Raw genomic sequence first — 115,343 nt, 5'->3', positions numbered from 1 at the left:
GGGCTTACGAGAGGTATGCTGAACAATTATTTTCAGTAGGCAACCCGGGTTCCGCCGTTACAAGGATAAGGTATATATTTTGTACCTGAATAAAGCGGGATGCTTTTGCGTCCAACATGAGGTGGTACCACGGTAAATTTATCGTCCTCTACATATTTTCGATATGTAGAGGACTTTTTTATTTTTCAGGATGAGGTGAAAGACATGATGACAAAAGAGGAATTTATAAAACAGAAAGAACAAAGAAAAACATTTTTAGTAATCGCTGAAGAAGAAGGAGATAGCATTACGCCAATTTCTTTATATAGACGTATGAAAGGTAAGAAGAGGTTCTTATTAGAAAGCTCACAACTTCATCAAGATAAAGGACGCTATTCTTACTTAGGATGTAATCCGTATGGTGAAGTGAAAAGTATCGGTACAGAAGTGGAACGAACGATTTACGGTCAAACAGAAGAGTTGCAAGGTAACGTACTACAAGTGTTAGAAGAAGTAATCGCGTCAACACAAGTAGACAGTCCGTTTCCATTTTGCGGAGGAGCAGTTGGTTATATTGGCTATGACGTCATTCGACAGTATGAAAACATTGGAGAGGATTTACACGATCCATTGAATATTCCAGAAGTACACCTTTTACTGTACCGTGAGTTTATCGTGTATGACCACTTACGCCAAAAATTATCATTTGTATATGTATGCAGGGAAGATGATGTAGCTTCTTATGAAGAAGTATACGAAAGGCTGCGAGTATACAAAGAGGAATTGCTACAGGGAGAAGAAGCTGAAGTAACTGAAATAAAATCAACATTATCATTCACTTCTTCTATAACGGAAAAAGAATTTTGCGCGATGGTAGAAACGGCGAAAGAACACATTCGAGCCGGGGACATATTCCAAGTTGTATTATCGCAGCGTTTGCAAAGTGAATGTATTGGGGATCCGTTCGCGTTATATCGAAAACTTCGAATTGCCAATCCATCACCATATATGTTCTATATCGATTTTCAAGATTATGTTGTACTCGGTTCTTCGCCGGAAAGTTTGTTATCGGTAAGAGACGATAAAGTGATGACGAACCCAATTGCCGGTACGAGGCCGAGAGGGAAAACGAAGCAGGAAGATGCGGAAATTGAAAAAGAACTGTTAGAAAATGAGAAAGAACTAGCAGAGCATATGATGCTTGTGGATCTTGGGCGGAATGATATTGGTAGAGTAAGTGAAATTGGCTCAGTTACGATAGATAAATATATGAATGTAGAAAAATATTCTCACGTTATGCACATTGTATCTGAAGTTTACGGAACATTGCGAAAACAAATGAGTGGATTTGATGCATTAGCGTATTGTTTACCAGCAGGGACAGTTTCAGGCGCTCCGAAAATTAGAGCGATGGAAATTATAAATGAGCTAGAGAATGAAAAAAGAAATGTATACGCCGGTGCAGTTGGATACGTTAGTTTTTCAGGAAATCTTGATATGGCGCTCGCCATTCGAACGATGGTCGTAAAGGATGAAAAAGCATACGTTCAGGCAGGAGCGGGTATCGTCTACGATTCAGACCCAGTTGCTGAATATGAAGAAACGTTAAATAAAGCGAGAGCGCTTTTGGAGGTAATGAAATGATTGTACTGATTGATAATTATGATTCATTCACATATAACTTGTATCAACTGTTAGGCGAATACGAAGAAGATATTGTTGTCGTAAGAAATGATCAAATAACGATAGAACAATTAGAAGAAATGAAGCCGAAAGGTATTGTACTTTCACCAGGACCAGGAAAACCAGAGGATGCTGGCATTTGTATTGAAGTGATTCGTCATTTTTATAAGAACGTTCCCATATTAGGGATTTGTCTTGGCCACCAAGCGATCATAGCTGCATTTGGAGGAGACATTGTTAGAGCAGAACGTATTAAACACGGAAAAACATCGCGTGTGAAACATAACGGAACGTCAATCTTTTCATACGCTACACAGCCGCTAACGGCAATGCGTTATCATTCCCTTGTTGCAGAGCAAACGAGCTTGCCAGAGTGTTTTGACATATTAGCGACAGCGATGGACGACGGAGAAATAATGGCAGTCCGTCACAATTATTATCCGCTCTTCGGATTACAGTTTCATCCGGAATCAATCGCAACAGAAGAAGGGGAAAAGTTAATACGTGCCTTTTTAACAGAAGTAAAAGAGGAGGAAAGAGTATGAATAACTATCTTCGTAAATTAGTGGAGGGTCAACATTTAACAGAAGAGGAAATGTATAAAGCAGGACTACTTTTATTAAGTGAAAACATATTAGAAAGTGAAATTGCAGCTTTCTTAGTCTTACTGAAAGCGAAAGGTGAAACTGCAGAAGAAATATACGGTCTCGTTCGGGCTCTTCGCGAAAAGGCATTGCCGTTTTCGAACCATATACAAGGAGCAATGGACAATTGCGGGACGGGTGGTGACGGTGCTCAAACATTTAATATTAGCACAACGTCAGCATTTGTACTGGCAGGAGCTGGCGTAAAGGTTGCAAAACATGGTAATCGTGCTGTTTCTAGTAAAACAGGAAGTGCAGATTTATTAGAAGAACTCGGTGTAAATATTAGCAGTACGCCAAACGAAATTGATTATTTATTAGAGCATGTGGGCATTGCATTCTTATTTGCACCAGCGATGCATCCAGCGCTAAGGCGCATTATGAAAATAAGAAAAGAGTTAAACGTGCCGACGATCTTTAATTTAATTGGTCCTTTAACAAATCCAGTGAATTTAGAAACACAATTTGTCGGTATTTATAAACGAGATATGTTATTACCAGTTGCACAAGTATTACAAAAGTTAGGTCGGAAACAAGCGCTTGTCGTAAATGGAAGTGGTTTTTTAGATGAAGCGTCATTGCAAGGAGAAAATCATGTAGTCCTTTTAAAAGATAATGAAATAGTAGAAATGAGTATTGATCCAGAAAAGTATGGTTTTTCAAGCGTGAAAAATGAAGAAATTAGAGGGGGGAATTCAAAAGAAAATGCAAAGATTACAGTCGGCGTATTGAGCGGAGAAAAGAGTGTTTATCGCGATACAGTTTTATTAAATGCAGGTCTAGCTCTTTTCGCAAATGGAAAAACGGAAACGATTGAAGAAGGAATTAAACTCGCGGCACATAGCATTGACGCTGGAAAAGCATTAGCCAAATTAAACTTATTAATTGCAGCAAGCAATGAAAAATTAGAAAGGGTGAATTAAAATGGGGACGATTTTAGACAAAATTGTAGACCAAAAGAAAAAGGAAGTTGCGGCATTATATGAAACATATACACCAATAAAAGAAAGTAGAAAGACACATTCACTTTTAGAAGCGTTACAGCAGTTTACTGTCATCGCAGAAGTAAAGCGGGCATCACCATCAAAAGGAGATATCAATTTACACGTTGATGTACGAAAACAAGTGAAGACATATGAAGAATGCGGCGCTGGTGCAGTTTCTGTTTTAACAGACGGTCAATTTTTTAAAGGATCTTTTCATGATTTACAAACGGCAAGAGAAGAAAGTAACATTCCTCTTTTATGTAAAGATTTCATAATCGATAAGATTCAAATCGATAGAGCGTATGAAGCTGGTGCAGATATTATTTTACTAATTGTAGCGGCGTTAACGAAAGAGAAGTTAAAAGAGCTGTATAGCTACGTACGAGAAAAAGGATTAGAAGCAATTGTTGAAGTTCATGATGAACAGGAATTAGAAATTGCGATTGAATTAAATCCACACGTTATCGGTATTAACAATCGTAACTTAAAAACATTTGAAGTCGATTTAGGCCAAACAGAAAAGCTCGGAAAACGATTAAATGAGGAGAAATTACTTTGGATTAGCGAGAGCGGGATTCATTCAAAAGAAGATATTATCCGTGTTAAAAGAGCCGGAGCAAAAGGTGTATTAGTTGGAGAAGCGCTTATGACATCATCTTCTATTCGCACTTTTTTTGAAGATTGTAAGGTGAACGTATGAAAGTGAAAATTTGCGGGATCACTGATATGAAAACGGCAAAATGTGCTTGCGAATACGGAACAGATGCACTCGGATTTGTTTTTGCAGAAAGTAAGCGGAAAATCACTCCAGAGCTAGCGAAGGAAATCATTCAGGAGCTTCCAGCAAATGTGTTAAAGATCGGTGTTTTCGTGAATGAATCAGTTGAAGTAATTCAAAAAATTGCAGATGAGTGCGGGTTAACACATGTGCAACTACATGGGGATGAAGACAATTATCAAATTAAAAGATTGAATATTCCGTCTATAAAGTCACTAGGAGTAACTTCAGAGAGTGATATGAAAAACGCTCAAGGGTATGAAACGGATTATATATTATTTGATAGCCCAAAAGAAAAGTTTCATGGAGGAAATGGAAAGACATTTTCATGGGAACTACTTGGGCATATGCCCAAAGAATTGCGAAAAAAAACGATATTAGCTGGTGGATTAAACGCTCTTAATATAGAAGAAGCAATTCGAACTGTTCAGCCATACATGGTCGATGTAAGTAGCGGAGTGGAGACAGAAGGAAAGAAAGATGTAGAGAAAATAAAACAATTTATTATAAAAGCGAAGGAGTGTTCCAAATGAACTACGCATATCCAGATGAAAAAGGACATTACGGTATATACGGAGGACGATACGTTCCAGAAACGTTAATGCAATCTGTACTAGAACTAGAAGAAGCATATAAAGAAGCGATGCAAGATGAAGCATTTCAAAAGGAATTAAATCATTATTTAAAAACGTACGTCGGAAGAGAAACACCGCTATATTATGCTGAAAATATGACGAAGTATTGCGGTGGTGCCAAGATTTATTTAAAACGTGAAGATTTGAACCATACAGGAGCTCATAAAATTAACAATACAATCGGTCAGGCACTACTTGCAGTGCGAATGGGTAAGAAAAAAGTTGTAGCTGAAACAGGAGCTGGACAACACGGAGTTGCAACAGCTACTGTATGTGCCCTACTCGGATTAGAATGCGTCATCTTTATGGGAGAAGAAGATGTGAGACGTCAAAAATTAAATGTGTTCCGAATGGAATTACTCGGAGCGAAAGTAGAAAGTGTAGCGGCAGGTAGCGGTACATTAAAGGATGCGGTAAACGAGGCGCTTCGTTACTGGGTTTCACATGTGCATGATACGCACTACATTATGGGATCCGTTCTCGGACCACATCCATTCCCGCAAATTGTCCGTGATTTCCAAAGTGTAATTGGGAATGAGACGAAAAAACAATATGAAGAATTAGAAGGGAAATTACCAGAAGCAGTCGTTGCTTGCATTGGTGGTGGGAGTAACGCGATGGGTATGTTTTATCCGTTCGTACATGATGAAGAAGTTGCTCTTTACGGCGTAGAAGCAGCTGGAAAAGGCGTTCATACAGAAAAGCATGCAGCAACTTTAACGAAAGGAAGCATCGGTGTTTTACACGGATCAATGATGTATCTTCTGCAAAATGAAGAAGGGCAAATTCAAGAAGCACACTCTATTTCGGCGGGACTCGATTATCCAGGTGTTGGTCCAGAACATAGCTTGCTAAAAGATATTGGCCGCGTTTCTTATCATTCGATTACAGATGATGAAGCGTTAGAAGCATTTCAATTATTAACGAAAAAAGAAGGCATTATACCAGCGCTAGAAAGTTCACATGCTGTCGCATACGCATTAAAATTAGCTCCGCAAATGAAGGAAGATGAAGGACTTGTCATTTGTTTATCTGGCCGCGGGGATAAAGATGTAGAGAGTATAAAACGTTATATGGAAGAGGTGTAAAAAATGGGAGTAGAAAAAATTAAAGCAGCGTTTGAAAATGGTAAGAAAGCATTTATTCCGTATGTAATGGGCGGAGATGGTGGCTTTGAAAAATTAAAAGAAAGAATTCGTTTTTTAGATGAAGCAGGAGCGAGCATCGTTGAAATCGGCATTCCGTTTTCAGATCCAGTCGCAGACGGTCCAACGATTCAAAGAGCAGGGAAACGAGCGCTAGATAGCGGTGTAACAGTAAAAGGTATTTTTCAAGCATTAATAGAGGTAAGGAAAGAAGTGCAAATTCCGTTTGTACTCATGACATATTTAAATCCAGTACTCGCATTCGGAAAAGAACGATTCATCGAAAACTGCATAGAAGCAGGTGTAGACGGCATCATCGTTCCGGACTTACCTTATGAAGAACAAAATATTATTGCCCCGTTACTTCGAGAGGCAAATATTGCACTAATTCCACTCGTTACAGTAACGAGCCCTATTGAGCGAATCGAAAAAATTACGAGTGAATCAGAAGGATTCGTCTACGCCGTTACAGTAGCAGGCGTAACAGGAGTACGTCAAAACTTTAAAGGTGAGATTCATAGTTACTTAGAAAAAGTAAAATCACATACACATTTACCGGTAGTGGCAGGGTTTGGTATTTCAACAAAGGAACATGTAGAAGAAATGATTACAATATGTGATGGAGTAGTCGTTGGAAGTAAAGTCATTGAGCTGTTAGAAAATGAAAAGCGAGAAGAAATATGTGAATTAATACAGGCAATAAAACAAAAAGAAGAGGCATAAGTCTCTTCTTTTTGTTTTACGTAATAAATGTTAAAATATACAGAAAATACATATAATTTAGAGGGTGAGAAAGCATGCTAAGACGTAAACTACTATATCTGCTTTTAACTGTACCACTATACGCTTGGCTCATTAGCATGACGAAAATAGAATTGATGGCTCTATTTTTAGGATATGTATTCATCTTTTCCAACTTAAATCGCATTCAAGAGCAATCTATTTTAGAAATATGTATATTTTCGATTAGTATAGAATTATTTAGTATCGTTTCGATTGTATTATTAAATGAATTATTCCGATGTATCCATTCATTTGAATTAATAAAATTTGGGAATGTTGTATTGCAAGTAATATGTGCTTATATTGTGTTTGTTGTGTTAGACAAAATCGTCGAACAGCAGACGGTTTTTGAGAATAATAGAAAATGGGAGTGATTCAAAAAGGAGCTAAACAGCTCCTTTTTTAAATCTGTTGTAAAAACAATTGAAAATTATGACATCTGTTATATAATAGTTAAAAATTGTATTTTAAACGAAATGAGATGATAACATGGCCATATTGTTGGCACTTATCCCAATTATGATGATTTTCATTTGTTTATTTTTATTGAAACAAACGTCATTAAGGTCTTCTTTAATTGCTTACGTTGTATCTGTTGGAATCGTTTTACTCTCGCCAACATTTCAACTAGGGATAAGTGAAACTGTGCATGCAACGATTAAAGGTTGGTTAATTTGTTTTATTGTCGGGTACGTTTTATTTTTCGGTATTTTTTTATTTCACCTCATGAACAAAATGGGGTACATCGACCAAGTAGCAGGTTTTCTAGAAGAAGTTACGCATGATCGTTTATTACAAATGCTTCTTATGTGTTTTGGTATTTGCCCACTAATTGAATCAGTAAGTGGATTCGGGATCGGCTTTATGGTTGCAGCACCTATTTTTCTTTCATTAGGTTATAAACCGTTCCAAGCTGTACTGCTCTCGTTTATCGGCTTACTAGCTAGTTCATGGGGGGCAATGGCAACTGGTACGATTATCGGTTCGCAGCTTATCAATATGCCTCTTACAACACTCGGTACAAATACAGCGCTATTAAGTATCCCGATGTTTGCTTATTTCGTCATTCTTTCTTTACATGTTGTTGGTGGCTGGCAGGCCGTTATTGAAAAGTGGAAGGAAGGATTCGTTTTTTTTCTATTATTTTCTCTCGGAATCTATCTTTCTAACGCATACGTAAGTGTGGAACTAGCAGGTATATTAAGTTCTATCGTTACCATTACATTTGGCTTTCTTATCATTAAATTAAAAGGAAAAAGTGGGCAAAATCTAATGACAGAACATGCTGCGGCAACGGAGAGAGAAGTATCTATTCTAAAAATTATTAGCCCTTATATATTTCTAACAGTTTGTATTTTACTTTCTCGCCTCGTTCCTACATTACATGACTTGTTCAGATCATATGCAGTCCTTGATTTAAAATCATACTCTTACAAATTAGAAATGCTGTATTCACCAGGATTTTGGCTCGGTATGACTTGTTTATTTACAATCATTTTCTTCCGCATTCCATCTCATATTATTAAACAATCACTCTCGCAAACGATAAAACAATGGATTCCATTTGCGATTACAACGACAATGTTTATCGCCATTTCAGAACTAATGGGTGCATCTGGCATGCATTCATTACTGGCAAAAGCAGCTGGTGACACATTTGGAACATTTTTCGTTTTCGTTGCTCCGTTCATCGGTGGAATCGGTGGCTTTTTAACAGGTAGTAACGCAGGATCAAATGCGATGTTCATAAAACTACAAATGCAAACGGCGCAAAATGTAGCACTGCCGTGGCAATACGTCACAACATTGCAAAACACCGCATCATCAGTAGCGACGATCGCTTGCCCATCACGGATTACACTAGGTGCTTATTTATGTAATATACCGCATCGTGAAAATGAACTATTAAAGAAAACGACGTTAATGATCTTTGGTGCGGTGTTGCTCGTAGTGATAGAGGTTGTTGTTTGGTATATGTTGAGAAATTAAAAATCCTCCTAACATAGGAGGATTTTTTTTATGGTTGGATAATGTTTTAAATATGAAAAGCTTCTACTAAATGAATAGGAGATGAAATGTATGCCCCTAAAAAACTACGGCGTGTTAAAAGGTACAGTTATACAATCAAAGATTGGAAAAGGGAAAACACCTCATTATCAAGTTCATTTACAAGGCGAAGCAGAAGTAGATTATCGTATTGCCATTAACGTGAAATCGCAAAGTTATCCGTCAGAAGTTTTATATTTTGCGAGCGACAATATTCGGTCAGAAGCAATTCATATTTTACCGACATTACCGTTCGGTTTTACAGAAATAAAAAACAATGAGCCGAAAGTAGCTTTAGACTACGTAAGAGGTAATGTATTTGATTCGAAGCAAATGATTCCTTTACCTGCTGAAAAAGCAGGGGTAGATAATGATTTAAATGAAAAAATAGAACGTTATATAAAACGGGCAATAGAAGAAAAAGCAATTATTTACGCGTTTGGTGAAAGATGGGGACCAGAAGAAGATACACCTGATTCTTACTTTCATTTCGAACCAGGAAACGGGATACACGATATTCATATGAATCAAGGGAATGTAGAAAAATGGAAAGGTGATAATGGTATATGGCAAGACGGAGGCATACTCATTCACTTTGAAAAGGAAGAAGAATGGATCGGTATCTTTCTTGCCTTCCAATCACAGTCATGGTGTACCGATGAAGATGGGCATGCTCGTGTTCCGGTTGAACATTTTGATTATAAAGGAAATAATTGATAAGAAGAGGGCGTTCAAAACGAACGCCCTCTTCTTATTTTAGAAAACCCAAAACTAACAAGTGTAGAAATACAAGAGAAGAGCAGTGCGACACTAGAAAACGCAATGAGATACATATTATATTTCATAACCTGTCCAATTAGCTGATTACTATCGTACTGAAACAGTCCTGCTATTATATTGAATAAAAATAACACGATAAACATGACGATAACACCGTCTATTGATCCTTTAATATCTGGTTTACTTAAAGCGATATGTGCGGAAATGCAAATGGCGATAAATAAAAATAACCAAAAGGAAGGATTCAATAAATTGCCGATTGTAAATAAGCTTTTCAACAATACAAACGTCGACAAGAGCATGTTTTGAACCATTTCTATATTAATAGAAGTAGAATCGATTGTCTTTTCGAGAGTTGTATTAAATAAGAAATATGAATCTGGTACGAAATAGCGCATTAAAAGGATTAATGCTGTAATACCCGAAATAATAGGACCAATTCCAATGAAGAAGTTCCCAATTCGTTGATATACACTTTTTTGATTGTATTGATGTTGTACGTAGCCTAAAGCACCTTGACTTGTATCTGTTGGGAAAAACTGCGTTGCTACAATTTTATGACGAAATAATACGCACATAATGGCGTGCCCAAGTTCGTGAATAGGAACACCAATCCACGCCGTTAAAAGGAATCCTTTTCTTCCAAAAGCCCTCGACCAATACATCCGTGTTAGTGATTCTAAATAGCCTAATAGAAATCCAATTACAATGATAACGCCAATTAAAGAAAATAATTGGATTATGCTTGTAAGGAGTATTTGAAAAATTGAGTTTACAAATTCCATTGTTTTTCATCCAATCTGTTAAAAATATTATTTATTCTGTTTCATAATAGCATTTTTTTCAAGATTGCTAGCACATATATTTTCTTTCGGAAGAAGGATTTCAGAATCTTTTTCTTGTAGTCATGTTTTATGTACAAAGTCATATATTGAATTTGTAACACCCTATACGGTATATGCTTAAAGGAGGGATGAGAGAATGAAATGTCCGGCGTGTCATACGGAAAATACAACAGAGGCAAAGTTTTGCGGGAATTGTGGACATTCGTTAACAGAGGGAGCAGTGGCGAGTGGTGCACAGGAAGAAGGTGAGCAACAGGCACGCGTAGCACCAGCAAAGGAAGCTCGACCAAATGAAACGGTAGAGCAAGCGAAGCGATTTGCAAGTGGCTATTTCCAGTTCTTTAAAAATGCTTTTAAATCACCATCGACCATTATGAAAAGTGGGAATATTGAAGTGCGAAATGGAATTGTAAGTCTTGTTCTTATTTGTTTTTTAGGAGCATGTCTTTTTTATAGAATGATGAGTGCTGCAGCAGCTGTTACGAGAACATTTGCACCAGATATACCTACTCCTACATTCTTTTTGGACACTGTAACGGTCTTTTTATTTTTATTAATTTTAACTTTATTTGTCGGATTTATTATTTTTGTAAGCGGTAAGATGATGAAAGCATCTTTTTCGTTTCTTGAAGTATTCGGTATATGGGGAACGATAGCAACTCCGGCAATTGCTATATTAGTTCTTTCTTTTCTTTTTAGTTTCTTATTAATCTTTTTCTTACCAATTTTATTAGGGCTGGCTACAACGTATATGGGAATTAGTATAATTGTTGCTATAGTAAAACTAGATAACGGCGGATTAGATCCTATTTATACACTTCTTATCGCAAATGTTTTAATCGGAATTGCAATATTCATTGTACTGTGGTCTTACATTAGCACGATAATTCAAACCTTTACACAGGGAATAACTGGCTTCTAATGAAAAGGTGGTTGAATGGATGAATGTATGTACAAAGTGTGGGACTCAGTTTGAAGAAGGTGTGCAATTTTGTCAAAACTGCGGGATGAAGAGGGGAAGTCCTGTAGTAAAGAAGAACATGAGTGGTGGTGCAAAGGTTGGCATTACGCTGTTAGCACTATTTGTTATAGCGATTGTCGGACTCTATTTATACGGATCATCGTATTATAAGCAGTCGGCACAAGTAGACCGGATGATTACGATTTTACAAGAGAAGGACGGGGAGAAGTTAGCTGAAATCGTCACGGCAGATGATCCGTCAGTTGTTGTAACGAGAGAGAGTCTAATGCCACTCTTTTCGTATATAAAAGAAAATCCATCTTATGTGAATGAATTGAAAGAACATTTGAGGATAGATAAAAAACAAGGGAACGGAATCGAAAGAACAGACTTTTCGTTAACGAAAGACGGAAAGTATTTCTTTTTATTTGATCGGTATAAATTGAAAGCAAAGACGTATTATACGACGTTGCTTTCAAATGAAAAAGGTGCAGCTTTAAAAATGAACGGAAAAGAAATTGATAAAACAGATGACAAAAAGTTTGAGAAGCAATATGGACCGTTTCTTCCGGGAACTCAAGTGTTTCAAGCAGAATATAAAAATGACTATGTGAAACTATCACGTGAAGAAAAGGTTGTACTTATGAAACAAGGTCAAAATAACGTAACGATAGATTTAACGTTGCAAGGTCAATATATTACTGTCCAAACGAACGTGCCTGGTGCAACATTGTACGTGAATCAAAAGCCAGTTACAGCGCTGGTTGGAGAAGAAATTACGTGGGGGCCTGTAGCGACTGATGGAAGTGCGACGATTTATTTAGAACGAAATGGAGAAAATGGAAGGGAAACGACGAAGGTAGAAACGGTAACGGCATTTCCTTCGTATAATCTTCCATTCCAGAAGAAGAGCTCGGAAAAAACAGTTGTTTACAATGTTACTCCGCCAGCTACGACTGGGTATGTATATAATGGTTTTATCTTCCCTGATAGTGATATTCGAAAACTAACGAGTGCGGATTTAGCATATTTATCGAAAGAACAGTTGAAAATAGCGAGAAACGAAATATACGCAAGACATGGACATATGTTTCAAACGAAAGACATGCAAGCGTATTTTTCAAAGCAGTCTTGGTATAGAGAAAATCCATACTTTGCAGGAAAGCTAACGGATATTGAATCTTATAATGTTGAACTAATCAAATCAAGAGAATAGAACACATGAAAAAAGGTACAGTGTATAACTGTACCTTTTTTATGGTTTTTTATCTGAACCAGGATCCCTTGAGAAAAAGATATGAAAGAGGAACGTGACTTTACTTGCTCCTCCTGATGTACTTGCTTGCACATCAGATAAACCATTAGATGTTAAAACACCTTCAGAATGAGGGGGTACGACTATTTTGAGATTATCATCTGATTCTGATGATGCAGTAACTGTTATTGTATCATCAGATAAGTTCAAAATTTTTACAGTGCCGATTGGTAAGATGGACTTGCCAGCGTGTGATGCTGAAGCGAAGCGAGAGCCTTTCCAAATCGTTTGTGGGAAAGTCTCATCATTAGATAACCAAGCACGAGCACTATAAATGGTTGCGTTAATAGAGAATTCTTGATCAAGCGACAAGGCGGGTTTTGGTTCTTTCGGTTCCTCTGGAGTTTGAGCGAGAAGGCCAGCGCACATGTATGTTTCACCTACTTTCAATTGTTACTGTTATAGCATATTAAAAATATTGTTTATAAGACACGACAGTTACCTATTCAGGCATAGGTTTGTGCACAAAATTTGAAGATGAAATTCTCTTTCTTTACAATGGAAGTAGGTGTTATTTCTATAAAATATGGAAAACGTAAAGAGTATGTAAAAAAGAAGGAGTGGTAACGTGAACTATGTCATTATTGGCGGAGATGCAGCTGGTATGAGTGCAGCGATGCAAATTGTTAGAAACGATGAAAATGCAAATGTTGTGACGTTAGAAAAAGGTAAAATTTATTCGTACGCTCAGTGTGGATTACCGTATGTCATTAGTGGTGCTATCGCTTCAACGGAAAAGTTAATCGCGCGCAATGTAAAGACGTTTCGAGATAAATATGGAATTGATGCGAAAGTACGACATGAAGTAACGAAAGTAGATACGGAAAAGAAAATGGTATACGCAGAGCATACGAAGACGAAAGATGTCTTTGAATTTCCGTACGATCGATTATTAATTGCGACCGGAGTACGTCCTGTTATGCCAGAATGGGAAGGCCGAGATTTACAAGGTGTTCATCTTTTAAAAACAATTCCAGATGCTGAGCGCATATTAAAAACGCTAGAAACGAATAAAGTTAAAGATGTAACCATTATTGGCGGCGGTGCAATTGGGCTTGAGATGGCAGAAACATTCGTCGAACTTGGTAAGAAAGTAAGAATGATTGAGAGAAATGATCATATCGGTACAATTTACGATGCAGATATGGCGGAGTATATACATAAAGAAGCAGATAAACATCATATTGAAATTTTAACGAATGAAAATGTAAAAGCGTTTAAAGGAAATGAACGAGTAGAAGCAGTTGAAACAGATAAAGGAACGTATAAAGCAGATCTTGTTTTAGTATCTGTTGGAGTGAAGCCAAATACTGATTTTCTTGAAGGAACAAATATACGTACAAATCATAAAGGGGCAATTGAAGTAAATGCATATATGCAAACGAATGTGCAAGACGTATATGCAGCAGGTGATTGCGCAACACATTACCACGTTATAAAGGAAATTCATGATCATATCCCGCTCGGAACGACTGCTAATAAACAAGGGCGACTTGCTGGACTGAATATGCTTGATAAACGAAGAGCCTTTAAAGGTACGTTAGGTACAGGTATTATTAAATTTATGGATTTGACGCTTGCAAGAACAGGCTTAAATGAAAAAGAAGCGAAAGGGCTGCATATCCCGTATAAAACAGTCAAAGTAGATTCGACAAATATGGCGGGCTATTATCCAAATGCCAAACCACTTTATTTGAAATTACTCTATCGTTCTGACACGAAACAATTGTTAGGCGGACAAGTAATTGGAGAAGAAGGCGTAGATAAACGTATTGATGTAATCGCGATGGCACTTTTCAATAAAATGAGCATTCACGAGTTAGAAGATGTCGATTTAAGTTACGCACCACCATATAACAGCGTTTGGGATCCAATTCAGCAAGCGGCAAGACGAGCGGAATAGCACTTTTTAAGTGCTATTTTTTCGTTAAAGGGGAATCGTCATTTTTGTCGAATGAAGAGGATTAGGAAATAGTTACATATAGGGAAGGGGGATCATTAAAAATGTTTGTAACACGTCAAACAGTTCAAGAATCAGAAAAAGAAATATTACGTAATTTGTACGCACTATATCTTCATGACCTCTCTACATTCACTCCTAATATAACGATTGAGGCAAATGGATTTTTTGAATACGAAGATTTGCACATGTTTTGGGAAAATGACGGAATCACTCCGTATTTTATAAAAGCTGAAAATAGTATTGTAGGATTTTTATTATTGTTGGAACGCCCGTTTTTGAAGAAGGAAAACGACTTTGGTATAAATGACATTTTCATATTGAATCAGTACAAAGGAAAAGGAATCGGTAAACAAGTTATTGAGAATTTACTAAAAGAGAAACGGGGGCAATATTTCGTTATCGAACTTGTGAAAAATATACCAGCAGTTTCTTTTTGGAAGAAAGTATATAGGGAGCTAAACATCGAATTTGATGAAAAAACACAGTTAATCGATGATGAAGAATGCCTCGTTCAAACGTTTAAAATATAATGAGATTGGTGCTCCTAGTATATTACTTTGAAATTTAACTTTATTTTGAATATACCGTTCACCCTTGAAAACATAGTACGTATGGCTTATATTGTCATATAGTATTTATTTTTTAAACAAAGCAATGAACGAACCAGGGGGCACAGTATGGCAATTAACATGAAAACAATTGAAGAATGGATTGCTGAATCAAACGCAAGACATGAAGAAGACTTTGGAAACGTTGTTGAAGAGATGAAAGAAGTATGTGTCGGACTTGATAATGCGACATTAATTTATACGAAAAATGTATTTTGTTTCGGTAAGAAAGTAGAAGTATTGTTCTTCTTCCAAGACCATGTCGTGATCGGACAAGAAAAAGATGAATATGTTGAAATCGAAAAATTAAAGTATGAAGCAATTACACATAGCAACTTAAAAACAAATGACAAAAATACAACGTTAGAATTAAAGTTTGCTAATGGACAATCTATCAATTTAGATAGTTTAAATGATAACTACGGTACGAAAAATTGGTTATTCGCGAGACAAATTAAGAGTATTTTTAAGTTAATCTAGTAAAAAAGCAGACCTCAAAGGGTCTGCTTTTTACTTAATTCCTATTACACAAAGGCACCCTCTTTCTTCGTAGCATTTCACACTTGTAAATCCTGTTTTATAAAATAGGTTTATTAATTCTTCATTCGTTTTCCATTTCTCCATATGATATTGAACTTTGAAAGTTTCAGCTACTAATAAAAAAGATCCATTCGGCTGTAAGACGCGAAATACTTCTATTATATCTTGTTCCACATCAGGCCAAAAGTAGTGTGTTTGAAAAGCGGTTATGAGATCGAAGAAGTTTGTATTGTAAGGAATAGAAGAAACGCTTGCTTGTTGAACAATGACTTTTTGCTTTTGAACATCTTTTATATTCGTCTGTATAGAATTCTTTACAGCTTGATCAGAGTAATCAATCCCATATATTTTTCCAAGTGGAGTTCGTTTTGAAAGAGTGTGTATCGTTTTACCTCCGCCACAACCGATATCTAATATGATTGCATCTGTCTTTATATGTACTTTCTGTAATGCCCAATTTGTGAGTCTCGTATGTGCAGCGTTCATAATACAAAGCATGGAAGAACCAATTGTCCCGCGTGGATTTTTTGCTTGCTGAATTAATCGTTGTAAAATGCTCAAGTTAAACTCTCCTTTTATGTAAGAATATATATACTCATTTCGTTTTTTATAAATTAAGTCCTTTAAAAAAGCACGCCGATAGCCGGCGTGCTTCTAAATACGTAAATCCCCTTTTAACCAATTCCGCGCTCGATACGCTCCAACAGGAATTTGAATAAGTGACGTTTCATTTCCAGCATCTATCCCGTACAACTGATCACATGAATTTGTATCAAAACTAAGTAAAGGATGCCCGCCCATCCCCATCGCGGTCGCTGCAAAAACGAGTTTATGAACGAGTATACCAGCTTCCATTTGGTGAATACGGTATCCTCTATAGCCTAATGCATTTGTATAGTAATCTTTCTTTCCGACTACATGTAGGCAAAGCGGTACTTGAAAAAGATTTACGTTATCCATCGTCATACTGGATTGAAGGGGATAACGAAGGTCTCCATATTGAAGTGGCTGTATGGAATGATTTTTGCTGTTATAAGAATAAGCGCCGTTTTCTATATCTTTTACGTTATAAAAACATCCATATAATGAGACCCGTGCATTTTCATTTACATACTGACCATCAAGGTCGTTGTAATAAGGGAAGGAGAGACTAGCTTCTTGTAGTAAAGTAGCGAGCTCGGCTGCATCCCATTTTGTTAGAGTAAAGTCAGCATCAGGGGAATACCGTTCTTTGCAAAGTTGTAAGAAATCATAAGATAACCGTTCTACTTGCGGCAACTGTACAGCGTGCGCATGATGTTGATAGTGCTCTTCATGATGTAGTGTTTGGAAGTGTGCTGTCGATTCAACCATAGAAGCTTCATTTATTTTTGTTATCATTGGATATTCATTTACATGTTTTGAGCGAACGAAATGTTCGTGTGCTAACGGCGGAATTTGCTGTAACAACTCATGAGAAGTAACTGTTTTATTTTCACAGTAATCATTGTGAAACCAATTAGTTTGTGGTTCTGTACTTAAAGGAACAACAGCATACACACTTTCTTCGCTTTCTGACAGTCCGAGTAAATGATTTACTGCACGGTCTAAAAACTGAAAATATACGCCATTTGTGTAACCGAATTGTTTGGCACATGCAAGTAATTGTCCGATGAGAACACCACTATCTAATCCTTGAAGCCGATACGAAAAGTTATTGTATTTAAAGTAGTTTTTCCAAAACATAGTGGATACAAATGCAGCGCCAAAACAAGACTGTATGTTACAACGATTGCCAAGTGCTTCTGTAATGTAAGAATCGAAATTTCCTTCGCGAAGTAAGATAAGTCGGTGATGCGCGGCGTCGTAATGATAAATGCCGTCTGGATAATCGTCAATCTTTAAATATATATACAACTCATTTGGATATAAAGCGCCGCCTGAAGGGATAGATCTTCGGAATAAAATCTTCTCGCTATTTAGCTGGCACAATTGTGTTAAACCAAATGAATACCAAAGATAATGACCAATTTCCTCCAAAGTAGGTGTAGTAGAAGGGTTAGGTAAAGATAATGGGATTTCTAAAGAGAGAGGAATGATAGGTACATTTCGATATATTTTATAAGGAAGCGGTGCATCTTCCCAATCCACTTCATGATTCGGCATAATTTCATCAATAGAAAAATGGAGATGATGTAAAAAATTATCTAGCTGCATGAAATCCCTCCTTTACTATGGAAACGGATGCGGATGTGGATTTAATTGTTCATTCGTTAAAGGTTCGGCTGTATATCCAAGTGTCATCGGTACAGTATAAACTCGGTCCAGCCCAGTAATCCGGGTGAGATGGTGACCGAACGTCATCGGTAACATGCCAGGAATGATGACTTTTACACAATGTAATCCGTTCTTTTCTATGAGGGATACGGTTTGATCTACAACGATTACTTCAAGATCAGATTGATGCAAACGATTTACAAGTTGATGAAGATCGGATGTTAAATCTTTATCAAACGATTGTAATGCATTCATTTCTTGGAACGATTGCACCGGGGCATCGTCACGTAAAAGAAAGTGAAGACGTTCTTCTGCTTCTTTTAATCCATACAGCATACTATGGTCTTCCATTTTATTAACGAGATAAGGATCGTGTAAGCAGTTTTCGTAGTGCTCTCTTTTTTGTTCGAGTTCATCGTCTGCTATTAGTAACATGCCTGCTATTTCATGGATGGCACTCTTTAAAGCGCGGACTGGGTCCAAATGAGAGCCTCCCGCACAAACAACGTTCATTCCATTTTCACGCGTATTTTTCGCAATTACCCATAAGCTTGGGATACCGTGTTCCATCGTTGCATTAAAAGCATGTAACTCATACCCAGTAATCGTGTACAGCCGCTGAATCATTAATTGTAATTCCGTATCATTTGCTGAACTAAGATTAAGGCGGGGGAGAGGTAATTCGGCATACCAAGTGAGCAAAAAGGCGTCACGCTCTACAATTTCTAAAATGCCGTGAAAAATTGCTTCTTCTAAACTACCACCAATTGCACATCCATTTGATGTTTCATACACGAAAGCATCTCGATGACCGAGGCTATAATAAGCAATTGATTCAGGAACTAAAAGTGGCCGGTTTTGTAATAAAGAGTAGCCCCATACCCAGTTTTGTTCATAGTCAGGATCAAACGGTTTAAACGGAAAACTATTACGATTATAATGTTCATTTGTATGTACACCGAGCAAGAGGGGATTAAGTGCATGATCCTCTAACTCACGAAAACTACCGTGTACATTTGTCTTTTTTCCTCGAGGTGACATACCACAATATCGTTCTAAACCTTCTAAAATAGCAGTCGCTTCACTCATTGCAAATGAATGAGTTCGACCTGCAACACCTTCATTTCCAAACATTAACGGCATGTTTATAATAACGTCAGCAAACGGTAATAAAGAATGCTGCATTTTTCCGTTCAGCATACCGACTCGGTAATCTAAATAATCTCTTGTTAAAAATGTGTTGAGTTCATGAATGGAACGACAGCGATATGTCGCATCACTTGTTTTTAAGCTCGGTTGTAAAGAAATCTCTGCTGCATCTGCCGTATCATCAGGTAAATTGCTACATACAGGGCAGAGCGGATCTGGAAGAAAAGAATGCCGCGTACATTGTAGTGTTTGTAAGTTGAGTAAAAGGAGTTTATTTTCTAATGAAGAATGATTATGAGTTAATATTTTCTCTGTTTCTGCACAAATAAGATGACACATTTGCAGAATGCCATTTTGAGTGGCACGTACATCGCGCCTCGTCAAGTTCTCTTCTTTTACGGCATATTTCCGCTGTAGTTCCCACATTTCTTGTTGATCAAATCCAGCGATAAAGCGTCGTCCATCAGCACAGTGGGTACATCCCGCTGCAAGAGGATGAATGTAAGGACCGATAACACCTTCACCAAATGAAGTAAACCCGCGTAACCATGGAATTTGATTTGAACGGAAAATTAGCTCGGCATCATGATGAATAGCAGAAGGAGAGCCATCATGTAATACGAGAGCGAATTGAATATTTTCAGGGAGTTCATCTGTAATGGTATGTTGGCGAATGATCGAATATTGTTTGCATAATTGATCGTGTACATAGTTTGCAAGTAAGCCATCTCCTATAAGCAATATATTTTGAGTCATAGACTGTCCTCCTTTGCAATTAATACCCCGTACACACCATCTAAGTTCTCTTTCAAAAATGGTTCAATCGCTAAATCAAACACGAATGGATAAAAATTATGTTCTTCTAAATGTTGCAAGGCAAGCTGTACAGATTGCGTGCTTGGAATTTCTTCTTCCGCTTGTATTTCTAATCTAAAAGAATCCGTGTCATATAAAATAATAGATGATTCCGGCAAGATATTAGCTCTGTATGGAGTCTCTTCATTTTGAATATGAAGAAGGGATAGTTGTAGTGCGTTTCGTAACGCTAACGTTGTATTAATATTAGATGCGCCGTACCATCGATCATTTATACCGACCCAAACGACTGGAAAACTGAGAATCTCTTCACTTACTGCTATTTTAGGTGTTTCATGAATTGTAGCGAGAGCCTCGTAATAAAATCTACAATGTTTATCATGAATTTCGGTTAAGTCGACCGTCGTAATTTCTTCTAGCATATGTGACTGTCGCTCATACAATTTATTATTTAAATGTTGTTGTAGCGCCCGGTATACACCTTCTGTCATTGTTTCCCCAGCGCCAATACCGATATCGTTATGTTCAGGAATAAGGCGGTGCATAATTTCCGCTACATATGTTTCAATTCCTGCTAAACCAGCTTCTCGGCGCGCTTCATTATGAGTCAAACCACCACAGGTCATAAGAGGCAGGAGGGAAGCAGGGCCATCTGATAGTGGAGTAGCTACTTGAATATGGCATTGTGATAACGGTAATTGATATGAATCTTGTTCATCCCATACATGGAATAAACCAGCTTCTTTAGAAGTTAATGAGTCGAAAAAGCGGAATAAATCAGTTGAGGTATGTTGGTTGGACCGATGCTCAAGTTGTTCAGAAAGATTTTCTATCGTATCAATTGTAAAACTTTCATCAGTTGCAAGAGGATGTTTTATAAAAGGATGCCATGCTCCTTCGAGTGTTTCGTAATTTAATAAAAAGAATTGTGGTTCTTTTTCTCGGTAAGAATCATCAGCGACATGCTTAAGTAATTCAAATACGATTACATTTGCTAACATTGCAGATGTAACTGGTGAAAATGATGCTGATGAATGTTCATTTTGTAAAGTTGTTTCATGTAGCCGATGCCATGCGGATTCCCAGCATTCTTCACGATTAGCTGTTACGATAGGACCAGCCATACCAAGTGTTGATAAACAGACGGCTGGTATGAAGTTCTTTCCTATTTCCTTGCAAATCGTGTGAACGGCTCTTAGGCCATCAATATCTCCATTTTGAGAAACGTACAAAACCCAGTCGAAAGGCTCGAACACTTCATGCAGGGGACGATCAATGGTCGTATCAATTTCTTGAACAAGTACAGTATTATCAACTTCATATGCAAGTTCTACTAGCTCATGAATGCGGTCGTAATTTGTTTCCTCATAATCTGTAACAAGGTAATGAAAGGTAGGTAATCCTGATTCTAATAAAGAAGAAACTAAGGAAGTAAGCATATCTCCAGAACCAATTATTAGGACGTTTGCCGCGCGATACGTTTCGAATTTTAGAGCGCCTGAATGGGAATCAGCTTCTAAAAATTCAATTTGTGAAGCGTATCTATCAAGTAATGCGCTATTTAATTCATGAGGTGCATCTTGACTTACATCCCGAACGAAGCCATTTTCATATAAAATCTCTCCGATTTCAAATACACGATTTTGATAGGGGAGAGGGAGACCGTCGGTTATTTCTGCTAAAGTGTAATTACCGTTAAACATTGGCATTAATTTTTCAATCCAGTTGTAAATTCCATCACCGTCCATACGAAATGAACTGGCATTATTTCGAAAATAGACACCCCCGTTTGAGTCGGGGAGGAAAAAAGTATCCTTATTTGCTTTCAATTTTGCATGAATTGGAAGGTTATTCATTTTAATCCTCCTTACGTTTTAGGCATACATTATTAGCTTATGTTATGAAATTTGTCCCGTATGAATGCAATAAAAAAAGGCTGTAGAATAATTCATTCTACAGCCTGTAATAGATTATTAATCTATCAACCTTCTAATAATAATGATTTTGGATCTTCAAGCATATCTTTAACAGCAACAAGGAAGCTAACTGCTTCTTTACCATCAACAATACGGTGATCGTAAGATAAAGCGATGTACATCATTGGACGGTTTTCCATACGCTCGTTATCAATTGCAACTGGACGTACTTGGATTTTGTGCATTCCTAAAATACCAACTTGTGGGCTGTTTAGGATCGGTGTTGACATTAGAGAACCGAATACACCACCGTTTGTAATTGTAAATGTACCACCTTGTAGTTCTTTTAATGAAAGTTTGTTATCGCGTGCTTTCATACCTAAATTACGAATTTCGCTTTCGATTTCAGCGAAGTTTAATTGGTTAGCATCGCGTACAACTGGAACAACTAATCCATCTGGAGCTGCTACTGCAATACCGATATCATAGAATTTTTTAATGATAAGCTCGTCGCCTTGAATTTCAGCATTTAATAATGGGAATTGTTTTAATGCTGCAACAACTGCTTTTGTGAAGAATGACATGAAGCCAAGACGTACATCATGTTTTTTCTCGAAAGCATCTTTACGCTCTTTACGTAATTCCATGATTGCAGTCATATCAACTTCGTTAAATGTTGTTAACATTGCAGATGTTTGTTGAACTTCTACAAGGCGTTTTGCAATTGTTTGACGGCGGCGGGACATTTTCACGCGCTCAACTGGTTTTTCGAATTCCGTTTTTGCAACTGGAGCAGGAGCTGGACTTTTTGGAGCAGCTGGTGCTTCTTTTGGTGCTGCAGCATGAGCTTGTACATCGTGTGGTCTCACACGTCCAAGTGGATCTGTGCTGCGTACGTCGTTTAAGTCGATTCCTAATTCACGAGCCATTTTTCTAGCAGCTGGTGATGCGATAGGACGGTTTGTATTTGGTAAACCTTGTAGAGTTGCAGTTTGCTCAGCACTTGGAGCTGCTGCTTTCGGTGCTTCTGTTGTTTCTTGTTTTGGTTGCTCAGCCAATGGTGCAGGTGTACTTACTGCAACTGGTGCTCCGTTTGCATCTAAAATTGCGATAGTTGCGCCAACTTCAACTGTATCCCCAGGCTCGCCTAGTAATTTCGATACAATACCTGAATCTTCTGCAATGATTTCTACATTGACTTTATCAGTTTCAAGCTCAACAACGCTGCCACCTTTCTCAACTTTGTCGCCTACGTTGATAAGCCATTGTGAGATAGTTCCTTCAGTAATAGATTCTGCAAGCTCAGGTACTTTAATTTCGATCATTTTAAATGTCCTCCCCTTATTTGCCTAACGGTGTGTTTTTTCTTCTTTTGTCTTCGGTAATCTCCATTTGTTAGCCTGACCTTGGGCAGAATATCTGCCCAAAGCAAGCTAGAAACCTTCATTGTTACTTTTTAGTTGCTGAAAACTTCAATTTCTTGTTTATCTTGACGGAAGTTATACTTCACGTCTAAAGCGTGTGCAACAATTAGTTCTTGCTCAGCTTTGTGAGCGAACGGATCGCCGCCAGATGGGCTAGAGCGATCTGGGCGTCCAATGTAACCTGTTTTCACTTTATCTCCCGCTAGTTCGAACAGAATTGGAGCCATGTAATGCCATGCGCCCATATTACGAGGCTCTTCTTGAACCCAAATAATTTCTTCTAAATTTTTAAAGCGTTTAATAATAGATTGAACTTTTTCAGCAGGGAATGGGTACAACTGTTCAATACGAACGACATGAACTTCATCTAAGTTGTACTCATGCTTACCAGACTCGATTTCTGCTGCTAAGTCAATCGCCATTTTACCTGTACTTAAAACAAGACGTTTTACTTTGTTTGGTTTTGTGCCAAGGTTTTCTTGTTCTAATGCAGGTTGGAAACGTCCTTCGCTTAACTGGCTAGCAGTTGAAAGCGTAAGTGGGTGACGTAATAAACTCTTTGGCGTCATCAGTACCAATGGTCGAACAGCTTCTGTTCCTAAGATAGATGCTTGACGACGTAAAATATGGAAGTATTGTGCCGCGCTCGTTAAGTTTGCAACTGTCCAGTTGTTCTCAGCAGCTAACTGTAAGAAGCGCTCTGGACGTGCACTAGAGTGCTCTGGTCCCTGACCTTCATAACCGTGTGGTAATAGAAGAACTAAACCAGATTTTTGCCCCCATTTTGCTCTTCCTGCTGAAACATATTGATCAAATAATGCTTGCGCAGTATTTGAGAAGTCACCATATTGCGCTTCCCACATAACAAGAGTTTCTGGAGCGAATACGTTATAACCATACTCGTAACCAACAACAGCAGCTTCTGATAACGGACTGTTATGAACAGAGAATGAAGCGTTGATGTTTGGTAAACGATGTAATGGTGAATATGTTTCATTTGTATCAGTATCGTGTAATACGATATGACGGTGAGCGAATGTACCACGCTGTGAATCTTGACCAGTTAAACGAATTGGCGTACCTTCTTGTAAAATAGAAGCGAATGCTAATGACTCAGCAAGTGCCCATTCAATTTTACCGTTCTCTTCAAGAGCATCTTTACGGCGCTCAAGAATTTTCTTCACTTTCGGATATACATTAAAGCCTTCTGGCCAAGATAATAGACCTTCATTAATTGCACGAAGTGAGTCAAGTTCAACACCAGTATCAATTGGCTGAATGCCTTTTGCAACAACATCTGGTACTTTAACGTGAATTGTTGCATCGCTTGTATCAGCTGGCGGTACTTGTGCATAGTCAGATTTTAATTGCTCTTGCGTAAACTGTGTAATTGTTTCAATCTCATCTGCATTTAGAACACCAGCAGCTTGTAATTGATCTGCATAAATTGCTCTTACAGTTGGGTGATTTTTAATCTTTTTGTACACTTGTGGTTGCGTAACTGCTGGGTCATCCATTTCGTTATGACCGTAGCGGCGGTAACCAATTAAATCGATTAAGAAATCTTTTTTGAACAATGTACGATATTGAATCGCAAGTTTAGCAGCAGCAAGACAAGCTTCCGGATCATCAGCATTCACATGAACAATCGGAATATCGAAACCTTTTGCAAGGTCACTTGAATATTTCGTAGAACGAGAATCATAGCTATCAGTCGTAAAACCAACTGCATTGTTTGCGATAACATGAATTGTTCCGCCCGTTTGATACGCGTTCAATCTGCTTAAGTTCAATGTCTCAGATACAATACCTTGACCAGGGAATGCAGCATCACCATGAACTAAAATTACGAATGATTTTGAAATATCTTGTTCTGGAAGACCAGATTTTTTACGATTTTCTTGAGCCGCACGTGCGAAACCTTCCACAACAGGGTTAACGAACTCAAGGTGACTTGGGTTATTTGCTAATGTAACGCGAGTGCTAACTTCATCGTTACCAACGACTTGTTCTCTACCTAAATGGTATTTCACGTCGCCAGTCCAGCCAGAATTTGCCACTGCGCCTTCTATTTTTGCATGTTTGAACTCAGCAAACATGTGACTATATGGTTTTTCTAATACGTGAGCAAGTACGCTTAGACGACCGCGGTGAGCCATACCAATCATGACATCTTCTACGCCGTTCTTGGCACCTTCTAGAACAATTTCATCTAGAACAGGTACAAGCATATCAACGCCCTCGATAGAGAAACGCTTTTGCCCAACGAATGTTTTATGCAAGAATTGCTCGAAACCTTCAACAGCTGTTAAACGTTTTAAAAGAGCAGTTCGTTTTTTATTTGATAGTGGTTGACGCAATGAATTTGATTCCACCATTTGATGCAACCACGCGCGTTCTTCACTATCTTGTATATGAGAAAATTCATAAGCTAAAGATTGTGTATACACTTCTTTTAATCTATGAATTACATCAAGTGCAGTGTGAATACCTTCTGGTGCATCTTGCCATACTGTTTTCGCTGGAATCGCTTTCAAATCAGCATCGCTCAGTTCGTTCATTGCTTTCTCAAGAAGAGATTGTCCATTTGCAGCATCTTCCATCGGATTGATGTGAGCCAACGTATGCCCGAAAGAACGAATCTGTTCAACAAGCTGAACGACTTTAAGAATTTTTTCAATGTTCCCTGTGTTTTGAGGAGAAAAATGTGTAGCTGTGTTGTCCCCTGTTACGACATCCTCTTGAAACGAAGGAGCTCCAAAAATTTCAAAAAGCTCTTGTAATTCCGGATCAACAGAACCTGCTCCAGTTACGTAAAGATCATACTGTTCGATAACATAACCAAGGTTCGGACCGTGGAACTTGGCCCAAGGGTTTGTCGTTGTATTCTTCCTCGTCATTTGTTTAAACCTCCCAATGCATATAATCCTTTTTCCATACAAAAAGGTGCATTTTGCTCTTTTCAATAATTGATGAACCAATAATCAATGTAAATGTTTTTCTTTACTCTTATGTTATTACAATAATTTACATAATACCAAACACTATTACTTATCTGTTTTGTAAAAAAACATTCACAATAACTTATCACCCAAGTTAATCTTTCATGTTATAAAGTAATTTTACAGAAAAATGGGGTGGATATATTTGGTATACCTATACGAATAACTATAATTGTTGCATGTAAATATAAGTATAATAATTAGAATGTTTCGATAAAAAGAGTTCGAATTATGTATATTGAAATAATAAGCGCTTTCATTGATATTATACAACAATATAACGGAATATAGTATAAAAAATAAAAAATTATGAATTTATCGTAAACTTTATTTAGATAGTGTTAAATATCGAAAGGAAAGTGAAGGATTTCTACAAAAAAAGTGGCTAAACATAAAAAATGCTTCATAAACAGTTAGTTTCTATAAATATGACGAAAAACACCGTAAAACCAATAACACAGTTCGTGGAATAAAGAGATAAATGAAATATTTTAAAAGGATAAAACAAATAGGGAGATATTAAATTTTAAAAAAAGAGAGGAAGAGATATAGTAATGGTTATTTACAGTGTTCCGTGTTTTGTTTCAAAATAGACGTGCTGAAATTGAAAAAGTTTTTTCTATATAAATAGCGTGAATAATAATTGAAAATAATGTAAAGGAAGCTTGACGTAAAGTTTACTTTACATATATACTCGGTATAAGGAAGGAGGGAGAAATTTCCTTGGAAAATAAAATGGTCGAATACCGAAAAAAATTTGGACTATCTCAAGAAAAATTGGCTGAGAAACTTGGCGTTTCCAGACAAACCATCATTTCAATTGAAAAAGGAAAATACGATCCATCACTTCCGTTAGCATTTGAAATAGCAAAAACATTTCAGACAACGATAGAACATGTATTTATTTATGAAGGAAAAGAAGAGGGGGAGTAAAGGTGAACTATTCACAAAAGTACTTCGTAATTATGGGGATTATTTTTCTATTTATGAGTGGATTTATGATATTAACAGGTATAATGACGCATTCGGCACCGCCAGAAGCAACTTATCCATTACTTGGTATGATGATTATGTGTTTTTGCCTAAGTTATTTACACCCACAATTTAAAGAAAAAGACGAGCGCATGAAACTCATTCGTTATAAAGGGATGTTCGTGACCTTTTTTGCATTAACAGCATATTATCTTCTTTTCTCTATTGGCTTAAACTTAAATGTTATTACACTATCTGCAACTGAACTACTGAACATACTTATGGCACTCACGATGAGTACCGTCTTTATCTCGTTTGTTGTTTTGGCAAAAAGATATTAAGATGGAAGAGAGAAAGGAAGATTAACATATGCAAATGATGTATGCTTTTGGCATTGGGCTTGTATTATTTTTAGCCGTATTCTTATTTATTCGTAAAGACGTGCAAGGTGGGACGTTAACGAAACGAGGATTTTATAAAATGATCGGCTGTTTAGTTGTTATGTTTATAGCGATTATCGTCATGATCGTTTTAATAAATCAGTCACTATAGAATTTAAAAACGGAACCTTACTTTGGTAAGGTTTTTCTTTTTGGTTAAAAATCCGAAAATTCCCACTAAATCCATTTACTACATATAATCTGTATTATATAATTTAATAAAATGATGGATAGGGAGAATAGTATATGAATAAAAAAACTATCTTCTTTTTATTAACATGTCTACTACTTGTAGCTAGTGCTACTTATATAATATGTAACAAACGAGAACAAGTGCCACCTATGTTAGTATGGGAGGGGCAGGAATACTACGTAACGAATGAACCTGCTAAAACTGAAAAAGTGGGGCAAAGGCTCGGAGAAGTGACAAAGAAAATTGAAACAAGTAAAAAACCTACTAAAAATAGTGAATCCAACATATTACAAGAAAAAACAGAAGTATTCACAATGATAGAAGAAGCAAAAGATCTTCACTCACCTTTAACCATAAAGGAGCCTTATAGTGACGAATATAGAATAGTGAGACCAATGTTAAAAGTACTATAAAATGAAAAGGAGATTCCTATGCAGACAGTAACTTCATATCCATGGTCGTTAAGAAAAATGTTTGTTTTTTTCCTTTGTTTTATCCTTCCTCCTATTGGAGCCATTTACATTGCAATGAATAGAGGGGCACTACAAAAGAGAGACTTCATTTTATACTTATTATTTGCTGCTATTAATATATCGCTTTGGTTATCGCTTATGATCTTTGATCGGAGTATGTGGATGGTAGCGGGGCATTATGTGCTTGGAGCAATTGTTATTGTGTTTTCGAATATGAATAAGAGATAAACCAGTAATTTTAAAGTTGCTGGTTTTTTTATTTTGATATTTATAATGAAGAAACATATAAATCAATATGTAAAGAAGGAATGGTATAGATAAAAGTAACGTCTGAACGGTTAGAACAGACTGCAAAGACAGTAAGTAACATCAGGCACTTCTTAGAATATTTACATAATGACCTATGCAATCAAATTAAGAATATCGCTACACAATGGAATGGAGCGAGTAGATAACAATTTTATCAGAGATTTAGTGAAGTAAAACCAAAATGTTTACTGTTTTAATAGAAGTTAAAAACTACAATGTTATGACATCTAGTGGTAGACGTTCATTAATAAATATTGTAGTAAAACAGTTTGAAGATAGATTGAAACATTTGCCCGAAGGTTCACACCGGACTGTCGTGATAGATGTGAGAGGACCAGATGGAACGGGAGAAATATTGAAGAAAATAAGAGAAGAAATAAATCAAAGAACATTTGGACAGGCAGAAATTATTATTAAAAAGATAAAAAAAGTAGGTTATATTACAGAGTTAGCACGAATGCATAAGTTATAATTTCAAAGTGCCATAAGGGTAACCCTGAGGAGAAAAAGACTTCGGATTTTTAAGATTATATAAAATATTCATAGTTGCGAAAACTCTGTTGTGGTAAAATATTCTATATAAATATTTAAAAGGGGAATGGCTATGGGGGATATAAAAGTTACTCCTGAACAGTTGCGAAAAGTGGCAGGGAATATTAGGTCAACTATCACAAATGCAACTGCAACACAGGAGCGACTAAAACGAGATATTGATATGATTTCTAGTAATTGGTTGGGCTCAACCTATATGAAATTTAATACGGATTTCCGTGATTCATCCTTTAAGATGGCACAATTTATAATCATATTGGAGCCACTTGAGAAGTTTCTTCTTGATTCTGCTAATAAATTTGAACAAGTAGATAACATGGATGTTGCTATTGCGTTGGCTTCCAGTATTTTAACTGGGAAGCCTTTTAAAGGGGATTACGAAACTTTAACAGGTGATTTTAAATTAGCAGAAGGAAATCGAGTGGGAATGAAAGCAGAAGGTTCATTGATAAAAGGTGAATATGAGATTTCGAAAGGAACAAAGCTTACTTTTAAAGGGGGAAATGGCTCCTTAGAGACCAGTGTTCCAATGGACGAAAAGACATTTATTAGTGATGTTGCAGGAGGGGGGTTAGTAGGGTTTAAAGTTGGTGCTTCTCTTTTTGAGGACTCAATAGAAAAAGAAATAAATAGCGGTTTTGCAGAAAAAGCAACAGTTACACAAAAGTTTGCAGATGCATCTGCTGTTGTTGGAATAGATGAGTATACTTTTCAGTTAGGAGCGGAAGTTACAGCACAGAAATATGAAGCTTTATTTGAAAAAATTGATATTCCAGACTTTATCCCATTTTTTAAGGATCATGATTTAACAGTTCGTTTAGAATATGGGTTTGGTACTGGAGGGGCTAAAATACACCTCGGTCAAGAGATGGGTGCATACTTTGGTAAAGCTCATGGCGGAGGTTTTTTTGCTAAATTTGAGAAGAATACAAAGGAGTAGTATGATGATAAAAATTGCGAGAATCGTAATGATGATAGCAATTGTAATTGTAATCATTGCAGGGCTAATAGCTCCATTTTCATTAAAAGAAAAGATGGTACATACATTCGGCATGCTTGTTTATGGTGCAATCGGTTTAGGTGGACTTACTTTAATAGACTACATTATTAAAAAGAAAAGAAAAGGAGAATAACTATGAAACTTTTACCAATCGGAACAGTAGTTAAGCTAGAAGATATAGAACAAATTGTAATGATTATTGGAAGAATGGTTGTATCAGCAGATAAACGTGATTTTGATTACGTAGGTGTTCCTTACCCAGTTGGCTATCTTGGGGATGAAAAAGTATTATGTTTTAATCACGATAAGATTGTAGAGGAAATGCATAGAGGGTATATGACTGAGAGTGAATTGATTCTACGTGAGGAATTAGTAGAATTATAGGTTAGTTGGAAAATACATATAGATTTTAAAAATACGATAGGGGAAACAAAATGGGAAAGATAATGAGAACTATTGTAATCATTGGCATACTTGTTCCTCCAGTGCTGCTGTGGAGTGCACCTGATATTCCGCTAAATGATAAGTTGCTATTTACAGGCATACAACTAACTGTTGGATTCATCACAGTAGTAGCGTTAGAGATTATATTTAGAAATCGAAAAAAGAAGAGGGCAAAATAGATATAAATTGTATAGAATGGCAGATAAGAATATTGGTGGCTAATCTTCTCAATAAAAGAAAATAACAGAAGCAGGGAGAAATCCTTGCTTTATTTTTGTATAGAAGTACTAAGTAGGGTATCGTTAAATTAGGATGTTCGAGTCGGCTCGGCAGGTATTATCTATTAAACGTATCATTGTTTACCTCCTCAGTTAATTCGTCTAGATTAAAACTAAGAGTTTCAGAGATTTTTCCAGCTCGTATGCTAACTACAATTGTACGAGGGGGACAGATTAGCGAACTCTTTTTCCTCCTTGAAATCCTTCATAGCAAACTTAAGTAGCATTTTCTTTTCAGTCCTTTCTCAGTTTTACGGAAACAAACAGAGGACTACCCCTGAGCCAGCTGGTTTGCTGACTAGAAGTAGTCCTCTGTTAACTTATGGTGTCTGATGGAGAACTCCACAGTTTTAGTTTTTGAGAATACCCTCTCAATCCTTGATACTATTAGGTTTTATGACCCCGGAGAGGCTCGAACTCACGACCTCCACCCTGTCAAGGTGGCGCTCTCCCTGCTGAGCTACGGGGAAAACGTTGATTTAAAGGCATTCTCACGGGTTTGTATAAATGAAATTCTATTGAAAAAGCAATGGTTATTGCATATTCTGTGACCAGTTGGTGACCACAAAAATATGTTCTTAACTGTCTGTATAATGGTAAGAGATAATCGTTTTGTTATCGGGAAATACACTGATTTTCGGTGGGATTTTTGCTTTGGTAGGGATTGTTACATTAGAACTTGAGAAAAGAAAAAGAACCACTCTGCCGACCAAGCCGATGGTTCTTCTTCTGATTCCAAATAATTGAATTAGGTAACTAACCACTCTGCTGATTAGTTGTACGAGGAACTCGATGTTAGCGCATCGGGTTCTTTTGTTATTATATGCGTATTGTATCATTAATATAATATTCTTAAAAGAAGATGTGGAAATCAATCTCTCTTTTTGATATAGGAGAATATATTTCCACATATTGCACCTCTCTTATTTATGGAAAGGGAAGGATTCTTAGTATGAAATTCAACATAAAATGTTGCTTTTATTAGTTACTGAGGCTAAGAATTATGATAGTAATTTTGCGGTGGTTTAGAAGTTGTATGTTTGGATATACATAGGGAAGAAACTAGTTGTTAGGGGGGGATTTTGTTATAGTAGAAGATAGACAACCTTATTCAATAACATGCATGGATATAGATGTAATTCAGATGGAGGAAAGAACATGGAGAAATTAACATTACAACAACTGGAATCCCATTTATGGGAATCTGCGAACATAATGCGAGGAAGTATTGATTCCTCTGATTATAAAAATTACATATTTGGTTTACTGTTCCTAAAGCGTCTAAATGATGTATTTGTGGAAACAGCAAAACGTATTGAAGAAGAGGAACAAGATGACTACGGATGGTATGACCGTGATGAGCATCAGTTCTTCGTTCCAGAAGGTGCAAGATGGGAAGATATTCGTTCCAAGACGCAAGACATTGGTAACTCTATCAACAAAGCATTTGAGAAGTTAGAAGAAGAAAACCCATCGTTACAAGGTGTATTAGTAACAATCGACTTTAATGATAAAGAGAAGTTACCTGACAGACTTTTATTGCAATTGATACAGCATTTCTCTGCAATCTCATTAAGCAATGCAAGCTTATCTGAGCCAGATATGCTTGGACGTGCGTATGAGTACCTTATTAAGCAATTTGCTGATGATGCTGGGAAAAAGGGTGGGGAATTCTACACACCAAGTAAAGTAGTAGAACTTATCGTGAAACTGATTAAGCCAGAAGAAGGAATGCGTGTATGTGACCCAACAGCGGGTTCTGGTGGTATGCTTATCCAATCTGTAGATTACATTAAAGAAAAAGGTGGAAATCCACGTAACCTTGTGTTACATGGGCAGGAACGGAATCTTAATACATGGGCAATTTGTAAGATGAATCTTCTATTACATGGATTAAGTGACCATCGTATTGAAAAGGGAGATACAATTCGTGAGCCAAAATTGCTAGAAGAAGGCGAACCTATTCTGTATGACCGTGTTATTGCTAATCCACCATTTAGTTTAAAGAACTGGGGACGTGAGGAAGCAGAAAGTGATGAATATGGTCGTTTTCGCTTTGGATTGCCACCAAAAACGGCAGGGGACTATGCATTTATTCAGCACATGATTGCAACATTAAATTATGAAGGAAAAGCTGGAGTCGTTATGCCTCACGGTGTTCTATTTCGTGGAGGAGCAGAGGGGAAAATTCGTAAGGGAATTATTGAAGAGGACTTAATCGAAGCAGTTATTGGATTACCCTCAAACTTGTTCTATGGTACAGGTATTCCAGCAGGCATCCTTATTCTGAACCGTAATAAGACGGAAGAGCGTAAAAATAAAATCTTCTTCCTAGATAGTTCTCAAGACTATCAAGAAAGCAAGAATCAAAATACACTACGTGACCAAGATATTGAAAAGATTGTAGCGGCATACGACAAATATGAAGAGGTAGAGAAGTATTGTCGTCCTGTAAATATCGAAGAAATTCGTGAAAATGATTACAACTTAAACATAGCACGTTATATTGATACGATAGAAGAGGAAGAACAGATTGATGTAGCAGCTGCATTATTTGAACTTCGTAAACTAGAAAAAGAACGTGAGGAGATTGGAGCTACTATGTACGGGTATTTAAAGGAGTTAGGATATGGTGAATAATTTAAATGCTGAAAAACCCAATTGTAATTGGAGTGAATCTCCATTAAATACATTACTCGTCCTATTAAAGGATGGAACTCATAACCCTCCTAAGAGGAGTGAAATAGGGATTCCTCTGTTAAGCGCTGTAAATATTCAAGACGGAAAGATAATCTTTGATGAAAATGTCTCCTTCATTAAGGAAGTAGAATACAAACAAATGCACAAAAATTACGAAATCCAAGAAGAAGATGTTTTACTCACTATTGTGGGAACTCTTGGAAGAGTAGCTGAAGTGCCTAAACTGGATACAAAATTTACTGTTCAACGTAGTGTGGCAATTTTAAGAACTAACATTGATTTAGTAACCCCTAGATATTTAAGGTACTACATGGAGTCTTCTAATTTCCAAAATCAGTTGAAGTCTAGGAGCAATGTAACTGCACAAGCGGGAATTTATTTAGGGGAGTTAGGTAAACTTCGAATTAGATTTCCAAATTTACACGAACAAAGTAAAATAGCATCTATCCTTTCTACTGTCGATGAAACTATTGAAAAAACAGAAGCTATCATTGAGCAAACAGAAAAAGTAAAAAAAGGATTAATGCAGCAGCTTTTTACAAAAGGAATTGGGCATACAAGATTCAAGAAAACGGAGATTGGTGAGATTCCTGTGAGCTGGTCTGTAGAAAAGCTTAACAACATAGCAAAGATTATAGACTGTAAGCATTACACACCTCAATACTGTGAAACGGGCATACCAATAGTTAGAACTAATAATCTGACAGCAACAGATTTAATTTTAGATGGTTCATATTACACTAGCGAAGAGGATTACTTTAAATTAACGGATAAATACACTCCTAAAAAGGGAGATATTATTTATGGAAGGGAAGGGTCCTTTGGCGTGGCGAGTTATGTCAACACGGATGAAAGATTTAGCATTGGTCAGAGGGTTGTAGTGATTTCACCCCTTGAGATTCTAGGGGAATTCCTGCATTTTGCACTAAATGCTGATATCGTATTTAAGCAGGTATTATTAGCTTCCTTGGGAACTACTGTAAAGAGAATTAATGTCTCAGATATTAAGCAGTTATTAATACCTTTACCACCAAGAAGAGAACAAGAAGAGATTGTGAATATACTTTTGCAATTAGTTCAAAGAAGTGAAAACGAACAGATGTATTTAGCCACTTTAAATAAGATAAAGAGGGGTTTAATGCAATCTCTTCTTACAGGAAAAGTCCGTGTGAAGGTCGATGAAGATGAGGTGACACAAGTATGACTTCATCTATAAGATGGAACGAGAAACAGCTTGTAGAGAATCGCATGATTACACAATTGCAAGAACTGAGCTATGAATATATTCATGGCTCTTCTCTTGATTCAGAAAGAGAATCAAGAGGTGAAATCGTACTAAAAGAACGCTTAAATAAAGCCATTTTACGATTAAACCCCTGGATTTCTAATACCAATCTAGCAAAGGTTATGCGTTCTATTACACATATTGAATCAACAAGTTTAATGGAAGCAAACCAAAGATTTCATGAAATGATAGTCAACATGATTTCTGTTCAACAAGACCTTGGTAAAGGGAAGAAGAATCAAACAGTAAAACTTATTGATTTGGAAAGACCAGAAAGTAACGAGTTTCTAGTAGTAGACCAATTTACCATTAGTAACGCTCAAGGTAATATTCGCCCTGACCTTATTATTTTTATAAATGGATTACCGCTAGTTATTGTTGAATGCAAAAGTCCCATGCTGTCACCAGATGAACAAATTGGTGAAGGAGTACGACAGTTACAGCGATATCAAAACAAACATGAGCAGTTATTTCATTATAACCAATTTATGATTGTCACAAGTAATGACCGTGCCAAAGTAGGAACAATTGGAGCAAAAGCGCAACACTACGGTGAATGGAAAGACCCATATCCAAAAACAGTCGCAGAAATAGGGGTTTCTCCAACACCACAAGATATTTTAACAGCCGGAATGTTAACAAAAGAGAGTCTACTAGATTTAATTCGTAACTTCATAGTATACGAGCCAGTAGAAGGGCGTACGATAAAAAAACTTACCCGTTACCAGCAGTTCCGTGCAGTAAATAAAGCAATTGACCGTATTTTACGTGCAGAGGATAAAACGCAACGTGGCGGTGTTGTGTGGCATACGCAAGGAAGCGGAAAATCTTTAACGATGGTGTATCTTGCTGTCAAGTTACGACGGATTAAAGAACTTAAGAATCCTACTATCGTTGTTGTGACAGACCGTAAAGACTTGGATGACCAAATCACAAACACATTCCGTCGATGTGGCTTCCCAAATCCGCAACAGGCAGAGTCAGTTGCACAATTACGGCAACTGCTTCAACAAGGTGTAGGTTCGACAATCATGACATTGGTACAGAAGTTCCGAGAGGATGTAGAGACAAAGGAATTTAAGAACCTGTCTACTGCTGAGAATATTTTTGTCATGATTGATGAATCTCATCGTTCACAATATGGTGGATTAGCGACCGCAATGAAAAGTGCTATGCCAAATGCTTGCTATTTAGCATTTACAGGTACACCAATTGATAAAGAAGATAAGAGTACTAAGCGTACATTCGGACCATACATAGATAAATATACTATTGAACAAGCGGTAGAAGATGGGGCAACAGTACCTATTTTTTATGAAGCAAGAATAGCTGACTTACATGTACAAGGAGATTCGTTAGACGAACTGTTTGAACGACAATTCCGTGAGTACAGTGAAGAAGACCGAGAACGTATTAAGAAGAAGTATGCAACAGAACAAGCGATTATTTCGTCTCAAAAACGAGTTAAACGTATTGTGCTAGATATAATTGAACATTATGAAACACATATTCAGCCAAATGGGTTCAAGGCACAAATTGTAGCGATTAGCCGTGAAGCAGCAGTTATGTATAAAGAGATGTTGGACGAGTTGAGTAATTATGAATCCAAGGTTATTATGTCAGCGGGGCATAATGATAAGGAACATCTTCAAACACATCATTTGTCAAAAGATGAAGAAAGAGATGTGATTGCTTGTTTCAAGAAGCCAATGTCAGAGGATAAGTTGTGTTTCTTAATCGTGTGTGACAAGCTGTTGACAGGCTTTGATGCTCCAATCGAACAGGTTATGTATTTAGACAAGCCAATTAAAGAACATAATCTTCTACAAGCCATTGCTCGTACAAATCGTACATATGATAAAAAAACTTATGGTTTAATTGTGGATTACTATGGCGTTTCTAGATTCCTAGAGCAAGCACTTAATATCTTCAATAAGGAAGATATACAAGGTGCATTACAAAATGTTGATACTGAGATACCAAAATTACAGTCTCGTCATCGTTCTGCGATGCGCTTTTTCGACTATATCTCGACAGATAATCTAGAAGCATGCTTACAAGTGTTAGAACCAGAAGACGTACGAAATGAATTTGATACAGCATTTAAACGTTTTTCAGAAAGCATGGATATGGTAATGCCTAGTCCTAAAGCACATGATTACATAGCGGATTTAAAATTTCTAGGTAAAGTACGGCAAGCAGCAAAATCTCGCTATCGTGTCGATGGGATGGATATTAGTGATTGTGGGGAAAAGGTAAAGCAGCTTATAGAGGAGCATCTTGCAGCGGTAGGTATTGATGTTGTTAACGAACCAATTGATATTCTTTCGAATCGATTTGAAAAACAGATAGAGGAAGCGAAGACACCAGAAGGTAAAGCGGCTGAAATGGAACATGCTATTCGCCATGAGATTCGAGTTAAGCTGGAGGAAAACCCAGTGTATTATACTTCCCTAAGAGAACGGCTGGAGGAACTCCTTCAAAGACGAAGAGAACGTCAGATGGATATCGATGAATTGTTGGAAGAATATCGTAATATGGTGAATGATATGCGGAATACAGCACAAAAAGGTGAAGAGCATGGCTTTACTCGTGAGCAATATCCGTTTTATCAAATGCTAGAGAAAGAAATGCCTCCATATGATGATGTAGAGGATTTGAAAGCATTAACGCATTTTATAACGGACATTATTCAGCAGGAAGCAAATATAGTGGAATGGACGACTAAAGAAGATGTAAAACGTGAAATGCGAAAGAAGATTAAGAAGCAACTCCGTGTAAGTCCTTGTCCAAAAGAAAAGTTGGAGAGTTTAACACAGCAATTGATTGACTTAGCAACGGTACATTATAAGAAATAAAAATGATAATGAAAAAAGCCATCTTGCTTGAGATGGCTTTCCCTCTATTCCAGTGTTAAAGTAGGTCCGTTTAAACGTAACCAATCTTTACGTTGTTCATAGTCGGGTAGGATAGAACGTACAAAGTTCCAGTAGTCATTACTGTGATTCATATATCTTAAATGTGCCAATTCATGTACGAGTACGTAGTCTACAATGGACATTGGTGACATGATAATTCTCCAGTTTAAATAAATGTTACCCTCAGATGTACAAGAACCCCAACGCATTCTCTGCTCCTTTAGTTGCACATCATTAGGTGTAACACCCATCTTAGCACAATAGAGCTTTAAACGTGACTGTACCTTCGCTTTACCGTGTTCAAGATACCAAGATTTGAACAAGTCTAGCAATTGCTGTCTCTTCTCCTTTTCGTCTATTCCAACTGGAACGGTTGCGATGAATTTTCCTCTTACAAAATTCAGCTGAACTTTTTGTAGACCTTCTTCTCTATATACTTTTAATCGATAGTTTCGTCCTAAATAAGCAAATTTCTCACCGCTAACAAATTCCTTTGGGAAAGGAGGTTCAGTTATCTCATTCACCTCTTTTAGCTTCTGGAAGATAGTAGGTGCTTTCTTTCGTATAATTTCCTCAATCTGTTCGTCAGTAATCCCCGTAGGGGCTATGAGCCGAATATCTTCCATCCATTCAACAATAATAGATACGTCTTTTTTATCGTCGACATACTCGATGGTATACTCAATAGCTGTAGTTCCATATTGAAAAGTCGGCATGTTATAACTCCTTCCCATGTATATCATCATTTTAAGGATAGAAGTATGTTATGGCAACTGTAATAACATTTATAATTTTTGCTAGACGTTGTTGTGTATGCATCAGCGCAATTGAGAGCGTTATAAGTAGTCGGAGGGGTGTGTCATATAAGTGCTGAAGAGGGGAGGGGGGTGTTTTCCACGTTTAATAGTAGCCTTGTTAGGGAAAGAGAGGGTAGCACCTACATACACACCAATACGATGTGAAAAATTCCGATACGAGACGGATAAAAGACGACCTATATACGGGGATGAGCGGGGGTTAGCATTAATTTTCCTCTAGAATGACGATAAGCCATAAATTAATTTTATATCAAAATTGAAAAGTGAAATGTTAATGGTTACATACATGAGTAAACCATAAAGGCTTTTTGGAAGCAGGGAACTCAAAGATAGTTTGTGCTTTGGGTTTCTATCTAGCTTATATATGGACGTCCCAGAAAGTACAGTTGTCTAATTATTGTTCCTTTTAGTTTAAAAAATGAACTTAACGGAACCATAATAATCTTTTTTGTTGTTTGTTTTTTAAAAAAGAATGATAACACAATTTTATATTATTATAGTTCCCTTTAGTCTTAAAAATGAACTATGAGGGATAAGTCTGTCTGAAGAGAAATGCCTAGTTCTCAGATTTTACAATCAAAATATACTGAAATGTTTTTGAATTAAAATTAAATAAAGCATATTAATCTACGTCGACTTAAAAAGAGGTCTAGTCAACGGTAGTTTCACATTTTGAAACGCTTTTATCATGTTTAGTAAACAAATAGGGAATTGATAGAGTTTTTTAAGAGATGAAGCATGTGAAGGAAATAATGAGAAAATAATATTTTTTAAAAAAACCTTGACACGACCAATTAGAAGTGGATATTGAGAAACAGCAGCATTTTACTGCTAAAACTCATGATTTCAATTTCTTCTAAAAATGTTTGAAACATCAAGAAAACATTGCTCTTTCAAGGGGTTCAACCCCGATTTAGTATAATAGAGATAAAGCGACCATCGCTAAGACAGTCGACTTTTTCAGCATAAAAAAACTAAATTTAGAGGAGTAACAAATTTATGGAAACCAAATTTGAACACAATATTAAACTTGATAATCACGTTATAACAAAGCTGCTTGAACAAAATGATAAAAGAGCATTGTTTATATACACATATGCGTTGAGATGGAATATTGAGAGATTATGTGTACCAACGCCAATATCGTTTATTTTAGAATTATTAGGGAAGAAACCTGTAGCAGCGAACATCAAATCAGTTAGAAATTCATTAAAAATACTTGTAGAGATGAAATTAATTAAGGTGTACTCAGAAATCACATTGAAGAATGAGGCTGATATTGACTCTTTAAATAAGAATGACTTTATGTATATCGTTGCAGAAGAATCATTATCAGAAGATAACTATACATTACTTAAGGCTGAATATGTTGATATGACTATGATAAATGCATCTGAACTTGAGAGAGAAGATATGATGGCAATCGTGTTGTTGTTAAGCCGTAACATTGAACGAAGAGATGAAGTATTACAGATTTGTTGGCATTCTACTGATAAGCTTACAAAAGAACTTAAAATCAGAAAAGCTAGGTTATTTCAACTGATTAATGGTCTTAAGGAACTTGAGGTTATCTACTTTGAAAAGCTTACATTTGAGTTTGGTGAAGGCAAGAAGAAAGAACATCTTATTTACTCCATGTTTGGTGATTCTGAACAGGTTAAAATGGCAGTTAAGACGGCTAAAGCATATGGTAAACTTGATGCTAGAGCCAAATGTGCTATTAAACATGATGATTATGATATCATCGTTCCGCTATACGATGATGAAATTGAAGAGATGTTTTATGCTCATCGATTTGCAAAAGATGAAGATGTATACAATCTTTTAATTCATATATATTTTAATGGTGAAATCCTAGGAGATACTACTTATGAATTAAATGCTCGCTCTGTTGGTGTAGTTAATAATGTATACAAGGAGTTTGGTAAAGACATTCTTGTTCAAGCTCTTGATGCAATTGGTTTTAAAGCAAGTGGCGCAGATAATCCAACAGGATACTTAATCTCGAGGTTACCAGACATTGCTAGGGAGTTTTCACAAAAAGCTTCTTAATAACTGAAACTTTATTCTGGCTTAATAAAGTTAAGGGGGGGATTAATTCCCCCATTTCATATTTCATCTGATAAAGTTATTTGATTGTGAAGGAATGTATTTAAACTGTAGGTGTATTTCTATAATAAGTAGGAACGTTTTTTACTAACGAAGCAGAATAGTTTCATGAAGCAACATTCAAATAATCATTACATAAGCCTATTCAGAAACAATTATAAAAAACCGTTATGGATAAATAACGGTTCAGTGTAATGATTATTGGACTTTTGCTGCATTTCTTTTTTCTTTACGGTCTTGGTTATCGAACATCTCGCTTATTGATTTTCCAACCGCACGTTCAATGATTGAAAGGACTTTTTTGCGATTTTTTTCAAATTCATCAAAAGATTGTTCATGACGCATCAAATCCGCAATTTCCGCAATAGCCTTCTTTAGTTTTACACGTTCAAGGCTGGCATCAGACTTCTTCATGGGTTGTGGTTGCTTAAATTTACTGTTTAATTCTTTTGCTTCGTTCAATCTCAATTCTAAATTTTCTTTATATCTTCCCACGTTTTTCTTCCAACGGCTAGTTTCGGCTTTTCGTGTTGCCCACCTCTTAGTAAATTCTTTTTCATCGTAACGTAATTTCAATTCAGCCTTGTATTCATCGTCTTCATTTTTTCGCCGTATAAACTGAGCTAAAAGGTCAGCGTGCAAGGCTTTCAGCTCCTTTAACCATTTCGCCACGGAGTCTTCATTTTTTCTTAATTGTTGTGCTGATTGTTCATTCAGTTTGTTTTTAATATCTAACTGGACTAATTCTTGAAAACTTTCATCATCAAGTCTTGAATAACCTTTAGGTGTTTCTCTCATCAGTCTATTGTAATCCATTATATATGATACCTCCGTTCTATCATTCTATGACCCTATTATTTTACCATAATGTGGAACTGTTCTTCCAACCCCTCCTTCGTTGTAGAAGAAATTAGAAACTCAAACTAAAATATCTTCTTTAATTAACAGAGGGGGCTTTTGTTACACAACAAATGATAAAGAACTTGGAAACCTCATCAAGTTCTTTTTAATATCAATTACAAAGTGAATTGACCTGTTATTTTCCTGCTTTTTCTGTTTATATGGGAACAGGTTCTATATCTTCCGAATTTTGGTGGTAATCAACTTTGCTTAACATCTTAAAATAAAGGGAGTTAGGTATATTAAAGGAGACAGAATTTGATAAAATATTAATGTAGGAAAAGTTCGCTTAACCCCGAAGGGTAATTACAGAATGAACAAAAAACATGGATAGGACGGCATGAATATTGTACTTTGATACACGCTAGAGTACCCATTCATCTTAAATTTATTAATCATTAACGTAATTGGTGAAAGGAGTGTTGGTTTGAAATTGTTAACTTGGAATATAAGACAAGGTGGTTCAGTGAAGCGCATCCCAAGGATTGTAGAGCAACTAAGTAAACATTCACCAGATGTACTCTTATTAACAGAATACTGGGAAGGAGAAAAGGGGGAAGAGATTAAGCGGTTACTAAGAGAAGATGGGTATGAATATATGATTTCTAGTAATGGCGCTATTAAGCAAAATAGTCTACTATTTGCTTCTCGTTATCCTTTTGAGGTTGTTCCATCTTTTTACAAGAAAAACAGAAACGGACAGCGCTGGTTAGAGATTAGAATACCCCAATATGAATTACATATTATTGGAGTCCATATTCCAACTAATAACAATGATGTACAAGAGAAGCTGGAATTTTGGCAAGAAATAAATGCCTTTGCAAAAGAACAGGGGAATTTTAGGACTGTTATAATGGGGGACTATAATACAGGACTAGAAGAAGATACACAAGGCGCTCCTTTTGTCGGACCACAGTATATGCAAAAATTAGTTGATATAGGTTGGATTGATACTTGGAGATATACACACGGTTCTTTTTCTGGTTACTCATGGTACAGCACGAAGGGAAATGGCTTCCGAATTGACCATGTCTTTGTTGCACCTGTTTTAAAAGAAACCATACTTGAATCATATTTTTCACATCAAGAGCGTCTAAATGGTTTGTCAGACCATTCTATTTTAGTGGTAGAACTACAAATATAGCTATTTATTGTAAGTGTGAATAAGGAGGAAGTACATAAATGACATAGGGAAAAAAATTCAAGATGTAAAGAGCTAGTGGACATTTTAAAATAAAAAGTTTAATAAATCATGTAATCAAAAGGGGGAGGAGAGTGGATGACTTTAATATTTGATAGAGAATATCTGAAGTCTTTGTTTGTTGGCGACAAAGAAAAGAGGATTCGTAGAGTAGAAGAATCTCTTCGAAGGGTATATGAATATTCTGTTAATGGGCAAGAAGGAAATGTAAAAAGTCAGAAGCGTACCCTCCAAGCTGATAAAGATGAAACAATTATCACACTGTATACATTTGCAGCCATTCACAAGAGTAAAAATGATGGATGGAACGATATTCTAACAAAATGCTTTCCAAGCGAGTCATGGAACATACATAATACAAATCTAAGGTTAGAGCAAGCAATTTCACCTTCGAAGAATATGCAGGATAGATTAAGAGGTCAGGCTCTTTCTAATCCAGTCAAATACCTAAGGGAACAATGTAATTCTGAGAAAAGGGTAGAAGGAAAAACTAACTTTGATGCTTTGTTAGAGGTCAACACGGATAAGAAGATTTTCTTCGAGTGCAAATATACTTCTGATATATCCTATCAAACAACGTATGTAACAGAAAGAAACCAAATAGCTAGATGTATTGAAGTAGGATTAGAAGCAGTGAATTATAATGTAGAAAATTTTTATTTTATATTAGTTACTCCCGAACGCTACAGGAAGTTCCCAGGAAGTAGGCTCTACTATTTTAAAATGAAGCAATATCAAAATGACCCAAAGGCTCTTGCTATGGATTTACCCACACTTACAGAACGGTTTGGAGATAATGAATATCATGAAATTTTAGTGAAAATAATGAAACATATATGTTGGTTGACTTGGGAAGATTGCTTTAAAACCACTCAACAGATGAAACACTTAACACCCTTACAGTTTGATTCATTAAAGGCTTTTTACAGTGATAGAAATATATTACCTTTTTAATTGTTCTTATAAAAATAACTAATAAATTTTTGATTTTAATAGGAATTACCATTAGGAATCTTTACTTCCTTCTATTCTATTGCCTTTATCAAACATAAGAGTAAGAATGAACTGCCTGTCACAATCTTTCAATGAGGCTATTACAATATTGTGAATGTAAAATACTAGGACATGTGGTATAATTTAATTTCTAAATAATTTGTCTTTTTTGTAAATTGTCAATGTGGAGGTCTATTATGTTACTGAGTAATACTGATATAAAAAGAGAGTTGGTTAGTACTAAAAAACTTAGCATCTACCCCTTAAGTTTGGAGAATATTAAAGCCAGCTCAATTAACTTAACTGCAAGCGCTCATGCATGGGATATTAAGTCTGGGGATTCTGTTGTAACATCTGATAAAAAAAAGATAATTGTAAGGGCTTCCACAACTGTGTCTATACACAGCCAAGAGGCGATATGGGTATCTAGAAGGATAGGAGGTACATATCATCCTAGAGTCTCTTTGGTAGCAAAAGGATTAAGCAACATATCAACTACCTTAGACCCTCAATGGTATGGACTCTCTCTGGTAACAGTAAGTAATAATACAGGTCAAGATATTGAGCTTAAAGTAGGAGAAGCTTTTGTTTCTGTTATGTTATATTATGTTAACTCTCCTGCTGAAAAATGGAATATAGATAATCAGGCTGGTAGACCTGACTTATACAGTAGGTTTAAACTAACTGATGATGATAGAGACTTTCTTAACCAACAATGGCATAAAAACCATCCTTCCATAGTAGCTGCTATGAAAAGGTCTGATACCTACAAAGAACTTGTTAATGATAAGAAAAGGTTTAGCAGATGGTTCAAAAGCATTTCTACAAATCCACTGATTGTTGGCATCTTGGCAGGAATAATAAGTGGTGTCATAACAGGCATTATAATTTATAAGCTAGGTATGAATTAATGACAGCATTCAAATTGACCTTTCTAGTATTAATGAAAGGTCTTAATTTTTTGCCTTTTTCACAAACTTACATCTTTGAAACAGTATTTTAATACGTAAGTCGACAGGTTAAGCGGAAATCTAAATTATAGTTAAAGAAAACCTTTATTCACAGTCTTATGAGGATGTTTCTTATTCACTAATACGGTCGTCAAAGGATTAATGCCGTTAGGTATTAGCGTTCTGTAGAGAGTGTACAAACAGCCGCAAATAAATGCCTAATATATCTTATTTAGGGGATTAAACTTCTTATTATTTTCCTTTAATTCATTAGAGAACATATGCAGATAACGCTCAGTTGCTTTTATACTAGTATGACGTAAAATTCAAGTATATAATAAAATTACCATATACAGCACAGTTAAGGACTTCAAGGAGGCTCTTAACGATGAATGGAAGCGTCAAAAAAGATAATAAAACAGGAAAGTATTTTTATATTGTAGATATTGGTATTGACCCTTTAACAGGTAAAAGAAAGCAAAAAAAGAAAAGGGGATTCATTACTAAAAAAGAAGCAGAAAATGCTTTAACAATGATACTTTCAGAAGTTCATACTGGGACATATGTAGAACCTAGTAAGCTACTTTATAGTGAATATCTTGAGAGTTGGTTTAATACGAAGAAGCACAGTGTGGGTATTCAAACAGCAAAAGTGTTGAAAGGGTATCTAAACAGTCGCATCATTCCTTCTCTAGGCAATATCAAACTAGCTAAGTTAACATCATTGCATATGCAAAACTATGTCAATTCACTGCGAGATGAGGGATTAAAGCGAGGGACAATCGAGAAGATAATCAAAGTCATTCGGAATTCTCTTGAACATGCAATTGATTTAGAGTTAATAAGTAAAAATGTTGCAGTCAAAACAAAGTTGCCTAAAGCTGATAAGGAAGAGTTAACTGTGTGGAATGAACATGAAGTACAGTTGTTCTTAAAAGCTGCGCAGGATAGCAGGTATTCTATTGTCTTTCATATGGCTTTTGTGACTGGAATGCGACAAGGTGAATTGCTAGGGTTACGGTGGAAAGATGTTAATTTAGAAAAGGGACATTTGACTATTAGCCAAACGTTAAGTCATGATGGGAAGACGTTTTTGCTTGGAGGAAAGACAAAATCAAGTCTAAGAAAAATACTATTACCTGTATCAACAGTAGCAAAGCTAAAGAAGCATAGAGCAGTCGTATTGAAAGAGAAGCTGAGTCAAGGTGAAGAATACCAAGACAATGACTTGGTGATGTGTACTCCTTCTGGAACACCAATTAATCCTGCTAATGTTCGAAGAGGTCTAAATGCTTTGATTAAGAAAGCGGCTGTGCCAAAGATTCGATTTCACGATTTACGTCATACACATGCAACGCTGTTATTGGCTAAAGGTGTGAACGTGAAGGTGATTTCTGAGCGGTTAGGACACAGTAACATCAAAATCACATTAGACACTTATTCGCACGTATTGCCAACGATGCAAGAAGATGCAGTTAACAAAATAGAAGAGATTTTATAGGGAATGTGACCAATTCTGTGACCACTGACTTTATAGAGTATGAAAGTAAACAAATAAAAACCGCATCAAATGTTGATTTGACACGGTTTCTACAAATATGACCCCGGAGAGGCTCGAACTCACGACCTCCACCCTGTCAAGGTGGCGCTCTCCCTGCTGAGCTACGGGATCTTCAAAAATGCTTATGTAACAGCATCTTTTATGTTTAGGCTAAAGTAATTATATATAATTAACTGAAATTTTACAATATTTTTATATTAATCTTTTGAAAGGAAAGTATTTGGAATCACATTAGTAGTGTATTAAGGAATATATAAGTAGAAAGTTTAATTAAAAGTGGGTTCAAATAAAGCGGTTATATTATTTTTTTCGATACCAATCTAAAGGACCTTCATCACTTAAATCAATAAGAAAAGGGAATAAGAAGTGTAAAGGTAAGCTTAAAAATTCTGGCATAGCGTTCACAGTTTTCTTTGATAAATATTGCCTTCCGAAACAATACGGACAATCTTTTTCAAATGTCACGAGTATCGACCATACATCTTTTACTTTCCATTTCGTTTTACAATATGTACAACGCGCCATGAAGTTCCTCCTCTGTTTTAAATGTTTTCTAATATATTCCATTTAATTGTACTAAAGTCAAGTGTATTTGATGTGATAAAATGTGAGTTTTTTGTAAAAAGATAATAAAGCTCTATCACTTAAAACAAGCATACCCCCCGGTCTGAATTTAGGACGGGAGTATGCTTGTTTTAATTTTCGATACAGTGTACTTCATTGTACTCAACATATACCAATAAAGCTAAGGTTTATTCAATGATCGTGCCCGATTGGCGAGGACTAATTAAAGTTTCACTTTATGTCCAGCTGTTTACACATTGCCCAGATAACTTCGCGTTAAGTTTGGGAGAACAATTTTTCCGCTCTTACTGTATTTTTCGAATAACTCTGATAGGAGAAGAACAAAGTTTTTATACTCTCCGTCATTTTCTTTCGGAGCATAGGACGCTGATAAATTCCTTCCCAGAAAACCTTCATAATCAAAAAGTAAATCATTTTGATATTCTTTAAACTCGTACTTTCCATCTTTAAAAAAGCTGTTAAAAATTTCTGGCGTTTCCTCGATTCCACCGCTAAATCCTTTGAAATTCGGGCAGGTCTTCTGGCAAATTTCTGCATTCTCTTTAATAATTGGGCTAGTTACATCTCTACTATTCCAAACAAGAGCAACATGTGCTTTTTGTTTCAAAATCCGTTGGCATTCGATTTTGAAAGCTTCTTTATCAAACCAATGAAATGCTTGAGCAACAGTTACTAAATCTACACTATTTTCTTTTAAAGTGGTATGTTCGGCAGTTGCTTTTATTGATTGAAAATGAGAATATTGGCTTAACGATTGCTCTGCCATTTGTCTCATGTCATCATTTGGCTCAACTCCAATGACATGTAAACCACTTTCAAGCAGCTGGTGGCTAAATATCCCCGTACCTGAACCAATATCGGCGACAATCTGATTCTTATTCAGTTCGTTAGCCGAAAGCAAATAATCAATATATTCTTTAGGATAACTAGGGCGATATTTCGCATATATATCTGCCTTGTCAGTAAAATTTTCTGTTGTTTTCACAGTACTACCTTCTTTCCAGCAATATTATGTACAGAAATAGGAACCAAATAGTAATTTCCGCATCATTCTCTAAGTCTACAACGTAAAAGTTCATCTAAATGGAGCTGCCTTAGTGCTCTTATTCAAATTATACTATTTTGCGTGATATCTTCCAAAAGACCATAATTTTTATTCATCTAAATGGTCTAATTGTTGAATACTATGACCATTTGTATATCGTACGAGGTTTATGTAGGATAAGAGATTTCTATGTTTAATATCCAAATTGGCCAATATATCCTTTTTACAATTTACTTAAAATCATGTATAACAGAGATACAAGATTATTTCATAAATATTCAGAAGTAGAGGGAGAATTATTGTAATGGTAAGGAAAACGTTCAAGATGCGCGTATCTAGAAATAGAACGATTTCAATTAATGGCTCGATTCTTGATGTGGATGTTACACATGATGAGTTTTTACAAGAGTTTGTTGAGTGGGTCGATTCTAAAGGTTGGTCGTTTATGGGGATGACAGATGAGATTACACCTGAGGAAGCTAGTCAAAATTTAATAGATTCATTGATTGATGAGAAGGATAAGAAAGAATAATTCTTTCTTATTTTTTATTGTATATTTATGTTCTTCATCGTAAAAGTATGATATAGTAAAAAACAGTGAATGTTCTTCCAATTTAATACAAATTACATATAGATTGGTAGATTCAATTTTTAAACTGTGAGAGTATAGTGAAAAGGGAGAGTCATATGGTTAATTTTAAGAAAATTTTGGTTTTTATTACCGTTATTTGTTTGTTTTTTTTGACACCTATGACGTTACGTGCTGAGACGAATGTTGGAGTGAGTCCAGAACAAGTGGCACCACCACCTAAGGAAGGGCCAAATGTTTTTAGTCAGTTTGCAACTACGATTGATGCGAAAACCGGAGATGTTTTGTATGACAAAAACGCACATCATCGTGCATTTCCTGCTAGCATGACGAAAGTGTTAACGGCGATTTTACTTATGGAGCATACGAATCCAGAAGATCAGTTTACATTTTCACAATTAGCATTAGATCAGGAGAAGAGTAATTATCAAATTGAGTTTCAACCTGGTGAGACAATAAATAGAAATACTGCGCTTATGATTTTAATGGTGTTAAGTGCAAATGATGTGTCGTATGCGATTGCGGAGCGGATTGGTGGAAGTGTGGAGAATTTCGCTAATATGATGAATGAAAAAGCGAAACAACTAGGGGCGACAGATAGTCATTTTGTAACACCAAATGGATTACATGATCCGAATCATTATACAACTCCATTTGATATGGCTATGATTACGAGAGGTGTGCAAAAGTATCCTGAAATTTTACAAGCGATGAATACGAAAAGAACGACAGTTACGACATCTAGACAGACGGTGTCTATTTTTAATAAATCTACTTATTTTGAAAATCCATATAGTATTGGCGGTAAGACGGGTTTTACAAATGAAGCGCGCAATACGCTCGTTCTATTAAATGAGAAGGATGGAAATCGTATTATAAATGTAGTAATGGCTTCTCAAAGACCTGAAATTTATGAAGACTTGAAGCAGATGGCGGAATATTCTTTTGGTCAATTTGTGAAGCAAACTGTACTAGATAAACATAGTTGGCATCAAAAGACAACGTATTTAAATAAAGATATTGATAGCGAGCTTGAACAAAGTGCAGAACTGATGCTTAAGAAAGATGAAGGGAAAAATGTGAGAACGACCTTCCGTGCGGCTTCATTAGATAAAGATTCTTTGTATCATAAAGGAATTCATCGTGGTGAGGTAGTTGGGGCAGTTGATATTACGAAGAATAATCAAACAATTGCGACGGTAAATGTTCTTTCTAAAGAAGATGTTACTTTTGCGCTGCCTAAAAAAGATACGGTCGAGCCTGAAGTAAACGAATCAAACGTGAAAATAATAAGCATTGGGATAGGTGCTGCCATATTATTTGGAGCCATTTTATTTGTAGTGCTACGCCGAAATACAAAAGGAATAAAATCAGAAGAAAAATAAATTACTAGTTTAAAGGGCTGTGAAGAGACTTTGTCACAGTCTTTTTTTACATTAAAATTAACTAATAATTGTAAATTTTCTTATTGCATTTCCGTTTCGTTCGTTATATTATTTATTTGTGTTCTTGTTAAAGAACGTAAATGAATATTGCATACTTCAAATAATATAAAACAACGGAGAGGAAGAGAAACGATGAAATTAATTTGGAAGGTGATTAGCAACGTTATCTCATTTGTTTTATTTGCGTTGATGGTTTGCTTAGCTTTTGTAGTTATTTCTTCAAAAGCGAGCGGTGGTGATCCAACTGTGATGGGATATCAATTTAAGAGCGTTCTTTCAGGATCGATGGAACCAACATTTTTAACAGGATCAATCATTGCGATAGAGCCGAAGAAAGATGGTTCTAAATATCAAAAAGGTGATGTTATTACCTTTAAAGAGAAAGATGAAAAAATTATCACTCACCGTATTATTGGTGTGAAAGATACAAATGGAAAAGTAATGTATGAAACAAAAGGGGATAACAACAACGGCCCTGATTTAGAACCAGTGCTTGCGGAGAATGTCATTGGGAAATATGCAGATATTACAGTTCCTTATGCAGGGTATGCATTAAACTATGCAAATTCAAAAGCTGGAGCTGCTTTGCTTCTTATTATTCCAGGAGTCTTTTTACTAGGCTATTCCGCGATTTCTATTTTTAGTGCTATTCGTAGCATAGATGGAGAAAAGAAAGAGAAAAAAGTAGAACAATCCGTCTAGTTCGTTTGGTTATACTTTCCGGTTAGGAAGTTGACAAATATATAGATTAAGGGGATATGGACATGACTTTAAAGAAAAAATTAGGAATGGGTATCGCATCAGCAGTATTAGGGGCTGCATTAGTTGGCGGAGGAACATTTGCATTTTTCAGCGATAAAGAAGTGTCAAATAATACATTTGCGACTGGTACGCTTGATTTAGCGTTAAATCCATCAACAGTTGTTAATGTATCGAATTTAAAGCCTGGTGATACAGTTGAAAAAGAATTTAAATTAGAAAATAAAGGGACATTAGATATTAAAAAAGTACTACTAAAAACAGATTACAATGTAGAAGATGTGAAGAAAGATAATAAAGATGATTTTGGTAAACATATTAAAGTAACATTCTTAAAAAATGTAGACAAGCATGAAACAATCGTAAAAGAAACAACGCTAGATAAATTGAAGGGTGACACACTTACTGCGGTAAATAACGATTTAGCTGCTTGGTTCTGGGATGAAAAAGGTATTTCAGCAGGTAAATCTGATAAATTCAAAGTGAAATTTGAATTCGTTGATAATAAAAAAGATCAAAATGAATTCCAAGGCGATAAGTTACAATTAACTTGGACGTTTGATGCACAGCAAGGCGATGGTGAAACAAAATAATAAGGACAACAAAAAGAGACTATCAAAAGTGATAGTCTCTTTTCCTGCTAAAAGTGAAATGTAAAAAGAAACATAATTTTTATATCATTTTGTAATTCACTTTATTATAATAAAGATATAGTTCTTGATAAAGAACGAGTTGTTCGATAGGAGAGATTAAAATGCTGAAGCAACCTCGTAAATTCAAAAAGATGCTTATATTGCCATGTTTGTGTTCTATTACTTTTTATTTAGGCTCTCAAATGATGACTTATACAGAAGCAGCTTTCATTCATGAAACGAAAGTAGAGGCCACTATTTCTACAGCAAGTATTTTTCCAAAAACAGTTGATCAATTAATAGAACAAGCTAAGCAGCATAAGGAAGTCATTTTGCATGAGTATGAAGGGATGAAATCAAAAGAAACTGCTACCTCCACTCAAGAGTTAGAACAGGCGCTTGTTACATGGAAGCAAGGGCGTGAGAAAATAGTTGCTGAGAGAGAAGCGTTACAAAAAGTATATAAATCAATAGAAGAACCTTATAATCAAGTACAAGAAGAGTTAAAAGGAAATGCAACTGAATCGAATAAGCAAGTATTCTCGTATGTGAATGCTGGTTTTCATATAGTGAAAGAAAACTGTGAGTATGTTGATAAAGAAGTTAATTTACAGGTGATTGATAAACAAATTCAAGATTTTGAGAAGTTATTAGTAGATGAAACAGCAAAACAAGTGAGTGAGGCTGAGAAACAAAAGGAATTAGAAGAGAAGAAGAAACAAGAGGAAGCGAAAAAACTAGAAGAGAGTAAGAAACAAGAGGAAGCGAAAAAACTAGAAGAGAGTAAGAAACAAGAAGAAGCGAAAAAACTAGAAGAGAAGAAACAAGAAGAGGCGAAAAAACTAGAAGAGAAGAAGAAACAAGAAGAAGCGAAAAAGCTAGAAGAAAGTAAAAAACAAGAAGAACAGAAAAATAAAGATAGCAAGTAAATTATGGTAATATTTCAAAGTAGATAGGGATTATAAAACAAATAGGTGAGAGAGCACTATCACTCGCCTATTTTTCGTGACCTTTTTATTTTATTTAGCCACTTAGAGGGAATTAGACGGATGAAGGCTACTAATTAGTGGGGGATAGGTCAAAAAAACAACAATTTTTCTTTATTTCTCAAAACTTTACGGAAATTTCAAAATAATATTGAGAAATAAAAATAACTGAAAATATTAATAAATATGTGTTGTATTTATATAGGTATGTTCGTTATAATGAACATAAGGTTTTTAAAAAAGAACAAATATTAGCTTAGCTAATATAGCTTTAGTTATATCTCTTATTTTAAATAAGAGATAGCAATAAAAAATATAAAAAACAGCTAGGGGGAATTGATTGTGAGTCTGAAAAAGAAATTAGGTATGGGAGTTGCATCAGCAGCATTGGGGTTATCTTTAATTGGTGGAGGAACATTCGCTTACTTTAGCGATAAAGAAGTATCGAACAATACATTTGCAGCTGGGACGTTAGATCTTACATTAGACCCTAAAACGCTTGTAGATATTAAAGATTTAAAACCAGGGGATTCTGTTAAAAAAGAGTTCTTATTAAAGAATAGCGGTTCATTAACAATTAAAGACGTTAAACTAGCGACAAAGTATACTGTGAAAGATGCAAAAGGCGATAATGCTGGTGAAGACTTTGGTAAGCACGTTAAAGTGAAATTCCTTTGGAACTGGGATAAACAAAGTGAGCCTGTATATGAAACAACTTTAGCAGACTTACAAAAAACTGACCCAGATCTTTTAGCTAAAGACATCTTTGCTCCTGAATGGGGAGAAAAGGGTGGATTAGAAGCTGGTACAGAGGATTATTTATGGGTACAATTTGAATTTGTAGATGATGGAAAAGACCAAAATATCTTCCAAGGTGATTCATTGAATTTAGAATGGACATTCAATGCTAACCAAGAAGCTGGAGAAGAAAAATAATAAAAAAGCGGGTATCCCCCGCTTTTTTTTATAAAGAAAAAAGAAGTGCCGATTGTAAGCACTTCTTTCTATTTATTATTTTTGATCTTGCTTCCATTTTGTAAATTCAAGAAATTCACGAAATTGTTCTTTGGAGACGCCGGAGCTCATCGCATCTTTAACGAGTTGTGTCCATTCGGAGTCTAGGTGATTTTCCTTTGTTGTTTCATCATGAAGTAGAGTGTCAACTGGAATTTGTAGAACTGCTGCGATCTTTTCAAGAAACTGAATGGAAGGGTTTTTTTGTAAATTTCGTTCTATAGAACTAATGTAAGATTTAGCAACACCGGCTTTTTCGGCAAGTTCAGTTAATGAAATACCTTTTTGTAAACGCAGGCGTTTTATACGTTCTCCAATCATATTTGCGCACCTTTCTATCAATATGTCGTCGTCTTATGATGTCATTATTATAACATAAACTTCGCTAAAAAGAACAAACCTATTGAGCCTGGCTTGATGGTTTCGTACGTTGGAAAAAATGTTCGATATCTTGTAGAGCGATACCAGCGTCTAGAGCTTCAAGTATTAAATCAATCCATTCTTGATCCAATGCGTCAGTCTTATCTTTGTACAAATGTAATTCCTCCCTAATTATCGGTCATAACTGCTGCTACAGAATACGTGATAATGCAATCGGATTTTGTATTTTTATGTAGTGAATTATCAAATATTTTGTAGATAAAACAAAGATAAAATCCCCATTAAATTCCCTCTATGGAAATTATAAAGTTTCTGACAAATATTTTCAATATTTTCAGAAAACATTGTTGAATTGTGATATATTCGTATGCTAACTATGGAATTTTTACAAATATATTAAAAACATTACATAATATGACTAAATATTGAAAAAATATTGAATTTTTAATAAAATTCAATTTGTAATACATATTATTTATTAGGGGAGGAAATAAGGGATGAACAAGAAACCGTTCAAAGTGTTATCATCAATTGCTTTGACAGCTGTATTAGGCCTTTCGTTCGGAGCTGGTACTCAATCTGCATATGCTGAAACGCCTGTGAATAAGGCAGCTACGAGCCCAGTGGATGATCATTTAATTCCGGAAGAGCGTTTAGCAGATGCGCTAAAAAAACGTGGGGTAATTGATTCGAAGGCTTCAGAGAAAGAAACAAAGAAAGCTGTCGAAAAATATGTAGAGAACAAAAAGGGTGAAAATCCTGGGAAAGAAGTAACAAATGGGGACCCACTTACGAAAGAAGCATCTGACTTTTTAAAGAAAGTAAAAGATGCGAAAGCAGATACGAAAGAAAAATTAGACAAACCAGCAACAGGAACACCTGCAGCGACAGGCCCAGTTAAGGGTGGTCTAAATGGTAAAGTACCAACTTCTCCAGCAAAGGGAAAAGAATATAACGGTGAAGTTCGTAAAGATAAAGTACTCGTTTTACTTGTAGAGTACGCTGACTTTAAACATAACAATATTGATAAAGAACCTGGTTATATGTATACTGACGATTTTAACAAAGAACATTATGAAAAAATGTTATTCGGTAATGAGCCATTCGCATTAGAGGATGGTAGCAAAATCGAAACGTTTAAACAATATTATGAAGAGCAATCTGGCGGTAGTTATACAGTAGACGGAACAGTTACAAAATGGTTAACAGTTCCTGGTAAAGCTGCTGATTACGGTGCAGATGCTGCTACAGGTCATGATAATAAAGGACCAAAAGGACCACGTGATTTAGTAAAAGATGCATTAAAAGCAGCTGTAGATAGCGGTATTGATTTATCAGAGTTTGACCAATTCGATCAATACGATGTAAATGGTGATGGAAATCAAAAACAACCGGACGGTTTAATCGATCACTTAATGATTATTCATGCAGGTGTTGGACAGGAAGCGGGCGGTGGTAAATTAGGTGACGATGCAATTTGGTCACATCGCTGGACAGTTGGACCAAAACCATTCCCAATTGAAGGTACACAAGCGAAAGTTCCATATTGGGGCGGAAAGATAGCGGCATTTGACTACACAATTGAACCAGAAGATGGCGCAGTTGGTGTATTCGCGCATGAATATGGTCATGATTTAGGTCTTCCAGATGAGTATGATACAGACTATACTGGTCATGGTGAGCCAATTCAAGCTTGGTCTGTTATGAGTGGCGGAAGCTGGGCTGGTAAGATTGCAGGAACAACGCCAACGAGTTTCTCACCACAAAATAAAGAGTTTTTCCAAAAAACAATTGGTGGTAACTGGGCGAATATCGTAGAAGTAGATTACGAGAAATTAAATAAAGGTATCGGTCTAGCAACATATTTAGACCAAAGTGTTACGAAATCAGCAAGACCAGGTATGATTCGCGTGAACTTACCTGATAAAGATATAAAAACGATTGCTCCAGCATTTGGTAAGCAGTACTACTACAGCACAAAAGGTGACAATCTTCATACAACGTTAGAAACACCACTGTTCGATTTAACGAATGCAACGAATGCGAAATTTGATTTCAAATCGTTATATGAAATCGAAGCAGAGTATGATTTCCTTGAAGTACATGCTGTAACAGAAGATGGGCAAAAAACGCTAATTGAAAAACTTGGTGAGAAAGCAAATAGTGGAAATGCAGATTCGACAAATGGAAAATGGGTTGATAAATCATATGATTTAAGCCAATTCAAAGGTAAGAAAGTAAAATTAACATTTGAGTACATTACAGATGGTGGTTTAGCATTAAACGGTTTCCTACTTGATAATGCTTCATTAACAGTAGATGGTAAAGTAGTATTCTCTGATGATGCAGAAGGTACACCGCAATTTAAATTAGATGGTTTCGCAGTTTCTAACGGAACTGAGAAGAAAAAACATAACTACTATGTAGAGTGGAGAAATCATACTGGATCAGATAGCGCATTGAAATTTGCTCGCGGTCCAGAATATAACTCTGGTATGGTTGTATGGTATGCAGACTCAGCTTATACAGATAACTGGGTTGGTTTACATCCAGGACATGGTTTCCTTGGTGTAGTTGACTCTCATCCAGAAGCAATTGTAGGAACTTTAAATGGTAAACCGACAATTGACAGTAGTACACGATTCCAAATCGCTGATGCGGCGTTCTCATTCGATAAAACGCCAGCATGGAAAGTTGTATCTCCAACGCGTGGAACGTATACGTATAATGGCTTAGCAGGTGTGCCGAAGTTTGATGATTCGAAAACGTATATTAATCAACAGATTCCAGATGCAGGACGTATTTTACCGAACCTTGGCCTAAAGTTTGAAGTAGTAGGACAAGCTGATGATAATTCTGCAGGTGCTGTTCGCTTATATCGTTAATACAGTAAAACTACCGAGAGATTTTCTTTCGGTAGTTTTTTGTGAGCAATGAATTTTATATAAAAGAAGAAATTATATATAATGTAACTTTACGAATAGAAATTTATTATATATGAAGTCTATATAAATAATGAAAGAATTGGATAAAAATAGTGGGGGAAGGTGAATAAATGAGCGTTTCTTCTATTGTAAATAAACAAAAGGAATATTTTTATAATGGCCATACGCGAAGTGTAGCAGTGAGAAAGAATAATTTGAAGAAGCTTTATGAAGGCATTCAGCGTTTTGAAGAAGAAATATTTCAGGCGTTGAAATTAGATTTAAATAAGTCAGTTCATGAGTCCTTTACAACGGAAGTTGGGTATGTATTAAAAGAAATTTCCTTTCAATTGAAGTATATTTCATCGTGGAGTAAACCAAAGCGAGTTCGAACAGCACTCACTCATTTTGGATCAAAGGGGAAAGTAGTGCCCGAACCGTACGGTGTGACGCTTATTATTGCACCTTGGAACTATCCGTTTCAATTAGCAATTGCACCACTTGTAGGAGCGTTGGCAGCTGGAAATACAGTTGTTTTAAAGCCGTCAGAGTTAACGCCAAACGTTTCAAAAGTGCTTACGAGAATGTTAGAGGAATTATTCCAAGAAGAGCTTGTAGCGGTAGTAGAAGGCGGTGTAGAAGAGAGTACGGAATTGTTAAAGGAACCATTTGATTATATTTTCTTTACAGGTAGTGTCGGTGTTGGAAAAGTTGTGATGGAAGCTGCTGCGAAGGAGTTGACGCCACTTACGCTAGAACTTGGCGGAAAAAGTCCGTGTATTGTACATAAAGATGCGAAAATAGATGTAACAGCAAGACGAATTGTGTGGGGGAAGTTTTTAAATGCAGGGCAAACGTGTGTAGCCCCGGATTATATGTATGTGCATGCTTCCGTGAAAGAACAGTTAATCGAGGCATTACGACACGAAATTGCGGAGCAGTATGGCAAAGAGCCACTGCATAATGATAATTACGTGCGAATTGTGAGTGAGCGTCATTTTGAACGATTATGTCGATTTTTACAAGATGGTCAAGTCGTAATTGGCGGGAACTATAAGAAAGATACATTACATATTGAACCGACAGTAGTAACGAACATTACATGGCAAGATGCGGTTATGGAAGATGAAATTTTTGGTCCGATTTTACCAATTGTAGAGTACGACAACATAGAAGAAGTAATTGACACAATTCAGCAACATCCAAAGCCATTAGCGTTATATGTATTTTCTGAAGATAAAGAAGTACAAAAGAAAGTGACGAGTAATATTTCATATGGCGGAGGCTGTATTAATGATGTTGTCTATCATCTTGCAACGCCATATTTACCTTTTGGGGGTGTCGGTAGTAGTGGATTAGGGAGTTATCATGGGGAAGAAAGTTTTCGGACTTTTTCACATTATAAAAGCATTTTAGCCCAATCTACGGCATTTGATATGAAAATTCGTTACTCTTCTACAAAAAGTGCTTTAAAATTCATACGAAAGTTGTTAAAATGATGATGGTGTTTATCAGTAGGCGTAGCCGTATGATAATAGCCCCTTCGCAATGGAAGGGGTTTTTCTGTTCGACGTTATGTATCGTGCGAAAATGAATCAAACATACTACATAAAGAATAGAAGCGAACGCTTGTTAAATAATCATTTTTGTTTGGATCGAAACGAAAAATAGTCTATAGAACATAAATATTTATTCATGAATATAAAAATTTAAATTTAAGGTAGATAGGACGGGAAAATGAAAAAGATTATTAAAGTTGAAGCAGTAGAAAAACATTTTGGAAATCAAGTGATTATCCCACCTCTTTCTTTAGATATTAAAGAAGGAGAATTTTTAACAATTTTAGGACCGAGTGGTTGCGGGAAAACGACGTTACTTCGTATGATCGCAGGTTTTGAAACTCCAACTAAAGGGAATCTTTTATTAGATGATGAAAAGATTAACGATTTGCCACCGTACAAGCGTCATATGAATTTAGTGTTCCAACATTATGCGCTATTCCCACATATGAATGTGGAGAAAAATATTTGTTTCGGTATGAAAATGCAGAAAGTACCGGCAGCAGAGCAGAAAGAGCGTGCTGAAGAGGCAATGCGTTTAACGCAGTTACTTGAGTTCCGTAATCGTAAACCTGCGAAGCTTTCTGGTGGACAGCAGCAGCGTGTAGCAATTGCGAGAGCGATTGTAAATAACCCGCGTGTATTATTACTAGATGAGCCACTTGGGGCGTTAGACTTTAAGTTAAGAAAAGACTTGCAACGTGAATTGAAAAACTTACAACGTAATTTAGGAATTACGTTCATATATGTAACTCACGATCAAGAAGAAGCGATGAGCATGAGTGATCGTATTGTCGTTATGAATAAAGGACATATTGAACAAATCGGAACGCCGAAAGAAATTTACAATAAGCCAAAAACGATGTTCGTTGCAACATTTATCGGTGAAAATAATATTGTGAAAAACGGGGAAGGCTATGTAGCAATTCGCCCTGAAAACGTAAAGGTACGTTCGGTTGAAGAGCCGATTTTAAAAGAATACCATCTTGGACATATTGAAGATATTGAGTTTGTTGGAAATATGGAAAAGCTGTATGTACGTGACGAGAAAACATCAGAATTACTAATGGCATATCAAACTGCTGAAGAAGCAACGCAGTGGAGCATTGGAGATAATGTATACGTAGGCTGGGAGCAAGAGGACGAGGTGACCTTAAATTGAAAAAAGGGAAATTACTCGCACTACCTACAGTCGCGTGGCTGTTAATCTTCTTCCTAATTCCCCTTCTGTTTGTATTGGCATTTGCCTTCATGCAGCGCGGAGCATATGGGACAGTGGAAATGCAATTTACATTAGAAAACATAGCACGTGTATTTGACCCATTATATATGGGGACGTTATGGGAAACAGTGAAAATTGCGGTTATTACCACAGTAATATGTTTACTGATTGGTTATCCATTTGCATATACAATTACAATTGTTGATCGCAAATATCGTTCGATTCTTTTATTATTGGCAACGATCCCGTTTTGGATTAACTTCCTTGTTCGTTCATACGCATGGATTGTTATTTTACGTTCACAAGGTCTTGTAAACACATTGCTATTGAAGCTAGGTATTATTAGTGAACCTTTAAATTTACTATATAATACACCTTCTGTAATACTCGGAATGGTATATTCTTTATTACCATTTATGATTTTACCAGTGTATGCAGCGATTGAGCAGCTTGATAAGCGTAAGCTAGAAGCAGCTTATGATTTAGGGGCAACACCAGTAAAGGCATTTTGGAATGTTACAGTACCAATGACGATGTCAGGGATTGCTACGGGTTCTATTTTAGTGTTTGTTTCTTCTATCGGAATGTTTGTTGTATCAGACGTTATGGGTGGATCGAAAGTAGCATTAATCGGAAACGTAATTCAAAATCAATTCTTAGGAGCGCGTGATTGGCCGTTTGGATCTGCGTTATCTATGATTGTTGTTCTATTCTCTGTTCTGTTAATTTACTTATATTATCGTGCAACGAAAGTATATAAATATGATGGGAACGGGGGGGAATAGGCAAAGATGAAGAAGTTTTTAGTTTCTTATTCTTGGTTAATTTTATTGTTCTTGTATTTTCCAATGATGGTTTTAATGGTGTATTCCTTCAATGATTCTCGCATTAATGCGGAATGGGAAGGATTCACATTCCATTGGTATACAGACTTATTTCAAAAACAAGATGTTATTGATGCGTTTGTAAATAGTATGACGATTGCGGTCGTAACGACGATTGTAACGACTGTTCTTGGTGTGATTTTCGCAATTGCATTACATCGTTATAAATATCGTTATGAAGGTGCTATTAATGGTCTTGTGTATTTACCAATTTTAATTCCTGATATTTTAATGGGATTATCTTTACTCATTTTATTTAGTCAATTAGGTATGGAACTTGGTAAAACAACAATTATTATTGCACACATTACATTTAGTATTTCATTTGTTGTCGTTATTTTAGCAGCACGCCTTTCTGGTATGGGACGTGATTTAGAAGAGGCTGCGAATGATCTAGGAGCAACGCCGTGGCAAACGTTTCGTTATGTAACGTTCCCAGCAATTGCACCAGGAGTTATTTCAGCCGCATTATTAACATTCACATTATCAATTGATGATTTTGTAATTAGTTTCTTCGTATCAGGACCAGGATCAACAACATTGCCATTATACATTTACAGTATGGTTAAGCGCGGAGTATCACCAGAAATTAATGCACTTTCTACAATTTTAATTGTAGCTATCGTAGGATTAATGGTTCTATCTGAAATCTTCCGTAACAAAGGTGCAGATGGTGAAGAAAACTCTGGAGGACACCTTCCTTTATAATACGAACGATATAGAAAGTACGAGGGGGTAATAAACCGATGAAATTAATGAAAAGATTAGCCGGCGCGGCAATTAGCTTTAGCCTTGTTGCTGGTGTACTTGCTGGTTGTGGTGAAAAAAAAGAAGAGTTAAACATTTATAGCTGGGCTGACAATTTTGATGAGCAAGTGCTAAGAGATTTTGAAAAGAAATATAACGTGAAAGTTAACTATGATAAGTACGCAAGTAATGAAGAAATGCTTGCGAAATTACAAGCAGGTGGCGCGAAGTATGATTTAATTCAGCCGTCTGATTACATGGTTAAAACAATGGCGAAAATGGATTTATTAGCGCCGTTAGATAAAAAGAATATCCCGAATATCGAAAATATGGTTTCTAATTTCAAAACACCTGCGTTTGATCCCGAGAATAAGTATTCTCTAGTATATACTTGGGGCGTAACAGGTATTGCATACAATAAAAAGTATGTGAAGGAAGCACCTACAAGCTGGGCTGACCTATGGAACGAGAAATATAAAGGGCATGTAACTTTATTAAATGATTCTCGTGAAGTATTAGGAATGGGTCTTAAGAAGCATGGATTCTCAAACAGTACGAAAGACGATGCACAGTTAAAGACAGCAGCAACTGATTTACAGAAGCTACTTCCAAACTTATTAGCATTTGATACAGATAATATTAAACAAAAATTCATTACAGAAGATGCTTGGATCGGAACAGTTTGGTCTGGAGATGCAGCATTTATCGCAAAAGATAATAAAGATGTAGAGTACGTTGTACCAAAAGAAGGCGGCACAATTTGGGCTGATACGTTAGCAATTCCAAAAGGTGCAAAAAATAAAGAGCTTGCAGAAAAGTTTATGAACTACTTATTAGATGAGAAAGTAAGTGTGAAAAACTACGAGTCAATTGGATACAGTAATCCTAATGAAAAAGCTCATCCTCTTCATAGTAAAGAATATCGTGATAACCATATGATTTTCTTAACGAAAGAAGAATTAGATCGTACGGAATGGCTTGTTGATGTAGATGATAAGCTAAAAGACTATGATCGTTACTGGACAGAATTAAAAACAAAAGGTAAATAAGTAAGAAAATGCGGTTTCTAAAGTAGAAATCGCATTTTTTCATAGTAGTAGGAGGAAATCGTTTGAAAAAGAAGTTACATCAATATGAGCTAGTATGTATCGGTTTATTACTTGCTGTTTTTAGCATTGTTGCTTGGCGAGTACATGCTGGTGGCGTTACAGTGATGGATACATATGTCCGAGGATTAGTAAAAGGATTACAAACAGAAGGTTCGCTTACATTTTTCTCACACTATACAAAATTAGGGTCTGCCATTGGGATTGTAACTACGCTCGTTATAAGTTTACTTGTTTTTTGGAGAAAACGTTATTATGCTGCGATGATCGTGTATCCAATGGGTATTTTAACAACACATCTTGTGAATAAAGGGATAAAAGAAATTGTGAAAAGGGAGCGTCCGTCGTTAAATGAAGCATTTGATGCGCTTGGGTATAGTTTCCCTAGTGGGCATGCAATGTTATCTATTATGACATTCGGATTTCTTGCTTATATCATTGCGGCAAATTTGAAAAATGTGACTGGGAAATATGTTATAACGATTTTGATAGGAATAGTAATTGTATCGATTGGATTAAGTAGAGTTATTTTAAATGTACATTACCCAACTGATATTTTAGCAGGTTATTGCGTAGGGGGGATTTTGTTACTTATGGCGATTTATTGCCATCGTTTACTTACCGAGAGATTGGGGCTTAATAAAGAAAGATAAAAAACGTCTGGAAAAACTATCATTATAGTGTTTCCAGACGTTTTTTGTTTGCATGAAGATGTGATACAGTATAAGTGACAATTGAATTATGTAAAGTAGGTGAAAATGTGTGAAAACAAATGTACATAAAGTAGATAAGTGGGGAAAGTTAGGAGCGTTTTTGTATCAGTTTCGTTATACAGTAATTGTAGCATTATTATTGGTTGCGATAGCACTTGGTATTTTTGCTCCAAAGCTACCGGGAGTATTAGGTGGCGATGGCTTTCAAACAGAAGGGGACTATCAAAAAACGAAAGAAATTTTAGATAAAGATTTTAAGCGGTCTCAAGATACGCTCCTACTCGTTTTTGAAAAAAATAAGGGTGTTTCACATGAGGAATTTCAAAAGCAAGTAGAGGGAATTGTAAAAGGTGTACAAGAGAAAGAGACATATGAATCTTTCCATCATCCAGTGCAAAATAAAGAAATGTTACAAGATGATATCGGCTATGCGACAATTTTATTTTCCGGGAAAACAAATAAGGAACGAATGGAAACGACATTACAATTTGCTGATAAAATCGAAAAGGAAAGTAATGCAGCATTAAAAGTAACACCTACAGGGTTTCCAAAAATTAATCAAGAGATTAATGAAAGAACGCAAAATGATTTAAAAGTAGCAGAGATGATTGGGTTACCGATTGCATTCCTCGTATTACTATTTTCATTTGGTAGCCTTTTGGCATCTATTTTACCAATTGTAAATGGGGCACTTAGTGTTATTAGTACGATGGGCATATTATACTTTATAGGTAGCGATAAAGAACTATCTATCTTTGTGCTAAATGTTGCACCGATGATCGGACTTGCGCTATCTATTGATTTTGCACTATTATTTGTAAATCGCTTTCGAGAGGAAGTTGCAAAGCGAACGGTAAAAGAAGCGATTGCAATTACATATCAGACAGCGGGGCGCGCGATCGTATTTTCAGGATTATGTGTATTTGTTGGATTATCCGGCTTGTTTTTCTTTAAGATTGATTATATTCAGTCTGTCGCAATTAGCGGAATGATTGTTGTGATTATGAGTATTTTATTTTCACTCACACTTCTACCAGCGCTATTATCATTAATTGGTAAACGAATATTAAAAAAGAATCAAGTAGCACATAGGCCGGCAAAGGCGTGGCGTAAATTTGCACAATTTGTAATGAAACATCCAATTGCGATGATTATTGTTGTTACAACATTTATTGTTATTTGCTTATTACCATTACGTACAGCTAATTTGCAGTTCCCTGACGTGGAAGCTCTACCTAAACAAAGTGATACAAGAATTGCATATGAAAAATACGAAGAAGCATTTAATGAAACTGCAAAAACACATGCTGATGTTACATTAGTGGTAGAGACGAAAAAAGATATGAAAGAAAAAGAAAGTTTACAAAAGGTAGAAGAAGTCGTTCAAAAGTTAAAAGATGATAAGAAAGTATATGAAGTAAGAAGCATATACGACGGGTTAATTGGTATGAAAGCAGATCAAGTTGCTGGATTATTAGAGTCGCCAGAAGCAGCGAAACTAGCTCCTGTATTTGAAGCATATACGAAAGAGAATAAGACTACGATAGAAATCTTCTTGAAAACGAAACCGCGTACTGAAACTGCTAAACAGTGGGTTCGTGATTTTAAACAAAACTATAAAGAAATGAATGTTACGTATTATCTAGGCGGAATGACGACGTTCCAACAAGAGTTAGAAGATGAAATTAAAGATAAAGTTGCGATTGGTATGTCTGTTATATTTGGATCGACCTTCGTTATATTATTATTTGCATTTCGATCTATACTCATTCCGATTAAGGCGATTATTATGAATATACTTAGTTTAAGCGCAACAATTGGAATTGTTGTTTGGTTATTTGAAGGTGGACATTTTGGTTTAGAAGCGAGTCCAGTTCTATTTGTCTTACCAATCTTCATTTTCGGCCTCGTCTTTGGGCTTAGCATGGATTATGAAGTCTTTCTTATTTCGCGTATTCATGAACTGTATGAAGAAACAGGAGATAATGATCAAGCAACGTTAGAAGGACTTGTGTCAACAAGTAGAATTATTACGTCCGCCGCATTAATTATGATAGTTGTTACCGGTGCGTTCGCCTTTACTGATATTTTACCAGTACGGCAAATGGGGCTTGGTGTTGCATTAGCGATATTCCTTGATGCAACAATTATTCGTCTTATGCTCGTACCAAGTTTAATGAAATTGTTTGGAGACTGGAACTGGTGGTTACCATTTCGAAAGAAAAAAGAAAAATCATCATAAAAAATACTCATCTATAAGATGAGTATTTTTTATGAATAGCAAGACCTACATTTTGCAAATAGTATGTGATAAGAACATTACATATTAAGTAGGTGAAGGCAATGTTTCGTTATTTTAAGTTTAAGTTAAATGATACAGTACAGTTTGCAGAAAACGATGGGCATATGTATCGCATTGTCGGTTATCGGTTAGAAAAAGGATTTTATCCAAAAGATGAATGGACTCATATCATTTATGAATTGCTTAGAGATTTTGATGGGTATACGATGGATGCGGAAGAAGAGGAACTTGTAAAGGTCATTCAAGTAGAGGATGAGTATTACAAAATACAAGAAGTATCGGGCTATCGTTATCCAGTAAAAATGAAGCAAAAACAACAAGTGATGAAAGTAGAAAAGATGGATGACTTATTAGATACGTATAATGACTATAAAAGACTGGCGGATTTCTTTAAAGATTTATCTTATGAACAAAAAGCGGAAGAAGTATTGCAGGAAATGAAAAGACGTAGAGCATGAGGGGGCAGTCTACTATAAGGCTGTCCTCTATTTTTGACGGTGCATCAAATTGTATTTTCCGTTACAATGAGAGAATCAATAGAAATAAGGTGATACAGTATGGAAACGAAGAAAAAGGGCGAATGGTGCGAAATTACTGTTCCAGCGAAATGGAATGGTATAAGTATTGATTCGTTATTAAAAATAGAATGGGAAATACCGAAAAAGTTGTTACATCAGCTTCGTATGGAAAAAGGTGTTACCGTTAACGGGGAACAGAGAAGATGGAATGAGCTTTTAAAAGAAGGCGATAAGTTACAAGTTCATATGTTTATGGAGGAAGAATACGGTGTAGAGCCTGAATATGGTGAATTAGATGTAGTATATGAAGATGATCACGTACTCATTGTAAATAAGCCTGAGAAGATGGATACGCATCCTGCTGAAAAAGGTGGAACGGGAACACTTGCAAATCTTGTTGCTTTTCATTATCAAGTGCAAGGTTTAGAGACGAAGGTTCGTCATATTCATCGATTAGATAAAGATACGACAGGTGGTGTCGTATTTGCTAAGCATAGAATTGCTGGTGCAATTATGGATCGTTTATTAATGGAACGAAAAATTAAAAGAACATATGCGGCGCTTGTGGAAGGGAAAGTAAAAAAGAAGCAAGGAACAATTGACGCAGCTATTGGAAGAGATCGCCATCATGCGACGAGACGACGTGTTTCTCCGAAGGGAGACCAAGCTATAACATATTATAAAGTAGAGAAGTATTTTAAAAACCAAAATGCTACGCTCGTCACGTTACAATTAGAAACAGGTAGAACGCATCAAATTCGTGTTCATATGAGCCATAACGGTAATCCGTTAGTTGGAGATGTATTATATGGTGGACAAACGAAATATATGTCGGGGCAAGCGTTACATGCGATGAAGATAAACTTCTTACATCCAATTACGAAAGAAGAAATTGAAGTTGATGTATCATTTCCTACGAAATTAAATAATACAATGAAGGAATTTCAAAGAATGAATGCATAAAGTGTAAGTTTAAATTTGAGAAAAGTAGATTTTTGCAGGATTTTCTCTAAAAGAAGCGAAGCCGTTAAGAGAAAAGAGAGGTGAGAATCACTTGATCAAATATAAATATATACTAGGAATATTTTTCGCTTGTCTTTTAGTTACTCTATGTCTCTATCCATATTTACCGAATCAGATGGCAGTACATTGGAATGAAAATGGTCGGCCGAATGAGTTTGTGAGTAAACAAATTGTTATAGCACTTATTCCTTGTCTTATTATTTTCTTACATGGATTGATGTATATTATTTCACATAATATATATAAGTTTAATGAAGACGAGCATGTCATTATAAGTGGATTTCTAAAGACGATTACTTTATTTATGTTGTTTATCCATATGCTCATTCTCTTTATTAATTTTGGAAGCATGATATCCTTTCAAACAGGACTAACAATTGGGATTAGTATGTTTCTTTTTATGCTTAGTAAGGCGTTTAAAAAAGTTCAGAGTACGGAAAAAGACCCAATCAAATTAAAAAAGATCCGTTTAGTGAGTAGGCGGATTTTTCAAGTGATGGCATGTAGTATATTGTTTTCATTGTTTTTGAACTTGAAATGGGGATTTTATGTGTTACTTAGCGTAATAAGTGGTGGTTCTATTTTGTTTATGTTCTATGCTTTATACTCATACATAATAGAAAGTTATGAAACGTAAAAAAGAGTCTTCTCATTATGGGAAGACTCTTTTAATCTATTTACTTCGTAATAAATTGTTGTGTCCAGTAGTTGCCGCTTTCTACATAGCCAACACCGATGTGAGTGAAGCCATTATTTAAGATGTTTGCACGGTGTCCAGCACTGTTCATCCAAGCTTGTACTACTTCTTCAGGTGTACGTTGGCCTTGAGCGATGTTTTCACCTGCAGATGTATAAGAAATACCAAATTTCTTCATCATGTCAAACGGAGACCCGTATGTAGGGCTGTTATGATCAAAGTAGTTATTTTTTTGCATATCTTCAGATTTAATGCGTGCTACTTTGCTTAATTCAGTGTCGATTTTTAAAGCTGGTAAACCTTGTTTTGCACGCTCAGCGTTTGTTAATTCAACAACACGTTGTTCGAACTCGCTTAAAGATTTTGCTTCTTCAGCAGGCTTTTGCTCAGCAGGTTTTTGTTCAGCAGGTTTTTGAGTATTGTTGTTTTCAGCAGGCTTTTGAGCTTCTGGTTTTTGAACTTCTTCAGCAGGCTTTTGCTCAACTGGTTTTTGCTCAGCAGGCTTTTGAGTTTCTGGCTTAGCTGTTGGTTGCTCAGTTACAACATTTTCAGTAGGTTGTTGACCAGGAATAATGCAATTTGGTTGGAAGTTTCCTTGTTGCCATTGTGCTAATGACTCAACGCCCATAGATTGTAAGAATGCTTGTAATTCTTGTTGGCTCATTTGTTTCATCATTACTTTTGAATGCTGAATATTTTGAACCTTGATATTAGATGGTTGTACTGTTGCAGCTTGTGCATCTAAAGAAGATACTCCTAAAGTAAGAGCTGTTGCAGCAGCTACAGATAATAAAACACGCTTTTTCATGATGTGTGTCCCCCTATATAAAGTTTTAATTTGTTTTCACACGATTTGTTTTTGACAGCCTGTCTGACTGACAAATTCATCGTAGCACACAATTTACGAGAAAAAAGATGGAAAAAAATTCATAGACTTTAAAATTACCTAATTTATCCTAAGGAGAGGAAAGAGGAGAAATAAGAGAAACATAGAGTATAAAAGGAATTTTCAGCATTTTTATACTTGGTGTTAAGAGTGATTTTTTGGATAAATATACCTATATTAAAAATGAGGAATCCCATTGTATCAATGGTTTGAGCATTTTTTTGAGGAATATAATGGATTGATTTTTACAAAACTGTAATGTTTCTGTTGTTCTTTTTTATAATAAAGTAACATATTTTTAATGTTGTAGCGGACAAAAAAGCGGCTATCTCTTTACATAGACGAAGGAGATAGCCGTTTTCCTATTATTACGTATGTTACGAGTTATTACGAGTTGGTTTCAATTGCTTCTAATAGTAAATCTACAATGTGAATTCCTCTCATTTTATGAGAAATGCCTTCGCGCTCAATACCTAGTTTCATTTGTAATAGACAACCTGGATTTGCAGTAACGATGGTTGCTGCGTCTGTTTCATCTACACGGTCCATTTTGTAATCTAGAAATTCCATTGATAACTCTGAATGAACAATATTGTAAATACCAGCAGAACCACAGCAGCGGTCCGCATCTTTCATTTCACGGTATGTTGCGCCTTGGATTGCTTCTAATAACATACGAGGTTCAGAAGATGTTCGCATAACATTGCGTAAGTGACAAGAGTCTTGATACGTAATAATTTGCGGCGTGAGTCGTAAGTCGTTTCGTTTATGGAAATCTAGTTCTACTAGAATAGCAGTAATATCTTTAATTTTAGAAACAAACTGCTTTGCACGTTCAGCCCACTGTGGATCATCTTTTAAAAGATAATCGTAGTCTACGAGGTAAGCCCCACAACCACCAGCATTCGTAATAATATAGTCGATGTTTAAATCTTCGAATGCTTTTATATTGCGTTTCGCTAATTCTTTTGCTCCACTTTTCTCACCAGCATGCCCATGTAATGCCCCGCAGCAACTTTGTGTTTTCGGAATAACGATATCACAACCGGCTAACTGAAGAAGTTTCATCGTTGCGTTATTTGTTTCTAAAAACATCGTATCCATTAAACAACCTGTGAAGAATGCAACTTGTTTCTTCTTTGTACTTTCAGCGGGTAAAAATTCAGGACGATCTTTCATTGCTTTCATTTTAGGGACTTTTGGTAAAACAAGATCCATCGTTGCAAGTGTTTCAGGGAATAACTTCATAACCCCTGTTTTATGTGTTAGCGTTTGTAAACCAGAACGCTGATAAAATCCAATTAATCCTGTTAATGTTCTCATTCGATTTTGATGCGGAAATAGTCCTTCAAACACGACTTTACGAACAGCTCTCACTGGCATTGAGAACTTTTTATTTTGATTAATAATATCACGGGCTTCTTCTAATAAATGGCCATAATTCACACCAGATGGACAAACAGGTTCACAAGCACGGCAGCCAAGGCAAACGTTTAATGTGTTTTCAACATCTTCATCTGGCTCAATTAAACCGTCAACGACCGCTTTCATTAATGCGATACGTCCTCGTGGTGAATGTGATTCTTTATATCCAGATTGAATGTAAGTAGGGCAAGTTGGTAAACAGAAACCGCATCGCATACAATTTAGTAGTTCGTCTTCACTTAATCGTTCTTTAAATTCTTTTTGAATGTTTTCTTTATTTAATGTTGTCATCGCTCAACCACCACTCTTTTGCGAGTGTCCTTCGCGAACATCTTTCCTGGATTCATAATGTTATTTGGATCGAAGGCTCGTTTAATTCCCTGCATAGCAGCAATACCTTCTTTACCTAATTTCATTTCTAAATACGGAGCTTTCATCGCGCCAACACCATGTTCACCAGTGATCGTGCCACCAAGTTCGATTGCTTTCGCAAATATTTCAGCAAAAGCTTGTTCAGCTCGGTGCATTTCTTCTTCGTTGCGAGCATCTGTCATACAAGTTGGGTGTAGGTTGCCATCGCCAGCATGCCCAAACGTACAAATAGGAATATTATATTTTTTGGCAATGGCATTAATAGCTTCAACCATCGGAGCAATCTGTGAGCGTGGTACTGTTGCATCTTCTAATATTGTAGTAGGCTTTAATCTTGCAAGTGCTGATAGTGCACTACGACGAGCCGTCCGAAGTGCATCTGCTTCCGCTTCATCTTTTGCAACGCGAACATCGACCGCGTTCATAGAGCGGCAAACGTTAGCCATTTTTTCAATATCGCGATTGACAACTTCAGGTGGACCATCTTGTTCAATTAATAAGATTGCTTTTACATCAGTTGGTAAACCGATTTGTGCAAATTCTTCTACTACTTCAATTGTCGGCTGATCTAAAAACTCAAGTGTCGCTGGAATGATTTTATTTGCAATAATAGAAGAAACAGCACGTGCAGCTTCGTTAATATCTTCATATAGTGCAAGCATCGTTTTCTTTGTTTCAGGCATAGGAACAAGTTTTAATATGGCTTCAGTTACGACGCCAAGCGTTCCTTCAGAACCAATAAATAAACGAGTTAAATCGTAACCAGCTACATCTTTTGCTAATTTACCACCAGTACGAATAATATCGCCATTTGGTAGGACAAGTTCAAGACCCATCACATAATCACGTGTTACGCCATATTTTAATCCGCGTAATCCACCTGAGTTTTCATTAATGTTACCGCCGATTGTAGAAATTTTCATCGAGCTTGGATCTGGTGGGTAAAATAAACCTTTTTCTTCTACCGCTTTAATAATATCAAGCGTAATAACACCAGCTTGTACAGTAATTGTTAAATTCTCTTCATCAATTTCTAAAATGTTATTCATATGGCGGAAGATAAGGACGATACCGCCTTCAAGTGGACATGTCCCTGCGCAAAGATTTGTTCCAGAACCACGAACATATACAGGAATTTTGTGAGTGTTACATACTTTTAACACCTCAGCTACTTCATTTGTATTACGAGGAGCAATGACTGCATCAGGCATCGCTTGGAAGTTTGGAGTGGCATCATAACTATACGTTAAACGCCCCATATTGGATGTATCTACATTATCTTCGCCAACAATGGATACGAATGAATGAATAATTTGCTTTTCTAACATTGGAAATCCCCCTCAAACTGTTAACGTAATTAGTCATAATAAAAAACGTTGTCACAGTGCTTTCATTATAATGATAAAAAAGTCGGGGGATTCTTTCTATGTATGATCATCTAAATATTAATCTATTTTATCGCTCTTTTTTGTTTGATTATCCAATAAAAGGAGCGAGAAGTATAAAATATTTAAGTCTTTGAATTCTTTCGGGTCAAGTCCTGTAAGCTCATCAATCTTTTTAAGCCTGTAATGCAATGTGTTAATGTGTATGTGTAATTGCTTCGCTGTTTGTTTATAGGATTGGTTATAATCGATAAATAAGCGTAAAGTGTGCATAAGCTCAGGCGATGATAGTATGTTTTCGATGGTGCGCCTTAGAAACTGTTCCCGCGTTTCAGCAGAAATATCTTGTAAGCACATTTCTAAACGTAAATCTTCATTAAATACAATTTTTTTCGTTTCAAGTGATACGGAAAGAGCTTGTAATGCTTGTTCGTATGATAAGTTCATATTGTTTGGCGTAACGGATTGTCCAATCCCAATATATAAAGGAATAGAAAATAAAGTTTCACAGTCTTGTTTTAGTCGTTTTAAAAATTGATACGTTTGCTCTTTGGAGTTTGTGGCTGTAAATAAAATAAATCGATCATTTCCCCAGCGAACAAATAGGTGTTCCTTTGTTAATAGATTGCGTACGTGTTGCCAAATTTTACGCTGAAGCATCGTGTCATTTTGATCGATAGAGAACAAAATAAGTTGTTTCTTCTTATATAAATCAATACCAAGTGTTTTTGCGCGATCGAGAAAGCTTGGAGACCAGTCTATATTTTGAAGCCAATCAAAGACAAATGCTTCATAAGAACGGTGTTCAAGTTCTAGTTGTTCTAAAAAGTAGTTTTCATGAATGAGTAGTTCGGTCATTTTACGTAATATTTCTCCGTATTGTGAAATGTTTTCAGGTTCGCCTGTAATTCCAATGACACCAATTACTTCGTCATGGAATAGTAAAGGGAGGTTCATACCGGCCTTTACGCCATGCAAACGTCGTTCATCATCTTTTGTAATAATGACAGTTTTCTTTTGTTTCGCACAGCGGAGTGCGCCTTCATGAAATTGGCCGATTCTTTCTATATCTGTACTTGCGATAATGACGCCTTGTATATTAATGATAATGATATTTTCTTTAATTAGTCTGCGTACTTCTCGTACAATTTTATTCGCTAAATCAGGAAAAAGCATAATTTGCACACCTCAAATTCTATTTGTTGTACATTATATATGTAAATGAAGTAAGAAAGGGAAATTTCACACTTTCCACACATTTATTTGTTATTTTACAATTATAACGAAATCATCCGAAGATGGAGGGAATCTTTTGAGAAAGTATGTTTTTCTTCTCTGTTTTTTATTTCTATTAGTAGGGTGTCAAGGAAGTTCATATACACCGATTGCTAAAGATAAAAGCATTATTATAACAACGAATATAAAAGAAGGTAGTATTAGTTTTGTTGATAAACAAACTAAAAAGTTAATTACGACATGGGAACTTAATGAACCAATGGCAGGAATTGCACTACTTCCAAACGGCGAGGATATACTTGTATATGGTAAGCAGTTAGAGTACATGTATGTATATTCACTAGCCGAAGGACGACAAGTGGAAAAATATAAAACTGGAAAAGGTATTGTAAATGTGATTGTATCCGGAGATGAGAAACAATTATTTGCTGCCGATCAAAATGCCCAAAAGGTAAGGTTCTTTACGATAAAGGGTAAAGAGACAGGAAGTGTGTCAACCGGAAAAGGGCCAATAACGATGGTAGAGTACCATAACCAGTTATCTGTATTAAACTTTTATGATACGAAGCTAACGACAATTGATTCAAAGAAAAAAGAAGTGATACAATCCTTTATGATTCCCCCAGCGTCAACGGGAGCGACAATTAGTCCGGATGGGAAAGAAATATGGATTGGCGGACATGGTGATGGAAATCAAGTCAATGAGAAAGTATTAGTGTATTCTTTGCAGAGCGGAGAAATGGTACGTTCTTTACACGCTCCGTTTATGCCTGTGAATATAACGAAGGATAATAAGTATGTATATGCATTAAGTCACGGTTCAAATACGCTTAGAAAGTTTGATGTTAGCACGTATAAAGAGGAGGCTTCTGTAGAAGTAGGATCGAACCCATTTGCATTTTTGAAGAGCGGAGCAGAAGGGTACGTAGCAAGTTATGATAGTGATGAAGTATGTGTCATGGATATGAAGAATTTGAAAATAAAACAAACAATTAAAGTAGGAAAAGGGCCATTTCAACTCATAGAGAGGGAAGGGAAGGACAATGGATAAATATAGGGTATTAGTTGTAGATGATGAAAGTGATATGAGGCAGCTTGTTGGAATGTACTTAGATAATTTCGGATACGAGTGGGGAGAAGCTGAAAATGGAAAAGAGGCTCTAAAAAAATTAGAGACGGATCATTATGATTTTGTTGTACTAGATATTATGATGCCAGAGATGGATGGACTTTCAGTTTGTAAAGAAATTAGAAAAACGTCAGATGTGCCAATTATATTTTTAACAGCAAAAGGTGAAGAGTGGAATCGGGTGAACGGCTTACGTATGGGAGCAGATGATTATATTGTAAAGCCATTTAGTCCTGGTGAACTAATCGCTCGTATGGAAGCTGTATTAAGACGTTATACAAAGCAAGAACAACAAGAGGAGATTCAGTTTGGACCGATTCTTATTAATGAAAAAAGTAGGAAAATTGAGGCTAATGGTGAACCGATTTCTCTTACAGTAAAAGAGTTTGATTTACTCTATTTTCTTTGCCAACATACGGGACAAGTATTTAGCCGGGAACAATTGCTGGAAAAGGTATGGGGATATGATTATGCCGGAAGTACAAGGACAGTAGATACGCACGTGAAAACGATGCGTTTGAAGCTTGGAGAAAGTGGAAACTACATTCAAACGGTTTGGGGTGTAGGCTATAAATTTGAGGTGTAACGTATGTTTACGATGGTACAGAAGCTATGGCTGACAGTAGTATGTGCAGTATTTGTAACAGTTTCGTTTCTTTACTTTGTATCTTTATATTCGTATGAAAAACTATACGTTGATAATTTAAAAGATTCATTAGTAATGGAAGGGAAGCGTCTCGCTGCGCAATATGATAAGCGTGAAGGAATATCAACTTTTGAAGAGAAAGTAAGAGCATTTGATCAAATATCTAGTTCAGATGTTCTTTTCGTATCTAATCCACGTGATTTAAGCGCATGTTTACCTTTTGATGTGCATCATCATTCTCTTATAAGTGAAGGGGACAGGCAATCTTTATTAGATGGAAAAACTGTAACAAAGATAGGATATGAGGAACATTTTGATCGTAATATTATGGGGGTTGTCATCCCTGTTTTAGAAAATAAGAAATTAGTTGGCATTGTATATTCTTATATTCCTTTAAAAAGTATAAAAGACTTAATATATGATATGGGACTTATTTTAGCACCGTTAGCACTTGCTATTACTTTACTGACAATATGGATTGGTAGAAAAATTATTATTGCTATTACGAGACCACTTTCGCAAATGGAACGAGTTGCCAACCATTTAGCTACGGGAGATTTCTCAGAACGAATTACAATTTCTTCTGAAGATGAAATTGGGCGATTAGGAAAAGCATTTAATAAAATGGCAAATTCTTTAGAGACAGAAGACGTAAAGCGTAAGGAATTTTTGGCTAACGTTTCGCATGAACTAAGAACACCGCTTAGTTATATAAAAGGATATAGCGAGGCTATTTTAGATGGTGTAGCGAAGGGACCGCAGCAGGAAAAAGTAACACAGCTCATTCATAAAGAAGCAGATCGCATGCAGCGTCTCGTTCATGATTTATTAGATTTAGCACAATTAGAAGGTGAACATTTTCCGTTAAAGAAACAACCTATCGTATTTTCACAACTGATTGAAGATGTATTAGACACGTATGAAATTAAGTTTATAGAAAAGAAAATTCGTATTGCAACAAATTTAAATCCAGAGATTATTGTAATGATCGATGAGGATCGTATGCAACAAGTGCTTCATAATGTGTTAGATAATGCGATACGATATACGAATCAAGACGGAGATATCATAATAACTTTAGAGAAAATAGACGATTATTGTGAATTGAAAATAAAAGATACAGGAATAGGAATTGATATAGAGCATTTAGACAATCTTGGTGAGCGTTTTTACCGAGTTGATAAAGCGAGAAGTCGTCAACATGGCGGAACGGGTTTAGGACTTGCTATTGTAAGGCAAATTGTTCATATACATGATGGACAGTGGCGAATTGAAAGTGAAAAAGGGAATGGAACGACGGTTAGTATTAAATTGAAAGTACAGGATGAAGAGAGCATGTTCTAATTTTTAGAGCATGCTCTTTATATTGAAGACAATAGTTATACGTAAAGATATGAATTAATATGTAATAAATATCGGAATTTTGACGATTTTATGAACAAAACATTTGTACTTCTTACCAATTCGTTCTAAAATAGTTATGATGCAAAGTTCTTATAAATCGTTTCAATTGTTGTTTGGAAGATACTGAGGTGATTTAACTGGAGTACAAATCTATTAAACCGAAAAAGATTTACGAAGAAGTATCTGAAGCTATTTTAACAATGATTAAAAATGGTACGTTAAAACCTGGTGACAAACTACTTCCTGTACATCAATTAGCTGAGCAGTTTCAAGTTGGCAGATCTGCTGTTCGTGAAGCGCTAAGTGCGCTAAGAGCCATGGGCTTAATTGAGATGAAGCAAGGAGAAGGTACATATGTGAAGAATTTCGATTCTTCTTCATTAACAAAATCATTAAACAATAGATTATTAATGAAGAAAGAAGATATTTTGAATTTATTAGAAGTACGAAAGGTGCTTGAAGTGGGGGCAGTTCGAGCAGCTGCGGCAAAACGTACGGAAGCTAATTTGCAAAATATGAAGCATTGGTTAGATGAAATGGCAAAGAGCATTGGAGATGAAAAAGCTGGTGAAAAAGCAGATTTTCAGTTCCATATGGGAATTGCGGAGTCTTCGCATAATAACATTTTGCTTGAACTCATGAATCATGTTTCAGAGATGATTGCTGAAACGATTGGTGAATCAAGACGCATTATTTTATATGGTGAACAAACAACATCAGAACGACTTATAGAAGAGCATCAAGTTATATATGATGCAGTGTTAAAGCAAGATGTAGAATTAGCGCAGCAAGCAATGCTAGATCATTTAACAAATGTAGAACATATTGTCACAGGTAGAAACGATATAAATTCGTAATTTAATCTTTTAAAAATCTAATTTTCTGATAAAATAGAGAGAGATTAAGTAAGCGTTTTCTTTGGAAAAGGGAGAGGATAGGCCATGGTTGAGCCTATTTCTTCTTCCTTCAATCATCTGATGACCATACGTTTGTTGGTGGAGTTGTAAAAAGGGGGAGTAATAATTATGAAAGTTACTTTATTTGTTACTTGTTTAGTCGATATGTTTGAAACAAACGTCGGCAAAGCAACAGTTGAGGTGTTGGAGCGTTTAGGTTGTGAAATTGAATTTCCAGAAGCGCAAGTTTGTTGCGGTCAGCCTGCGTATAATAGCGGCCATGTAGAAGCAGCAAAAGAAGCGATGAAACATATGATTGAAACTTTCGAAGATGCAGAATATATCGTTACGCCATCTGGTTCTTGTGCGACAATGTTTCATGAGTATCCGCATGTTTTTAAAGATGATCCGAAGTGGGCTAAACGTGCAAAAAAAGTTGCTGATAAAACATATGAATTTACACAATTTATTGTAGATGTTTTAAAGGTTACTGATGTTGGAGCAAGTTTACCAGGGATAGCCACTATTCATAAATCTTGTCATATGACACGTATGCTTGGAGTAACAGAGGCACCAGGGATTTTATTGTCAAATGTAAAAGGATTAACTGTGAGAGAGTTACCAAATGTGCAAAATTGTTGCGGGTTTGGGGGAACGTTTTCAGTGAAGATGACTCCAATTTCTGAGCAAATGGTAGATGAAAAGGTAGATAGTGCAATGGAAACAGGTGCTGATTATTTAATTGGTGCAGATTGTGGGTGTTTGTTAAACATTGGCGGACGTATTGAGCGTTTAGGAAAAGAAATAAAAGTAATGCATATTGCTGAGGTACTGAATAGTCGCTCATGAAGGGGGAACATAAGCTATGTCTATGAAAATCAGTGAGAAAAAATTTAATGATCGCGTTGGCGATGGAATTCAAGATTCGTTTATGCGCGGAGCAGTATCTTCTGCACAAACGCGCTTATATACGAATCGCTTAAAAGCAGCGGACGAATTAGGAAACTGGGAAGAGTGGCGTGAACTCGGTGAAGAAATTCGTCAACATACGTTAGAAAATCTTGATTATTACTTAATGCAGTTAAGTGAAAACGTATCAAAAAGAGGCGGCCATGTGTACTTTGCGAAAACGAAAGAGGAAGCAGCAAAGTATATCCAAGATGTTGCGAAAAAGAATCAGGCAAAAAAAGTAGTAAAATCAAAGTCGATGGTAACAGAAGAAATTAGTATGAACCATGCGCTTGAAGAGATTGGTTGTGAAGTGTTAGAAAGTGATTTAGGAGAGTATATTCTGCAAGTAGATAACGATCCACCTTCACATATTATTGCGCCTGCACTTCATAAAAATAGAACGCAAATTCGTGATGTATTTAAAGAAAAGCTTGGCTATGAAAATTCTGATGATCCTTACGAAATGACGAAGTTTGTTCGTAAACAACTTCGTGAAAAATTTATGGATGCAGAAATTGGTGTGACAGGTTGTAACTTCGCTGTTGCAAATACTGGTTCGCTTTGCTTAGTAACGAATGAAGGTAACGCCGATCTTGTTATGTCGATTCCAAAAACACAAATTGCAGTTGTGGGTATGGAACGTATGGTTCCGACAATGGAAGAATTAGATGTTTTAGTTGGTTTACTATGTCGTAGTGCAGTAGGTCAAAAGTTAACAAGTTATGTAACTGTAGCGGGACCAATTCAAGAAGAGGAAGTAGATGGCCCAGAAGAATTCCACTTAGTTGTTGTCGATAATGGTCGTTCTCAAATTCTTGGATCTGAATTCCGCCAAGTATTGCAATGTATTCGTTGTGCTGCTTGTGTTAACGTATGCCCTGTATATCGTCATGTTGGTGGACATTCATATGGTTCTATATACTCAGGACCAATTGGTGCGGTATTAACACCACTTTTAGGCGGATATGATGATTATAAAGAGCTTCCTTATGCTTCTAGTTTATGTGGAGCGTGTACAGAAGCTTGTCCAGTAAAAATTCCATTGCATGATTTATTATTAAAACATCGTCAAGTTATCGTTGAGCAAGAAGGGCGTGCTCCACTTGCAGAAAAATTAGCAATGAAAATGTTTAGTATGGGCGCATCTTCAGCAGCTTTATATAAAATGGGATCAAAAATGGCGCCAGCAGCAATGAGTCCATTTACATCTGGTAACCGTGTATCAAAAGGTGTTGGGCCACTTAAAAACTGGACAGATATTCGTGAATTCCCGGCTCCAAGTAAAGAACGATTCCGTGATTGGTATAAAGATCATAAGAAAGGCGGGGACAAATAATGACAGGATTAATTCAAAACCGTGAGTCCTTTCTAGATAATATTGCAAAAGAACTTGGACGCGCACGTAAAACGGATGGTGTAGAACGCCCAGCATGGAAAAATAATGTGAATAAAGAAACGTTAAAAGATTATTCACAAGAAGAATTGTTAGAAGTATTTAAAAATCAATGTACAAACATTCATACAACTGTTGTGGAAACGACAAACGACCGTTTACGTGAAGATATTCAAAAGGTAATCATGGAAAACGGCGGGGGACCTATTATGTTATCAGCGGATGAACGTTTTGATTCTTATGGGCTGACTTCTTTATTTAAAGAAGAGCTTCCAAAGCAAAATGTTGAAGTGAATGTATGGGACCCGGAGAAAAAAGAAGAGAATATGCGTATCGCGGAAAGAACGAATATTGGAATTGCATTTAGTGATTATACTTTAGCTGAATCTGGTACGATTGTTGTACAAAGTCATAAAGGCCAAGGACGTTCTTTACACTTTTTACCGACTGTATACTTTGCTATTATTCCACGTGAAACACTTGTGCCTCGTATTACACAAGCAGTTCAGGATATGAACACACGTGTAGAAAATGGCGAGACAGTGGCATCTTGTATTAACTTTATTACAGGACCTAGTAACTCGGCAGATATTGAAATGAATCTTGTTGTCGGGGTACATGGACCATTAAAAGCAGTATATTTCATCGTATAAAAGAGGGGAAAGCAGGCCAGAAAATGGCCTGCTTTTTTAATAGAATAGAGATAATATGAAGTAGAAGTTCTCTCCTTTTTTTGCTATGTTCTTCTGGAAAGGAGAGGAAGGGATGTTCACTTATTTATATGCATTGTTAGTGGGAATGGTGTTTGGTTCTTTTTTTATGTTAATTGCGATGAGAGTTCCACAAGGTGAGTCTATCATTACCCCTCGTTCACATTGTCATTATTGTAAGTACGTGCTAAAGCCAAAAGAATTAATTCCAATCATTTCTTTTTGTATACAAAGAGGACGTTGTATGAATTGTAAGAGGAAAATTTCAATTTTGTACGTAGTATTTGAACTTATAACCGGAATAATATTTCTTTTTACTGTATATATGATTGGGGTGGAACGAGAGCTTATCATCATTTTATCGCTTTTTTCGTTACTTCTTATTATTTCAGTTACAGATTACATATATATGTTAATCCCTAATCGCATTTTAGCTTGGTTTGCTTGTTTACTCATTTTAGAATGTGCTTTTGTGCCGTTAGTTACTTTGACAGATAGTATAGTTGGGAGTGGCGTTATATTCATTTTGTTATATTGCATGCAAAAGATATATCCAGAAGGGCTTGGTGGAGGAGATATAAAATTACTTTCGTTACTTGGATTTATAGTGGGACTGAAAGGGATTTTTCTGATTTTATTTTTAGCATCTTGCTTTAGTCTTTGTTTCTTTGGAGCTGCTATAATATTAAAACGTATGAAAATGAGGACTCAAATTCCGTTTGGCCCTTTTATTAGCCTTGGGGCGATATGTTATATGTTGGTCACATATACAAAATAGAGAGGGGATAGAAAATGAATGTATATATGGATGATCAAAGAAGTTGTCCATACGGGTATGTGCCGGAAACGACAGTAGAATGTGCCTTACAAATAGTTCGGGATTATGATGTGAATATTCTTTCCCTTGACTTTAATATGGGGTGGGGAGAAAAAAGTGGATTAGATTTTGTAGAAGTTTTTTGTAAAGAGGGTTTATATGTAAATGAAATCCGTCTTCATACGAATGATGTCATCGGTATGTACAAGATGAAACAGAGGATTAATAAGGGGAAGAAAGAAGGAGAGATAAATCCTCACCTTGTTGTTACATATGTGGGGAGCTAAAAACTCCAAAGTAAAACTTTGGAGTTTTTAATGTTTCATATGAGCTTGCAGAGGAATGATTTCTTCTTGTTGAGCTGATACTAATTCAGTTTCTTCTTGTTTCACGTCAGGTGCTTTCTTTGTTAAGTAATGGTATACCATACCGACAAATACAGACCCGCCAATAATGTTACCGATTGTAACTGGAATTAAGTTATGAATAGCACCTGCAAAAGAAATTGTCTCCGGATGCGGTGAAACTAAAGATAAAGCAAACAGTGATAAGTTTGCGATGCTATGCTCGTAACCAGATAAGAAGAATGTGAAAACAAGCATCATCATCATCATAATTTTTGCTGTATCACCTTTAACTTGAGAAGGTAAGAAACAAGCAAGACATACGAGCCAGTTACATAAAATGGCTTTAAAGAATAATTGTATTGTAGGTGTATTCATCTTTCCTTCAACGACTTTATTCATTAAATGACCGTGATCGATTGCTTCGAAAATGCCAGTCGCGTAAAAAAGTAAGGCAAAGAATAAAGCACCAGCTAAGTTACCTGCATAACAAGCAACCCAGTTACGAAGTGTATCAGAAATCGTTGTTTCTTTTCTTAAAGTGGCCACTGTGAAATACATTGTATTTCCAGTAAACAATTCAGCACCACCATATATAATAAGTACGAGAGCAATTCCGAAAAACATAGAAGCTGCTAAATAAGTTGCTGGTGAATCTGCAATGTGAAAAAAGTTACCTAATTTAAAACATAGAACAATAATAAAACCGATATAAATACCCGCAAGTGCTGCACGAATGAAATATTGCATTGGGTTTGTATCTAGTATTTGTTTTTTGGTTTTAGCAAGTTTGACAACATAATCTAATCCTTGTTCTAGCATGAGTAATACGCTCCTTTAGTACATCATCTATAAATACTCCTTATATGAATAAAGTACATGGATTCGGTTGTAGTTTCAATAAGTTTGTGCAATGTTTCACAAAAAGGACATACATGCATAGAGAAAACGCTTACAAAAAATAGTATAATGGAATTTTTTTGGACATTGAGAGGGGGGGAAGGGAAAAAAAGAAAAAGCGCTGTAATTACAGCGCTTTTTCGTCTAAATTCTTTTCTACTTTTACTTCTACTTCTTTCGAGAAGAACCAACCGCCAACTGCGATTCCAACTAATACAATCCAGAATGTAAGCTTCCATGGTGTAGATTCTGGGAATGAATGTGGAATTACATTTAATGCAGGGTGTGCTAACGTATAAACTGCTAGTTTCACACCAACCCAACCTACAATTAAGAATGCTGCAGTTTCAAGTCCTGGTTTACGTTTCAATATTTGTACGAAAGCAGTTGCTGCAAATCGCATAATGATTAATCCGATAAGTCCACCTACAAAGATAACAACGAATTGTCCTGTATCAAGGCTTCCAATTGTACCTAATCCTGTTTTCGGTAAAGTCATTGCTAATGCAACGGCAGCTAAAATAGAATCAACTGCAAAGGCAATATCTGCAACCTCAACTTTAAATACAGTCCACCAAAAGTTCTCTTGTTTTTTCTTTGCTTCTTTTTCTTCTGTTTCTTCATCCGTATTCTTTTTAACATACGTTTTAAATAAATGATTACCAGCGATAAACATAAGGTAAATTGCACCGATTGCTTGCACTTGCCATACATCGACTAAGAACGAGATCATGAATAACGATCCGAATCGGAAAACAAATGCCCCCGCTAATCCGTAAAATAGTGCTTTTTTACGTTTTTCTTCTGGTAAATGTTTTACCATAATTGCAAGAACAAGCGCGTTATCAGCCGCTAAAATCCCCTCAAGTGCAATTAGGATGAGTAATACCCAACCATACTCCAATAATAATGATACATCCATGTACATTCTCCTCTCATTTCTATAAGTACTAAATAAGTGAAGAATTTCCCCACTATTTAGTTTCCCCATACTCCTGCCTATTAACTTTGGAAGAATTTGGTAGTGAATACAAAAAAGACCTCTGCCGTTAATAGGCAAAGGTCTTGCTAGACATATGTAATGAAAATGCCAACAAAGCCGGAAGAACTAAGTTCTACGTAATGACGACTTTGTTTCCAAGAAACATTCTTGGACGCTACTCCCCTTTGGAGATATGCTATTGTATTCTCATTATATGGATAATTTATACGGTTGTCAACCTGTTAAAATATCTTCATTCGGATATTTTATTTTCCGGTTCTTTTTACGTGCAAAGGAAAAAGCCAATGTTAAAGGTCCCATTTTCCCAAAAAACATCATAAAGATAATAATAGCTTTTCCAATCATAGTTAGGTGGGGGGTGAAATTCATACTGAGGCCAACAGTCCCAAATGCTGAAAATACTTCGAAAGCACTCATTAATAGAGGAACTTGCTCAGTAATACTTAAAATTAAAATAGCGAAAAAGATAAATGAAATAGAAATAATAGTGATGGTCAATGATTTGACAATGAGAGTATCTTTAATTGATTTTTTAAATACGACAATATCATCTTGTTCTTGTAAAAATTTAAATACCCCAAAAAACATGATTAAAAATGTTGTTAACTTAATCCCACCACCAGTTGAAGCGCTACCAGCACCAATAAACATAAGGAGCATCATTAATAGTAAGGAAGGTTTGGATAATGCAGAAATATCAACCGTATTAAATCCGGCAGTTCGCGTTGAAATGGCTTGAAAATAAGCAGCCATTCCCTCTTCAAATGGGCTAAAGCCTCTCATAGAAAGAGAATTGTGGAACTCGAATATAAAAATAAAAACAGTCGCAATAATATTAATGATTAGAGTAGAAGAGAGCATAAGTTTTGAGTGTAATGTAAGGTTTTTAAAATTTTTCTTTCTCTTTATATCTACGATTACTGTAAAACCAATCCCACCTAAAATAATGAGGGAGGAAATAACGAGATTGACAAGAACGCTATGAGAATGGGACATTAAATTATCACTCCACACAGAAAAACCTGCATTGTTAAAAGCAGAAATCGAATGGAAAAAGCTATAATAGACTCCTTTAGCAATACCGTATTTTGGTACCCATTCAAAAGAAAGAATAAACGTAGCGATACATTCAACGGTAAAAGAGAATAAAAATAATGCTTTGGCAAGACGAATGACACCGCCGATATTCGTTTGATTTAACGCTTGTTGCAGTAAAATTCGATTTTGAAGACCAATTTTTCTGCCGAGCATAATCGCGATTAAAACGGCAAAGCTCATAATGCCCAGTCCGCCCACTTGTATAAGCGTTAAAATGACACATTGGCCAAATAAGGTAAATACTTTTCCAGTGTCCACAACACCAAGCCCTGTAACCGTACAAGCAGAAACGGTTGTAAATAAAGCATCGAGCCATGAAATAGACGTTGTTGTAGCAATTGGTAGTTTTAATAAGCATGTACCGATAATTGATAACATAATAAAAGACAAAGTAAGAACGCGGGGAGGACTCATGCGAATATTAATCCGTTTCATGTTACATATCGTTCCTTTCAGTTTGCTCTTACTAGTATGTGAAAAAGCACGATTATGTATGTTAAAAATAGAAAGAGGCAGAGAATATCTGCCTCTAAGCCATATGTTATAGGTTTATCCACGTAATTGTTGTTGAGCTAAAGCAACAAGGCGTTTTGTTACTTCACCGCCAACTGATCCGTTAGAACGAGCTGCTGTATTAGATCCTAAGCTTACACCGAATTCTTGTGCAATTTCATATTTAAATTGTTCAAGCGCTTGTTCAGCACCTGGAACTAGTAATTTGTTTGTTTTTACCATGTTGATACACATCCTTATGAGTAGTCCAATCCAGTTAAATACTTATCTGAACTGGTACCGTTATTTTATGTGGAAATAACGTACTCATACCCGGAAGTAATCGGTGTGATTAGAAGTTCTTGGATAGAAAAAAGAGTAGCGAATTTGCTACTCTTTTTTCAGTATTGTCGCTGTACCTTCCACGACAATATCATCGGATTGATTATAAATGTTTGTTTGTAATGTAATGATTTTTTTATCATCCCGTTTTTTGATGACTTCTGCCACTACACGAAGTGTATCGCCGATTTTGACAGGAGCGCGGAATGAAACGTTTTGAGATAAATAAATCGTATTTTTGCCAGGGAGTTTCGTTCCGAGAATGGTAGAAATAAAACTGGAAACGAGCATGCCATGAGCAATACGTTCTTTAAACATTGTCGTTTTTGCAAACGAATCTAAAATATGAATGGGATTCACATCTCCAGTCAATTTTGCAAAATTGATAACGTCCTCATCCGTAATTTGTTTTGTTAATGATGCTTGGTCACCGACTTGAATCTCATCATAACGAAGCTCTGGAACAGTTTGTGCTTCTTGAAATGGATTCATTTTGTCCTCCTTCTTTTCCATATCGAAAAATGCCAGCCATCTTGATGTAGTAGGAGGAAGAAAGAGTTTTGTTTGTGCTGCAGTTAGTTGCCACATTTTTCTTACTTGATGGAAGTAAATAGATTTTTTGAGTTTTCCTCGAACTGCTTTGCGAGTTCTAGTTGTTTGGACTTGAACTCTCCCAAAAAAACTTCTAACTGTTTTTGAACCTCTTCACGTTGCGATTGTTGTTGCTCGATAAATTGCTTTGTTGTTTCTTCAAATTGCCCACTTGTTTGAGTAAGAATAGACAAAGATGTTTTCGTAGGAGCAACAGTAAGTTGGTGCATTTGAGTAGAAAGCTCATTCCATTTTTCTTGCCACTCGTTAATTTGGTCATTTAAGGAGTTTCCAGTTATTTGCTTCACGTAATCTGTATATTGGTTATTGAACTGAGCAGTGAATTGGTGTAGTTCTTTTTCTAGTTCATCTACACCTGATGTTAATTTATGCAAAGCGTCTTGTTGTTGTTTTAACGTTTCTAAAGTAAGTTGCTCTAATTGTTTCCCTGCTGAAGAGAAAAGGGAAAGAGATTGAGACCAGTTTTTCCAAAATGCATCGACTAATTCGTATGGCTTAGTTTCCATTGTTTGACCCCCAAATGTTTTTTTGCATATTGTGAACGCAGATTACTCTGCTGTACCACCAGGTGAAGATGAAGAAGCCTTTTCATCCTTTTCTGGAGAAGTAGAAAATGGAAAGAATGCGTTGGTGTATAACGTGAAAAACGTCCGCAGCATATTTTGGTAATGCTCAAAAGAAGTCGCGCATGTTGTTAAATATTGCTCTCCATATTCGGTTAAAGAATAAATTCTTTTTGCTGGCCCTCCGTCGCTTGTATCCCAAGTAGAAGAAATAAGATTTTCTTTTTCTAATTTGCGTAGTGTTCTATACACATTGCCTTGGTCAACTGAAGAGAAGCCGATATCCATTAGCATTTGAATAAGTTTGTAACCATGAAGACTCCAGTCTTTTAGACAGAGAAGTAAGAAGGGAACTAAGAAGTTTTTTGGCATGGAGTTTGGTTGTTTTGCTTGGTTGTTCTCCAAACTTTCGCGTTGTTCTGGTTCATTTTGTAGCATGATTGTGCATCACCTCATGAATCAGTTAGATGGAATTTTTTGCTTATAAGTGCAATTTACACCTATCTGTTTTTAATGTCAATACATTTGTTGGAAAATAAAGAAAAATAAAATATAGACTTGAAGTTTTATTCAGAATATTAGAAAATAGTGAATAGGTTGAATTGTTTCAAAAACGAAAAAGGGAGTGTAGGTAAAGTGATTGATCAAAAATTCGATCCACTACAAGCATGGAAAAATGCTTATGAACAAACCGAAACATTTTGGGGAAAAGCGCTCAATGAAACAATTAAAACAGAAGAATATTCTGCTTGGATGGGCAGTGTTCTAGATTTGAATTTGTTTTATCAAAAAGCATTAAATGATACAACAAAAAACTATTTAGAGCAGGTAAATGTGCCTACGAAAGAGGATATCGCTAGAGTGGCTACGCTTGTTATTAACTTAGAAAATAAAGTAGATAACATTGAGGAAGTTCTAGAAGAGAAAGTGGATTCATTAGGACAGGCTCCTACATTAAAGCGTGATGTTACGAAAGTAAAACAAGATCTTCGCACATTAGAAACGAAAGTTGATCAAATTTTAGAATTGCTAGAAAAGCAAAATGCAGTACTAGCGAAACTACAAGAACCTGTAAAAGAAGAAGTAAAACCTACGAATAAGCCAGAAAATAAAAAGTGATAATAGCGCTTGTTTATAACAGATAAAAGAGAGAGGGAGAATCTCTTTTCTATGTATAAACAGCGAAACATAATTATATAGGGACTCCATTGTATGAGTACCAAAATGATTCATAATAGTCGTTCACAAATTCATTTAAGGGGGAAAAGAAATGGTTCAATTAAATGGAAAAGTAGCAATCGTAACAGGTGGGGCAAAAGGGATTGGTAAAGCGATTACAGTAGCGCTAGCACAAGAGGGAGCAAAAGTTGTTATTAACTATAACAGCAGTAAAGAAGCAGCTGAAAACTTAGTAAATGAACTAGGAAAAGAAGGACATGACGTTTATGCAGTTCAAGCGGATGTTTCTAAAGTAGAAGAAGCAAATCGACTTGTAGAAGAAGCAGTGAATCATTTTGGTAAAGTTGATATTCTTGTTAATAATGCTGGTATTACAAGAGATCGTACATTCAAAAAGTTAAATCGTGAAGATTGGGAGCGCGTAATTGACGTGAACTTAAGCAGCGTATTTAATACGACTAGCGCTGTACTTCCATACATAACGGAAGCAGAAGAAGGAAGAATCATTAGCATTTCTTCTATTATTGGTCAAGCGGGTGGATTTGGACAAACAAACTACTCAGCAGCGAAAGCAGGTATGCTAGGATTTACAAAATCATTAGCATTAGAGCTTGCAAAAACAAATGTAACTGTAAACGCTATTTGCCCAGGATTTATTGATACTGAAATGGTAGCAGAAGTACCAGAAGAAGTACGCCAAAAAATCGTTGCTAAAATCCCGAAAAAACGTTTTGGTCAAGCTGATGAAATTGCAAAAGGTGTAGTATACCTATGCCGTGACGGTGCTTATATCACAGGTCAGCAATTAAACATTAACGGCGGATTATATATGTAATGAAGTAAGAAAAAAGTGCATATCCATAGCAGGAATGCACTTCTTTTTTTAGAAGGAAATCGACCAAAAAGGAGATAGAAAAATGACTACATTCGCAACAGAATGGGAAAAGCAATTAGAGCTATACCCAGAAGAGTACCGAAAAGCATACCGTCGAGTGAAAAGGGCGAGTGAAATTTTATTACGTGAACCAGAGCCACAAGTAGGATTAACACCGAAAGAGGTTATTTGGACAAAGAATAAGACGAAGCTTTATCGCTACATTCCAAAACAAGAAAAAACACAAAGAGTTCCAATTCTATTAATATATGCTCTTATTAATAAACCATATATTATGGACTTAACCCCTGGAAATAGTTTAGTGGAATATCTAGTGGACCGTGGTTTTGATGTGTATATGCTCGATTGGGGCACATTTGGTTTAGAAGATAGTCATTTGAAATTTGATGATTTCGTGTTTGATTATATTGCAAAAGCAGTAAAAAAAGTAATGCGAACTGCAAAATCGGACGAGATTTCTTTACTTGGTTATTGCATGGGTGGAACGCTAACATCTATTTATGCAGCACTGCATCCGCACATGCCAATTCGTAATTTAATTTTCATGACAAGTCCTTTTGATTTCTCTGAAACAGGATTGTATGGTCCTTTATTAGATGAGAAATACTTCAATTTAGATAAAGCGGTTGATACATTTGGAAATATTCCGCCAGAAATGATTGATTTCGGAAACAAAATGTTAAAGCCAATTACGAACTTTGTTGGTCCATATGTTGCTTTAGTAGATCGTTCAGAGAATGAGCGCTTCGTCGAAAGCTGGAGATTGGTTCAAAAGTGGGTTGGTGATGGCATTCCGTTCCCTGGTGAATCATACAGACAGTGGATTCGTGATTTTTATCAAAATAATAAGCTAGTTAAGGGTGAGCTCGTTATTCGTGGACAAAAGGTAGATCTTGCAAATATTAAGGCAAATGTCTTAAATATTTCCGGAAAACGTGATCATATTGCCCTACCATGTCAAGTAGAAGCATTGCTAGATCATATTTCTAGCACAGATAAACAATATGTATGTTTACCAACAGGGCATATGTCTATCGTTTACGGCGGAACAGCGGTAAAACAAACTTATCCGATGATTGGAGATTGGCTTGACGAGCGTTCGAAGTAAAAATAAAAAATCCAACTAGCATATGTTAGTTGGATTTTTTTATGGGAAATAACAAAACATAGAAAGGAGAAATTTATATTTTAGGAGTATAATTATGAAACTTATGACCGGTAAGTTGTTTTGGAATACAGGAGTTTCTGTACCTTGTTATCCACCGTTAGAAAATGATATGATATGTGATGTGCTTGTAGTAGGAAGTGGAGAAGCTGGTGCTCATATCGCGTATTCGTTAGCGAAAATTGGCATGAGTGTTATGCTCATTGAAAAACGAGCAATCGCCTGCGGTAGCACAGCTGCTAATACAGGTTTACTACAATTTCTTCATGATAAATCGTTAACCTCACTTATCCATACATTTGGTGAAGAAAAAGGGGTGCGAGCATATAAGCTTTGTTACGAAGCGTTACGAACAATGGAGAATGTTGTACCGACTCTCGATATTGATCCCCATTTTATTCCGCGAAGTAGTTTATATTATGCAAGTAAAAGTGAGGACGCCTCATTTTTACAAGAGGAGTACAATACGTTACAGAATTATGGATTTCCTGTTGAGTATTTTACAGAATTCGATATTAAGGAACGTTATTCCTTCACAAAACAAGCGGCATTATATACACACGGTGATGCTGAGGTGAATCCGTATTTATTAGCGCATAGCCTTTTACATAAGGCAAATCAAATGGGAGCCACAATACATGAACATACAGAGGCATTACATATAAAAAAACGCCAAAATGATTTAATTTGTTACACGAAAACAGGAAATCGCATTGTAGCAAAGAATATTATTATGGCGACAGGCTATGAAGCGCTTTTTGGAAAGAAAGAAAAAAATACAACAGTAGAGACATCTTATGCGGTTGTGACAAATGAGATAGATCAATTTGAAGGATGGCATGAGCAATCATTAATTTGGGAAACAGCACGTCCTTACTTATATTTTCGGACGTATGAAAATCGCATTATTGTAGGCGGATTAGATGAAGCGATGAAAATTCAACCGAGTGGTGACACAAAATTATTGCATAAGCGTGATATCCTTATTAACATTGTAAAAGAGATGTTCCCGCAGTATAAAAATATACAGGCAGACTACTATTGGGCAGCAGCATTTGGTAGTAGTCATGATGGTCTTCCTATTTTAAAAGAAGACAAAAAGATACATAATTTATTTTACGCATTACCACATGGAGGTAATGGAACGGTGTATGGAATGGTATTTGCCAAATTATTTGAGCAGTTATTTACAAATAAAGAAAGGGAAGATTTTTCTTTATTTAATCGATAGAAAAAAGGTAGCGAAGTGATGGAATGAGAGATATAAAAAAGTTTTTACAAAAATTACGTCCTGTACAACTCATTGTTTTGTTTTACTTATTAGCGGTAGTTGTATCGGTAATATTGCTTAGTTTACCGTTTGTTACGAAGTCTGGTGTAAAATGGACATTTATCGATGCACTATTTACATCTGTTAGTGCGGTAAGTGTTACGGGGCTGTCTGTTGTTACGATTTCAGATACATTTACTACGGCAGGAATTATTATTTTAGCCCTTATTTTACAATTAGGCGGCTTAGGAATTATGGCGCTTGGTACATTTGTTTGGATTATAACGGGGAAAAAGATTGGTTTGCAGAGAAGAAGACTGATTATGGCAGACCATAATCAAGGGAACTTATCAGGCCTTGTAGAATTGATGCGTTCTATTTTAATTGTAATTATTTCGATAGAACTTATTGGAGCAATACTATTAGGTACAAGATTCCTACTTTATTTTCCAACTTGGCAAGAAGCTTATTTTCACGGTTTCTTTGCGGCTGTTAGTGCAACCACGAATGGCGGATTTGATTTAACAGGGCAATCGCTAATTCCGTATAAGAAAGATTATATTGTTCAAATGATTCATATGTTACTTATTATTTTAGGAGCAATTGGTTTTCCTGTATTAATGGAAGTGAAACAATTCCTTAGTAAAAGGAGACAGCAACTATTTCGTTTTTCGTTATTTACAAAATTGACGACAACAACATTTTTTGCACTCGTTATCGTTGGAACAATTATGATTTTTTTGTTAGAGCGAAACCAGTTTTTAGCAGGAAAGTCATGGCATGAAACAGTTTTCTATACATTATTCCAATCTGTGACGACGCGAAGTGGTGGGCTTGCTACGATGGATATACGTGAATTGTCACAACCGACGCTTTTATTTATGAGTATATTAATGTTTATAGGAGCATCTCCAAGTTCGGTTGGAGGTGGAATACGTACAACTACATTTGCTGTTAGTATATTATCGTTATACACTTTTGCAAGAGGCGGGAGAACGGTTAGAGTCTTCAAACGCCAGCTACATGAAGAGGATGTGCTGAAAGCATCTGTCGTTATGACGATGGGGATTGTATTATGTGCGACAGCACTATTTATCTTATCTATTACGGAAAATGTACCACTTATGAGTTTAATTGTTGAAGTGTGTTCTGCTTTTGGGACGACAGGCCTATCGACAGGTATTACGCCAGATTTGACAACTGTTGGTAAACTTGTACTTATTGTACTTATGTTTATTGGGCGTGTTGGTATTTTAACATTTATATTAGCTAGTGGCGGAAGAGAACAGCCACCTCGCTATAAATATCCGAAAGAGAGAATTATTATTGGCTAGTATGAAACCATTCTACCTATGTTAGGTAGAATGGTTTTTTAGTCGTTAATGCCAAATTGCGGATGCATAAAAGCGTCATTCTTATTATCCACTTCTTTTTTTAGTAACTCTTGATTTTCTTCTGAAATCCACCCAATATCATTTGTAGGATGGATCCATTCTTCTCCAGCCATAATGGCAGGATCTACTTCATCACTCCAATTGTTAAGCGGACTGTTCTCGGAATTATATTTACTGTCTCCGATTACGACGTCATATTGGTTTATGAAAGGTTGTTGCATCTTTTTTCCTGTTCCTTTAAAAGATGGAAAATTCATTTGATGCGGGAGCGTTTCATCTAAAATGGGTGATTGAATCTTATCTTTCTTCTTCAAAATAATCGCTCCTTTTTATAATGCTTTCTGCCGTAGTATTTCCATCTAGCGACTCTTATGTACTTGTTAACACTTGCCAGTAATAATTATTTTATGTTGCTTCAAACTAGAGTAGAAAGTGAATTCTTGAGAGCAGGTGAATGTATTGGTAAAAAGAAAAGTGAAACAAAATGCGGCAATCAACAATAATAAAACTCCGAAAGAAAGCTTACCAGATGCAGAATTTGCATTAGAGTATGAAGGAGAAAATAGCGCGAAGTATGCAAATCGTAATTCAAAAAAAGGTAAACAAAAATGAGGCGTTTTTTACAAACGCCTCATTTTTTTGTGGGATTATAAAGGTTTTTTTAATTATTTGTAAATTTATTGTTCATTATTAGCAGAAAAATGTGAAAAAACATAGAAGTAGCAACGTATTACACAAAAACAAACAACAAACAAAAGATTAATGTTGGTTTAATACTGCTTTTACACTAGTTGTTTATATTTGAGTTGTACATAAGATTTGTAAAAGGAGAGAGAGACAGTGAAAAAAACAATCTTTAAAGCTGTAGCAACTGGAATGGTATTTTCGTTATTAATGGGGTGTGGTGCAAAGAAAGAAGAAAGTGCTGGGGCAAAAGTGAAAGATGATAAATTATCTGGATCATTAACTGTTTACACAGCGATCGAAGAAGAACTTGTACCAATTTATCTTGATTCTTTTAAAAAGAAATATCCAGATGTGAAATTGAACATTGTTCGTGATTCAACGGGAGTTATTACAGCGAAACTACTAGCTGAAGGAAAGAATACACAAGCAGATGTTGTATGGGGTACTGCTGCATCAAGTCTATTAGCTTTAGATAAAAAAGATATGTTAAAAGGATACTCTCCAAAAGGAGCAGATCGTGTTCTTCCGCAATTTAAAGATGATAAGCAACCAGAAAAATGGGTAGGAAATACTGCATTTATGACGGGGATTGCTATAAATAAAGAAGAATTAAAGAAGAAAAATTTAACGATGCCAGAATCATACGAAGACTTAACGAAGCCAGAATATAAGGGAACACTTGTTATGCCACATCCGGCTTCTTCAGGAACAGGATTTTTAACAGTTTCCGCATGGTTACAAATTATGGGTGAAGATAAAGGCTGGGATTACATGAAGAAACTTCATGATAATATGGCAAGTTATACGCATTCAGGATCAAAACCAGCGAAATTAGCAGGAGCAGGTGAATATCCAGTTGGTGTATCAATGGTTTATAGTGCTTTGAAAGAGAAACAAAAAGGTGCACCGGTTGAAGTTGTACTGCCGAAAGAAGGATTAGGCTGGGAAGTAGAAGCAAACGCACTTATTAAAAAAGATAACGCGAAAAATGAAAAATTAGCGCAAGCATTTTTAGATTGGGCAATTACTGATGATGTAATGAAATTATACTTTGAGAAAAATGGATTTGCGACAATTAAGAATGATTATAAACTTCCAGATGGATTCCCTAAAGATGTGACAGAAAAGTTATACAAAAAGAATGACTTTAAGTGGGCAGCAGAAAATCGCGACAAAATTTTAGAAAAATGGGAAAAAGAGTTTGGCCAAAAAGCAGAACCGAAAAAGTAAGTGAGTGGGAGAGAGAAAAATGAGCGAATATTTATCAATTCAACACATTCAAAAACAGTTTGATGCATTTACAGCGTTAAAAGACATTTCTTTTACTGTGAAAAAAAATGAGTTTGTGTGTTTATTAGGCCCAAGTGGCTGTGGAAAAACAACATTGCTCCGAATTTTAGCAGGGCTAGAAGAGGCAACAACAGGTAGTATAGCTGTGAATGGAAAAGATATTACAGCATTACCTCCTGGAAAGAGGAATTTCGGAATGGTGTTTCAATCATATGCATTGTTTCCTAATTTAACAGCACTTGAAAACATTGAATACGGCTTAAAGACAAAAAAATATGGAAAAGCAGAAGTAAAAGAGAAAGCGCTTGATGCGTTAGAACTTGTAGATTTGCTGAATGTAAAAGATAAATATCCTGCTCAAATGTCTGGCGGACAACAGCAGCGAGTAGCACTTGCACGTGCGCTCGCTCTGTCTCCGGATATTTTGTTACTCGATGAGCCGTTATCTGCTTTAGATGCAAAAGTACGTGAAAAGTTACGTAGAGAAATGCGTGATTTGCAAGAAAAAGTAGGAGTAACAACTATTATGGTCACGCATGATCAAGAAGAGGCATTAACGATGGCTGATAAAATTGTTGTAATGAATCATGCGGAAATTATGCAGATTGGCACACCAGAGGAGATTTATCAAAGACCAGCCAATCCGTTTGTGGCAGATTTTATTGGTTCTATTAATTTCTTTTCGAAAAATAACGAAGAACATGCAATTCGTCCTGAACATGTAACAGTTGTACAAAATAATGGTATTAAAACAATTATAGAAAGCATGGAGTTCCGCGGATCTGTATACCGGACAGAAGTGCGAGTTATAGATGAGAAAACACATCTATATAATGAGAAAATTGTTGTAGATATATTAGCATCAGAAGTAGAAAAAACAGCTATTAGAAAAGGAAAGCCGATTCAAATCTCTTTCTCAGAAAATCATATGTTGTCATATGGAAAGAAGGTTGTCGTATAGATGGAGATGTTAGAAAACTATAAGGTAGAAAATACGAAAAAAAAGATTAAGAGACGTATCGGTAAAGAAGAGTGGATACAAAGACTATTAATTATTGGTATGCTTCTTGCTTTTTTGATTATGCTTGTATTGCCGCTATTACAACTGTTTACACAAGCTTTTTATGATAAAGATGGAGCTTTCATTGGTGTTGCGAATTTCAGTAAATATTTCACAACACCAACGCTAGTTCAATCATTACAAAATACGGTATGGATTTCGGGCGCGACGACACTTATTGCAGTGACACTCGCTTTCGCTTACGCCTATGCGATTGCTCGTTCGAATGTGTTTGGGAAGCGTATATTTCAATATGTCGCGTTGTTACCATTATTTGCACCAACGATGATGCACGGTATCGCACTGACATATTTATTTGGTAATCAAGGGTTAGTAACGAAAGGAATGTTTGGTTTGTTTGAAGGTATACAGATCCCTTTATATGGACCAGTAGGAATTGTAATGGCTGAAGTCATGTATACATTTCCGCAAGCATTTCTTATATTATTAATTGCTTTTCAAGGATCTGATTACCGCCTATATGAAGCTTCTAATATGTTAGGTGCGAGTAAAACAAAGCAATTTTTCACTGTTACTTTACCTAGTGTAAAGTACGGATTAATTAGTGCAATGTTCGTTGTATTTACACTTAGCTTCACTGATTTTGGTGCACCAAAAATTGTTGGTGGGCAATATAATGTACTTGCTACTGACGTATACAAACAAGTAATTGGACAACAAAATATGCCGATGGGTGCAACTGTCGGAATGATTTTATTAATCCCGGCTATATTTGCGTTTGCAGTTGATCGTATTACGCAAAGAAAGCAGGCGAATTTCTTATCTTCCAAAGCAGTACCTTACAGAATAATAAATAATAAGAAACGAGATGTTAGTTCATTCGTATATTGTAGCGTAATAACACTCATGATCATTCTATTATTTGTGGCAGTTGGTATTGCTGCAAGTGTGAAAGTATGGCCGTATAATATGGGCTTTACATTTGAACATTTTAATTTTTCTAGTTTAACAGGAGATGGACTTGAAGCGTTTAAAAATAGTGTAATTGTTTCAGCAATTACAGCGGTTATTGGAGCGGTCTTAACATTTATGTTCGCATATGCGATTGAGAAAATAAATCAGCTACAATTTTTCCGGAAAACAGGTTACTTTTTCTCTATCGTACCTTTAGCGATACCAGGTTTAGTACTTGGATTGGGATACGTCTTTTTCTTTAGTCAAACAACGATCCAAATATTTGGACTATCAGTAACGAATCCGTTTCATTCTTTATACGGAACAATCGCTGTGTTGGTACTAGTCAATATCATTCATTTTTATTCTGTAACATTCGTTACCGCAACGACTGCTTTAAAGAAATTAGACCGAGAGTTTGAGCTTGTTTCACAGTCGATGGGCATTCCGTTTTATAAAACATTCTTTAGAGTAACAGTACCAATGTGTTTACCAGCAATTTTAGAAATGGTGATGTACTATTTCGTAAATTCGATGGTAACTGTGTCAGCGGTTGTATTCCTATACGCAGCTGATTTTAAACTAGCTGCCGTATCAATCGTAAATATGGATGATGCAGGAAATGTAGCGCCAGCAGCTGCAATGAGTGTACTTATTGTAGTTACAAATATTGTAGTAAGAGTTGTATATGAATGGGGAACGAAAGCACTTCGTAACCGAACGTCACAATGGCAAAAAAGATAAATAAGAAGGGTGATGGATTGAATGAAAGTAGAAGCGGTTATTTTTGATTGGGCAGGTACGACAGTTGATTACGGATGTTTTGCACCACTGGAAGTATTTATGGAGATTTTCCATAAACGCGGTGTAGCAATTACAGCAGAAGAAGCACGTAAGCCAATGGGGTTATTAAAAATTGATCATGTAAGGGCACTTACAGAGATGCCTCGTATTGCGAGTGAGTGGAATCGTGTTTTCGGACAGTTACCAACAGAAACAGACATTCAGGAGATGTATGAAGAATTTGAAGAGATTCTCTTCACTATTTTACCGCGCTATGCGTCGCCAATTCATGGAGTAAAGGAAGTGATTGCTTCTTTACGTGAAAGAGGAATCAAAATTGGCTCAACGACTGGTTATACGAGAGAAATGATGAACATTGTAGCAAAAGAAGCCGAAATACAAGGGTATAAACCCGATTTTCTTGTGACGCCAGATGATGTTCCAGCGGGACGTCCATACCCATGGATGTGCTATAAAAATGCAATGGAACTTGGTGTGTATCCGATGAACCATATGATAAAAGTAGGGGACACAGTATCAGATATGAAAGAAGGTAGAAATGCTGGAATGTGGACAGTTGGTGTAATTCTTGGCAGTAGCGAGCTTGGTTTAACGGAAGAAGAAGTGGAGAATATGGATCCAGCAGAACTTCGTGAAAAAATAGAAGTAGTTCGTAATCGTTTCGTGGAAAATGGGGCACACTTTACGATTGAAACGATGCAGGAACTCGAAAGCGTAATGGAACATATCGAAAAACAAGAACTTATTATTTCATAAAAGGGGAATAGGATCATGACTGAAAATCACTACTTATTATTAACGCCAGGACCATTAACGACAACAAAATCAGTAAAAGAAGTTATGCTATACGATTGGTGTACGTGGGATGTTGAATATAATACGATGGTGCAAGAAGTAAGAGCTAAACTTGTATCGTTAGCGACGAAGGAAGAAGAGAAATATACAACAGTGTTAATGCAAGGAAGCGGTACGTTTTCAGTTGAAGCAGTAATTGGTTCTGTTATTCCGGCAAATGGGAAGCTGCTCGTTTGTACAAATGGTGCGTACGGTAAGCGAATTGTACAAATGGCAGAGATGTTACATATAGATGTGGTGGTCAGTCAAACAGAAGAGTGGGAGCCTACTAATATTGTAGAAGTAGAAAAGATATTACAACAAGATAAAGATATTACACATATTGCAGTTGTTCATTGTGAAACAACAACAGGCATTATTAATCCAATTGTAGACGTATGTAAATTAGGTAAGCAATACGGAAAAGTAACACTAGTTGATGCAATGAGTAGTTTTGGTGGTATTGAAATAGATATCGCTGAGTTGCAAATTGACTTTCTAATTAGTAGTGCGAATAAATGTATTCAAGGGGTTCCAGGGTTCGGATTTGTTATTGCAAAGCGCGAAGAATTGTTGAAATGTAAAGGGCAGGCACGTTCATTATCTTTAGATTTATACGATCAATGGGAAACGATGGAAAATCAAAATGGGAAATGGCGTTTTACGTCACCTACACATGTTGTACACGCTTTTTATCAAGCTTTGCTTGAATTAGAAAAAGAAGGCGGAGTAAGCGCACGTTACAATCGATATTACAATAACCAAAAACTATTAGTGAATAGAATGGGGGAAATTGGCTTTAAGCCACTTGTAGATGAAAAATATCAATCTCCTATTATTACATCTTTCATTTACCCGGAAGGGAACTTCGAGTTTCAACAGTTATATAACGAGTTAAAACGCTATGGATTTGTTATTTATCCTGGGAAAATTTCAAAAGTAGATACATTCCGCATTGGAAATATCGGTGATGTACATGAGGCAGATATTAATCGCTTAGTTGATAGTATCGCTAAAGGAGTTGTTATAGGTTGAAAGTATTTTGCTTAGGTGGAGCAGGTAAAATTTGTCGTGAAGCAATTTTAGATTTAGTTCAATTTTCATCTTTTGAGACGATTACAGTAGCGGATTTTAACGAAGAAGAGGGGCTTAAAGTAGTAGAATGGGTTAACGATCCTCGTGTTGATTTTGTTAAAGTTGATGTGACAAATCATGAAGATACAGTTGCAAAAATGAAGGGCTATGACATCGTAATGGATGGCACGACGATAAAGCTAAATGGATTGTCTACTCGATGTATTGCAGAAGCAGGTTGTCATGGTGTGAATTTGAATGGATTTGGTGAAGAAAATGATTCGCATTCTATATTTGTTCAAAACGGAAAAACGTGTTTACCTGGTTTTGGTATGACGCCGGGTGTAACGCAAATGATGGCGATGCATGCAGCAAATCAGCTAGATACTGTAGAGTTAGTTCGTGTAAGTCACGGTTCATATCGTCCAATTGCTTTTTCTGCATCAATTACAGAGACAACGACATATGAATATGATCCACACTTGCCATCGCGTACAGTTTATGAAGATGGTAAGTTTAAGCAAGTACCTCCGTTTGCGCGTCCGAGAGAAATTGAATTGCCTGCGCCTTACGGTAAATCAACGCAGTATATTATTCCGCATTCTGAAACAATTACGTTAGCAAAAGCACTAGAAAATAAAGGCGTCAAACTGATAGAGACGAGAGGAACTTGGCCAAAGCAAAATATGCAGCTTGTACGTGCTTTATATGATTATGGTATATTGCGTAATGATCAAATTGAAATAAACGGGAAAGACATTGGTATTATGGATTGCATTTCGAAGTACCTATTGCAATCGAAAGAAGGACAAGAAACAGAGGTTTACGGCTATGCACTTCATGTAGAAGTAATAGGTATGAAAAATAATGAGAAACAAAGGCACGTATTATATCATACTCACCCGTTATCTGATGGATCTGTTGTAGGATGGGAAAAATTAAGAGCGTATACGAGAAACGTCGGTATTCCATTTGGGATTGCTACAGAGTTAATCGCAAAAGGGAATGTAAATAAAGTTGGTGTTGTGACACCTGAGGAAGCTTTTGTAAATCCACAAATTATTTTTGATGAACTAAAAAAGCGTGGTATTCATATTCATGAAGAAGTTTCTACTTACAAAGAAAGTTATAACTTTGTATAAGTAAGGCAGTGTATGAGGGAGATATAAATGGGGTGAAGCTATGTCTGTAGTAGGAGAAGAAAGAAAGCGAACCATTCTTGAGAAGGTAGAGTTTAAAGGAAAAGTAAAAGTTTCAGAGTTAGCAAGGGAGTTTGCTGTATCAACAGAGACGATTCGCCGTTATTTAGAAGAATTGGATCGTGAAAAGAAGTTGAAGAAAGTGTACGGCGGAGCTGTCCAACTTCCGGGAGCTGGAATAGAGGCACCAATGTTAGAACGAGAGATGCTGCATATAGAAGAGAAGAAGAGAATTGGCTATAAAGCAGCAACGTTTGTGGAAGATGGAGATGTGATTGCGATTGATGATGGAAGTACACCACTTCAAATGGTACCATATCTAGTTCATCGAAAAAATTTAACGATTGTAACAAGTTCTTTTCCAGTAGCTACACAATTAATTTCTTCTATTAATAAAAAGATGTTTCACGGTGAAGTTTTATTTATTGGTGGGAAAATATCTCCAAAGCACTCACGCGTATCAGGGTCTATTTCCCAGCAAGTAATACAGCAATTCCATTTTCATAAAGCATTTGTGTCAATTGATGGATTATTGCCTAGTTTTGGAGTTTCTAGTTTTGAATTAGAAAAGGCGAAACTTTCAGAAGCGATGATGAAATTAGCGGAAAAAACATATATTCTATGTGATCATACAAAGGTAGGCGTAAAAGGGAATTATCGAATAGCAGCATTTTCTCGTATTCAGCATGTTATTTGTGATAAAAAAATGCCCTATAGTTTTGAAGAGGAAATGAAAAAGCATAATATTCAATGGACAATTTGCTAAATAAATTGAACTCCCACTTGATTTTTAGGTGGGAGTTTTACTGCTAGCAAATAGCAGGATAAAAGATTTGTATTTATGCAAAAAGTGGACACATTTTCTCATTTCTTTCATATAATTTACCAATACAAAAAAAGTTGGTCGAAGGAAAGAAGGGGGAACATGTCAGAACGAATATATAATAAACTTGTATTGTACGCGAATATTCTGCAAAAAATCGGTGTCATCAATGAGAAGGAAAAAAGTGAAATTCTTCATACAATAGGTAAAAAAGCCCTTTGAATAAAGGGTTTTTATTTTTTATACATGGAAATATAAACTTAATGTAATATTACCATTGACAATGATAATGATATTCATTATCATTTATTTGTAAGTAATTGATAAATATTATCAATTATAAAAATTATATATGATAGGGGATATTATTTTGAAAAAAAATTATATGAAGGCGCTAGTAGTAGCGACAACATTAGCAATTCCATTTGCTGCTTATTCTACTCCAGCATTAGCAGCAATAAAAATTGAAGCAAACCAATCGGTAGCAGCTAATGAACGTACATACGATACTGAGATTAAAATATATAAGGACCAAAAAGACGAGCCATCTATGGTTTCTCAATACATAAAAAATCCTAAGGTAGCAATTGAAAACGGGAAAAATATTGTTACTGTAACCTTACAAGATAGCGATTATTTTCAATATCTTAGAATAGAAGATAAAAATCAACCTGGCGTATTTCATGATGTGAAGGTTTTGTCAGAAGATAAGAGGAAGAATGGAACGAAAGTAGTTCAATTTGAAATTGGCGAGTTTGAGAAGAAGCATAATATGCAAATGCATATACTTATTCCGGCTATTGGATATGATCACAAATATCAAGTTCAATTTGAAATTAAAGATCCAACTGTAGGTGACAAAGAAACAGAGAAACCAGATGATAACTCTAATTCAGGCAATACGGAAATAGATAATCCGGTTGATACTCAAAATATGATAACAGATAACAAATTAAGAGAACTTGTTAATAAAAAAGTATTTAATAGAAAAGATTTAAATACACCAATTACGAAAGAAGAGTTATTACAAGTAAAGGACTTGTTTTTAAATACGAATGAGATTCTTGATTATAGTGCATTAAAATATATGCCAAATTTAAAATCTTTAACAGTTGCGAATGCGAAGATAAAAGATCCGTCGTTCTTTGCGAACTTAAAGCAATTAAATCATTTAGCTTTGCGTGGTAATGAATTTTCAGATGTAACACCACTTGTTAAGATGGATAATTTAGAATCCCTTGATTTGAGTAATAATAAAATTACAAACGTTGCACCACTAATTGAAATGAAAAATGTAAAAAGTTTATATCTATCAGGTAACCAAATAGAAGATGTAACAGCATTAGCGAAAATGGAACAACTAGATTACTTGAATTTAGCAAATAATAAAATTACGAATGTTGCTCCATTAAGCGCGTTAAAAAATGTAACATACTTGACTTTAGCTGGTAATCAAATTGAAGATATTAAACCGTTATATTCATTACCTTTAACAGACTTAGTATTAACACGTAATAAAGTTAAAGATTTATCCGGCATTGAGCAAATGAAGCAATTAGAAGAATTGTGGATCGGGAAAAATGAAATAAAAGATGTTACTCCTCTAAGTAAGATGGCACAGTTGAAAGAATTACACTTACCTAACAATGAGTTAAAGGATATTACGCCATTATCAAGTCTAGTAAACTTACAAAAACTTGATTTAGAAGCGAATTATATTTCAGACTTAACACCGGCTAGTAATTTGAAAAAGTTAGTATTCTTAAGTTTTGTTGCAAATGAAATTCGTGATGTTCGACCAGTGATAGAACTAAGTAAAACAGCTTACATCAATGTTCAAAATCAAAAAGTATTTTTAGAGGAAACAGAAGTAAATAAAGAAGTAAAAGTACCTATATACGAAAAAGATGGTGAAATTTCCACAAAAATTCGTTTGAAGAGCGAAGGTGGTACGTATAGTAATGATTCAGTTAAGTGGAGTACATCAGGCGAGAAAATATACGAATTTGGTGTGAAAGATCCGTTTGCGGATACAGGAATCTTCTTCACAGGATCTGTAATTCAAAATGTGATAGAAAGCAAAGGAGACAACACTTCTAAAGAAGATGAAAAAGTAGAAGTAGTAGAATTTAAAGATGTACCAAAAGGACATTGGTCAGAGGAAGCAATTCATTATTTAGCGAAAGAAAATATTTTCAAGGGATATGGAAATGGACAATTTGGATTTGGGGATAGTATTACTCGTGGACAAGTTGCGTCTTTAGTACAAAGGTACTTGAAATTAGAAAATAGAGTAGAGCAGAAAGAGAGATTTACAGATACGAAAGGGCATATGTTTGAGCAAGATATTGCTACCGTTGCGCAGGCTGGAATTATGCAAGGAGATGGTACTGGGGAGTTTCGTCCAGATGGAGTATTAACTCGATACGAAATGTCTGTAGTATTATATAAAGTATTTCAGTTAAAAGAAGATGGAAATAATAAAGTGCACTTAAAAGATGTACCAACTGGTCACTGGGCAGAAGGATATGTGAAAGCTTTAGCGGATAATAATATATCAAAAGGTGATGGAAAAGGAAACTTTTTAGGTGATGATTTCGTAACACGTGAACAATATGCACAGTTTTTATATAATGAAATAAAGAAATAAAAGATGAGAAAATACGTTATTCTTTGATTTAAAAAGAATAACGTATTTTTTATGTACAAAATGAAATAGGGAATAGACAGAAGTATAGATATATGAATGGCCCATTTTAAAGAAGAGCTGTGAAACTATATTGACAAAAAGGCGTTCTCATGTGATAATTCAATTAAATTTTTAGAATAATCAAAAAATACTCCTTTTACATAGAAAGGATTCGAACATTATATAAATATTATGCCGGGGGTGACGAAATGTTATTTTTTCTAAAGAAATGGAATGAATTAAAAGATGTGAAATCTGAATTGGCACTTCGTGATTGGTTTTATGGTACAAAAATTAGTTTATCACTTTGTACGTCAAAAGAGCCGTTAACTTTTTTAGTAAACGTTGAGGGAAGAGATAAAGGGTTATTTTCAGAAGAAGACTTTATTGTTGTTAATTGTATGTGTGAGCCAGTATTTGAAAATGAAGAAAAACCAGCTGCAGAATCGTTTATGCATGCGGATATTTATAAAAAAAGTAGTGCAGAATGTATTTTACAAGTGCAGACTGTAGATAGCCATTTAATATCAGAGTTATATGGAGAAGAAGGGGAAGTAACATTCGATAAACGTAGCGTGGAACGTGTTTTTGGAAAAGAGGGTATAACAGAAATGACAATTCCCATTGTAGAAGATGAGAAAAAATTCGCTGATTTATTAGAAAATAATGTACCGAATTTTATTGAAGGTGGAGGAGTAGTTCTTGTTCATAATTATGGCATGATCGTGTGGGGGAAAACTCCAGAAGAAGCAAAAAAATGGCTAGAGGGTATAGAATATTTAATGAATTACCATGTAAAGTTGTTAATGATAAAAGGTGCAAAGAGCTCTGTGATATAAAATGTTTATGATGTTGTTACAAGTCAATAAATAAATGAAAGCGTTTTAAAAATGATTTTACTCATAAAATATAGGTTTCCTTATTATAAATAGATTACATGTTGACATGTAAGGAGGAACATATTTTGCGAGTTAAATATCATTTTCTGCCAAAACAGCAAATAACATTTTGCAAAATGAACGATTCAGGTGAAGAGGCTTTGCGCATTATGAATGAAACGGGATTTCGAGCAATCCCTGTAGTAGCAGAAGATGAAAAGAAATTCATGGGGATAATTTATAAGGTAGATCTTTTAGAAAAAAAGTGTAATGGCGGATTAGAAAAATTAAGTACGGAACATATGTTGGAAGATTCCACTGCATTTATTTTTGAAAAGGATTCTTTTTTTAGAGCATTTTATGTTATTCGTCGCCTTCCATTTTTAGCTGTGCTAAATGATTATAATGAATTTGTTGGTATCTTAACGCATTCTAATATATTTGATGTTATTGAAGATTCATTTGGTATGCGGACAGGTGGTTATATATTAACAATTGCAACACAAGATTGTAAGGGAACGATTAAAGAACTTGGGACATTGTTGAAAGCATTTCATATCGGTGGACTATTTACGCTAGATAATGGCGATCAATATATTCGCCGCGTTATCGTAAATATAACAGATGAGTTAAATGAAAAAAGATTAAAGCAATTAATCGAAAAAATAGAGAAAAAAGGATTCAGGGTGAGTCATGTAGATTATATTTAAGATGAAAAGGAAAGAGAGCAATTTGCTATATGCAGATTGCTCTCTTTTTTTAGTTTGAGTCATGAATCTTATTTTGAAACAGGAGGCGGAGATAATGCTAAATCGGATAAAAAAATAAAATCTGCATGTTCACGCATTTTAGGAATAGAAGTTTCTATAACACGTGATGTAATTTCACCTGGAGGACCAACATGTCCGATAGCTACCATAATCGGTTTTTCTTGAAGTTTTTTAATGAGTAATTGGGCTTGTTTTGAAATATGTGCCGCTGTATACACGTCATCAAAAAATAATTGATTTTCAATAATTGGCACTCCTAATTCTTTCCCGATTTTTGGGACGACACTCTTAGGATTTGTTTTACTATCTAAATAAAATAAACCGTGTTTTTTACAAGCTGCAAGTATAAGTCGCACAATTCTTTCGTCCGCGGTCACTTTTGATCCCATATGATTGTTCATCCCAACTGCATGCGGTACTTCTTGAATCGCTTGTTCGAGTCGGTTATTTATTTCTTCGTCGCTTAAATCAGTTGTAATTGCTTTTGGTCCAAGCCATTCTTTTTTACCTTTAATCGGTTCCATTGGCATATGTATAATAACTTCGTGCCCTTTCTTATGAGCCGCTATCGCATCTTCCTTTGTGGAAGGAAGAAAAGGCATAACGGCAACAGTTAGTGGGATAGGAAGTGATAACATTTTATCAGTCCCCTTCATATTATTGCCGAAGTCATCAATGACAATAGCCACTTTGTTTGTATGTGCCTTTGCTTGAACTGGAAACAAGAAAGATGGTAAGAACATAGTAAACATAAGAAATGCAATCGTATATTTGCGCATATAAATATTTCCTTTCTATTTTATCCCACTATTTGTGGGCAGTGGGGAGTGAACACCCTCAATGATTAAATTTTCACTTTATCAATCATCATTATGTTTTGCGTTTTTATATAAATTAAACAAAAAATGTCGAAGAAAAGTATATGGAAAATAGAGAATCCGCTATTTAGTTGATGTTTGTAAAAAAAGAAGATGAAAAAATTGTCTATTATTGCGAATGTATTTACAAAGATAGAATAATTTGTAATAATTCTCAAAGTGAGGGTAAAGATTTGTAAATTACAGGGAGAAAATGTTTAATTTTCTGATTCTTCAAATTCAAATATGATTAAGTAGTTAAAAGGTCGATGGAGAAGTGAAGTTGAGAGCATGGAAGTATAATAAGGGGGATATGAATGTTTACTGTAAAAAGGAAGTACACATTAGAAAAGCTTTCACGTGATATTCATATGAAACGTGAAGAGATGATTCAATTAGGTTTAACGAGTGGGTTAAATAGTATGGAGACAATTCAAGTTAGTCAAGAATTGGACAAGCTTATTTTACAGTACCAGTGTTATAAAGAGAAACAAACACCAAAATGGTTATCGATTATAAAGGTACCTATTTTTCAAATTGGGTATGAAGGGAAATCAAGTAATTTTTGGCGAATGCTTGTGGCTGGTTTTATGAAATAAGTATAATTACCCTTTTGGGATAAGGATAATTATACTAAGTGTAACGGAATTTCGATATGAACTGTTGTTCCTTCGTTTTCTATACTGTCAATAAAAATATGCCCATTGTACATCTCTACAATTCGTTTACATATAACAAGTCCAAGACCTGTTCCAGTATCTTTATTAGTAAAGAACGGATGAAAGAGGTGTTTTTGAATATGTTTTGGAATCCCTTTTCCAGTATCTATAATTTGCAATTGTGCGTGCGTTTCATTGTTTGTTACGACAATGGTGAGTGTGTCACCAGAAGTCATGGCTTCAATTGCATTTTTTGTAATGTTTAAAACCACTTGTTTCATATGGTCTTTTGAGCAACGGATATGAACAGGATGGTCTGGCAAATGTAAATGGAATACAATGTTATGTAGATTCGCCTCAGATTGGATAATTAACGTTACCTCATTTAGAATGGTTCTCACATCATAAGTTTGTTCAATGATAGCAGTTGGCTTTCCGAGAATAAGAAATTCGCTTACAATTTCATTAATCCGTTCTATTTCTTGTTCGATGATGGAAAAATAGAATTGATCTTGTTCATCTTTATATTTCTCTTTTAATAGAGCGACGAGCCCTTTAATTCCGGTAAGAGGATTACGGATTTCGTGGGCTGTACTAGCTGCAAAAGTTCCAACCAATTCAATTTTTTGTAGTTCATTTTGTTGTCTTTCTAGTTTTGTTTGCCGTTTTAACAATATATACTGAGCGAGTAAAAATAAAATTGACATTAAAAATAAAGTAGCTATACATTCTACGGCAACCCACTGGTATAAAGCTTTTTGATGAATAGGTAACGGAGAAACAGAGACCTTCCAATCTAATCTTTGAAGTGGAGTAGTAAGCATATTTGAATGCGCATCACTTGTTTCGTTATTATCATCGGTTAGAAAAACTACATCATATTTATCGGTTACTTCAAAATGGTATTGCGGTTTAATGGCATTTAAAGATGATGAAATGTAGTCAAAGCGTAAACTTGCTAACAATAAGCCTGAGAACTCCTTCTGTTTATTGAAAATTGGAGAAGCAATCATAATAGCTTGATGTCCAAGAACACGATCTGTAATGACGGATGATACAGTTGTTTTCTTAGTTTTTAATGCGTTTTGAATATATTTACGATCTGAAACATCAACAGGTGGTCGGTCGCCTTCCGATGCGATTGTAATGACGCCTTCTGGTGTAGCGTAATATAGACCAGAAAAACGTGCATCGTTTCCATCTGTATCATGTACAATTTCTTTAATTCCATTTATATTTCCAGTCTCGGTTCCTACGACCTTTGCGAGCATTTCTAATGCGGAAATTGCTTCACCAAGGTGATGGTCTAAATAGTCTCTATATAAAAAGAGAACGGTGTGAGCAGATAGTTTGTTTTCCTGTTTCATTTTATACGAATGATACGAATAAAATGTAGTACCAATCCCTATCGTTGGTAGGATGACAAGCAAGATATATAAAACTATGCTGTGGAATTTGACTTTCAAATTTGGTACCCCTTCTTTTTTATTATCATTATATATAAACTATGTTAAAATTGTCATGTTTTTATTCAAGAATCATTCATAATATGTTTGGGGAGAGGTAATGAATGAGTGAATACTCATTCGGGAATTACATGAAGTACTAGGCTATTTTTTCTTTTTATTACTGAGAATTTAAGTGAAGGGTTGAAAGTTGTATGACATCAAATAATGAACGAGAAGATATTTCTCAATCTTTAAAAGTATTTATTGCATTATCTCGTGTACATCGTTCTGTTATGGATACTACAAATAAATCTATACAAAGTAACGGGTTAAATCCAACAGAATTTGCGGTATTAGAATTGCTATATCATAAAGGTGGTCAACCACTTCAGCAAATTGGTGAGCGTATTTTAATAGCTAGTGGCAGCATTACATATGTTGTAGATAAGCTAGAGAAAAAGGGGCTAGTAAAGAGAATTCCGTGCCCGAATGACAGACGTGTTATTTATGCACAACTAACTGAGTCGGGAGAGAACTTTATTGCCTCTATTTTTCCAGGGCATGAACAAGTTATACATCAGTCTTTTGAAATGTTAACGAAAGAGGAAAAGGATGAATTACTTGATCTATTAAAAAAGATTGGAAAGTATGAAAAATAATAGTATGTTCCAAAGGAGCTTTGGATAAAGAAATCCAAGGCTTTTTTGTTTACAGGTAATTATGACAGCATTTGCCGTATTTTGCTGAAGAATAAGAGGAGATTTGTAAGTAAGCATTGAATTATAGTAAGGATGCATATAATGGAGAGGAGGCTCGTTCATGTCATTTAAAGACTATGAATATAAACGGCCAAATATTGAAGAATTAAAAGAGAAGTTTACTGTTGCTTTAGAGAAGTTTGATAACGCAAAAACTGTAGAAGAACAAAAGCAAGTCATTCATTCAATTAACGAAATTCGCAACGATTTTGGTACAATGGGGAATCTTTGTTATATTCGTCATTCTGTTGATACGACAGATGCTTTTTATAAGGAAGAGCAAGATTTCTTTGATGAATTCTCTCCAGTTGTACAAGGATATGGTACAAAGTATTATAATGCGTTAATTCATTCTCCATTCCGTGAAGAATTAGAAGCGTATTATGGGAAGCAATTATTTGCCCTTGCGGAGTGTGATTTAAAAACATATTCTGATGAAGTCGTGAAAGATTTACAATTAGAGAATAAATTGTCTTCACAATATACACAGTTATTAGCGTCTGCAAAAATTGACTTTGCAGGAGAAGAAAGAACGTTATCACAGCTTATTCCATTTATGCAAGGGAAGAAAAGAAGTGAACGTAAAGCAGCAAGTGAAGCATATTACGGTTTTTTAGCTGGAAATGAGGAAGAGTTAGATCGTATTTATGACGAGCTTGTTAAAGTGAGAACGAAAATCGCTAAAACTTTAGGTTTCAAAAACTTTGTTGAACTTGGATATGCAAGAATGTACCGTACAGATTATAATGCGGAAATGGTGGCGAATTATCGTCAGCAAGTACTTGATTATATTGTTCCAGTTACAACGGAATTAAGACAAAGACAAAAAGCACGTATTGGTGTAGAAAAATTAGCATATTATGATGAAAACTTTGAGTTTCCTACTGGTAATCCAACTCCAAAAGGAGATGCAGATTGGATTGTTAATCATGGGAAAACGATGTATAAAGAGTTATCGGCTGAAACGGATGAATTTTTCAATTTCATGCTAGATAATGATTTATTAGATTTAGTTGCGAAAAAAGGAAAAGCTGGCGGTGGATATTGTACATATATCGAGAATTATAAAGCACCATTTATATTCTCGAACTTCAACGGAACATCTGGCGACATTGACGTATTAACACATGAAGCTGGTCATGCTTTCCAAGTATATGAAAGTCGTAAGTTTGAAATTCCAGAATACAATTGGCCAACGTATGAAGCGTGTGAAATTCATTCTATGAGTATGGAATTCTTTACATGGCCATGGATGAAGTTATTCTTTGAAGAAGATGCAGATAAATATTACTTCTCTCACCTAAGTTCAGCACTTCTGTTTTTACCATATGGTGTATCTGTTGATGAATATCAACATTATGTATATGAAAATCCAGAAGCTTCACCAGAAGAGCGTAAGACAGCATGGCGTAATATAGAGAAAAAGTATTTGCCGCATCGTGATTATGAAGATAATGATTATTTAGAGCGCGGTGGATTCTGGCAACGTCAAGGGCATATTTATAGCTCGCCGTTCTACTATATCGACTACACGTTAGCACAAATTTGCGCACTGCAATTTTGGAAACGTGCAAGAGATAATAGACAAGAGGCGTGGGAAGATTATGTGAATCTGTGCCAACAAGGTGGAAGTAAATCGTTCTTAGAATTAGTGGAAGTTGCAAATTTAACATCACCATTTGCTGAAGGCTGTGTAAAAAGTGTCATTACAGAAATTGAAGCATGGCTACATGCGATTGACGACACAAAATTGTAAAAAACATGCGCTTTTTTTCACATGTTTAACATCGACATAATGGGAAAATGATGAGATAATAAAAGAAAATTCAGAATACTAAAGGGGTGTTTCTAATAAGGAGCACCTCTTTTCACCAAAAAAAGGGGGGAAAGAAGTATGCTTCAATCTAATATGGATGTGAGTTTAGAAAGTTTGGTGAACTCATTACAGTCTACTCGAAGCACGCTATTATCAGAAATTGAAATGTTAAATGATACAGAAGTGAATGTAAAGCCACGCCGTGATAAATGGAGTATTATTCAAATTTTGCATCACTTGCATTTAGTTGAACAATCTGTCACGTCTGCCCTTGTATATGCTTTACAAAAAAATGAAAGAAACACGACTCCATTTAAAGACCTCCAACTTACGCTTGATCGCACACATAAACGAGAAGCTCCTCAGCAAATGCAACCAACAGAAACGTTAATGAAAAAACAGCAAGGAATTCAATTGCTAGAACATTCACGACAAGAACTATTACACGCGCTTCATAGTGTTATAGATGAAAAAGATTTATTTGAAAATGGATTAAAGCATCCTATTTTTAATGATCTGAATTTGTATCAGTGGATTCAATTTCTTGATTTGCATGAACAAAGACATCTTACGCAGTTAAAAGAGGCGAAACACGCAATTTTACAACGATAATTAGGAAGAAGTGGGAGACCACTTCTTTTTTGATACGTGCATAGTTTTCTTTCTTATTTTGGAATACTACATGGAGAAAGAAAAGAAGGAGTTGAAAAGTATGTCCAAGAAAAAGAAAGAAGAAGAGCGCGCTTGGAAAGCACGTAAAGAAAATCAAAAACCACATGGAAAAGTGAAAGCTTTTGCTGAATTAGTTGAAGGAACAGAAAAAACGTGATGATTATTTCATCACGTTTTTTTGTATGAGTGGAAAAGTTAATAAGAAGGTTGTACCGATTCCTTTTTCACTTATAATATCAATCTTTCCATTCATAGCTTGAACAACACTGAATACGACCATCATTCCAAGTCCAGTTCCTTTTTCTTTCGTTGAATAGAAAGGAGAGCCGAGACGTTTCACTTGTTCTGTATCCATACCGATTCCTGTATCTTTTATATATAACTGAATATGCTTATGATCAGGAACTAATGTGAAATAAAGATCACCGCCTTTTGGCATGGCCTCAATGCAGTTTTTTAAAATATTTAACAAGCATTGATTTAGTTTTTGTTTTTCTCCCGCGATAAAAAAAGAAGTGCTTTGCTTTATATAATGTGTACGCACATTTGTTAAATTAGCAAGTGGTGTAATTAACGATAATGCATGTAGTAGTTCTTCCTCTAACTGTAATCTTTGTTCTTTTTCAATACTTGGTTTCGCAAAGGTTAAATAATCTGTAAGGACGTGGTTTGCTTGTTCGATTCCGTTGATGGCTATGTCGATATATAATTTTCGCTCCTGCTCAGTGCATGTATCTGATTGTAAAAGTTGCAAAAATCCTTTCGTTGAAGTTAATGGATTGCGAATTTCATGAGAGATAGACGCTGCCATTTCACCAATTAAATGAAATTTTTCAGCATTCATAAGTTCGTTTTGGAGACGCACTTGAGTTTGTAATATGTGTAGTAAATATAAAGTAAGGATCGTACCAAGTATCGTACATAACTCATACACAATAATATGTGGTATATAATCAGCCTTGTTTGTAACCTTTGAAAGGAAGAAAGGTATCCAACTAAATCCGTATGTGAGACTGTAGATAATAGCAAGTGTTATTTTTATACGATTAGAAGTTCGATTGAAAAATTTGTATGTAAATAATAGGACAATAAATAGAAGGATAGAACCGATAATCGATGGGAAAACACCTATTCCTCCTAATAAGAAGCGGTATATATTTAATACAACTAATATAGAGCCACCAGCAATAGGACCTCCGGTTAATGTACCGACAATTAATACGATATGACGCATATCAAATTGAAATCCATAATTTGTTTTTGCTGCGAAAGTGATACATAGTATAGTAACGAGGCAACATAATACAATAAATATTGCTGAATTTAATTTAGGAGAACGTTTCCCTTTTTGATTCCAAAATAAATGGTATACGAGCATTGTAACAAGGATGAATAATATATTTAAAAAGAGATAAATAATAAAGGATTTCAGTGGGATGCCTCCTCTCTTCTCACATTAAATTAATCATACTATAAAATGAAAGAAATGAAATGAGAAATAGCGGAAAAATCAGAAATTTTTTCTGGTAGTATACAATATGTTACAATAAGCCTTGTCAATGAAAGAAGGAATTCCGTGCAATGCACGGGAGAGGTTCGCGAACTCCCTCTATAAAAAACTATGGAAACAACAATATCTTTAGGTATTGTTTTGTTTTTTTATTGTGACAGTTCAAGAACGTTCTTTCTTCTTATTCGTAGTAGAGAAGGAGAATGAGTGAAATGAAAAAAGAAAAGGCAGTTGTTGTTTTTAGTGGAGGACAAGATAGCACGACATGTTTATTTTGGGCAATAGAGCAGTTTGCAGAAGTAGAGGCTGTAACGTTTAATTACAATCAACGTCATAAGCTAGAAATTGATTGTGCAGCGGAAATTGCAAAAGAGCTAGGAATTAAACATACGGTACTAGATATGAGTCTATTAAATCAACTTGCTCCAAATGCGTTAACGAGAACGGATATGGAGATTACACATGAAGAAGGTGAATTACCATCGACGTTTGTAGATGGAAGGAATTTACTATTCTTATCATTTGCTGCTGTGTTAGCAAAACAAGTTGGAGCACGTCATATTGTAACGGGTGTATGTGAAACTGATTTTAGTGGTTATCCAGATTGCCGTGACGTGTTTGTGAAATCGTTAAACGTTACTTTAAATTTATCCATGGATTATCCGTTTGTGATTCATACACCACTTATGTGGATTGATAAAGCAGAAACATGGAAATTATCAGATGAACTTGGAGCATTCGAGTTTGTTCGAGAAAAAACATTAACATGTTATAACGGAATCATTGGTGATGGTTGCGGTGAATGTCCAGCATGTCAACTTCGTAAAGCAGGATTAGATACGTACTTACAAGAACGCGAAGGAGCGAGTAACTAATGGATAATTTCTTTGGATTTCGCATTGTAGAAAATTTACAAAAAATGGACGAGGATATTCAGCGTAAACAGCTCAAATATCATAATAAAAGAGTAATGGTCAGCAAGGAATTTACATTTGATGCAGCACACCATTTACATTGTTATGAAGGGAAATGTAAAAACTTACATGGTCACACATATAAAGTTGTATTTGGGATTAGTGGATATGTAAATGAGATAGGTCTTGCGATTGACTTTGGAGATATAAAAGAAATTTGGAAGAATGAAATAGAAATTTATTTAGACCATCGTTATTTAAACGAAACGTTACCAGCTATGAATACGACTGCTGAAAATATGGTCGTTTGGATTTACGAAAAGATGGCAGAAGCATTACTAAAAGATAATCGTGCGAACGAATATAAAGGAGCTCGTGTTGAATTTGTTCGTCTTTTCGAGACGCCAACTAGTTATGCGGAAGTAAGACGGGAGTGGATGCTCGATGAGTAAAATCCCTGTCTTAGAAATATTTGGTCCGACTATTCAAGGTGAAGGAATGGTTGTAGGGCAAAAGACAATGTTTATCCGTACAGCTGGCTGTGATTATAGCTGCGCTTGGTGTGATTCTGCTTTTACGTGGGATGGATCGGCTAAAGATCAAATTAGACAGATGACAGCAGAAGACGTTTGGAATGAGCTTGTAGAAATTGGTGGCGAAAATTTTTCTCATGTTACGATTTCAGGTGGAAATCCAGCATTGCTGAAAAATATTGAGTTTCTTCTTTCTATATTAAAAGAGAATGGAATGCGAACAGCAATCGAAACACAAGGGAGTAAATGGCAAGAGTGGTTACTTCAAATTGATGAGATAACGATTTCTCCAAAGCCACCAAGTTCGACAATGAATACTGATTTTCAGAAGTTAGATGCTATTATTCAGAAACTAGCAGGAAAAGATATTAGTTTAAAGGTAGTAGTATTTGACGATTATGATTTCGAGTATGCAGTTAAGATGCACGAACGTTATCCAGATGTACCATTTTTCTTACAAGTAGGGAATGATGATACAAAAACTGTGGATGATACGATGCTGATTAAGAAATTATTAGATAAGTATGAGTGGCTGATTGATAAAGCTGTAAATTGTAAAGAGATGAATAATGCAAAAGTATTGCCGCAGCTTCATGCCTTAGTATGGGGAAATAAACGCGGAGTATAATGAGAAGGGATGTTTAAAATGGCAGGAAGATTAGATGAAGATTTAAAAGATGTAACATTATTAGGAAATCAAAATACAAAATATTTATTTGAATATAGCCCAGAAATTTTAGAGGTATTTGATAACAATCATCCAAACCGTGATTATTTTGTGAAATTTAATTGTCCTGAATTTACAAGCTTATGTCCGAAAACAGGCCAACCAGATTTTGCAACAATTTATATTAGCTACATTCCAGAACAAAGAATGGTAGAGAGTAAATCTCTAAAGCTATATTTATTTAGTTTCCGCAATCACGGTGATTTCCACGAAGATTGCATGAACGTTATCATGAATGATTTAATTAAACTAATGGATCCCCGTTACATTGAGGTATGGGGGAAATTCACACCACGTGGAGGGATTTCAATTGATCCTTACTGCAACTATGGTCGCCCAGGAACGAAGTATGAGCAAATGGCAGACTACCGCATGATGAACCATGATCTATATCCAGAAACAATTGATAATCGTTAATATATAATAGAAAGAAAGGAT

At 35.8% G+C, this 115,343-nt stretch carries 114 protein-coding genes, 2 tRNA genes, 2 riboswitches and 1 other annotated feature (1 of these 119 running past the window's edge); of the genes, 85 read left to right on the top strand and 31 right to left on the bottom strand.

The annotated features are described in order from the left end of the window. Nucleotides 1-152: a binding site (T-box leader), on the top strand; it begins 93 nt to the left of the window's first position. Nucleotides 153-204: 52 nt separating this feature from the next. The 10 genes from trpE to DN390_RS12305 all read left to right on the top strand — a co-directional run bounded on the left by trpE (nucleotide 205) and on the right by DN390_RS12305 (nucleotide 9,396). Beyond that, nucleotides 205-1,623, top strand: coding sequence for an anthranilate synthase component I (gene trpE, locus DN390_RS12350; RefSeq protein ID WP_147807447.1), 1,419 nt, complete (start codon nucleotides 205-207; stop codon nucleotides 1,621-1,623). Further along, entirely contained in the window at nucleotides 1,620-2,207 is a 588-nt protein-coding gene (locus DN390_RS12345; protein ID WP_147807446.1) for an anthranilate synthase component II, read from the top strand. The genes trpE and DN390_RS12345 overlap by 4 nt, the downstream gene beginning before the upstream one ends. Beyond that, nucleotides 2,204-3,229 carry an anthranilate phosphoribosyltransferase gene (gene trpD / locus DN390_RS12340; RefSeq protein ID WP_060629984.1) on the top strand — a complete coding sequence of 342 codons (1,026 nt, stop codon included), beginning with the start codon at nucleotides 2,204-2,206 and terminating at the stop codon, nucleotides 3,227-3,229. Before DN390_RS12345 ends, trpD begins: the two co-directional genes overlap by 4 nt. Before the next feature lies 1 nt (nucleotide 3,230). After that, nucleotides 3,231-3,992, top strand: coding sequence for an indole-3-glycerol phosphate synthase TrpC (gene trpC, locus DN390_RS12335; RefSeq protein WP_147807445.1), 762 nt, complete (start codon nucleotides 3,231-3,233; stop codon nucleotides 3,990-3,992). Then, nucleotides 3,989-4,603 carry a phosphoribosylanthranilate isomerase gene (locus tag DN390_RS12330; protein WP_147807444.1) on the top strand — a complete coding sequence of 205 codons (615 nt, stop codon included), beginning with the start codon at nucleotides 3,989-3,991 and terminating at the stop codon, nucleotides 4,601-4,603. Before trpC ends, DN390_RS12330 begins: the two co-directional genes overlap by 4 nt. Continuing rightward, nucleotides 4,600-5,793, top strand: a complete 1,194-nt coding sequence (gene trpB / locus DN390_RS12325; RefSeq protein ID WP_147807443.1) for a tryptophan synthase subunit beta — start codon at nucleotides 4,600-4,602, stop codon at nucleotides 5,791-5,793. Before DN390_RS12330 ends, trpB begins: the two co-directional genes overlap by 4 nt. A gap of 3 nt (nucleotides 5,794-5,796) precedes the next feature. Further along, nucleotides 5,797-6,573 carry a tryptophan synthase subunit alpha gene (trpA, locus tag DN390_RS12320; protein WP_147807442.1) on the top strand — a complete coding sequence of 259 codons (777 nt, stop codon included), beginning with the start codon at nucleotides 5,797-5,799 and terminating at the stop codon, nucleotides 6,571-6,573. Between the two features lie 74 nt (nucleotides 6,574-6,647). Then, nucleotides 6,648-7,007 carry a DUF4029 domain-containing protein gene (locus DN390_RS12315; protein WP_097949595.1) on the top strand — a complete coding sequence of 120 codons (360 nt, stop codon included), beginning with the start codon at nucleotides 6,648-6,650 and terminating at the stop codon, nucleotides 7,005-7,007. 115 nt (nucleotides 7,008-7,122) lie between these two features. Further along, nucleotides 7,123-8,622, top strand: coding sequence for an L-lactate permease (locus DN390_RS12310; protein WP_147807441.1), 1,500 nt, complete (start codon nucleotides 7,123-7,125; stop codon nucleotides 8,620-8,622). A 90-nt stretch (nucleotides 8,623-8,712) separates the two neighbouring features. Then, complete coding sequence (locus DN390_RS12305; RefSeq protein WP_147807440.1) at nucleotides 8,713-9,396, top strand: DUF2278 family protein; 684 nt, start codon at nucleotides 8,713-8,715, stop codon at nucleotides 9,394-9,396. A 14-nt stretch (nucleotides 9,397-9,410) separates the two neighbouring features. On the opposite strand, the gene DN390_RS12300 is transcribed toward DN390_RS12305, so the two are convergent. After that, the gene (locus DN390_RS12300; RefSeq protein ID WP_147807439.1) at nucleotides 9,411-10,244 is read right to left on the bottom strand and encodes a hypothetical protein; all 834 of its coding nucleotides are present in this window, start codon (nucleotides 10,242-10,244) and stop codon (nucleotides 9,411-9,413) included. Between the two features lie 196 nt (nucleotides 10,245-10,440). Between DN390_RS12300 and DN390_RS12295 the strand changes: the two genes are divergently transcribed. Next, the gene (locus tag DN390_RS12295) at nucleotides 10,441-11,226 is read left to right on the top strand and encodes a zinc ribbon domain-containing protein (protein WP_147807438.1); all 786 of its coding nucleotides are present in this window, start codon (nucleotides 10,441-10,443) and stop codon (nucleotides 11,224-11,226) included. 19 nt (nucleotides 11,227-11,245) lie between these two features. Beyond that, nucleotides 11,246-12,481 (top strand): TcaA 3rd/4th domain-containing protein, encoded by a 1,236-nt coding sequence (locus tag DN390_RS12290; RefSeq protein WP_147807437.1) that lies wholly within the window; start codon nucleotides 11,246-11,248, stop codon nucleotides 12,479-12,481. A 39-nt stretch (nucleotides 12,482-12,520) separates the two neighbouring features. Here DN390_RS12290 and DN390_RS12285 read toward each other — a convergent pair whose 3' ends face one another. Then, nucleotides 12,521-12,949, bottom strand: coding sequence for a hypothetical protein (locus tag DN390_RS12285; protein ID WP_000332414.1), 429 nt, complete (start codon nucleotides 12,947-12,949; stop codon nucleotides 12,521-12,523). A gap of 199 nt (nucleotides 12,950-13,148) precedes the next feature. Here DN390_RS12285 and DN390_RS12280 point away from each other — a divergent pair, with 199 nt between their 5' ends. From DN390_RS12280 to DN390_RS12270, 3 genes are all read left to right on the top strand, one after another. Beyond that, nucleotides 13,149-14,483 (top strand): CoA-disulfide reductase, encoded by a 1,335-nt coding sequence (locus DN390_RS12280; RefSeq protein ID WP_147807436.1) that lies wholly within the window; start codon nucleotides 13,149-13,151, stop codon nucleotides 14,481-14,483. A gap of 101 nt (nucleotides 14,484-14,584) precedes the next feature. Beyond that, nucleotides 14,585-15,073, top strand: a complete 489-nt coding sequence (locus DN390_RS12275) for a GNAT family N-acetyltransferase (protein ID WP_147807435.1) — start codon at nucleotides 14,585-14,587, stop codon at nucleotides 15,071-15,073. Between the two features lie 147 nt (nucleotides 15,074-15,220). Further along, nucleotides 15,221-15,631, top strand: a complete 411-nt coding sequence (locus DN390_RS12270; RefSeq protein WP_060630001.1) for a DUF3908 family protein — start codon at nucleotides 15,221-15,223, stop codon at nucleotides 15,629-15,631. A gap of 30 nt (nucleotides 15,632-15,661) precedes the next feature. Here the strand turns inward: DN390_RS12270 and DN390_RS12265 are convergent, their stop codons facing one another. The 6 genes from DN390_RS12265 to odhA form a co-directional block, all read right to left on the bottom strand. Beyond that, nucleotides 15,662-16,252 carry a class I SAM-dependent methyltransferase gene (locus DN390_RS12265; protein ID WP_060630002.1) on the bottom strand — a complete coding sequence of 197 codons (591 nt, stop codon included), beginning with the start codon at nucleotides 16,250-16,252 and terminating at the stop codon, nucleotides 15,662-15,664. A 93-nt stretch (nucleotides 16,253-16,345) separates the two neighbouring features. Next, complete coding sequence (locus DN390_RS12260) at nucleotides 16,346-17,887, bottom strand: SagB family peptide dehydrogenase (RefSeq protein ID WP_147807434.1); 1,542 nt, start codon at nucleotides 17,885-17,887, stop codon at nucleotides 16,346-16,348. Nucleotides 17,888-17,902: 15 nt separating this feature from the next. Then, nucleotides 17,903-19,852 (bottom strand): TOMM precursor leader peptide-binding protein, encoded by a 1,950-nt coding sequence (locus tag DN390_RS12255; RefSeq protein ID WP_147807433.1) that lies wholly within the window; start codon nucleotides 19,850-19,852, stop codon nucleotides 17,903-17,905. Beyond that, on the bottom strand, nucleotides 19,849-21,768 hold the full coding sequence (locus DN390_RS12250; RefSeq protein ID WP_147807432.1) for a putative thiazole-containing bacteriocin maturation protein: 1,920 nt from the start codon (nucleotides 21,766-21,768) through the stop codon (nucleotides 19,849-19,851). Before DN390_RS12250 ends, DN390_RS12255 begins: the two co-directional genes overlap by 4 nt. A 125-nt stretch (nucleotides 21,769-21,893) precedes the next feature. Next, entirely contained in the window at nucleotides 21,894-23,153 is a 1,260-nt protein-coding gene (gene odhB / locus DN390_RS12245) for a 2-oxoglutarate dehydrogenase complex dihydrolipoyllysine-residue succinyltransferase (protein WP_063224558.1), read from the bottom strand. A gap of 131 nt (nucleotides 23,154-23,284) precedes the next feature. Next, nucleotides 23,285-26,152, bottom strand: a complete 2,868-nt coding sequence (gene odhA / locus DN390_RS12240; RefSeq protein ID WP_147807431.1) for a 2-oxoglutarate dehydrogenase E1 component — start codon at nucleotides 26,150-26,152, stop codon at nucleotides 23,285-23,287. 825 nt (nucleotides 26,153-26,977) lie between these two features. Here odhA and DN390_RS12235 point away from each other — a divergent pair. The 11 genes from DN390_RS12235 to DN390_RS12185 all read left to right on the top strand — a co-directional run bounded on the left by DN390_RS12235 (nucleotide 26,978) and on the right by DN390_RS12185 (nucleotide 30,816). Beyond that, nucleotides 26,978-27,187: a helix-turn-helix transcriptional regulator gene (locus DN390_RS12235; protein WP_000428506.1), complete on the top strand. Its 210-nt coding sequence runs from the start codon at nucleotides 26,978-26,980 to the stop codon at nucleotides 27,185-27,187. A 2-nt stretch (nucleotides 27,188-27,189) separates the two neighbouring features. Further along, the gene (locus tag DN390_RS12230; RefSeq protein WP_147807430.1) at nucleotides 27,190-27,567 is read left to right on the top strand and encodes a permease; all 378 of its coding nucleotides are present in this window, start codon (nucleotides 27,190-27,192) and stop codon (nucleotides 27,565-27,567) included. Nucleotides 27,568-27,595: 28 nt separating this feature from the next. Beyond that, the gene (locus DN390_RS12225) at nucleotides 27,596-27,778 is read left to right on the top strand and encodes a DUF3976 domain-containing protein (RefSeq protein ID WP_001178300.1); all 183 of its coding nucleotides are present in this window, start codon (nucleotides 27,596-27,598) and stop codon (nucleotides 27,776-27,778) included. A 134-nt stretch (nucleotides 27,779-27,912) separates the two neighbouring features. Further along, nucleotides 27,913-28,272: a hypothetical protein gene (locus tag DN390_RS12220; protein WP_060630009.1), complete on the top strand. Its 360-nt coding sequence runs from the start codon at nucleotides 27,913-27,915 to the stop codon at nucleotides 28,270-28,272. An 18-nt stretch (nucleotides 28,273-28,290) separates the two neighbouring features. Further along, complete coding sequence (locus DN390_RS12215) at nucleotides 28,291-28,560, top strand: hypothetical protein (protein ID WP_141559382.1); 270 nt, start codon at nucleotides 28,291-28,293, stop codon at nucleotides 28,558-28,560. Between the two features lie 89 nt (nucleotides 28,561-28,649). Next, entirely contained in the window at nucleotides 28,650-28,787 is a 138-nt protein-coding gene (locus DN390_RS31610; protein ID WP_306475116.1) for a WXG100 family type VII secretion target, read from the top strand. A 35-nt stretch (nucleotides 28,788-28,822) separates the two neighbouring features. Further along, nucleotides 28,823-29,113: a hypothetical protein gene (locus tag DN390_RS12205; RefSeq protein ID WP_255443931.1), complete on the top strand. Its 291-nt coding sequence runs from the start codon at nucleotides 28,823-28,825 to the stop codon at nucleotides 29,111-29,113. Nucleotides 29,114-29,245: 132 nt separating this feature from the next. Continuing rightward, a complete protein-coding gene (locus DN390_RS12200) occupies nucleotides 29,246-30,133 on the top strand; it encodes a WXG100 family type VII secretion target (protein ID WP_179955750.1) in 888 nt (295 codons plus the stop codon). Between the two features lie 4 nt (nucleotides 30,134-30,137). Continuing rightward, the gene (locus DN390_RS12195; protein WP_000589990.1) at nucleotides 30,138-30,326 is read left to right on the top strand and encodes a hypothetical protein; all 189 of its coding nucleotides are present in this window, start codon (nucleotides 30,138-30,140) and stop codon (nucleotides 30,324-30,326) included. 2 nt (nucleotides 30,327-30,328) lie between these two features. Next, nucleotides 30,329-30,577 (top strand): DUF4176 domain-containing protein, encoded by a 249-nt coding sequence (locus DN390_RS12190; protein ID WP_147807428.1) that lies wholly within the window; start codon nucleotides 30,329-30,331, stop codon nucleotides 30,575-30,577. A 50-nt stretch (nucleotides 30,578-30,627) separates the two neighbouring features. Then, nucleotides 30,628-30,816 (top strand): hypothetical protein, encoded by a 189-nt coding sequence (locus tag DN390_RS12185; RefSeq protein WP_098555463.1) that lies wholly within the window; start codon nucleotides 30,628-30,630, stop codon nucleotides 30,814-30,816. Between the two features lie 496 nt (nucleotides 30,817-31,312). On the opposite strand, the gene DN390_RS12180 is transcribed toward DN390_RS12185, so the two are convergent. Next, nucleotides 31,313-31,383, bottom strand: a tRNA-Val gene (locus tag DN390_RS12180). A gap of 690 nt (nucleotides 31,384-32,073) precedes the next feature. Between DN390_RS12180 and DN390_RS12175 the strand changes: the two genes are divergently transcribed. From DN390_RS12175 to DN390_RS12165, 3 genes are read left to right on the top strand one after another with little or no spacing between them, the layout of a single operon-like run. Next, complete coding sequence (locus tag DN390_RS12175) at nucleotides 32,074-33,555, top strand: type I restriction-modification system subunit M (RefSeq protein WP_097810122.1); 1,482 nt, start codon at nucleotides 32,074-32,076, stop codon at nucleotides 33,553-33,555. Next, nucleotides 33,545-34,819 (top strand): restriction endonuclease subunit S, encoded by a 1,275-nt coding sequence (locus DN390_RS12170; RefSeq protein ID WP_097810123.1) that lies wholly within the window; start codon nucleotides 33,545-33,547, stop codon nucleotides 34,817-34,819. The genes DN390_RS12175 and DN390_RS12170 overlap by 11 nt, the downstream gene beginning before the upstream one ends. Further along, entirely contained in the window at nucleotides 34,816-37,758 is a 2,943-nt protein-coding gene (locus DN390_RS12165; RefSeq protein WP_097810124.1) for a type I restriction endonuclease subunit R, read from the top strand. The genes DN390_RS12170 and DN390_RS12165 overlap by 4 nt, the downstream gene beginning before the upstream one ends. Nucleotides 37,759-37,802: 44 nt before the next feature. Here DN390_RS12165 and DN390_RS12160 read toward each other — a convergent pair whose 3' ends face one another. Beyond that, nucleotides 37,803-38,534 carry a M48 family metallopeptidase gene (locus DN390_RS12160; RefSeq protein ID WP_147807427.1) on the bottom strand — a complete coding sequence of 244 codons (732 nt, stop codon included), beginning with the start codon at nucleotides 38,532-38,534 and terminating at the stop codon, nucleotides 37,803-37,805. Nucleotides 38,535-39,635: 1,101 nt separating this feature from the next. On the opposite strand from DN390_RS12160, the gene DN390_RS12155 reads away from it, so the two are divergent. Further along, nucleotides 39,636-40,688: a hypothetical protein gene (locus DN390_RS12155; RefSeq protein ID WP_097810126.1), complete on the top strand. Its 1,053-nt coding sequence runs from the start codon at nucleotides 39,636-39,638 to the stop codon at nucleotides 40,686-40,688. Between the two features lie 255 nt (nucleotides 40,689-40,943). On the opposite strand, the gene DN390_RS12150 is transcribed toward DN390_RS12155, so the two are convergent. After that, the gene (locus DN390_RS12150; RefSeq protein WP_147807426.1) at nucleotides 40,944-41,561 is read right to left on the bottom strand and encodes a hypothetical protein; all 618 of its coding nucleotides are present in this window, start codon (nucleotides 41,559-41,561) and stop codon (nucleotides 40,944-40,946) included. Between the two features lie 511 nt (nucleotides 41,562-42,072). On the opposite strand from DN390_RS12150, the gene DN390_RS12145 reads away from it, so the two are divergent. The 4 genes from DN390_RS12145 (at nucleotide 42,073) to DN390_RS12130 (ending at nucleotide 46,290) form a co-directional block, all read left to right on the top strand. Beyond that, nucleotides 42,073-42,789 (top strand): endonuclease/exonuclease/phosphatase family protein, encoded by a 717-nt coding sequence (locus tag DN390_RS12145; protein WP_017672834.1) that lies wholly within the window; start codon nucleotides 42,073-42,075, stop codon nucleotides 42,787-42,789. 135 nt (nucleotides 42,790-42,924) lie between these two features. After that, nucleotides 42,925-43,800, top strand: coding sequence for a hypothetical protein (locus DN390_RS12140; protein WP_017672835.1), 876 nt, complete (start codon nucleotides 42,925-42,927; stop codon nucleotides 43,798-43,800). A gap of 236 nt (nucleotides 43,801-44,036) precedes the next feature. Beyond that, nucleotides 44,037-44,750, top strand: a complete 714-nt coding sequence (locus DN390_RS12135) for a dCTP deaminase/dUTPase family protein (RefSeq protein ID WP_097810130.1) — start codon at nucleotides 44,037-44,039, stop codon at nucleotides 44,748-44,750. A gap of 427 nt (nucleotides 44,751-45,177) precedes the next feature. Next, complete coding sequence (locus DN390_RS12130; protein WP_147807425.1) at nucleotides 45,178-46,290, top strand: tyrosine-type recombinase/integrase; 1,113 nt, start codon at nucleotides 45,178-45,180, stop codon at nucleotides 46,288-46,290. 98 nt (nucleotides 46,291-46,388) lie between these two features. Here DN390_RS12130 and DN390_RS12125 read toward each other — a convergent pair. From DN390_RS12125 to DN390_RS12115, 3 genes are all read right to left on the bottom strand, one after another. Beyond that, nucleotides 46,389-46,461: transfer RNA gene (locus DN390_RS12125), tRNA-Val, on the bottom strand. Nucleotides 46,462-46,650: 189 nt separating this feature from the next. Next, a complete protein-coding gene (locus DN390_RS12120; RefSeq protein ID WP_098951794.1) occupies nucleotides 46,651-46,875 on the bottom strand; it encodes a hypothetical protein in 225 nt (74 codons plus the stop codon). Between the two features lie 289 nt (nucleotides 46,876-47,164). Beyond that, nucleotides 47,165-47,920: a class I SAM-dependent methyltransferase gene (locus tag DN390_RS12115; RefSeq protein ID WP_147807424.1), complete on the bottom strand. Its 756-nt coding sequence runs from the start codon at nucleotides 47,918-47,920 to the stop codon at nucleotides 47,165-47,167. A 364-nt stretch (nucleotides 47,921-48,284) separates the two neighbouring features. Here DN390_RS12115 and DN390_RS12110 point away from each other — a divergent pair, with 364 nt between their 5' ends. From DN390_RS12110 to calY, 6 genes are all read left to right on the top strand, one after another. Next, nucleotides 48,285-48,512, top strand: a complete 228-nt coding sequence (locus DN390_RS12110; protein WP_000251865.1) for a hypothetical protein — start codon at nucleotides 48,285-48,287, stop codon at nucleotides 48,510-48,512. Nucleotides 48,513-48,667: 155 nt separating this feature from the next. Continuing rightward, nucleotides 48,668-49,954, top strand: a complete 1,287-nt coding sequence (locus DN390_RS12105; protein WP_147807423.1) for a D-alanyl-D-alanine carboxypeptidase family protein — start codon at nucleotides 48,668-48,670, stop codon at nucleotides 49,952-49,954. Nucleotides 49,955-50,146: 192 nt separating this feature from the next. Next, a complete protein-coding gene (sipW, locus tag DN390_RS12100) occupies nucleotides 50,147-50,716 on the top strand; it encodes a signal peptidase I SipW (RefSeq protein WP_063224542.1) in 570 nt (189 codons plus the stop codon). 62 nt (nucleotides 50,717-50,778) lie between these two features. Further along, nucleotides 50,779-51,366 carry a CalY family protein gene (locus DN390_RS12095; protein ID WP_000172840.1) on the top strand — a complete coding sequence of 196 codons (588 nt, stop codon included), beginning with the start codon at nucleotides 50,779-50,781 and terminating at the stop codon, nucleotides 51,364-51,366. Between the two features lie 161 nt (nucleotides 51,367-51,527). After that, nucleotides 51,528-52,334, top strand: coding sequence for a DUF4047 domain-containing protein (locus tag DN390_RS12090; RefSeq protein ID WP_098535495.1), 807 nt, complete (start codon nucleotides 51,528-51,530; stop codon nucleotides 52,332-52,334). Nucleotides 52,335-52,733: 399 nt separating this feature from the next. Further along, complete coding sequence (gene calY, locus DN390_RS12085; protein ID WP_000053730.1) at nucleotides 52,734-53,327, top strand: biofilm matrix protein CalY; 594 nt, start codon at nucleotides 52,734-52,736, stop codon at nucleotides 53,325-53,327. 75 nt (nucleotides 53,328-53,402) lie between these two features. On the opposite strand, the gene DN390_RS12080 is transcribed toward calY, so the two are convergent. Beyond that, nucleotides 53,403-53,726 carry a helix-turn-helix domain-containing protein gene (locus DN390_RS12080; protein ID WP_000578882.1) on the bottom strand — a complete coding sequence of 108 codons (324 nt, stop codon included), beginning with the start codon at nucleotides 53,724-53,726 and terminating at the stop codon, nucleotides 53,403-53,405. A 79-nt stretch (nucleotides 53,727-53,805) separates the two neighbouring features. Continuing rightward, a complete protein-coding gene (locus tag DN390_RS12075; protein ID WP_060630024.1) occupies nucleotides 53,806-53,940 on the bottom strand; it encodes an anti-repressor SinI family protein in 135 nt (44 codons plus the stop codon). 343 nt (nucleotides 53,941-54,283) lie between these two features. Here DN390_RS12075 and inhA1 point away from each other — a divergent pair, with 343 nt between their 5' ends. From inhA1 to DN390_RS12020, 11 genes are all read left to right on the top strand, one after another. Next, entirely contained in the window at nucleotides 54,284-56,671 is a 2,388-nt protein-coding gene (inhA1, locus tag DN390_RS12070; RefSeq protein WP_097949618.1) for a M6 family metalloprotease immune inhibitor InhA1, read from the top strand. Between the two features lie 170 nt (nucleotides 56,672-56,841). Continuing rightward, complete coding sequence (locus DN390_RS12065; RefSeq protein WP_147807422.1) at nucleotides 56,842-58,209, top strand: aldehyde dehydrogenase; 1,368 nt, start codon at nucleotides 56,842-56,844, stop codon at nucleotides 58,207-58,209. A 238-nt stretch (nucleotides 58,210-58,447) separates the two neighbouring features. Beyond that, nucleotides 58,448-59,431, top strand: a complete 984-nt coding sequence (gene potA, locus DN390_RS12060) for a spermidine/putrescine ABC transporter ATP-binding protein PotA (RefSeq protein ID WP_060630027.1) — start codon at nucleotides 58,448-58,450, stop codon at nucleotides 59,429-59,431. Next, nucleotides 59,428-60,276: a spermidine/putrescine ABC transporter permease PotB gene (gene potB, locus DN390_RS12055; protein WP_000715494.1), complete on the top strand. Its 849-nt coding sequence runs from the start codon at nucleotides 59,428-59,430 to the stop codon at nucleotides 60,274-60,276. Before potA ends, potB begins: the two co-directional genes overlap by 4 nt. Nucleotides 60,277-60,282: 6 nt before the next feature. Further along, entirely contained in the window at nucleotides 60,283-61,083 is an 801-nt protein-coding gene (gene potC, locus DN390_RS12050) for a spermidine/putrescine ABC transporter permease PotC (RefSeq protein WP_000714205.1), read from the top strand. A 38-nt stretch (nucleotides 61,084-61,121) separates the two neighbouring features. After that, nucleotides 61,122-62,171, top strand: coding sequence for a spermidine/putrescine ABC transporter substrate-binding protein PotD (gene potD / locus DN390_RS12045; RefSeq protein WP_000772504.1), 1,050 nt, complete (start codon nucleotides 61,122-61,124; stop codon nucleotides 62,169-62,171). A gap of 62 nt (nucleotides 62,172-62,233) precedes the next feature. Then, entirely contained in the window at nucleotides 62,234-62,881 is a 648-nt protein-coding gene (locus tag DN390_RS12040; protein WP_097949622.1) for a phosphatase PAP2 family protein, read from the top strand. Between the two features lie 109 nt (nucleotides 62,882-62,990). Next, entirely contained in the window at nucleotides 62,991-65,183 is a 2,193-nt protein-coding gene (locus DN390_RS12035) for an MMPL family transporter (protein ID WP_147807421.1), read from the top strand. A gap of 101 nt (nucleotides 65,184-65,284) precedes the next feature. Then, nucleotides 65,285-65,701 carry a hypothetical protein gene (locus DN390_RS12030; protein ID WP_060630031.1) on the top strand — a complete coding sequence of 139 codons (417 nt, stop codon included), beginning with the start codon at nucleotides 65,285-65,287 and terminating at the stop codon, nucleotides 65,699-65,701. Between the two features lie 99 nt (nucleotides 65,702-65,800). Further along, nucleotides 65,801-66,724 (top strand): RluA family pseudouridine synthase, encoded by a 924-nt coding sequence (locus DN390_RS12025; protein ID WP_097949625.1) that lies wholly within the window; start codon nucleotides 65,801-65,803, stop codon nucleotides 66,722-66,724. 91 nt (nucleotides 66,725-66,815) lie between these two features. After that, nucleotides 66,816-67,421, top strand: a complete 606-nt coding sequence (locus DN390_RS12020; RefSeq protein WP_060630033.1) for a DUF1648 domain-containing protein — start codon at nucleotides 66,816-66,818, stop codon at nucleotides 67,419-67,421. Between the two features lie 40 nt (nucleotides 67,422-67,461). On the opposite strand, the gene DN390_RS12015 is transcribed toward DN390_RS12020, so the two are convergent. The 4 genes from DN390_RS12015 to DN390_RS12000 form a co-directional block, all read right to left on the bottom strand. Further along, nucleotides 67,462-68,289 (bottom strand): CAP domain-containing protein, encoded by an 828-nt coding sequence (locus DN390_RS12015; RefSeq protein ID WP_087994482.1) that lies wholly within the window; start codon nucleotides 68,287-68,289, stop codon nucleotides 67,462-67,464. A gap of 465 nt (nucleotides 68,290-68,754) precedes the next feature. Beyond that, nucleotides 68,755-70,083 carry a (Fe-S)-binding protein gene (locus DN390_RS12010; protein ID WP_147807420.1) on the bottom strand — a complete coding sequence of 443 codons (1,329 nt, stop codon included), beginning with the start codon at nucleotides 70,081-70,083 and terminating at the stop codon, nucleotides 68,755-68,757. After that, the gene (gene glcD / locus DN390_RS12005) at nucleotides 70,080-71,492 is read right to left on the bottom strand and encodes a glycolate oxidase subunit GlcD (RefSeq protein WP_147807419.1); all 1,413 of its coding nucleotides are present in this window, start codon (nucleotides 71,490-71,492) and stop codon (nucleotides 70,080-70,082) included. Before glcD ends, DN390_RS12010 begins: the two co-directional genes overlap by 4 nt. A gap of 117 nt (nucleotides 71,493-71,609) precedes the next feature. After that, on the bottom strand, nucleotides 71,610-72,725 hold the full coding sequence (locus tag DN390_RS12000; protein ID WP_147807418.1) for a CdaR family transcriptional regulator: 1,116 nt from the start codon (nucleotides 72,723-72,725) through the stop codon (nucleotides 71,610-71,612). A 136-nt stretch (nucleotides 72,726-72,861) separates the two neighbouring features. On the opposite strand from DN390_RS12000, the gene DN390_RS11995 reads away from it, so the two are divergent. The 9 genes from DN390_RS11995 to DN390_RS11955 all read left to right on the top strand — a co-directional run bounded on the left by DN390_RS11995 (nucleotide 72,862) and on the right by DN390_RS11955 (nucleotide 81,018). Continuing rightward, entirely contained in the window at nucleotides 72,862-73,836 is a 975-nt protein-coding gene (locus DN390_RS11995) for a YncE family protein (protein WP_147807417.1), read from the top strand. Then, nucleotides 73,829-74,500 carry a response regulator transcription factor gene (locus DN390_RS11990; RefSeq protein WP_147807416.1) on the top strand — a complete coding sequence of 224 codons (672 nt, stop codon included), beginning with the start codon at nucleotides 73,829-73,831 and terminating at the stop codon, nucleotides 74,498-74,500. The genes DN390_RS11995 and DN390_RS11990 overlap by 8 nt, the downstream gene beginning before the upstream one ends. 3 nt (nucleotides 74,501-74,503) lie before the next feature. Continuing rightward, the gene (locus DN390_RS11985) at nucleotides 74,504-75,904 is read left to right on the top strand and encodes a sensor histidine kinase (RefSeq protein WP_147807415.1); all 1,401 of its coding nucleotides are present in this window, start codon (nucleotides 74,504-74,506) and stop codon (nucleotides 75,902-75,904) included. A 227-nt stretch (nucleotides 75,905-76,131) separates the two neighbouring features. Then, the gene (locus tag DN390_RS11980; RefSeq protein ID WP_254904554.1) at nucleotides 76,132-76,821 is read left to right on the top strand and encodes a FadR/GntR family transcriptional regulator; all 690 of its coding nucleotides are present in this window, start codon (nucleotides 76,132-76,134) and stop codon (nucleotides 76,819-76,821) included. Between the two features lie 168 nt (nucleotides 76,822-76,989). Continuing rightward, the gene (locus DN390_RS11975) at nucleotides 76,990-77,709 is read left to right on the top strand and encodes a (Fe-S)-binding protein (RefSeq protein ID WP_060630040.1); all 720 of its coding nucleotides are present in this window, start codon (nucleotides 76,990-76,992) and stop codon (nucleotides 77,707-77,709) included. A 16-nt stretch (nucleotides 77,710-77,725) separates the two neighbouring features. After that, a complete protein-coding gene (locus DN390_RS11970; RefSeq protein ID WP_147807414.1) occupies nucleotides 77,726-79,147 on the top strand; it encodes a LutB/LldF family L-lactate oxidation iron-sulfur protein in 1,422 nt (473 codons plus the stop codon). Beyond that, on the top strand, nucleotides 79,147-79,857 hold the full coding sequence (locus DN390_RS11965; protein ID WP_060630041.1) for a LutC/YkgG family protein: 711 nt from the start codon (nucleotides 79,147-79,149) through the stop codon (nucleotides 79,855-79,857). Before DN390_RS11970 ends, DN390_RS11965 begins: the two co-directional genes overlap by 1 nt. Before the next feature lie 112 nt (nucleotides 79,858-79,969). Continuing rightward, on the top strand, nucleotides 79,970-80,692 hold the full coding sequence (locus DN390_RS11960; RefSeq protein ID WP_147807413.1) for a prepilin peptidase: 723 nt from the start codon (nucleotides 79,970-79,972) through the stop codon (nucleotides 80,690-80,692). A 14-nt stretch (nucleotides 80,693-80,706) separates the two neighbouring features. Next, nucleotides 80,707-81,018, top strand: coding sequence for a cyclic-phosphate processing receiver domain-containing protein (locus tag DN390_RS11955; RefSeq protein WP_147807412.1), 312 nt, complete (start codon nucleotides 80,707-80,709; stop codon nucleotides 81,016-81,018). A gap of 27 nt (nucleotides 81,019-81,045) precedes the next feature. On the opposite strand, the gene DN390_RS11950 is transcribed toward DN390_RS11955, so the two are convergent. The 7 genes from DN390_RS11950 to phaQ all read right to left on the bottom strand — a co-directional run bounded on the left by DN390_RS11950 (nucleotide 81,046) and on the right by phaQ (nucleotide 86,523). Beyond that, on the bottom strand, nucleotides 81,046-81,897 hold the full coding sequence (locus tag DN390_RS11950) for a formate/nitrite transporter family protein (RefSeq protein ID WP_147807411.1): 852 nt from the start codon (nucleotides 81,895-81,897) through the stop codon (nucleotides 81,046-81,048). 205 nt (nucleotides 81,898-82,102) lie between these two features. Further along, the gene (locus tag DN390_RS11945) at nucleotides 82,103-82,897 is read right to left on the bottom strand and encodes a TerC family protein (RefSeq protein WP_000383326.1); all 795 of its coding nucleotides are present in this window, start codon (nucleotides 82,895-82,897) and stop codon (nucleotides 82,103-82,105) included. Nucleotides 82,898-82,987: 90 nt separating this feature from the next. After that, nucleotides 82,988-83,153: riboswitch (yybP-ykoY riboswitch) on the bottom strand. Nucleotides 83,154-83,191: 38 nt separating this feature from the next. Next, a complete protein-coding gene (locus DN390_RS11940) occupies nucleotides 83,192-84,511 on the bottom strand; it encodes a TrkH family potassium uptake protein (protein ID WP_147807410.1) in 1,320 nt (439 codons plus the stop codon). Nucleotides 84,512-84,625: 114 nt separating this feature from the next. Next, entirely contained in the window at nucleotides 84,626-84,811 is a 186-nt protein-coding gene (locus DN390_RS11935; protein WP_147807409.1) for an alpha/beta-type small acid-soluble spore protein, read from the bottom strand. A gap of 147 nt (nucleotides 84,812-84,958) precedes the next feature. After that, nucleotides 84,959-85,402: a MaoC family dehydratase gene (locus DN390_RS11930; RefSeq protein ID WP_060630045.1), complete on the bottom strand. Its 444-nt coding sequence runs from the start codon at nucleotides 85,400-85,402 to the stop codon at nucleotides 84,959-84,961. 101 nt (nucleotides 85,403-85,503) lie between these two features. Next, nucleotides 85,504-86,028: a polyhydroxyalkanoic acid inclusion protein PhaP gene (gene phaP / locus DN390_RS11925; protein ID WP_060630046.1), complete on the bottom strand. Its 525-nt coding sequence runs from the start codon at nucleotides 86,026-86,028 to the stop codon at nucleotides 85,504-85,506. Between the two features lie 42 nt (nucleotides 86,029-86,070). Beyond that, nucleotides 86,071-86,523 (bottom strand): poly-beta-hydroxybutyrate-responsive repressor, encoded by a 453-nt coding sequence (phaQ, locus tag DN390_RS11920; protein ID WP_147807408.1) that lies wholly within the window; start codon nucleotides 86,521-86,523, stop codon nucleotides 86,071-86,073. Between the two features lie 198 nt (nucleotides 86,524-86,721). On the opposite strand from phaQ, the gene phaR reads away from it, so the two are divergent. The 5 genes from phaR to DN390_RS11895 all read left to right on the top strand — a co-directional run bounded on the left by phaR (nucleotide 86,722) and on the right by DN390_RS11895 (nucleotide 91,928). After that, a complete protein-coding gene (phaR, locus tag DN390_RS11915) occupies nucleotides 86,722-87,204 on the top strand; it encodes a polyhydroxyalkanoic acid synthase subunit PhaR (RefSeq protein ID WP_000566952.1) in 483 nt (160 codons plus the stop codon). A gap of 151 nt (nucleotides 87,205-87,355) precedes the next feature. After that, the gene (locus DN390_RS11910; RefSeq protein WP_061185645.1) at nucleotides 87,356-88,099 is read left to right on the top strand and encodes an acetoacetyl-CoA reductase; all 744 of its coding nucleotides are present in this window, start codon (nucleotides 87,356-87,358) and stop codon (nucleotides 88,097-88,099) included. An 82-nt stretch (nucleotides 88,100-88,181) separates the two neighbouring features. Beyond that, nucleotides 88,182-89,267, top strand: coding sequence for a class III poly(R)-hydroxyalkanoic acid synthase subunit PhaC (gene phaC, locus DN390_RS11905; RefSeq protein ID WP_060630047.1), 1,086 nt, complete (start codon nucleotides 88,182-88,184; stop codon nucleotides 89,265-89,267). A 94-nt stretch (nucleotides 89,268-89,361) separates the two neighbouring features. Beyond that, nucleotides 89,362-90,555, top strand: a complete 1,194-nt coding sequence (locus DN390_RS11900; RefSeq protein ID WP_147807407.1) for an NAD(P)/FAD-dependent oxidoreductase — start codon at nucleotides 89,362-89,364, stop codon at nucleotides 90,553-90,555. A gap of 23 nt (nucleotides 90,556-90,578) precedes the next feature. Next, nucleotides 90,579-91,928, top strand: coding sequence for a TrkH family potassium uptake protein (locus DN390_RS11895; protein WP_097949638.1), 1,350 nt, complete (start codon nucleotides 90,579-90,581; stop codon nucleotides 91,926-91,928). A 38-nt stretch (nucleotides 91,929-91,966) separates the two neighbouring features. Here DN390_RS11895 and DN390_RS11890 read toward each other — a convergent pair whose 3' ends face one another. After that, entirely contained in the window at nucleotides 91,967-92,302 is a 336-nt protein-coding gene (locus tag DN390_RS11890) for a DUF3905 domain-containing protein (RefSeq protein ID WP_147807406.1), read from the bottom strand. Nucleotides 92,303-92,447: 145 nt separating this feature from the next. Between DN390_RS11890 and DN390_RS30625 the strand changes: the two genes are divergently transcribed. The 11 genes from DN390_RS30625 (at nucleotide 92,448) to cbpA (ending at nucleotide 104,951) form a co-directional block, all read left to right on the top strand. Beyond that, the gene (locus DN390_RS30625) at nucleotides 92,448-92,600 is read left to right on the top strand and encodes a hypothetical protein (protein WP_000240799.1); all 153 of its coding nucleotides are present in this window, start codon (nucleotides 92,448-92,450) and stop codon (nucleotides 92,598-92,600) included. A 228-nt stretch (nucleotides 92,601-92,828) separates the two neighbouring features. Continuing rightward, nucleotides 92,829-93,905, top strand: a complete 1,077-nt coding sequence (locus DN390_RS11880) for a putative 2-aminoethylphosphonate ABC transporter substrate-binding protein (protein ID WP_147807405.1) — start codon at nucleotides 92,829-92,831, stop codon at nucleotides 93,903-93,905. A gap of 19 nt (nucleotides 93,906-93,924) precedes the next feature. After that, a complete protein-coding gene (locus tag DN390_RS11875) occupies nucleotides 93,925-94,926 on the top strand; it encodes a putative 2-aminoethylphosphonate ABC transporter ATP-binding protein (RefSeq protein WP_097949641.1) in 1,002 nt (333 codons plus the stop codon). Then, entirely contained in the window at nucleotides 94,927-96,684 is a 1,758-nt protein-coding gene (locus DN390_RS11870) for a putative 2-aminoethylphosphonate ABC transporter permease subunit (RefSeq protein ID WP_147807404.1), read from the top strand. A gap of 21 nt (nucleotides 96,685-96,705) precedes the next feature. Further along, nucleotides 96,706-97,500 (top strand): phosphonoacetaldehyde hydrolase, encoded by a 795-nt coding sequence (phnX, locus tag DN390_RS11865; RefSeq protein WP_147807403.1) that lies wholly within the window; start codon nucleotides 96,706-96,708, stop codon nucleotides 97,498-97,500. 15 nt (nucleotides 97,501-97,515) lie between these two features. Further along, nucleotides 97,516-98,613: a 2-aminoethylphosphonate--pyruvate transaminase gene (phnW, locus tag DN390_RS11860; RefSeq protein ID WP_147807402.1), complete on the top strand. Its 1,098-nt coding sequence runs from the start codon at nucleotides 97,516-97,518 to the stop codon at nucleotides 98,611-98,613. After that, nucleotides 98,610-99,794: a saccharopine dehydrogenase family protein gene (locus tag DN390_RS11855; protein ID WP_098265594.1), complete on the top strand. Its 1,185-nt coding sequence runs from the start codon at nucleotides 98,610-98,612 to the stop codon at nucleotides 99,792-99,794. The genes phnW and DN390_RS11855 overlap by 4 nt, the downstream gene beginning before the upstream one ends. 40 nt (nucleotides 99,795-99,834) lie before the next feature. Beyond that, entirely contained in the window at nucleotides 99,835-100,617 is a 783-nt protein-coding gene (locus DN390_RS11850; RefSeq protein WP_060630056.1) for a DeoR/GlpR family DNA-binding transcription regulator, read from the top strand. A gap of 409 nt (nucleotides 100,618-101,026) precedes the next feature. Next, the gene (locus tag DN390_RS11845) at nucleotides 101,027-103,324 is read left to right on the top strand and encodes an NEAT domain-containing leucine-rich repeat protein (protein ID WP_147807401.1); all 2,298 of its coding nucleotides are present in this window, start codon (nucleotides 101,027-101,029) and stop codon (nucleotides 103,322-103,324) included. 248 nt (nucleotides 103,325-103,572) lie between these two features. Further along, entirely contained in the window at nucleotides 103,573-104,202 is a 630-nt protein-coding gene (locus DN390_RS11840) for a class II aldolase/adducin family protein (protein WP_060630058.1), read from the top strand. A 125-nt stretch (nucleotides 104,203-104,327) separates the two neighbouring features. Next, on the top strand, nucleotides 104,328-104,951 hold the full coding sequence (gene cbpA / locus DN390_RS11835) for a cyclic di-AMP binding protein CbpA (protein ID WP_147807400.1): 624 nt from the start codon (nucleotides 104,328-104,330) through the stop codon (nucleotides 104,949-104,951). A gap of 68 nt (nucleotides 104,952-105,019) precedes the next feature. Here cbpA and DN390_RS11830 read toward each other — a convergent pair whose 3' ends face one another. Continuing rightward, the gene (locus tag DN390_RS11830; RefSeq protein WP_060630060.1) at nucleotides 105,020-105,790 is read right to left on the bottom strand and encodes a divergent polysaccharide deacetylase family protein; all 771 of its coding nucleotides are present in this window, start codon (nucleotides 105,788-105,790) and stop codon (nucleotides 105,020-105,022) included. Between the two features lie 395 nt (nucleotides 105,791-106,185). Between DN390_RS11830 and DN390_RS11825 the strand changes: the two genes are divergently transcribed. Continuing rightward, nucleotides 106,186-106,467 (top strand): aspartyl-phosphate phosphatase Spo0E family protein, encoded by a 282-nt coding sequence (locus tag DN390_RS11825; protein ID WP_000495532.1) that lies wholly within the window; start codon nucleotides 106,186-106,188, stop codon nucleotides 106,465-106,467. Between the two features lie 29 nt (nucleotides 106,468-106,496). Here the strand turns inward: DN390_RS11825 and DN390_RS11820 are convergent, their stop codons facing one another. After that, nucleotides 106,497-107,993: a DUF3149 domain-containing protein gene (locus DN390_RS11820; RefSeq protein ID WP_147807399.1), complete on the bottom strand. Its 1,497-nt coding sequence runs from the start codon at nucleotides 107,991-107,993 to the stop codon at nucleotides 106,497-106,499. Between the two features lie 194 nt (nucleotides 107,994-108,187). Between DN390_RS11820 and DN390_RS11815 the strand changes: the two genes are divergently transcribed. From DN390_RS11815 to DN390_RS31105, 4 genes are all read left to right on the top strand, one after another. Then, nucleotides 108,188-108,634: a MarR family winged helix-turn-helix transcriptional regulator gene (locus DN390_RS11815; protein WP_000203340.1), complete on the top strand. Its 447-nt coding sequence runs from the start codon at nucleotides 108,188-108,190 to the stop codon at nucleotides 108,632-108,634. A gap of 160 nt (nucleotides 108,635-108,794) precedes the next feature. After that, on the top strand, nucleotides 108,795-110,489 hold the full coding sequence (locus tag DN390_RS11810; RefSeq protein ID WP_147807398.1) for a M3 family oligoendopeptidase: 1,695 nt from the start codon (nucleotides 108,795-108,797) through the stop codon (nucleotides 110,487-110,489). A 138-nt stretch (nucleotides 110,490-110,627) separates the two neighbouring features. Then, nucleotides 110,628-111,161, top strand: a complete 534-nt coding sequence (locus DN390_RS11805; protein WP_060630064.1) for a DinB family protein — start codon at nucleotides 110,628-110,630, stop codon at nucleotides 111,159-111,161. Nucleotides 111,162-111,261: 100 nt separating this feature from the next. Then, complete coding sequence (locus DN390_RS31105; RefSeq protein WP_000038254.1) at nucleotides 111,262-111,378, top strand: DUF6254 family protein; 117 nt, start codon at nucleotides 111,262-111,264, stop codon at nucleotides 111,376-111,378. Nucleotides 111,379-111,381: 3 nt separating this feature from the next. Here the strand turns inward: DN390_RS31105 and kinB are convergent, their stop codons facing one another. Further along, nucleotides 111,382-112,599, bottom strand: coding sequence for a sporulation sensor histidine kinase KinB (gene kinB, locus DN390_RS11795; RefSeq protein WP_147807397.1), 1,218 nt, complete (start codon nucleotides 112,597-112,599; stop codon nucleotides 111,382-111,384). Between the two features lie 207 nt (nucleotides 112,600-112,806). Next, nucleotides 112,807-112,850, top strand: a riboswitch (PreQ1 riboswitch). A 93-nt stretch (nucleotides 112,851-112,943) separates the two neighbouring features. On the opposite strand from kinB, the gene queC reads away from it, so the two are divergent. Genes queC through queF form a run of 4 tightly spaced genes read left to right on the top strand, consistent with a single transcriptional unit; the run spans nucleotide 112,944 to nucleotide 115,322 of the window. Next, entirely contained in the window at nucleotides 112,944-113,606 is a 663-nt protein-coding gene (gene queC, locus DN390_RS11790) for a 7-cyano-7-deazaguanine synthase QueC (RefSeq protein WP_000711596.1), read from the top strand. Further along, nucleotides 113,606-114,097 (top strand): 6-carboxytetrahydropterin synthase QueD, encoded by a 492-nt coding sequence (queD, locus tag DN390_RS11785; RefSeq protein WP_063224498.1) that lies wholly within the window; start codon nucleotides 113,606-113,608, stop codon nucleotides 114,095-114,097. Before queC ends, queD begins: the two co-directional genes overlap by 1 nt. After that, on the top strand, nucleotides 114,090-114,806 hold the full coding sequence (gene queE / locus DN390_RS11780; protein ID WP_147807396.1) for a 7-carboxy-7-deazaguanine synthase QueE: 717 nt from the start codon (nucleotides 114,090-114,092) through the stop codon (nucleotides 114,804-114,806). Before queD ends, queE begins: the two co-directional genes overlap by 8 nt. Before the next feature lie 18 nt (nucleotides 114,807-114,824). Continuing rightward, a complete protein-coding gene (gene queF / locus DN390_RS11775; protein WP_000918895.1) occupies nucleotides 114,825-115,322 on the top strand; it encodes a preQ(1) synthase in 498 nt (165 codons plus the stop codon). Nucleotides 115,323-115,343 lie beyond the last annotated feature (21 nt).

The sequence above is a fragment of the Bacillus sp. SH7-1 genome, assembly GCF_008042405.1.
Classification (GTDB): Bacteria; Bacillota; Bacilli; order Bacillales; family Bacillaceae_G; genus Bacillus_A; species Bacillus_A thuringiensis_N.
The sequence above is the reverse complement of the archived record's forward strand: the minus strand, read 5'-3'. Positions and strand labels throughout refer to the sequence as shown.

Coding starts and splice junctions, on each gene's coding strand:
- DN390_RS12170 (WP_097810123.1), top strand. CDS start 33,545: ATGGTGAATAATTTAAATGCTGAAAAACCCAATTGTAATTGGAGTGAA.
- DN390_RS11805 (WP_060630064.1), top strand. CDS start 110,628: ATGCTTCAATCTAATATGGATGTGAGTTTAGAAAGTTTGGTGAACTCA.
- DN390_RS11910 (WP_061185645.1), top strand. CDS start 87,356: ATGGTTCAATTAAATGGAAAAGTAGCAATCGTAACAGGTGGGGCAAAA.
- DN390_RS12150 (WP_147807426.1), bottom strand. CDS start 41,561: ATGGATTACAATAGACTGATGAGAGAAACACCTAAAGGTTATTCAAGA.
- phaQ (WP_147807408.1), bottom strand. CDS start 86,523: ATGCTACAAAATGAACCAGAACAACGCGAAAGTTTGGAGAACAACCAA.
- potC (WP_000714205.1), top strand. CDS start 60,283: ATGAAGAAGTTTTTAGTTTCTTATTCTTGGTTAATTTTATTGTTCTTG.
- DN390_RS12015 (WP_087994482.1), bottom strand. CDS start 68,289: ATGAAAAAGCGTGTTTTATTATCTGTAGCTGCTGCAACAGCTCTTACT.
- DN390_RS11945 (WP_000383326.1), bottom strand. CDS start 82,897: ATGGATGTATCATTATTATTGGAGTATGGTTGGGTATTACTCATCCTA.
- DN390_RS12155 (WP_097810126.1), top strand. CDS start 39,636: ATGGAAACCAAATTTGAACACAATATTAAACTTGATAATCACGTTATA.
- kinB (WP_147807397.1), bottom strand. CDS start 112,599: ATGCTCGTATACCATTTATTTTGGAATCAAAAAGGGAAACGTTCTCCT.
- DN390_RS12270 (WP_060630001.1), top strand. CDS start 15,221: ATGGCAATTAACATGAAAACAATTGAAGAATGGATTGCTGAATCAAAC.
- potA (WP_060630027.1), top strand. CDS start 58,448: ATGAAAAAGATTATTAAAGTTGAAGCAGTAGAAAAACATTTTGGAAAT.
- DN390_RS11900 (WP_147807407.1), top strand. CDS start 89,362: ATGAAACTTATGACCGGTAAGTTGTTTTGGAATACAGGAGTTTCTGTA.
- trpC (WP_147807445.1), top strand. CDS start 3,231: ATGGGGACGATTTTAGACAAAATTGTAGACCAAAAGAAAAAGGAAGTT.
- DN390_RS12260 (WP_147807434.1), bottom strand. CDS start 17,887: ATGCAGCTAGATAATTTTTTACATCATCTCCATTTTTCTATTGATGAA.
- DN390_RS12300 (WP_147807439.1), bottom strand. CDS start 10,244: ATGGAATTTGTAAACTCAATTTTTCAAATACTCCTTACAAGCATAATC.
- DN390_RS12205 (WP_255443931.1), top strand. CDS start 28,823: ATGTTTACTGTTTTAATAGAAGTTAAAAACTACAATGTTATGACATCT.
- trpD (WP_060629984.1), top strand. CDS start 2,204: ATGAATAACTATCTTCGTAAATTAGTGGAGGGTCAACATTTAACAGAA.
- DN390_RS11870 (WP_147807404.1), top strand. CDS start 94,927: ATGGAGATGTTAGAAAACTATAAGGTAGAAAATACGAAAAAAAAGATT.
- DN390_RS12110 (WP_000251865.1), top strand. CDS start 48,285: ATGGTAAGGAAAACGTTCAAGATGCGCGTATCTAGAAATAGAACGATT.
- DN390_RS11935 (WP_147807409.1), bottom strand. CDS start 84,811: ATGGTAAAAACAAACAAATTACTAGTTCCAGGTGCTGAACAAGCGCTT.
- trpA (WP_147807442.1), top strand. CDS start 5,797: ATGGGAGTAGAAAAAATTAAAGCAGCGTTTGAAAATGGTAAGAAAGCA.
- DN390_RS12120 (WP_098951794.1), bottom strand. CDS start 46,875: ATGGCGCGTTGTACATATTGTAAAACGAAATGGAAAGTAAAAGATGTA.
- DN390_RS12255 (WP_147807433.1), bottom strand. CDS start 19,852: ATGACTCAAAATATATTGCTTATAGGAGATGGCTTACTTGCAAACTAT.
- DN390_RS31105 (WP_000038254.1), top strand. CDS start 111,262: ATGTCCAAGAAAAAGAAAGAAGAAGAGCGCGCTTGGAAAGCACGTAAA.
- glcD (WP_147807419.1), bottom strand. CDS start 71,492: ATGTTAGAAAAGCAAATTATTCATTCATTCGTATCCATTGTTGGCGAA.
- DN390_RS11850 (WP_060630056.1), top strand. CDS start 99,835: ATGTCTGTAGTAGGAGAAGAAAGAAAGCGAACCATTCTTGAGAAGGTA.
- DN390_RS12275 (WP_147807435.1), top strand. CDS start 14,585: ATGTTTGTAACACGTCAAACAGTTCAAGAATCAGAAAAAGAAATATTA.
- phnX (WP_147807403.1), top strand. CDS start 96,706: ATGAAAGTAGAAGCGGTTATTTTTGATTGGGCAGGTACGACAGTTGAT.
- DN390_RS12295 (WP_147807438.1), top strand. CDS start 10,441: ATGAAATGTCCGGCGTGTCATACGGAAAATACAACAGAGGCAAAGTTT.
- DN390_RS12290 (WP_147807437.1), top strand. CDS start 11,246: ATGAATGTATGTACAAAGTGTGGGACTCAGTTTGAAGAAGGTGTGCAA.
- trpB (WP_147807443.1), top strand. CDS start 4,600: ATGAACTACGCATATCCAGATGAAAAAGGACATTACGGTATATACGGA.
- phaC (WP_060630047.1), top strand. CDS start 88,182: ATGACTACATTCGCAACAGAATGGGAAAAGCAATTAGAGCTATACCCA.
- DN390_RS12345 (WP_147807446.1), top strand. CDS start 1,620: ATGATTGTACTGATTGATAATTATGATTCATTCACATATAACTTGTAT.
- DN390_RS12225 (WP_001178300.1), top strand. CDS start 27,596: ATGCAAATGATGTATGCTTTTGGCATTGGGCTTGTATTATTTTTAGCC.
- DN390_RS12200 (WP_179955750.1), top strand. CDS start 29,246: ATGGGGGATATAAAAGTTACTCCTGAACAGTTGCGAAAAGTGGCAGGG.
- DN390_RS11825 (WP_000495532.1), top strand. CDS start 106,186: ATGTTTACTGTAAAAAGGAAGTACACATTAGAAAAGCTTTCACGTGAT.
- DN390_RS11990 (WP_147807416.1), top strand. CDS start 73,829: ATGGATAAATATAGGGTATTAGTTGTAGATGATGAAAGTGATATGAGG.
- DN390_RS11930 (WP_060630045.1), bottom strand. CDS start 85,402: ATGAATCCATTTCAAGAAGCACAAACTGTTCCAGAGCTTCGTTATGAT.
- DN390_RS11895 (WP_097949638.1), top strand. CDS start 90,579: ATGAGAGATATAAAAAAGTTTTTACAAAAATTACGTCCTGTACAACTC.
- DN390_RS11840 (WP_060630058.1), top strand. CDS start 103,573: ATGTTATTTTTTCTAAAGAAATGGAATGAATTAAAAGATGTGAAATCT.
- DN390_RS12000 (WP_147807418.1), bottom strand. CDS start 72,725: ATGCTTTTTCCTGATTTAGCGAATAAAATTGTACGAGAAGTACGCAGA.
- DN390_RS12160 (WP_147807427.1), bottom strand. CDS start 38,534: ATGCCGACTTTTCAATATGGAACTACAGCTATTGAGTATACCATCGAG.
- DN390_RS12030 (WP_060630031.1), top strand. CDS start 65,285: ATGTTTCGTTATTTTAAGTTTAAGTTAAATGATACAGTACAGTTTGCA.
- DN390_RS11970 (WP_147807414.1), top strand. CDS start 77,726: ATGTCTATGAAAATCAGTGAGAAAAAATTTAATGATCGCGTTGGCGAT.
- DN390_RS12285 (WP_000332414.1), bottom strand. CDS start 12,949: ATGTGCGCTGGCCTTCTCGCTCAAACTCCAGAGGAACCGAAAGAACCA.
- odhB (WP_063224558.1), bottom strand. CDS start 23,153: ATGATCGAAATTAAAGTACCTGAGCTTGCAGAATCTATTACTGAAGGA.
- DN390_RS12315 (WP_097949595.1), top strand. CDS start 6,648: ATGCTAAGACGTAAACTACTATATCTGCTTTTAACTGTACCACTATAC.
- queE (WP_147807396.1), top strand. CDS start 114,090: ATGAGTAAAATCCCTGTCTTAGAAATATTTGGTCCGACTATTCAAGGT.
- DN390_RS11965 (WP_060630041.1), top strand. CDS start 79,147: ATGACAGGATTAATTCAAAACCGTGAGTCCTTTCTAGATAATATTGCA.
- DN390_RS11830 (WP_060630060.1), bottom strand. CDS start 105,790: ATGCGCAAATATACGATTGCATTTCTTATGTTTACTATGTTCTTACCA.
- DN390_RS12095 (WP_000172840.1), top strand. CDS start 50,779: ATGACTTTAAAGAAAAAATTAGGAATGGGTATCGCATCAGCAGTATTA.
- odhA (WP_147807431.1), bottom strand. CDS start 26,152: ATGACGAGGAAGAATACAACGACAAACCCTTGGGCCAAGTTCCACGGT.
- inhA1 (WP_097949618.1), top strand. CDS start 54,284: ATGAACAAGAAACCGTTCAAAGTGTTATCATCAATTGCTTTGACAGCT.
- DN390_RS12165 (WP_097810124.1), top strand. CDS start 34,816: ATGACTTCATCTATAAGATGGAACGAGAAACAGCTTGTAGAGAATCGC.
- queC (WP_000711596.1), top strand. CDS start 112,944: ATGAAAAAAGAAAAGGCAGTTGTTGTTTTTAGTGGAGGACAAGATAGC.
- DN390_RS12195 (WP_000589990.1), top strand. CDS start 30,138: ATGATAAAAATTGCGAGAATCGTAATGATGATAGCAATTGTAATTGTA.
- DN390_RS12130 (WP_147807425.1), top strand. CDS start 45,178: ATGAATGGAAGCGTCAAAAAAGATAATAAAACAGGAAAGTATTTTTAT.
- DN390_RS11940 (WP_147807410.1), bottom strand. CDS start 84,511: ATGAAACGGATTAATATTCGCATGAGTCCTCCCCGCGTTCTTACTTTG.
- queF (WP_000918895.1), top strand. CDS start 114,825: ATGGCAGGAAGATTAGATGAAGATTTAAAAGATGTAACATTATTAGGA.
- DN390_RS12220 (WP_060630009.1), top strand. CDS start 27,913: ATGAATAAAAAAACTATCTTCTTTTTATTAACATGTCTACTACTTGTA.
- queD (WP_063224498.1), top strand. CDS start 113,606: ATGGATAATTTCTTTGGATTTCGCATTGTAGAAAATTTACAAAAAATG.
- DN390_RS12140 (WP_017672835.1), top strand. CDS start 42,925: ATGACTTTAATATTTGATAGAGAATATCTGAAGTCTTTGTTTGTTGGC.
- DN390_RS11960 (WP_147807413.1), top strand. CDS start 79,970: ATGTTCACTTATTTATATGCATTGTTAGTGGGAATGGTGTTTGGTTCT.
- phnW (WP_147807402.1), top strand. CDS start 97,516: ATGACTGAAAATCACTACTTATTATTAACGCCAGGACCATTAACGACA.
- DN390_RS11950 (WP_147807411.1), bottom strand. CDS start 81,897: ATGCTAGAACAAGGATTAGATTATGTTGTCAAACTTGCTAAAACCAAA.
- DN390_RS12190 (WP_147807428.1), top strand. CDS start 30,329: ATGAAACTTTTACCAATCGGAACAGTAGTTAAGCTAGAAGATATAGAA.
- DN390_RS12010 (WP_147807420.1), bottom strand. CDS start 70,083: ATGACAACATTAAATAAAGAAAACATTCAAAAAGAATTTAAAGAACGA.
- DN390_RS11875 (WP_097949641.1), top strand. CDS start 93,925: ATGAGCGAATATTTATCAATTCAACACATTCAAAAACAGTTTGATGCA.
- DN390_RS12185 (WP_098555463.1), top strand. CDS start 30,628: ATGGGAAAGATAATGAGAACTATTGTAATCATTGGCATACTTGTTCCT.
- DN390_RS12330 (WP_147807444.1), top strand. CDS start 3,989: ATGAAAGTGAAAATTTGCGGGATCACTGATATGAAAACGGCAAAATGT.
- DN390_RS12025 (WP_097949625.1), top strand. CDS start 65,801: ATGGAAACGAAGAAAAAGGGCGAATGGTGCGAAATTACTGTTCCAGCG.
- DN390_RS12310 (WP_147807441.1), top strand. CDS start 7,123: ATGGCCATATTGTTGGCACTTATCCCAATTATGATGATTTTCATTTGT.
- trpE (WP_147807447.1), top strand. CDS start 205: ATGATGACAAAAGAGGAATTTATAAAACAGAAAGAACAAAGAAAAACA.
- sipW (WP_063224542.1), top strand. CDS start 50,147: ATGAAATTAATTTGGAAGGTGATTAGCAACGTTATCTCATTTGTTTTA.
- DN390_RS11815 (WP_000203340.1), top strand. CDS start 108,188: ATGACATCAAATAATGAACGAGAAGATATTTCTCAATCTTTAAAAGTA.
- DN390_RS11810 (WP_147807398.1), top strand. CDS start 108,795: ATGTCATTTAAAGACTATGAATATAAACGGCCAAATATTGAAGAATTA.
- DN390_RS12250 (WP_147807432.1), bottom strand. CDS start 21,768: ATGAATAACCTTCCAATTCATGCAAAATTGAAAGCAAATAAGGATACT.
- DN390_RS12080 (WP_000578882.1), bottom strand. CDS start 53,726: ATGATTGGAGAACGTATAAAACGCCTGCGTTTACAAAAAGGTATTTCA.
- DN390_RS12175 (WP_097810122.1), top strand. CDS start 32,074: ATGGAGAAATTAACATTACAACAACTGGAATCCCATTTATGGGAATCT.
- DN390_RS11985 (WP_147807415.1), top strand. CDS start 74,504: ATGTTTACGATGGTACAGAAGCTATGGCTGACAGTAGTATGTGCAGTA.
- DN390_RS12105 (WP_147807423.1), top strand. CDS start 48,668: ATGGTTAATTTTAAGAAAATTTTGGTTTTTATTACCGTTATTTGTTTG.
- DN390_RS11955 (WP_147807412.1), top strand. CDS start 80,707: ATGAATGTATATATGGATGATCAAAGAAGTTGTCCATACGGGTATGTG.
- DN390_RS12135 (WP_097810130.1), top strand. CDS start 44,037: ATGTTACTGAGTAATACTGATATAAAAAGAGAGTTGGTTAGTACTAAA.
- DN390_RS12305 (WP_147807440.1), top strand. CDS start 8,713: ATGCCCCTAAAAAACTACGGCGTGTTAAAAGGTACAGTTATACAATCA.
- DN390_RS11845 (WP_147807401.1), top strand. CDS start 101,027: ATGATAGGGGATATTATTTTGAAAAAAAATTATATGAAGGCGCTAGTA.
- DN390_RS12215 (WP_141559382.1), top strand. CDS start 28,291: ATGCAGACAGTAACTTCATATCCATGGTCGTTAAGAAAAATGTTTGTT.
- potD (WP_000772504.1), top strand. CDS start 61,122: ATGAAATTAATGAAAAGATTAGCCGGCGCGGCAATTAGCTTTAGCCTT.
- DN390_RS11975 (WP_060630040.1), top strand. CDS start 76,990: ATGAAAGTTACTTTATTTGTTACTTGTTTAGTCGATATGTTTGAAACA.
- DN390_RS12065 (WP_147807422.1), top strand. CDS start 56,842: ATGAGCGTTTCTTCTATTGTAAATAAACAAAAGGAATATTTTTATAAT.
- phaP (WP_060630046.1), bottom strand. CDS start 86,028: ATGGAAACTAAGCCATACGAATTAGTCGATGCATTTTGGAAAAACTGG.
- DN390_RS12090 (WP_098535495.1), top strand. CDS start 51,528: ATGCTGAAGCAACCTCGTAAATTCAAAAAGATGCTTATATTGCCATGT.